General features: G+C 61.0%; 105 protein-coding genes, 3 tRNA genes, 1 other RNA gene and 1 pseudogene (2 of these 110 running past the window's edge). 21 read left to right on the forward strand and 89 right to left on the reverse strand.

Annotated features, from left to right (window positions below; genetic code table 11):
• The 4 genes from KP001_RS09930 to smpB all read right to left on the reverse strand — a co-directional run.
• Positions 1–1,671, reverse strand: the 5' portion of a protein-coding gene (locus tag KP001_RS09930) for a phage/plasmid primase, P4 family (RefSeq protein ID WP_217289353.1). Its footprint begins 540 nt before the window's first position; 1,671 of the gene's 2,211 nt are visible here — the first part of the coding sequence; its start codon is at positions 1,669–1,671; its stop codon lies off the left edge, out of view.
• A 383-nt stretch (positions 1,672–2,054) separates the two neighbouring features.
• Positions 2,055–3,341: a site-specific integrase gene (locus tag KP001_RS09935; RefSeq protein WP_217289354.1), complete on the reverse strand. Its 1,287-nt coding sequence runs from the start codon at positions 3,339–3,341 to the stop codon at positions 2,055–2,057.
• An 88-nt stretch (positions 3,342–3,429) separates the two neighbouring features.
• Positions 3,430–3,782: a transfer-messenger RNA gene (gene ssrA, locus KP001_RS09940) on the reverse strand.
• Between the two features lie 75 nt (positions 3,783–3,857).
• The gene (smpB, locus tag KP001_RS09945) at positions 3,858–4,331 is read right to left on the reverse strand and encodes an SsrA-binding protein SmpB (RefSeq protein ID WP_217289589.1); all 474 of its coding nucleotides are present in this window, start codon (positions 4,329–4,331) and stop codon (positions 3,858–3,860) included.
• A 409-nt stretch (positions 4,332–4,740) separates the two neighbouring features.
• On the opposite strand from smpB, the gene KP001_RS09950 reads away from it, so the two are divergent.
• A complete protein-coding gene (locus tag KP001_RS09950; RefSeq protein ID WP_217289355.1) occupies positions 4,741–5,928 on the forward strand; it encodes a cache domain-containing protein in 1,188 nt (395 codons plus the stop codon).
• Between the two features lie 87 nt (positions 5,929–6,015).
• The gene (locus KP001_RS09955; protein ID WP_217289356.1) at positions 6,016–8,406 is read left to right on the forward strand and encodes an ATP-binding protein; all 2,391 of its coding nucleotides are present in this window, start codon (positions 6,016–6,018) and stop codon (positions 8,404–8,406) included.
• Between the two features lie 30 nt (positions 8,407–8,436).
• Here the strand turns inward: KP001_RS09955 and KP001_RS09960 are convergent, their stop codons facing one another.
• The 7 genes from KP001_RS09960 to KP001_RS09990 form a co-directional block, all read right to left on the reverse strand.
• Complete coding sequence (locus KP001_RS09960) at positions 8,437–9,678, reverse strand: amidohydrolase family protein (RefSeq protein ID WP_217289357.1); 1,242 nt, start codon at positions 9,676–9,678, stop codon at positions 8,437–8,439.
• Positions 9,679–9,958: 280 nt separating this feature from the next.
• The gene (gene panD / locus KP001_RS09965) at positions 9,959–10,363 is read right to left on the reverse strand and encodes an aspartate 1-decarboxylase (protein ID WP_183351179.1); all 405 of its coding nucleotides are present in this window, start codon (positions 10,361–10,363) and stop codon (positions 9,959–9,961) included.
• A gap of 4 nt (positions 10,364–10,367) precedes the next feature.
• Positions 10,368–11,207 carry a pantoate--beta-alanine ligase gene (gene panC / locus KP001_RS09970; RefSeq protein ID WP_217289358.1) on the reverse strand — a complete coding sequence of 280 codons (840 nt, stop codon included), beginning with the start codon at positions 11,205–11,207 and terminating at the stop codon, positions 10,368–10,370.
• Complete coding sequence (gene panB, locus KP001_RS09975; protein WP_217289359.1) at positions 11,204–12,007, reverse strand: 3-methyl-2-oxobutanoate hydroxymethyltransferase; 804 nt, start codon at positions 12,005–12,007, stop codon at positions 11,204–11,206. Before panB ends, panC begins: the two co-directional genes overlap by 4 nt.
• Before the next feature lie 428 nt (positions 12,008–12,435).
• Entirely contained in the window at positions 12,436–14,427 is a 1,992-nt protein-coding gene (locus KP001_RS09980; protein ID WP_217289360.1) for a methyl-accepting chemotaxis protein, read from the reverse strand.
• Between the two features lie 100 nt (positions 14,428–14,527).
• Positions 14,528–15,613 (reverse strand): 6-phosphofructokinase, encoded by a 1,086-nt coding sequence (locus tag KP001_RS09985; protein WP_217289361.1) that lies wholly within the window; start codon positions 15,611–15,613, stop codon positions 14,528–14,530.
• A 393-nt stretch (positions 15,614–16,006) separates the two neighbouring features.
• Positions 16,007–16,648, reverse strand: coding sequence for a peroxiredoxin-like family protein (locus KP001_RS09990; RefSeq protein WP_217289362.1), 642 nt, complete (start codon positions 16,646–16,648; stop codon positions 16,007–16,009).
• A gap of 209 nt (positions 16,649–16,857) precedes the next feature.
• Between KP001_RS09990 and KP001_RS09995 the strand changes: the two genes are divergently transcribed.
• The 3 genes from KP001_RS09995 (at position 16,858) to KP001_RS10005 (ending at position 18,168) form a co-directional block, all read left to right on the forward strand.
• Entirely contained in the window at positions 16,858–17,094 is a 237-nt protein-coding gene (locus KP001_RS09995) for a hypothetical protein (RefSeq protein WP_217289363.1), read from the forward strand.
• 63 nt (positions 17,095–17,157) lie between these two features.
• Positions 17,158–17,616 carry an iron-sulfur cluster-binding oxidoreductase gene (locus tag KP001_RS10000; RefSeq protein WP_217289364.1) on the forward strand — a complete coding sequence of 153 codons (459 nt, stop codon included), beginning with the start codon at positions 17,158–17,160 and terminating at the stop codon, positions 17,614–17,616.
• 3 nt (positions 17,617–17,619) lie between these two features.
• Positions 17,620–18,168, forward strand: coding sequence for a hemerythrin domain-containing protein (locus KP001_RS10005; RefSeq protein ID WP_217289365.1), 549 nt, complete (start codon positions 17,620–17,622; stop codon positions 18,166–18,168).
• 240 nt (positions 18,169–18,408) lie between these two features.
• On the opposite strand, the gene KP001_RS10010 is transcribed toward KP001_RS10005, so the two are convergent.
• The 15 genes and pseudogenes from KP001_RS10010 to KP001_RS10080 form a co-directional block, all read right to left on the reverse strand.
• On the reverse strand, positions 18,409–19,716 hold the full coding sequence (locus KP001_RS10010; RefSeq protein ID WP_217289366.1) for a homoserine dehydrogenase: 1,308 nt from the start codon (positions 19,714–19,716) through the stop codon (positions 18,409–18,411).
• A 263-nt stretch (positions 19,717–19,979) separates the two neighbouring features.
• Positions 19,980–20,417, reverse strand: coding sequence for a transcription antitermination factor NusB (gene nusB / locus KP001_RS10015; RefSeq protein ID WP_217289367.1), 438 nt, complete (start codon positions 20,415–20,417; stop codon positions 19,980–19,982).
• Positions 20,418–20,885, reverse strand: coding sequence for a 6,7-dimethyl-8-ribityllumazine synthase (ribH, locus tag KP001_RS10020; protein WP_216498300.1), 468 nt, complete (start codon positions 20,883–20,885; stop codon positions 20,418–20,420).
• A 68-nt stretch (positions 20,886–20,953) separates the two neighbouring features.
• A complete protein-coding gene (locus KP001_RS10025) occupies positions 20,954–22,156 on the reverse strand; it encodes a bifunctional 3,4-dihydroxy-2-butanone-4-phosphate synthase/GTP cyclohydrolase II (RefSeq protein WP_217289368.1) in 1,203 nt (400 codons plus the stop codon).
• 134 nt (positions 22,157–22,290) lie between these two features.
• Complete coding sequence (locus KP001_RS10030) at positions 22,291–22,935, reverse strand: riboflavin synthase (protein ID WP_217289369.1); 645 nt, start codon at positions 22,933–22,935, stop codon at positions 22,291–22,293.
• 133 nt (positions 22,936–23,068) lie between these two features.
• Positions 23,069–23,227 (reverse strand): hypothetical protein, encoded by a 159-nt coding sequence (locus KP001_RS10035; protein ID WP_217289370.1) that lies wholly within the window; start codon positions 23,225–23,227, stop codon positions 23,069–23,071.
• 133 nt (positions 23,228–23,360) lie between these two features.
• Complete coding sequence (locus tag KP001_RS10040) at positions 23,361–23,519, reverse strand: hypothetical protein (RefSeq protein ID WP_239027964.1); 159 nt, start codon at positions 23,517–23,519, stop codon at positions 23,361–23,363.
• A 217-nt stretch (positions 23,520–23,736) separates the two neighbouring features.
• Positions 23,737–24,755, reverse strand: a pseudogene (gene ribD / locus KP001_RS10045) (bifunctional diaminohydroxyphosphoribosylaminopyrimidine deaminase/5-amino-6-(5-phosphoribosylamino)uracil reductase RibD); the annotation flags it as partial.
• Between the two features lie 220 nt (positions 24,756–24,975).
• Entirely contained in the window at positions 24,976–25,428 is a 453-nt protein-coding gene (gene nrdR / locus KP001_RS10050; protein ID WP_217289371.1) for a transcriptional regulator NrdR, read from the reverse strand.
• Positions 25,425–25,880, reverse strand: coding sequence for a deoxycytidylate deaminase (locus KP001_RS10055; protein WP_217289372.1), 456 nt, complete (start codon positions 25,878–25,880; stop codon positions 25,425–25,427). Before KP001_RS10055 ends, nrdR begins: the two co-directional genes overlap by 4 nt.
• 54 nt (positions 25,881–25,934) lie before the next feature.
• Positions 25,935–27,200, reverse strand: coding sequence for an MFS transporter (locus KP001_RS10060; RefSeq protein ID WP_217289373.1), 1,266 nt, complete (start codon positions 27,198–27,200; stop codon positions 25,935–25,937).
• A gap of 3 nt (positions 27,201–27,203) precedes the next feature.
• Positions 27,204–27,614, reverse strand: a complete 411-nt coding sequence (locus KP001_RS10065) for a hemerythrin domain-containing protein (protein ID WP_217289374.1) — start codon at positions 27,612–27,614, stop codon at positions 27,204–27,206.
• Between the two features lie 269 nt (positions 27,615–27,883).
• On the reverse strand, positions 27,884–29,065 hold the full coding sequence (locus KP001_RS10070) for a hypothetical protein (protein WP_217289375.1): 1,182 nt from the start codon (positions 29,063–29,065) through the stop codon (positions 27,884–27,886).
• A gap of 89 nt (positions 29,066–29,154) precedes the next feature.
• A complete protein-coding gene (locus KP001_RS10075) occupies positions 29,155–30,690 on the reverse strand; it encodes an FAD-dependent oxidoreductase (RefSeq protein ID WP_217289376.1) in 1,536 nt (511 codons plus the stop codon).
• A 71-nt stretch (positions 30,691–30,761) separates the two neighbouring features.
• A complete protein-coding gene (locus KP001_RS10080; RefSeq protein ID WP_217289377.1) occupies positions 30,762–31,115 on the reverse strand; it encodes a cytochrome c3 family protein in 354 nt (117 codons plus the stop codon).
• Positions 31,116–31,356: 241 nt separating this feature from the next.
• Between KP001_RS10080 and KP001_RS10085 the strand changes: the two genes are divergently transcribed.
• Entirely contained in the window at positions 31,357–32,988 is a 1,632-nt protein-coding gene (locus KP001_RS10085; RefSeq protein WP_217289378.1) for a sigma-54-dependent Fis family transcriptional regulator, read from the forward strand.
• A 222-nt stretch (positions 32,989–33,210) separates the two neighbouring features.
• Positions 33,211–35,481 carry a Tex family protein gene (locus tag KP001_RS10090; protein WP_217289379.1) on the forward strand — a complete coding sequence of 757 codons (2,271 nt, stop codon included), beginning with the start codon at positions 33,211–33,213 and terminating at the stop codon, positions 35,479–35,481.
• A gap of 181 nt (positions 35,482–35,662) precedes the next feature.
• Here KP001_RS10090 and KP001_RS10095 read toward each other — a convergent pair whose 3' ends face one another.
• The 16 genes from KP001_RS10095 to tssJ form a co-directional block, all read right to left on the reverse strand.
• A complete protein-coding gene (locus KP001_RS10095) occupies positions 35,663–36,109 on the reverse strand; it encodes a hypothetical protein (protein ID WP_217289380.1) in 447 nt (148 codons plus the stop codon).
• A 237-nt stretch (positions 36,110–36,346) separates the two neighbouring features.
• Positions 36,347–36,994: a phosphatase PAP2 family protein gene (locus tag KP001_RS10100; protein ID WP_217289381.1), complete on the reverse strand. Its 648-nt coding sequence runs from the start codon at positions 36,992–36,994 to the stop codon at positions 36,347–36,349.
• Positions 36,995–37,083: 89 nt separating this feature from the next.
• On the reverse strand, positions 37,084–37,374 hold the full coding sequence (locus tag KP001_RS10105) for a DUF2325 domain-containing protein (protein ID WP_217289382.1): 291 nt from the start codon (positions 37,372–37,374) through the stop codon (positions 37,084–37,086).
• 46 nt (positions 37,375–37,420) lie between these two features.
• Positions 37,421–38,164: a DUF3793 family protein gene (locus tag KP001_RS10110; RefSeq protein ID WP_217289383.1), complete on the reverse strand. Its 744-nt coding sequence runs from the start codon at positions 38,162–38,164 to the stop codon at positions 37,421–37,423.
• 881 nt (positions 38,165–39,045) lie between these two features.
• Entirely contained in the window at positions 39,046–40,977 is a 1,932-nt protein-coding gene (locus KP001_RS10120; RefSeq protein ID WP_217289384.1) for a type VI secretion system Vgr family protein, read from the reverse strand.
• A gap of 217 nt (positions 40,978–41,194) precedes the next feature.
• Positions 41,195–42,196 carry a type VI secretion system baseplate subunit TssG gene (gene tssG, locus KP001_RS10125; protein WP_217289385.1) on the reverse strand — a complete coding sequence of 334 codons (1,002 nt, stop codon included), beginning with the start codon at positions 42,194–42,196 and terminating at the stop codon, positions 41,195–41,197.
• Positions 42,193–43,971 (reverse strand): type VI secretion system baseplate subunit TssF, encoded by a 1,779-nt coding sequence (gene tssF, locus KP001_RS10130; protein ID WP_217289386.1) that lies wholly within the window; start codon positions 43,969–43,971, stop codon positions 42,193–42,195. Before tssF ends, tssG begins: the two co-directional genes overlap by 4 nt.
• Before the next feature lie 6 nt (positions 43,972–43,977).
• On the reverse strand, positions 43,978–44,478 hold the full coding sequence (gene tssE, locus KP001_RS10135; RefSeq protein ID WP_217289387.1) for a type VI secretion system baseplate subunit TssE: 501 nt from the start codon (positions 44,476–44,478) through the stop codon (positions 43,978–43,980).
• Positions 44,479–44,507: 29 nt separating this feature from the next.
• A complete protein-coding gene (locus KP001_RS10140; protein WP_217289388.1) occupies positions 44,508–45,005 on the reverse strand; it encodes an Hcp family type VI secretion system effector in 498 nt (165 codons plus the stop codon).
• Positions 45,006–45,037: 32 nt separating this feature from the next.
• The gene (gene tssC, locus KP001_RS10145; RefSeq protein ID WP_217289389.1) at positions 45,038–46,525 is read right to left on the reverse strand and encodes a type VI secretion system contractile sheath large subunit; all 1,488 of its coding nucleotides are present in this window, start codon (positions 46,523–46,525) and stop codon (positions 45,038–45,040) included.
• 13 nt (positions 46,526–46,538) lie between these two features.
• Complete coding sequence (gene tssB / locus KP001_RS10150) at positions 46,539–47,066, reverse strand: type VI secretion system contractile sheath small subunit (RefSeq protein WP_217289390.1); 528 nt, start codon at positions 47,064–47,066, stop codon at positions 46,539–46,541.
• 21 nt (positions 47,067–47,087) lie between these two features.
• Positions 47,088–48,410 (reverse strand): type VI secretion system protein TssA, encoded by a 1,323-nt coding sequence (gene tssA, locus KP001_RS10155; protein ID WP_217289391.1) that lies wholly within the window; start codon positions 48,408–48,410, stop codon positions 47,088–47,090.
• The gene (locus KP001_RS10160) at positions 48,407–51,862 is read right to left on the reverse strand and encodes a type VI secretion protein IcmF/TssM N-terminal domain-containing protein (RefSeq protein ID WP_239027965.1); all 3,456 of its coding nucleotides are present in this window, start codon (positions 51,860–51,862) and stop codon (positions 48,407–48,409) included. The genes tssA and KP001_RS10160 overlap by 4 nt, the downstream gene beginning before the upstream one ends.
• 15 nt (positions 51,863–51,877) lie before the next feature.
• On the reverse strand, positions 51,878–52,543 hold the full coding sequence (locus KP001_RS10165) for a DotU family type IV/VI secretion system protein (protein ID WP_217289392.1): 666 nt from the start codon (positions 52,541–52,543) through the stop codon (positions 51,878–51,880).
• A gap of 2 nt (positions 52,544–52,545) precedes the next feature.
• A complete protein-coding gene (gene tssK, locus KP001_RS10170) occupies positions 52,546–53,943 on the reverse strand; it encodes a type VI secretion system baseplate subunit TssK (protein ID WP_217289393.1) in 1,398 nt (465 codons plus the stop codon).
• Positions 53,940–54,443, reverse strand: coding sequence for a type VI secretion system lipoprotein TssJ (gene tssJ, locus KP001_RS10175; protein ID WP_217289394.1), 504 nt, complete (start codon positions 54,441–54,443; stop codon positions 53,940–53,942). Before tssJ ends, tssK begins: the two co-directional genes overlap by 4 nt.
• 363 nt (positions 54,444–54,806) lie before the next feature.
• Here tssJ and mobA point away from each other — a divergent pair, with 363 nt between their 5' ends.
• Positions 54,807–55,403, forward strand: a complete 597-nt coding sequence (gene mobA / locus KP001_RS10180; RefSeq protein WP_217289395.1) for a molybdenum cofactor guanylyltransferase — start codon at positions 54,807–54,809, stop codon at positions 55,401–55,403.
• On the forward strand, positions 55,400–55,903 hold the full coding sequence (gene mobB / locus KP001_RS10185) for a molybdopterin-guanine dinucleotide biosynthesis protein B (RefSeq protein WP_217289396.1): 504 nt from the start codon (positions 55,400–55,402) through the stop codon (positions 55,901–55,903). The genes mobA and mobB overlap by 4 nt, the downstream gene beginning before the upstream one ends.
• Positions 55,904–56,051: 148 nt before the next feature.
• On the opposite strand, the gene KP001_RS10190 is transcribed toward mobB, so the two are convergent.
• Positions 56,052–56,126 (reverse strand) — tRNA-Gly (locus KP001_RS10190).
• A gap of 131 nt (positions 56,127–56,257) precedes the next feature.
• Here KP001_RS10190 and KP001_RS10195 point away from each other — a divergent pair.
• The 3 genes from KP001_RS10195 (at position 56,258) to KP001_RS10205 (ending at position 57,620) form a co-directional block, all read left to right on the forward strand.
• Complete coding sequence (locus tag KP001_RS10195) at positions 56,258–56,884, forward strand: hypothetical protein (protein ID WP_217289397.1); 627 nt, start codon at positions 56,258–56,260, stop codon at positions 56,882–56,884.
• A gap of 95 nt (positions 56,885–56,979) precedes the next feature.
• Entirely contained in the window at positions 56,980–57,414 is a 435-nt protein-coding gene (locus KP001_RS10200; protein ID WP_217289398.1) for an acyl-CoA thioesterase, read from the forward strand.
• A complete protein-coding gene (locus tag KP001_RS10205; protein ID WP_217289399.1) occupies positions 57,411–57,620 on the forward strand; it encodes a hypothetical protein in 210 nt (69 codons plus the stop codon). The genes KP001_RS10200 and KP001_RS10205 overlap by 4 nt, the downstream gene beginning before the upstream one ends.
• Here KP001_RS10205 and gluQRS read toward each other — a convergent pair.
• The 6 genes from gluQRS to KP001_RS10235 all read right to left on the reverse strand — a co-directional run bounded on the left by gluQRS (position 57,611) and on the right by KP001_RS10235 (position 63,904).
• A complete protein-coding gene (gene gluQRS, locus KP001_RS10210) occupies positions 57,611–58,537 on the reverse strand; it encodes a tRNA glutamyl-Q(34) synthetase GluQRS (protein ID WP_217289591.1) in 927 nt (308 codons plus the stop codon). The genes KP001_RS10205 and gluQRS overlap by 10 nt on opposite strands.
• A 119-nt stretch (positions 58,538–58,656) precedes the next feature.
• Positions 58,657–58,968, reverse strand: a complete 312-nt coding sequence (ppnP, locus tag KP001_RS10215) for a pyrimidine/purine nucleoside phosphorylase (RefSeq protein WP_217289400.1) — start codon at positions 58,966–58,968, stop codon at positions 58,657–58,659.
• A gap of 69 nt (positions 58,969–59,037) precedes the next feature.
• Positions 59,038–59,385 (reverse strand): hypothetical protein, encoded by a 348-nt coding sequence (locus KP001_RS10220; RefSeq protein WP_217289401.1) that lies wholly within the window; start codon positions 59,383–59,385, stop codon positions 59,038–59,040.
• Between the two features lie 277 nt (positions 59,386–59,662).
• A complete protein-coding gene (gene glnA, locus KP001_RS10225; RefSeq protein ID WP_217289402.1) occupies positions 59,663–61,075 on the reverse strand; it encodes a type I glutamate--ammonia ligase in 1,413 nt (470 codons plus the stop codon).
• Between the two features lie 38 nt (positions 61,076–61,113).
• Positions 61,114–61,452, reverse strand: a complete 339-nt coding sequence (locus tag KP001_RS10230; RefSeq protein WP_129126904.1) for a P-II family nitrogen regulator — start codon at positions 61,450–61,452, stop codon at positions 61,114–61,116.
• Positions 61,453–61,822: 370 nt separating this feature from the next.
• Positions 61,823–63,904, reverse strand: coding sequence for a glutamine synthetase III family protein (locus KP001_RS10235; protein ID WP_239027983.1), 2,082 nt, complete (start codon positions 63,902–63,904; stop codon positions 61,823–61,825).
• Positions 63,905–64,296: 392 nt separating this feature from the next.
• Here KP001_RS10235 and KP001_RS10240 point away from each other — a divergent pair, with 392 nt between their 5' ends.
• Positions 64,297–65,028, forward strand: coding sequence for a M23 family metallopeptidase (locus tag KP001_RS10240; protein WP_217289404.1), 732 nt, complete (start codon positions 64,297–64,299; stop codon positions 65,026–65,028).
• 28 nt (positions 65,029–65,056) lie between these two features.
• Here the strand turns inward: KP001_RS10240 and hrpB are convergent, their stop codons facing one another.
• The 9 genes from hrpB to KP001_RS10285 all read right to left on the reverse strand — a co-directional run bounded on the left by hrpB (position 65,057) and on the right by KP001_RS10285 (position 72,465).
• Positions 65,057–67,537 (reverse strand): ATP-dependent helicase HrpB, encoded by a 2,481-nt coding sequence (hrpB, locus tag KP001_RS10245; protein WP_217289405.1) that lies wholly within the window; start codon positions 67,535–67,537, stop codon positions 65,057–65,059.
• Positions 67,538–67,541: 4 nt separating this feature from the next.
• Positions 67,542–68,216: an HAD family hydrolase gene (locus KP001_RS10250; protein WP_217289406.1), complete on the reverse strand. Its 675-nt coding sequence runs from the start codon at positions 68,214–68,216 to the stop codon at positions 67,542–67,544.
• Positions 68,217–68,296: 80 nt separating this feature from the next.
• Positions 68,297–69,193 (reverse strand): phosphatase PAP2 family protein, encoded by an 897-nt coding sequence (locus tag KP001_RS10255; protein ID WP_217289407.1) that lies wholly within the window; start codon positions 69,191–69,193, stop codon positions 68,297–68,299.
• Between the two features lie 138 nt (positions 69,194–69,331).
• Positions 69,332–69,406, reverse strand: a tRNA-Glu gene (locus tag KP001_RS10260).
• Between the two features lie 38 nt (positions 69,407–69,444).
• Positions 69,445–69,518 (reverse strand) — tRNA-Gln (locus tag KP001_RS10265).
• A gap of 41 nt (positions 69,519–69,559) precedes the next feature.
• The gene (locus tag KP001_RS10270; RefSeq protein WP_217289408.1) at positions 69,560–70,114 is read right to left on the reverse strand and encodes a 2-oxoacid:ferredoxin oxidoreductase subunit gamma family protein; all 555 of its coding nucleotides are present in this window, start codon (positions 70,112–70,114) and stop codon (positions 69,560–69,562) included.
• Between the two features lie 195 nt (positions 70,115–70,309).
• Entirely contained in the window at positions 70,310–71,047 is a 738-nt protein-coding gene (locus KP001_RS10275; protein ID WP_217289409.1) for a thiamine pyrophosphate-dependent enzyme, read from the reverse strand.
• 22 nt (positions 71,048–71,069) lie between these two features.
• Positions 71,070–72,140: a 3-methyl-2-oxobutanoate dehydrogenase subunit VorB gene (locus KP001_RS10280; RefSeq protein WP_217289410.1), complete on the reverse strand. Its 1,071-nt coding sequence runs from the start codon at positions 72,138–72,140 to the stop codon at positions 71,070–71,072.
• 121 nt (positions 72,141–72,261) lie between these two features.
• Positions 72,262–72,465 carry a 4Fe-4S dicluster domain-containing protein gene (locus KP001_RS10285; RefSeq protein ID WP_217289411.1) on the reverse strand — a complete coding sequence of 68 codons (204 nt, stop codon included), beginning with the start codon at positions 72,463–72,465 and terminating at the stop codon, positions 72,262–72,264.
• Between the two features lie 192 nt (positions 72,466–72,657).
• Between KP001_RS10285 and KP001_RS10290 the strand changes: the two genes are divergently transcribed.
• Positions 72,658–73,164: a Ros/MucR family transcriptional regulator gene (locus tag KP001_RS10290; protein ID WP_217289412.1), complete on the forward strand. Its 507-nt coding sequence runs from the start codon at positions 72,658–72,660 to the stop codon at positions 73,162–73,164.
• Between the two features lie 189 nt (positions 73,165–73,353).
• On the opposite strand, the gene KP001_RS10295 is transcribed toward KP001_RS10290, so the two are convergent.
• Positions 73,354–74,142: a pseudouridine synthase gene (locus tag KP001_RS10295; RefSeq protein ID WP_217289413.1), complete on the reverse strand. Its 789-nt coding sequence runs from the start codon at positions 74,140–74,142 to the stop codon at positions 73,354–73,356.
• 238 nt (positions 74,143–74,380) lie between these two features.
• Here KP001_RS10295 and KP001_RS10300 point away from each other — a divergent pair, with 238 nt between their 5' ends.
• Together KP001_RS10300 and KP001_RS10305 are read left to right on the forward strand one after the other, a co-directional pair.
• On the forward strand, positions 74,381–75,352 hold the full coding sequence (locus KP001_RS10300; protein ID WP_217289414.1) for a YncE family protein: 972 nt from the start codon (positions 74,381–74,383) through the stop codon (positions 75,350–75,352).
• Between the two features lie 99 nt (positions 75,353–75,451).
• Positions 75,452–76,714, forward strand: coding sequence for a DUF445 domain-containing protein (locus KP001_RS10305; protein WP_217289415.1), 1,263 nt, complete (start codon positions 75,452–75,454; stop codon positions 76,712–76,714).
• A 162-nt stretch (positions 76,715–76,876) separates the two neighbouring features.
• Here the strand turns inward: KP001_RS10305 and KP001_RS10310 are convergent, their stop codons facing one another.
• The 3 genes from KP001_RS10310 to dnaE form a co-directional block, all read right to left on the reverse strand.
• Positions 76,877–78,592 (reverse strand): hypothetical protein, encoded by a 1,716-nt coding sequence (locus tag KP001_RS10310; protein WP_217289416.1) that lies wholly within the window; start codon positions 78,590–78,592, stop codon positions 76,877–76,879.
• A 692-nt stretch (positions 78,593–79,284) separates the two neighbouring features.
• Positions 79,285–80,244, reverse strand: a complete 960-nt coding sequence (locus tag KP001_RS10315) for an acetyl-CoA carboxylase carboxyltransferase subunit alpha (RefSeq protein ID WP_217289417.1) — start codon at positions 80,242–80,244, stop codon at positions 79,285–79,287.
• Positions 80,245–80,295: 51 nt separating this feature from the next.
• Positions 80,296–83,772 (reverse strand): DNA polymerase III subunit alpha, encoded by a 3,477-nt coding sequence (gene dnaE, locus KP001_RS10320; protein WP_217289418.1) that lies wholly within the window; start codon positions 83,770–83,772, stop codon positions 80,296–80,298.
• A gap of 419 nt (positions 83,773–84,191) precedes the next feature.
• On the opposite strand from dnaE, the gene KP001_RS10325 reads away from it, so the two are divergent.
• On the forward strand, positions 84,192–84,428 hold the full coding sequence (locus tag KP001_RS10325; RefSeq protein ID WP_217289419.1) for a CDGSH iron-sulfur domain-containing protein: 237 nt from the start codon (positions 84,192–84,194) through the stop codon (positions 84,426–84,428).
• A 267-nt stretch (positions 84,429–84,695) separates the two neighbouring features.
• Positions 84,696–85,394 carry a pirin family protein gene (locus KP001_RS10330; RefSeq protein WP_217289420.1) on the forward strand — a complete coding sequence of 233 codons (699 nt, stop codon included), beginning with the start codon at positions 84,696–84,698 and terminating at the stop codon, positions 85,392–85,394.
• A gap of 112 nt (positions 85,395–85,506) precedes the next feature.
• On the opposite strand, the gene hisS is transcribed toward KP001_RS10330, so the two are convergent.
• From hisS to KP001_RS10345, 3 genes are all read right to left on the reverse strand, one after another.
• Positions 85,507–86,760 carry a histidine--tRNA ligase gene (hisS, locus tag KP001_RS10335; protein WP_217289421.1) on the reverse strand — a complete coding sequence of 418 codons (1,254 nt, stop codon included), beginning with the start codon at positions 86,758–86,760 and terminating at the stop codon, positions 85,507–85,509.
• Positions 86,761–86,945: 185 nt separating this feature from the next.
• Positions 86,946–88,325 carry a GGDEF domain-containing response regulator gene (locus KP001_RS10340; protein ID WP_217289422.1) on the reverse strand — a complete coding sequence of 460 codons (1,380 nt, stop codon included), beginning with the start codon at positions 88,323–88,325 and terminating at the stop codon, positions 86,946–86,948.
• Between the two features lie 76 nt (positions 88,326–88,401).
• Entirely contained in the window at positions 88,402–90,759 is a 2,358-nt protein-coding gene (locus KP001_RS10345) for a DNA internalization-related competence protein ComEC/Rec2 (RefSeq protein ID WP_217289423.1), read from the reverse strand.
• A gap of 368 nt (positions 90,760–91,127) precedes the next feature.
• Between KP001_RS10345 and KP001_RS10350 the strand changes: the two genes are divergently transcribed.
• Entirely contained in the window at positions 91,128–91,586 is a 459-nt protein-coding gene (locus KP001_RS10350; protein WP_217289424.1) for a hypothetical protein, read from the forward strand.
• A 2-nt stretch (positions 91,587–91,588) separates the two neighbouring features.
• On the opposite strand, the gene KP001_RS10355 is transcribed toward KP001_RS10350, so the two are convergent.
• The 12 genes from KP001_RS10355 to sppA form a co-directional block, all read right to left on the reverse strand.
• On the reverse strand, positions 91,589–92,473 hold the full coding sequence (locus KP001_RS10355; protein WP_217289425.1) for a radical SAM protein: 885 nt from the start codon (positions 92,471–92,473) through the stop codon (positions 91,589–91,591).
• 228 nt (positions 92,474–92,701) lie between these two features.
• Positions 92,702–93,949, reverse strand: coding sequence for a serine hydroxymethyltransferase (gene glyA, locus KP001_RS10360; protein WP_216801300.1), 1,248 nt, complete (start codon positions 93,947–93,949; stop codon positions 92,702–92,704).
• A gap of 124 nt (positions 93,950–94,073) precedes the next feature.
• Entirely contained in the window at positions 94,074–94,520 is a 447-nt protein-coding gene (gene rpiB / locus KP001_RS10365) for a ribose 5-phosphate isomerase B (protein WP_217289426.1), read from the reverse strand.
• 2 nt (positions 94,521–94,522) lie between these two features.
• Positions 94,523–95,755, reverse strand: coding sequence for a beta-ketoacyl-ACP synthase II (fabF, locus tag KP001_RS10370; protein ID WP_217289427.1), 1,233 nt, complete (start codon positions 95,753–95,755; stop codon positions 94,523–94,525).
• A gap of 84 nt (positions 95,756–95,839) precedes the next feature.
• The gene (gene acpP, locus KP001_RS10375; RefSeq protein ID WP_012531540.1) at positions 95,840–96,073 is read right to left on the reverse strand and encodes an acyl carrier protein; all 234 of its coding nucleotides are present in this window, start codon (positions 96,071–96,073) and stop codon (positions 95,840–95,842) included.
• 137 nt (positions 96,074–96,210) lie between these two features.
• A complete protein-coding gene (fabG, locus tag KP001_RS10380) occupies positions 96,211–96,951 on the reverse strand; it encodes a 3-oxoacyl-[acyl-carrier-protein] reductase (protein WP_217289428.1) in 741 nt (246 codons plus the stop codon).
• On the reverse strand, positions 96,951–97,883 hold the full coding sequence (fabD, locus tag KP001_RS10385) for an ACP S-malonyltransferase (protein ID WP_217289429.1): 933 nt from the start codon (positions 97,881–97,883) through the stop codon (positions 96,951–96,953). The genes fabG and fabD overlap by 1 nt, the downstream gene beginning before the upstream one ends.
• A gap of 102 nt (positions 97,884–97,985) precedes the next feature.
• Entirely contained in the window at positions 97,986–98,966 is a 981-nt protein-coding gene (locus tag KP001_RS10390; protein WP_217289430.1) for a beta-ketoacyl-ACP synthase III, read from the reverse strand.
• The gene (plsX, locus tag KP001_RS10395) at positions 98,963–100,015 is read right to left on the reverse strand and encodes a phosphate acyltransferase PlsX (RefSeq protein ID WP_217289431.1); all 1,053 of its coding nucleotides are present in this window, start codon (positions 100,013–100,015) and stop codon (positions 98,963–98,965) included. The genes KP001_RS10390 and plsX overlap by 4 nt, the downstream gene beginning before the upstream one ends.
• Before the next feature lie 53 nt (positions 100,016–100,068).
• The gene (gene rpmF, locus KP001_RS10400) at positions 100,069–100,251 is read right to left on the reverse strand and encodes a 50S ribosomal protein L32 (protein ID WP_015721360.1); all 183 of its coding nucleotides are present in this window, start codon (positions 100,249–100,251) and stop codon (positions 100,069–100,071) included.
• Between the two features lie 13 nt (positions 100,252–100,264).
• A complete protein-coding gene (locus KP001_RS10405; RefSeq protein ID WP_217289432.1) occupies positions 100,265–100,801 on the reverse strand; it encodes a YceD family protein in 537 nt (178 codons plus the stop codon).
• A gap of 150 nt (positions 100,802–100,951) precedes the next feature.
• Positions 100,952–101,833 (reverse strand): signal peptide peptidase SppA, encoded by an 882-nt coding sequence (sppA, locus tag KP001_RS10410; RefSeq protein WP_217289433.1) that lies wholly within the window; start codon positions 101,831–101,833, stop codon positions 100,952–100,954.
• 477 nt (positions 101,834–102,310) lie between these two features.
• On the opposite strand from sppA, the gene KP001_RS10415 reads away from it, so the two are divergent.
• A complete protein-coding gene (locus KP001_RS10415; protein WP_217289434.1) occupies positions 102,311–102,775 on the forward strand; it encodes a metallophosphoesterase family protein in 465 nt (154 codons plus the stop codon).
• Here the strand turns inward: KP001_RS10415 and KP001_RS10420 are convergent.
• The 12 genes from KP001_RS10420 to KP001_RS10475 all read right to left on the reverse strand — a co-directional run bounded on the left by KP001_RS10420 (position 102,772) and on the right by KP001_RS10475 (position 112,988).
• On the reverse strand, positions 102,772–103,161 hold the full coding sequence (locus KP001_RS10420) for a hypothetical protein (protein WP_217289435.1): 390 nt from the start codon (positions 103,159–103,161) through the stop codon (positions 102,772–102,774). The genes KP001_RS10415 and KP001_RS10420 overlap by 4 nt on opposite strands.
• A 200-nt stretch (positions 103,162–103,361) precedes the next feature.
• Positions 103,362–103,748: a response regulator transcription factor gene (locus KP001_RS10425; RefSeq protein ID WP_217289436.1), complete on the reverse strand. Its 387-nt coding sequence runs from the start codon at positions 103,746–103,748 to the stop codon at positions 103,362–103,364.
• 16 nt (positions 103,749–103,764) lie between these two features.
• Complete coding sequence (locus KP001_RS10430) at positions 103,765–104,682, reverse strand: ABC transporter substrate-binding protein (protein WP_224960543.1); 918 nt, start codon at positions 104,680–104,682, stop codon at positions 103,765–103,767.
• A gap of 62 nt (positions 104,683–104,744) precedes the next feature.
• Positions 104,745–107,003, reverse strand: coding sequence for a hypothetical protein (locus KP001_RS10435; RefSeq protein ID WP_217289437.1), 2,259 nt, complete (start codon positions 107,001–107,003; stop codon positions 104,745–104,747).
• A gap of 14 nt (positions 107,004–107,017) precedes the next feature.
• Positions 107,018–108,019, reverse strand: a complete 1,002-nt coding sequence (locus KP001_RS10440; RefSeq protein ID WP_217289438.1) for a DmsE family decaheme c-type cytochrome — start codon at positions 108,017–108,019, stop codon at positions 107,018–107,020.
• Positions 108,020–108,853 carry an ABC transporter ATP-binding protein gene (locus KP001_RS10445; RefSeq protein WP_217289439.1) on the reverse strand — a complete coding sequence of 278 codons (834 nt, stop codon included), beginning with the start codon at positions 108,851–108,853 and terminating at the stop codon, positions 108,020–108,022.
• A 183-nt stretch (positions 108,854–109,036) separates the two neighbouring features.
• A complete protein-coding gene (locus KP001_RS10450) occupies positions 109,037–109,471 on the reverse strand; it encodes a hypothetical protein (protein WP_217289440.1) in 435 nt (144 codons plus the stop codon).
• A gap of 42 nt (positions 109,472–109,513) precedes the next feature.
• Positions 109,514–109,918: a CoA-binding protein gene (locus KP001_RS10455; protein ID WP_217289441.1), complete on the reverse strand. Its 405-nt coding sequence runs from the start codon at positions 109,916–109,918 to the stop codon at positions 109,514–109,516.
• A 59-nt stretch (positions 109,919–109,977) separates the two neighbouring features.
• The gene (locus KP001_RS10460; protein WP_015721372.1) at positions 109,978–110,073 is read right to left on the reverse strand and encodes a twin-arginine translocase TatA/TatE family subunit; all 96 of its coding nucleotides are present in this window, start codon (positions 110,071–110,073) and stop codon (positions 109,978–109,980) included.
• Between the two features lie 8 nt (positions 110,074–110,081).
• Positions 110,082–111,026: a tetratricopeptide repeat protein gene (locus KP001_RS10465; RefSeq protein WP_217289442.1), complete on the reverse strand. Its 945-nt coding sequence runs from the start codon at positions 111,024–111,026 to the stop codon at positions 110,082–110,084.
• A 20-nt stretch (positions 111,027–111,046) separates the two neighbouring features.
• Entirely contained in the window at positions 111,047–111,853 is an 807-nt protein-coding gene (locus KP001_RS10470) for a hypothetical protein (RefSeq protein ID WP_217289443.1), read from the reverse strand.
• Complete coding sequence (locus tag KP001_RS10475) at positions 111,831–112,988, reverse strand: acetoin utilization protein AcuC (protein ID WP_217289444.1); 1,158 nt, start codon at positions 112,986–112,988, stop codon at positions 111,831–111,833. The genes KP001_RS10470 and KP001_RS10475 overlap by 23 nt, the downstream gene beginning before the upstream one ends.
• Before the next feature lie 238 nt (positions 112,989–113,226).
• Between KP001_RS10475 and KP001_RS10480 the strand changes: the two genes are divergently transcribed.
• On the forward strand, positions 113,227–114,046 hold the 5' portion of the coding sequence (locus KP001_RS10480; protein ID WP_217289445.1) for an ammonium transporter. It continues 401 nt past the right edge of the window; the window shows 820 of its 1,221 coding nt (coding positions 1–820); it begins with the start codon at positions 113,227–113,229; the stop codon falls past the right edge of the window.

Consider the following 114,046-nt stretch of genomic DNA (forward strand, 5'->3'; position numbering starts at 1 on the left):
CGTCGAAATTTCCTCCCCACCTGTGACTTGCTTGAGGAATGATTCCGCTAGCCGCTGCCCTTCCTCCCCCTCAGAGGCCATGACCATACGGGCCCCAGCGAACCTCATCAGGTCGCTTCTAGCACCACCTGCTGAGTTGTACCTGCTGGCCATGAAGGAATCGGGATTTGCCTGGACTGCGTAATCCCCTAGAACCGTTTTGACAACATTCAGGAAGGTGCTTTTTCCGTTGCACCCATCTCCTATCAGGAAGAAGGCACACTGTTCATCGGTTGAGCCTGTGAGGGTATATCCAACGACCTTCTGAACCCATGAGATCAGCTCGACATCCCCAGCAAAGACGGTGTTGATAAATTCCAGCCAAGCAGGACAATCAGCACCAGTGTCATAAGCGACCGTAGCCATTTTAGTGTTAAGGTCCTCTCGCGATGCAGCCTTAAAGCTCTGTTTTTTCATATCAATTGTCCCGTTTTGGACATTCAAGAGCCAGTCATTTTTATCAAGTTGGCAAGACATCGTTGCAATTGACTCATCGGCCTGAGCCAACCCCAACATGTTCTTAATGCCGGAAGATGCAAGACTCTGCTTTACCCAAGCATGCAGTTTTGCAGTCTCTGTAAGGTTCTGGCGCCCATCGATATCTCTGAGAATGCTTGCGGCAGTTGAAATAGCTTTTCGCTTCATCTCTTCGGTAGCATCGGCCCCCCACCTGTGTCCATCCCATATCAGCCACTCACTTCTGTCATGGCAGTACCTGATGTCATCTCCGAATGTTGCGACTAACCGTTTCGCGTTTCCGGTTTCGGTATGCTCCACGGCTAAACCGTACCGTTCCGGGTGATTTCTTTGATCAGATTTCCTGATGCTTTTAATGGTCTCCACTAACTTCGACTCTGGCAGTGGCTCTAGGTTGCTGTTATTCCATGGGATAAGGTATGCTAAAACCCTTTCGTCACTGAGCCCTGTCTCTATTAGTTCCCCCGCCAGGGAAGTCAGCGCTTGGGTTCTCATTCCATCCGCCAACGGGACTGAAGGATCAGCCTTGACGTGCTCAGATGCCAGATTGACTGCCGCAACAGGCTTTGAGGTTTGTGCCGGTAAGGCTTGTAAGATCTCTTCCTTGCTGTAAGGACGCATCCCTTCCTCGCAAGCAATCATCTTAACGAGTCTCGGTTCTGCCTTCATGTGGTAAAATCCGGGGAGCCTCAGGGTTCGTGATAAATCCTTCACTGATGGGTCAGTGCCAAGGGCGATGATGAAACGTTCTTGTATTTGTGTGAAGTCAGCTGTGTCGACGTCGGAAACCAACCAGTAGGCGTGTCCTTTCCCTTCGCTGGTTTCAACAACCAGGTGGGGAGTAAGAGAAAACCTTTTGCATACCTCTTGGATTGGCTCATCGTCAGAGTCAATAAAATGAGCACGCACCTTTACGATGTTTTCCCTTGTCCGGCCGACACCGTCGGTCTCGTTGACAGTGACGAATATCCCGGCACCCTCTCGATTTAGCCGTTTGAAGTCTTCTAGGTGGTCCTTCAACTGCCCATGGCGGATTAGGCACGAAAGTTGGCGGGATTTGTCATCGGAAAAGGTTTGAAAAGTGAAACTTCCGTGCGGTGCTAAGGTTTTTAGGAACCTTTCAGCGTCTTCTACTGCGTAAACAAATTCATTCATTGGAAACCTCCATATTTCAGAGGCATCCAGCGCAGAATTGCGCTTTCTCTTGCCGTTGCACCAAGCCGGATCCCTCCGGCTCCTCCTACCTCAACCTTGTAGCTACATTCCGTTACCTCCTTTCATGCAGGCGCAAAAAAAGCCCACATTTCCATCCATCTAGCCGTCAACCCGAGGCGGGTTTCTTGGCAGATCAGATGACTATGTGAGCCACATTCACTTCTGCTATATCGATTTCTGATTTTAAAGGGCATTATACCACAAGAAAGACATTTTGTCAAGCAAAAAATAGGCCAACTGTGATTTTCTTAGTTGTATTTAATTTATGCGGGCGCTCGTTTGGCTTCGGTAGTATTGGAAGAGGGCCCGCGTCAAAAAATGACTCACGGCGCATGAAAGTCCACCCGCCTCAACGTCTCCAATAGGACACTGAGGCGGTACTTTTTCCCATATCGACCTGTGGTAATATTTGAATTTACATGCCCCATAAGCTCTGCAATTAGTGCTTCCTGCGCGCCCAGTTGCTTCAGAGTGTTGGCGTAAGTATGGCGTAGCGAGTGAAAAGTTTTGAGAGGATCATCAGTGATATGCTTCCTGTTAAACCTCTGGTACACCTTCCCGTATGCGCTACCGTAACCGTCCGCCTCTCGTCTCTCAAGGTTCATCCACAGCCTAGGGTGTCTCCTCTCCTGGCACTTCGTCACATGGTCGAGTAAACCAAGCTCAACAAGTCTAGGATGTACTGGAACCAGTCTACTGCTAGAGATTGTCTTCAGTTTCTTGTCGAGGGCGTCATTCACGTCAATGCACCAGATGCCATCAACCTCCCTCACGTCAGCCGTGTAAAGCTGACATATTTCATCAAGCCTCATCCCTGAGTACATGGCGATCAAGGGTATCCAGAACCGCTCTGGTCTGTCATCGTCTTGGGGGAGATGCTTCATGATAGCTTTGAGGTCATCTGAGGAGTAGGTCTTTCTCTCCTCCTCTGGCTTTCTCTTCTGTTTCAGCAGGAACCCCTCTGCTGGATTGACGTCTATCACCCTCTCCTTCACGCAATGGCTCATGAGACTTGTAAAGCGGGTGAGATGCTTGTTGACGGAAGTAATGCTCATCGGCGGCATTTTTCCATCCTCCATCCTCTGGACAACAGCAGAGATGGTCCTGTCAGGGAAGACCTTGTAGAGGTTCGCAGGGAGCTTGCAGAGGGTATCTCTGATCTCTCGTACCTTATCCCGATCAATCCCGTTGACCGGAACATTACCCACAATGTTAAGTAGAAGCTTGAAGGACGCTTCGTTCTCCATCTTAGTCTTGATCGTCCACCCCTGCTGACGGTCCGTGATGAATTGATGGATAGCTTTGGACAGGAGGATAACTGGAGTACCAGGGAGGTTGGCCGCGTTGCAGACTACTGCTTGCTTCTTCCTCCCCATCAGGCTGTCGAGGTTGACCCTCATTTGGTCATCTGAGATGTAGCCCGACCGGAACAAAGAGAAAGTCTTGTTGATCCCTTGGAGGTATGGCAAGGCAAGACGTTGGGCTTCCCTCTTGTCTCTGGTCTTTAGGGACTTCACAAGTTCGGTGGAAGAAATGACACCAAGAAGATCGGCAGGAACGCGGATGCGCACATGGTAATAGCCGCGTCTGTTCAGCAGGTAAGAAAACATAAGCCTTGACCCCTCTCTGTGTAGCAATTTGTGCCACACAGGAGAAATCAAGGCTCATTTTGCTAAAATCTCAATGATTTCAGCTACTTGGTGGAGGTGGCGGGAATCGAACCCGCGTCCGAGAATCGTACACAAAAGGCGTCTACATGCTTGTACCTGTTTTTGGGTTTAGCCCTTCAAGACTCCACAGGGCGGGATTCTTGAGTCGCGATTCCGCTTGATTTCGCCGCAGGGCCACGGACTCTCCCTGAAACTATCCCACTGAATGACGTTCTATCCTCCCACGTGGGAGATGGTAGGTAGAACGTTAGCAGGTTATTAAGCTGCTAAAGCGTAATCGTAATTGTCGGCGCTTAAATGCGTCCCGGATTGTTTAACGAGCCACCCGGACCTCGACATGCAGCCTTTGCTTATTACCCCCGTCGAAACCTTTACACCCCCTTAAATCTGAAAAACGTTCTACGTTCTATGTTCTATGTCAACTGCTTTTACTCTCTTTTCGCGCAACTGCTGTTGCTACTCCCGCTCTCTGGTGCCACGGTTGCGGTCCTTGAGTCCTTGAACGATGTCACGCTGCATGTCTTTCTGCTTCATGACTTCACGCTTGTCGTAGTTCTTCTTCCCTTTCGCCAAGCCCAACTCGGTCTTCACCTTGCCATCCTTGAAGTACACCCGGAGGGGAATCAAGGTATACCCCTGCTCCCTGATCTTGGAAAAGAGCTTCACGATCTCTTTCTTGTGCAACAACAACTTCCGCATCCGGTCGGGATCGTGGTTCTCCCGATTGCCGAAATCGTAGGGGTTGATGTGAAAGTTGTGCAGGAAGGCTTCGCCATTCTTCACCATGGCAAAGGAATCGTTCAGGTTCGCCTTGCCGTTACGCAGGGACTTGACTTCGGTCCCCTGCAACACCATGCCGGCCTCGTAACGCTCCTCGATGAAGTAATCGTGGAATGCCTTCTTGTTGTTGCAAATCAGCTTCTCACCCATAACGTCCAATAGTACCAGAATCACCTGCAAAAGGACAGGGGGAAAAACATAAGGGATTTTTTGTAATTCCAGCTGCTGGAGTGATGCAAAGGCAGGTACCCTCCCTAGGCCCTGTCGCCAAGGTGCACGGCCTCACCCACCGGAGTGTGGTTGATCTACCTCAAGCTGGCGTGCATTGCCTGGAAAACTCTTCGCCTGGAGTAGTACAACCGGCAGCAACAAAGGCGAATAATCCTACTTTCATTGCAATGACAGCGACATGAAGTATTGTATAACCTACGTTTTAATTCTCTTTTCCACTTTGACCTTCTGTCATAGAGGCAAGTCGCGAATGATCAACCCACAACCAGCCCCCCCTTCAACCCGCGACAAAGACAGTTTCTACTCTGGCCTGGTAGCGGGAGTACTGTTGGTCAACCTATTCGCCTACCTCATGGTGGGCAACTCCCTCTTCAATAGTCACAAGCACTATGACAAGCTGGCTGAAGTCACTACGCAAAACCTCGCCAAATCTCTCGAAGGAAACGTCTCCGACATCCTGGACAAGATGAACATCGTCCTCTTCTCGGTCGGCGAAAAGACGGAAGAACAAGTCGCCTCGCACGGCATCGACAAGGGATCGTTGAGCTCATATGCGAAACAACAGGTCCAGATACTGCCGGAAGCTGATGACATCTCCATCGCTGACAGCGCAGGAAACATCCTCTGCGGCAGCGACGGCATCACCGCGCCGGTGAACATCAGCGACCGTACCTATTTCAGCAGACTCCGCAGCGATGCCGGGCAGCAACTGGTAGTTTCCCATTTGCTGAAGGGGAAAGTGACGGGCAAGTGGAAGATCATCGCCGCCAGACGCTACAACAACCCGGACGGTTCCTTCGCAGGGGTGGTGATGGGGACCATCAATGTCGCATACTTCGACCACCTCATCGCTCACCTCGATATCGGCAAGTACGGTGCGGTAGGCATTCGGGACGCCGAATTCCAGCTGGTCGCCCTGCACCCGAAGGGGAAGGAGGCGGCCAGCCAGATCGGCTCCAACGTGGTGTCGCAAAAAACGCGCGACATGATTCAGGCGAACCAGGTCACTGCCACCTACAAGACGGTATTCGCGCGGGACAACAAGGAGCGGATGGTCACCTTCCGCAAGGTCGCCAAGTACCCCTATTACATCTTCGCCACCATCTCACCGGTCGACTACATGACTTCCTGGCGCAAGGAGGCAGCGGTGGGGCTCGTGCTGTTGGCGCTGTTCACCGCAATGACGGCGGCCTCCGCACGCTTTCTGTACAAGAGCAAAATGAGCGCCCTGCTCCACTCCGAGGCCAAGCGCTACGGCGACGAGATGAAGCAGCAAAACGAGGAGCTCAACGCGGCGCTGGCCAGGATCAAACGTCTGGAAGGGATCATCTCGATCTGTTCCTACTGCAAGAAGATCCGCACCGAGGAAGACTCATGGCAACAGATCGAAATGTACTTCAGCGAGCATTCCGACGCCATGTTCAGTCACGGCATATGCCCCGATTGTGCAGGCGAGCAGAAACGCATCTTTCGCGAGGCGGCCTCGTCGCACACAGAGGTCACCAAATACCCCTAAACCCGCACCAGTTATCTGCCGAATAACACTTCATACAGCGATGTCGATCCGTACACGAAAACCGACTCAGCCCAGGCGGTGACACAGATGTCTTCCCGATTCTTCACAACCAGGCGGTACGCACTGTCTTTATGCTTTATCTGGGTGCTGCTCATCGCCGTTTCGCTGGCATGGTTTTACGTACAGCATGAAAACAACCTCAACGAAGTCGCCAAGGCGCAGGCCCGCATCGCTTTCCAGAAGGACCTGCTGTACCGAAAGTGGGCTTCCCAACATGGCGGAGTCTACGCCCCCGTCACCCCGCGGACTCAACCCAACCCCTACCTGGCCCACATCCCGGAACGAGATATCACGACTCCCTCGGGCAAGAATCTGACCCTCATCAACCCCGCCTACATGACGCGCCAGGTTTTCGAACTGGCGGAATCAGAAAAACAGATCGCCCGGGGACACATAACCAGCCTGAACCCGATCAGGGGTGAAAACACCCCCGACCCCTGGGAACGAAAGGCGCTGGAAATGTTTGAAAAGGGGGCGCAGGAGGTGAGCGAGATGGTCACGATCGACGGCCGCCGCTTCGTAAGGCTCATGCGCCCGTTCAAGGTCGAGACCTCCTGCCTGAAGTGCCATGCCGCCCAAGGCTACAAGAAGGGCGACATCCGCGGCGGCATCAGCGTAACGGTGCCGCTCGCACTCTTCTCGGCAGGTTCCAACCGGGTGCTCGCCAGTACCGCGGCCACGTTGCTGCTGATAGGGGGCGTGGGGGTCATCCTGATCCTGGTGGGGGCACGGCAGCTCTCGCAAAGTTCGTCCCGTCTGGAGGAGACCAACGCCGAGCTGTTGAACGAGGTGGCCGAACGCGAGATCGCCCGGGAACAGCTCCGGGAGCAGGCCGTCCTTTTGGAGGAGGAAGTTGCCGAACGCCAGGCAGCGCAGGAGGAGGCGGTAGCGAACCAGAGGAAGCTGCAACTGATAATGGACTCCACCCATGCCGCCATCTACGGCATCGACACCTCAGGAAAGTGCATCTTCGCCAACAGGACCTGCCTGGAGCTTACCGGTTACGACCGCCTGGACGAGCTGCTCGGCAGGAACATGCACGACCTCATCCACCACACCCTTCCCAACGGGATCCCCGCGCCGGTGGCGCAATGCAACATATTCCGCGCCTTCAACGAAGGAGCAGGGTGCACGGTGCGCAACGAGGTATTCTGGCGCAAGGACGGCACATCTTTCCCGGTGGAGTACTCATCGTATCCCATCACGAACGACGGCGTCATCGAGGGGGCCGTGGTCAGCTTCGTCGATCTCACCGAGCGGATCGCCCTCGAGGCACAACTGCGCCAGGCACAGAAAATGGAGGCCGTGGGACAGCTGGCGGGGGGGGTGGCTCACGACTTCAACAACGTGCTGCAGGTGATAAGCGGCTACGGGAGCATCTTGAAGATGGATGAGAGGCTCGACGAGCGTCAGAAACAGGAAGTCGACCAGATCCTTTCGGCAGCGGAGCGGGCGACGCAACTGACCAGGGGACTGCTGGCTTTCAGCCGCAAGCAGGCGATCACCCTGGCACCGGTGAATCTCAACGACGTGGTGGAAAGCGTCCGAAAATTCCTGGTGCGGATCATCGGCGAGGATATCCAGCTGAAGACGACTCCCGTTGCGGGAACCCTCTACATCATGGCCGACCTGGGACAGCTGGAGCAGGTCCTCATCAACCTGGCCACCAACGCCAGGGACGCCATGCCGAGGGGTGGCGTCCTCGCCATCGAAACGGGGAGCCAGGAGGTGGAATCCCCGCTGGACCAGGAATCAGGAGAGCACAAGCCGGGGCACTACGCGGTGCTCACGATCGCCGACACCGGTTGCGGCATGGATGCGGAGACCTGCAAGAGGATCTTCGAGCCGTTCTACACGACGAAGGAGGTCAGCAAGGGAACGGGGCTGGGGATGGCCATAGTCTACGGCATCGTGAAGCAGCATAACGGCTTCATCAACGTCTACAGTGAACCGGGCCATGGCACTACCTTTAGGATCTACCTCCCCATCTACCACTCGGACCGGGTCCGCGACAGTGACGACTGCAAACAGGCAGCGCCGCCGCGGGGAGGGAGCGAGACCATACTGCTCGCAGAGGATGACGAGGGGGTGCGCAACCTGGTCCTCTCCGTGCTGACCCGCTTCGGCTATCGCGTCATCCAGGCGGTGGACGGCCAGGACGCGGTGGAGAAGTACCTCGCGCACCGGGACGAGATCAACATGATACTGCTGGACCTGATCATGCCGCGCAAAAACGGCACGGAAGCCTACGACGAGATCGCCAGGCACGATCCCGGGGCGAAGGTGTTGTACGCGAGCGGCTACACGGCGGATTTCATCAAGAAGCGGGGGGTACCCGAGGAGGGAATCGACCTGATCATGAAACCGATCCAGCCGATGGAACTGCTGCGCGCGGTGCGGGAGATCCTCGACGCGTGAAGGGGGCGCAGTTTAGATACGCGAACAGGGCTACGGCGCCGGCACCCCGGCGAGGTAGACCCGCTCCAGGCGCCCCTTGGCCAAAACGGTGGCTTCGACTCCGGCGCCCGCGTCGCAATTGCAGCCCCCAAGAACGAGAAAATCGGCCCGCTTTCCGGCCTCGAGAGATCCGGTGCCGGAATCGATCCGCAGGGCACGGGCGCCCCCCAGGGTGGCCATGAAGAGAAGTTCGGCACTGCTGAACACGCCGGGGGCTATCTGCTGGAGGAAATGGATCTCGTCCCACAGCGAGAGCGAATCGTTGCTGGCAAGCGAGTCGGTGCCGAGGGCGAGGAGAAGGCCGGCCTCCTTCAAAAGCTTGTGGGGCGCGCACCCGACGAAGAGACGGTCGTTGCTGCGCGGGCAGAGCACCACGCTTACGCCGCGTTCCTTGAGGATGGCGACGTCGTTGGGGGTGACGTGGACGGCGTGCACCGCCAGCGTGGCGGGGTCGAGCACACCAAGCCCGTCCAGGTAGCGCGTCGAGGTGGTGCGCATCGGATGAGGCAGGTACTGCTCCCAATGCGCCATCGGGTAGAGCAGTTCGGCGATGGGGCCAGTGGTGTCGTGCATGAAGGAGGCTTCCTCGGCGGTCTCGGAGAGATGCACGGCCTTCAGTGCACCCGTCTTGTCGCAGAGGTCCTGCAGGCAGCGAAACAGCTTCGCGGAAACCGTGTGGGGGGTGTGCGGGGAAAGGCCGGGGAGAAGTCCCCCCTGCAGGGTCTCGAGTGTCGATTCCATCCTCGCCACCAGCGTGTCGCACAAAAGCGGGTCGTGCCCGATCGCTTCCAGGAAGAGCCTGCCGGTGAGCGGTGTGTCACGGTACAGGGGCGCCAGGGAGTGGTCGGAGAGGATGTCGCCCACGGCGGTGGTGCCAAATCCCAGGCTAAGCCGCATCCCTTCCCTGACGGAATGCTCCAGTTCCCCCGGTTCGAGGGCACGCTTTATCTTCACCACCTGCTGGATCCACTCCACGTACCGCTTGGGGAGGTAGTCGAGCTGCTTGCGCAGCTTCCAGGCGGGGAAATGGGTCAGCTCCAGGTGGGTGTGCGCGTTCACCAGCCCCGGCATGATCACCGACTCGTGCAGGTCGGTGACCGGCGCGGAAAACTGCGCGCGCAGCTCGTGGGCCTTGCCGACCGCGACGATGCGCCCGTCTTTGACGGCAAGGGCGCCCCCCGCTATGGGCGGAGAGGAAATCGGCAGCAGGTAGGAAGCGGCATATATTCTCATTCGAAAACCCCGCAAGACAAAGAAGCTTTACCACAGAGGAATCGGAGGATCACTGAGGTCTCAGAGGAAAACCACAGGAGCATAGTTTAACAGGTTCTGTGCTCCAGGCTAATGGGAAAGAAGCGGCGAGACGCCCCTCACCCCGCCCCTCTCCCAGAGGGAGAGGGAGATAAAAGCACAAGGGGCGGCCGCAGCCCCCCTGACAGAAGGAGCTAAAAGAAAAGGACGCTGACGAATTAGCTTTCCATCAGCGTCCCCTATTGTGTCTGGCGATCGGCGGCTAGTTCTTCCAATGCACGCTTTTCAGGGTGGCCTGACCGGCGGCTTCCTTGCGGGTGGGGAGCATCTTGTTCTTCTCGTCGACGAAGACCAGTTTCGGCTCGTGAGCGATGGCCTCGGCGTTCTCCATGTTGACGAAGCTCGCGATGATGACCAGATCCTGCGGCGCCACCAGGCGGGCCGCCGCCCCGTTGATGCAGATGACGCCGGAGCCGCGCTCCCCCTCGATGGCGTAGGTCTCGAAACGGCTGCCGTTGGTGACGTCCCAGATGCAGACCGCCTCGTACGGTATGATGTCGGCTGCTTCCATGAGGTCGAGATCGATGGTGATGCTCCCCTCGTAGTGGAGATCGGCACCGGTGACGGTGGCGCGGTGAATCTTGCTCTTCAGCATCTTCCTGTCCATATTCTTATTCCTCCCCAAGTACAGTGTTGTCGATTAATCGTACCGAGCCGACCCGCACGGCGAGTGCGAGCAGCGTCCTCTCATCAGCTGTCTGCAACGGAAGCAGGGTGTCCTGATCCCTGAACTCCAGGTAATCGAGCTCCGCGACGCTCTCTCTTTCTATCAAAGCCAAAGCCTTCCGCCTCAACACGGCGACGCTGCGTTCGCCGCCCCGGAAGGCGTCACGGGCGGCGGCGATGGAGCGGGAGAGGCACAGGGCGGGCTCACGCTGCTCCGGGGTGAGCCGGGCGTTGCGGGAGCTGAGGGCCAGGCCGTCGGCCTCGCGCACGATCGGCATCCCCACGATCTCGACGTCGAAGTTGAAGTCCCGCACCATGCGCCGGATCACGGCGAGCTGCTGGAAGTCCTTCTTCCCGAAGATGGCGACGGCGGGCATCACGATGTTGAAGAGCTTGGCGACCACGGTGGTGACGCCGCGGAAATGCCCGGGACGGCTCGCCCCGCAGAGCTCAGTGGTGAGCCCCTCGACGTTCAGGTAGCTCTGGTAGCCGGCGGGGTACATCTCCGCGGCCCTGGGGGCGAAGATGACGTCCACTCCGGCCGCCGAGGCGACCTTCCTGTCGCGCTCGAAGTCGCGGGGATAGCTGTCCAGGTCCTCGTTGACGCCGAACTGGGTCGGGTTGACGAATATGCTGACGACGACGGTCTTGGCGCGGTTGCGCGCCTCCACCATGAGGGATGCGTGCCCCTCGTGCAGGTAGCCCATGGTGGGCACCAGGGCGATCTCGCCCCGTCTTTGCCGCGCGAACTCCTGCATCTGGGCGACGGATTCGATGACTATCATTTGAAACAATGCCTTTCTTCGGGAAATGCGCCGCCCTTGACGTCGGCGATATAGGTGGCGACCGCCTCGCCGATGACCGGTGCCAATTCGGCGTAGCGCTTGACGAACTTGGGAGAGTACTTGCTGCACAGCCCCAGGATGTCGTGGATCACCAGCACCTGCCCGTCGCAATGAGGGCCGGCACCGATGCCGATGGTCGGGATGGTGAGCTCCCGCGTGATCCGCTGGGCGAGCCCCATGGGGATCCCCTCGAGGACCACGGCGAAGGCGCCGGCCGCCTCGACGGCGCGGGCGTCCTCGATAAGTTTCTCCGCCTGCGCGTCACCCTTCCCCTGCACCTTGTAGCCACCCATGCGGTGCAGTGACTGCGGGGTGAGTCCGATGTGCGCCATCACGGGGATGTCCATCGCGGTGATGGCGACGATGGTTTCGGCGACGTTGACGCCCCCCTCGATCTTGACGGCGGCGGCGCCACCATCCTTGACCAGCAGCCCCGCGTTGAGACGGGCGCTCGCCAGGTCGGTCTGGTAGGAGAGAAAGGGCATGTCGGCCACGACGAACGCCTTGGGGCGCGCCCGCATCACGGCTCTCGTGTGGTAGATCATGTCTTCCATGGTGACCGGCAGGGTGTTGTCGTACCCCGCCACCACGACCCCGACCGAATCCCCGACAAGGATCATGTCGATCCCGGCGGCGTCGATGATGCCGGTCAGCGGGAAGTCGTAGCTGGTGAGGACCGTTATCTTTTCCCCTTCCGCTTTCATCCTGTGAAAGTCGAGAACGGTTTTGGCTTTCTGCATCTTTCTTCGACTCCTGTGGTGGTAGTGGCGGTTCCGGGCGAATGATTATTCGCCCCTACAGCAGGTTGGGCGTATCCTCCCCCTGCCCTCACCCCAGCCCTCTCCCGGGGGGCGAGGGAAATCGTATACGGGTGAACAGAACGGGGTGTTTACGGACCCGGGGTATCCGGCGCGCCGGGCTCGATATCGGAAAAACCGCAGCGCGGGCAAAAAAAAACGTCTCCGGTGAGGAAGACGCTGTCAAAAAGAGATCGCGCACATGACTGGGCGCAGCTCTGTTCAGCTTATCGCTTCCCGTACCGGTTCCTTACGAAATCCAGGCGGTATGTCCGTACTGCCGGCGCCCTTCGCGGCTCCACTTATCGATAGCGGGCCAAACGCCGTTACAAACTAGCACAACGGTTACGACAAAGTCCAGACTTTTCTGCCTACTCCGCGCTCGCCCTGATCTGCTCGAGCTCCTTGACCACCTGGCCGCTTTCCTGCTGGCGCTGCTCTATGCTGTCGAAGATGGCCTCGGCCATCCTGGTGACGTAGTCGATGCTCCCCTTGATTTCTCCGCTATCCACGCTCTGACGCCCGGCGGCGCTGACCATGTCATGGCTCATCTCCTTGACGTCCTCGAGCGCGCGCGCCACGTCCTTGGTCGCCTGCGCCTGCTCCTTGGAGGCCTTGAAGACCTGCATGGTCATGGAGCTTACGTCTTCGATGGAGCGGGTCACCAGCTGCACGCTGGAAGCCTGCTCCTCCGTGGCGAGCTTGATCTGCTCGGTCATGTCCAGCGCCTTCTGCGAGCTCTCAAGGATGCTGCACAGGGAGGCGCCGGTCTGCTGCCCGAGCTTCACCCCCTTCTTGACCAGTTCCTTGGTGCTGGTCACGTTGTCCGAAGCGGTGCGGGACTCGGACATGATCTCCTCGATGATCCCGGTGATCTCGCCGGTGGAGAGGCCGGTCTGCAGCGACAGGTTCCTGATCTCGTCGGCGACGACGCCGAAGCTCTTGCCGTACTCGCCGGCCTGCGCCGCGATGATGGAAGCGTTCAGCGCCAGGAGGTTCGTTCTCTTGGTGATGTCGTTGATCACGCTGACAAACCCCTCGATCCTGCCGCTGTTGGCGCTCAGGCGTTTGATCCCCTCGTAGGAGAGATCGACCGAGCGCTGGATCTCGGCCAGGGCGGAGACGGTTTCCTGCACGATCCGGGTCCCGTCCTCGGCGTGCTCCTTGACGCGGCTGGAAAGGCTGTGGGAATGGCTGGTGCTCTTCTCGACCTGCCTGAGTGTCGAGGAGATCTGCTCCATCGCGGAGACAGACTTGTACACCGAGTCGGAAAGCGCATCCATGTTCTGGGTGATCTGGTCGGTGGAGACGGAGATCTGGGCGGCGGAGACACTCGCGCTGTCGACCGACTCCATGACACCGTGGCTGGCGGCGTCGATCTTCAGGGCACCTCCGGAGAGGGACTCGGCGGCGTTCATCAGGCGGTAGAGGTTGGAGGAGAAGTTGTCCCGCTTCTGGGAGAGATCGGCGAAGGTCCGCCCCAGTTCCAGGGTGAGCCGGTCGATGGACTGCAAGAGGCTGATGCGCATGAGCGCCGCGGCGGCCTGGTCGGCGAAGAGACGGATGGTGTCGACGTCGGTATCGTTGAGGGCGCGGTGGCTCTTCTTGTTGTCCAGCCCGAACACCCCGATGGTCTCCCCCTTGAGGAGGATGGGGCAGAGGATGAAGGTAGAGGAGCGCAGGGGCTCGATGGCATCGTAGGGGGCCTGCAGCAGGAACTCGGCCGGGTACTTGGAGATGTCTTCCACGAAGAAGACCTGCTTCTCAGCGAAGCTCTTGTAGATGACGCCGGAACGGGAGTCGAGCGGGACGGTGACTTCGGGCCCGACCGCGCTGTCGTTGCCGGCGCTGGCGGCGAAGTAGAGGTTCTTGCGCTCCGGGTCGGCCATGAGCACGTTGACACGCTCGTACCCCAGCACCTCGTGCAGCCCTTCCACGCAGAGGGCAAGCACGTCATCGCTGCGCACAGCCTTCTGGATCCGGCTGTTGATCTTGTGGAAGTTCTTGATGTTGTTATCGAGAACCTTGTAGCGGTTTTCGAAGAGCTTTTTCTGGCCGTCCACTTCCTGGACCAGCTGGTCCAGTTTTGCACCCTTTTGGTGCAACTCGTCTATGGCCCTGCCGATGAAGAAGCCGACGACCGCGAGCACCACCGCGGTCCCCCCTCCCATGTAGACGTAGAGGGCCATGCCTTGGGCGCTTTGGGTCATTTCGGAGAAAAGCTGTGCGGTGAGGGGGAGGTTGGGGTCCGAGAAGAGCAAGAGACGCAGGATGATCCATCCCAGGGGGGCCATGGACCCCAGTAAAAAGCCGGCAAGCGCATACAGCTGGCTCCTGTTGGCTCCGGCAATCGGGTTATTCATATGTAAGCCACCTCGTTGCGTTCTTTGCCGCTGGGTGCGGCCGGAGAAATTTTCCGCAGTCTAGTTCAGAGATTAGGCAAAGTCAACCATATCCTTAATGTTACCTGCCGAGCATGATCCCCAGCGCCTCCGCATGCCGCACCATTTCTCCCGCCGGATCGATCAGCTTGAGGCTGCGCACGGCATCCTCGATGGGGACCGACGTGATGTGACGCCCCTTGAGGCAGACCATCTGGCCGAAGGAGCCGGCCTCGACCAGTTCGACCGCTTTCACCCCGAACCTGCTGCCGACAGAGCGGTCGAAGGTGGAAGGCGTGCCGCCGCGCTGCAGGTGCCCAAGCACCGTCACCCTGATGTCCATCTCCAGCACGCCCCCGAGTTCCCGGGAGAGCGCCTCCCCCACCCCGCCAAGCCGCTCTACCACCGATTTTCCCCCAGCGGCCTCCTTCAGCACCCGGTTTCCTCCCTTGGGATAGGCCCCTTCCGCGACCACGACCACGCTGAAGCGCCGGCCGCGCTTGCAGCGCGCGATGATGGCGTCGCGGATGCGGTCGATGTCGTAGGGGATCTCGGGGATGAGGATGACGTCGGCGCCGCCGGAGATACCCGATTCGAGTGCGATCCAGCCGGCGTAGCGCCCCATCACCTCGAGCACCATGACGCGGTGGTGGCTTTCCGCCGTGGAGTGAAGCTTGTCCAGGGCGTCGGTGGCGGTCTCGAGGGCGGTGTTGTAGCCGAAGGTGACGTCCGTTTCCATGAGGTCGTTGTCGATGGTCTTGGGCACCCCCACGATGGGGACCCCGCGCCTCATCATCTCCTGGGCGATCTTGAGGGAGCCGTCCCCGCCGACCACCACCAGCGCGGTCAGCCCGAGCTTATCGATCCTGGAGCATACCTCCTCGGAGACGTCGACCAGTTCCACCTTCCCGTCGCGCATGATGGGAAAGGCGAAGGGGTTGCCGCGGTTGGAGGTCCCGAGGATGGTGCCGCCCCGCGGCAGTATGCCGCGTACCTCCTCGAGCCCGAGGGGGCGGCACTTTTCCGGGTGGAGGAAGCCGTCGAAGCCGTCCTCGATGCCGACCACCTCCCAGCCGCGCCCGACTGCCGCCTTCACCACTCCCCTGATCACCGCGTTCAGCCCGGGGCAGTCCCCCCCTCCGGTCAGAATACCTATTTTTGTAGCCATAGATCCCCCCCTGTGAAACGAAAAACTGGAAGCTTCAACGCAAAGGCGCCAAGGCGCCAAGACGCAAAGCAGAAAAAACAGGATTTACTGCAAAGGCAAAAACAAAAAGACAACTTCATTTTTAACGCAAAGACGCAAGGGCGCAAAGAATAAAGCAACAACTAGAAGAAAGTCTGAAACTATTACCCCCAAAAGGGTGTTTCTCCTTGCGCCTTCGCGGCTTTGCGCCTTTGCGTTAAAGCTTTTGCTGCGATTGTTTTTACGATAACTTCTTTTGTTAACGCAAAGACGCAAAGAATAAAGCAACAACTAGAGGAAAATCTGAAACGATTACACTCACAGGGGTGTTTTCTTTGCGTCTTCGCGGCTTTGCGTTAAATCATGCTTTAGGTTCTATTGTTTCAGCGCGTCGAGGATGGCCTGCGGCTCCAGGCGGTCCCTGGGATCGCTGTCGGCATAGCTGGTGATGATCCTGCCGTCCCGCCCCACGACGAAGGTCCCCGGCATGGGGAGCTCCCACGATTCATCGGCGTTGAATTCGGGGAGGTTCACCCCCAGATCCTTGTAGAGCCCCTGGACCCAGTCGGGGAGCCGGTACACCAACCCGTACCTGCGCGCCACCACGTTGCCCAGATCACTCAGCACCTCGTACTGCAAAAAATTCTTCAATAGCGTCGCCTGCGACTTGTCCGGACTCTGCGGCGAAATCGCCATCAGCGACGCACCGCGCTGCAGTATTTCCGGAAGTATCTTCTGGTAGGCCCTCAACTGAAGGCTGCAGTAAGGTCACCAGATCCCCCGGTAAAAGGTGACCACGGCGGGACCGTGCGCCAGCGCGTCGGCCAGCGCCACCGGAATCCCCACCGCGTTTGGGAGGACAAAGTCGGGTGCGGCGTCGCCCGCCCCGGGAACCTCGGCCGTGATCACCTTCTGCGCGATCTCGGCGTAGGCACGATCAAACTGCACCTTCACCTCCGGGACCAGCGCCATGCCCTGCTCCAATCGTTCGATCTGAGATCTGAGGTCCTGTTCCATAACGCCTCTCCGCTTTTTCCCCGCGACCACCACTATTTTCCCGCTGCGCCAGCGATTCATTTTACGCTGATTCGCCAAAACGTCAATGTTTCTCCGCAATTCCGCCTGCCGGGCACAGATTCAGACAATTGTATATTTTTGACCCAGGTCATAAACAATTTGAAGGGAGAGAGGTATTGTCAGATCATCAAGAACACGGGAGGAAACAGATGGAATTCAAAAACGGCTTGGGCGATACGGCGATTCAAAACGTGATTGCGAACCACCCGGAGATCGGGGAGATTCTTAACCGCTACGAGATCGGATGCGTCACCTGCAAGGTCGGCATCTGCCTCCTGAAGGACGTCGTCTCCATCCACGGCCTGACGCAGGAGCAGGAAGCGGCGGTGGAAACAGAAATAAATGACTATTTGGACGCAAAAGCGGAAAATCGCAGGGTCGCCTAGAATATTCGGAACGGCACACGCCACAACCACAACGAACACGACATATAAAAGGGAGAAGTAGACATGGCACATGCAGGATGCGGCTGCCCCGGCAGCATGGCAAGGGTTATCGAGAGAAACGAGGCAACCGAGAACGAGAACACCGTGAAGGCGGCTTCCGAGCTCCGGCAGTGGCCGGTGCAGCTGCACCTGGTCCCCCCCACCGCCCCCTGGTTCCAGGACAGCGAGATACTGATCGCCGCCGACTGCGTGGCGTTCGCGCTGGGGAGCTTCCACAGCGACCTGTTGAAAGGGAAGGCGCTGGCGATTGCCTGCCCGAAACTGGACGACACCGCCCCGTACGTCGAGAAGCTGGCCCGGATCTTCAGCGAGAACAACGTGAAGAGCATCACCGTCGCCATCCTGGAAGTCCCCTGCTGCCGCGGTCTCGACATGATGGTGCGCCAGGCGCTGGCACAGTCCGGCAAGGAGATCCCGCTGGAGACCGCGGTGATCGGCATCAACGGCGAGAGGAGAAACTAGGCCATGAAACAGGACGTCACCCAGAGGCTTAAGGACGAGCACCAGTTGATTCTCAGGATGCTGGCCCTTTTGGAGAAGAACGCGCGGCTCACAGAGGAAGGGACCTTCAAGGATTACCAGTTTTACCTGGACGGTGTTGACTTCATAAGGAACTACGCCGACCGTTTCCACCATGCCAAGGAGGAGGATGTCCTGTTCGAAGCGCTGGTGGAAAACGGCATGCCCCGGGACAACAGCCCGGTAGCGGCCATGCTGATGGAGCACGACCTCGGTCGCGCCTACGTGAAGGCTATGGAAGAGGCGGCGACGAGGGCGCTGAACGGCGAGGCGGGGCAGGAAGAGGCCATCGTCGCCAACGCCAGGGGATACCTGGACCTCTTGCGGGAGCACATCGCGAAGGAGGATGACATCCTCTACCCGCTCGCCGAGCGGATCCTCCCCGAAGGGGTGCGCCACGGCATCGTCGCCGGGTACCAGAAGGCGGAGCAGAGATCGGAGGCGGGGTTCGAGAAGCACTACCAAAGCGTGGTGGAGAAATACGAGAGAGGCTAATCGAAGTTCTACGTTCCAGGGTCTACGTTAAAACTGAACCTGAAAGCGGAACACGGAGGAGACGGAGAAAGGCCACGGAGGTCACGGAGTAAATGAATAGGTTTTGTTTCCCCCCGAAGCGGCCTTTCCTCTGTGTTCTCTGTGAACCTCCGTGTCCTCTGTGTTCCGGGTTTCACTGCAAAGAAAAAGGGCGGAGTCAATTGACTTCGCCCTTTCTTTTTACCGTTGCCGCCCCTCAGCCTATTCGAGGTTGTCCTCGATCCTGATGAAGGTGCTCTTGGCGCGGATGACCTCGAAGGTGTCGATCTCGGCCAGGGCCTTTCTCACGTCCGCCTCGCGCGCATCGTGGGTCATGATCACGATGGGGACTTCGTCCGCGCTTCTCGCACTCTGCAGCATGGAGGCGATGCTGATCCCGCGCGCCCCGAGGGCACCGGCGATGCGCGCCAGTACGCCCGGGCGGTCCAGCGCCTGGAAACGGATGTAGTACTTGCTGACGATCTCACCGATGGGCTTGATCGGCAGGGTGGCGACCTTCTCGTCCAAAAAGCCCAGCGGCGCGCAACGGCGGGTGATGCCGGCGCTCATGTTGCGGGCCAGATCGACCACGTCACCCACGACGGCGCTGGCGGTCGCGTCCATCCCGGCACCGCGGCCGTAGAACATGACCGGGCCGACGAAATCGCCGGTGAGCCTGATGGCGTTGAAGACGCCATGCACGTCGGCCAGCGGGTAGTCGATGGGAATCATGGTCGGATGGACGCGCGCCTCGATCTGGCCGCCGTCCATCTTGCCGATGGCCAGCAGCTTGATGCGGTAGCCGAAGGTGTGGGCGAAATCGACGTCCTCGCAGGTGATCGAGGTGATCCCTTCCGAATAGACGTCCTTGAGGTCGATCCTGGTGCCAAAGCAGAGCGACAGGAGGAGGCAGAGCTTGTGCGCGGTGTCGACCCCTTCGATGTCGAAGGTGGGATCCGCCTCGGCGTAGCCGAGTTCCTGCGCGCTCTTCAAGACTTCGGAGAAGTCCGCCCCTTCCTGCGTCATCCTGGTGAGGATGTAGTTGCAGGTGCCGTTGACGATGCCGAGCACGGTGGAGAAGCGGTTGCCGGCCATGTTCCCCTTGATCGCGGAGAGGACCGGAATGCCTCCGCCAACCGCCGCCTCGTACAGGACCTCGACGCCGTTTTTCTTGGCAGCGGCGTAGATCTCCTCGCCGTGTACCGCCAGGAGCGCCTTGTTAGCGGTGACCAGGTGCTTGCCGTTGCCGATCGCCTTGAGGGCGAAGCTGCGGGCGGGCTCGTAGCCGCCGATCAGCTCGATCACAACGGAGATCTCGGGATCGGCCAGGACGTCTTCGGCGTTTCTCGAGAGGGTGATCCCTTCGGTACTTACGCCGCGGTCGGTGGTGATGTCCAAGTCGACGATGGTCTTCAGAGAGATCCGGGTGCCGGTCTTCTCGGAGAGGAGGGTGGAGTTTTCCTTGAGCAGCTTCACGACGCCGGCACCGATGGTGCCGAAACCAAGCAGGCCTACCTTAATCTCTTCCATATTCCCTCTTTGATCGATTTCAGATTTTAAAAAAACACTGACATTTCATACAGGGATGAAGGGGATGCAAGTGATAAAAACTAAATCCCCCCTGTCCCCCTTCGCAAAGGGGGGGACGCCAGGCCGACGTTCTCAACATAGGCCGGCATCCCCTGCACGCCTGCTTAGGTTCAGGTAAGGGAGCAAGGCGGGTTCCGCGGTCTCACATCCCCTTCATCCCTGTTTGCTTATCCCGTTTATCCCCTTCATCCCTGTTCGTTTATCTATTCCTTGTCCGTCACGCTGGAGGCAATCTCGTCGAGGATGCCGTTGACAAAGGACGCGGAATCGTCGGCACCGAACTTCTTGGCGACTTCGATGGCCTCATTCATGGTGACGTTCTTCGGGATGTCCGGACGATACAACAACTCGAACACGGCCAGGCGCAGGATGTTCAGATCCACACGCGCCATGCGGGCCATGCTCCAGTGCTTGGATTTTTCGGCGATGCGTCCGTCGATCTCCTGGAGGTGGCCGGCAACGCCGCTCACCAATTCCGATGCGAAGGCGTAGGCCTTGGAGTTGGCGGAAAGGGTCGGATCCTCGCCTTCACCGAAGCTCTCGATGATGCGCTTGAGCGTGGTGCTCGGGTCCTGGGTCACCAGGTCCTTGGAGTAGAGCGCCTGCAGCGCCAGTTCTCTACCTTCTCTGCGTGTGGTCAATTATTTCATCTCCCTGAACAGGTTTGCGGTCTCGATCACCGTTACGGCGGCTTCGAAACCCTTGTTGCCGGCCTTGGTCCCGGCGCGCTCGATCGCCTGCTCGATGGTGTCAGTGGTCAAAACGCCGAAGGCGACGGGAACCCCGGTCTCGAGCGAGACGTGGGCGATCCCCTTGGATACCTCGGAGGAAACGTAGTCGAAGTGGGGGGTGGAACCGCGGATCACGGCCCCCAGACAGATGAGCGCGTCGTAGCTGCCGGTTTTGGCCAATTTCTGCGCGGCGAGCGGGATCTCGAAAGCACCCGGCACGCGGACCACGGTGATCTGCTGATCATCGGCGCCGTGACGCACCAGCGCGTCCAGCGCTCCCTCGAGGAGCCTCTCCCCGATGAAGCTGTTGAAACGGCCAACGACGATGGCGAACTTGAGCCCTTCAGCGTTCAGCTTTCCCTCTAAATATTTAGGCATAATGACTCCAGTAAAACCAAAATTAAGATAAAGATTAAGATAAAGCTCGAGTTAAAGAGCGGTCTTCTTTAGATATTTTCCAGCAGGTGCCCCATCTTCTCCCGCTTGGTTTTCAGGTACTTCTCGTTGTCCTTGGAGGGCTTCATCTCGATGGGGACCCGCTCGACGATGTTGATGCCGTACCCCTGCAGGCCGATCAGTTTCTTGGGGTTGTTGGTCATCAGGCGGATCTTCTTGACGCCGAGGTTGACCAGGATCTGGGCCCCGATGCCGTAGTCGCGCATGTCCGCCTTGAAGCCAAGGGCCAGGTTCGCCTCGACGGTGTCGTGCCCCTGGTCCTGGAGCGCGTAGGCCTTGAGCTTGTTGGTGAGGCCGATGCCGCGCCCTTCCTGGCGCATGTAGAGGATGATCCCCTTCCCTTCCTTCTCGATCTGCGCCATGGCGGCGTGCAACTGCTCCGCGCAGTCGCAGCGCACGGAACCGAACACGTCGCCGGTCAGGCACTCGGAGTGGACGCGGACCAGGACCGGCTCGTCCCCCTTGACCTCACCCTTGACCAGCGCCAGGTGCTCGAGCTTGTCGATGTCGTTTTCAAAGGCGACGGCCCGGAAGTTGCCGAATGAGCTGGGGAGCGCAACCTCGACTGAACGGCGCACCAGCGACTCGTGCTTCAGGCGGTAGGCGACCAGGTCGGCGATGGTGCAGACCTTGATGCCGTGCTCCTTGGCGAACTTCTTCAACTCCGGCATGCGCGACATGGTGCCGTCTTCGTTCATGATCTCGCAGATGACACCCGCAGGCTCCATCCCGGCAAGGCGCGCGAGGTCGACGGACCCCTCGGTCTGCCCGGAGCGGACCAGGACGCCGCCGTTTTTGGCGCGCAGCGGGAAGATGTGCCCCGGGCGCGCCAGGTCGGCTGCCTGCGCGTCGGGCGCCACAGCGGTCAGGATGGTGTGGGCACGGTCCGCGGCGGAAATGCCGGTGGTCACCCCTTTCTTGGCCTCGATGGAGACGGTGAAGGCGGTGCCGAAGGATGAGGTGTTGTCCTGCACCATGGGGGGCAGGTCGAGGCGGTCGCAACGTTCCGCCGTCATGGTGAGACAGATCAGGCCGCGGCCGAACCGGGCCATGAAGTTGATCGCCTCCGGGGTCACACACTGAGCCGCCATGGTGAGGTCGCCTTCGTTCTCGCGGTCCTCATCGTCCACCAGGATCACCATCCTCCCGGCTTTGATCTCTTCAATGGCTTCCTCTATGCTCGCTACAGACATTATGTAACCTCTCCTCGTTCAGTATCGGTCGCTGCGACGCGACAGCTGTCACAGTCCGGCGCCGATTTGGTTGGACAACAAACCTTAGGTCGTTGACCATAGCAAAATTTTCGTCCAAGTGGAAGCGAAAGCAGCTAGATAAAGCCGTTTTTAGTCAGCAGGTCGAGGGTGACCCCGCCTTCTTTGAGTTCCCGTCCAGCCAGAAGCCGTTCCAGATAGCGGCACAGCAGATCGGTCTCGATGTTCACCTCGTCACCCGCCCGCTTGGAGAGGAGCGTCGTCTTCGCGGCCGTGTGCGGGATGACGTTGACGCTGAAGCTGTCCGCCGTCACGTCGTTCACGGTGAGGCTGATGCCGTCGATGGCGACGGAGCCCTTGGGCGCGATGTACTTGGCGAACTCGGCCGGAAACCTGAAGGTGAAGACGATGTTGTTCGCCACCTCGCGCCGACCTGTGATGGTGGCGACGCAGTCGACGTGGCCGGAGACCAGGTGGCCGTCCAGACGGTCCGACAGGCGCATGGCGCGCTCCATGTTGAGCGGCGCCCCGCTTTTAAGGTTTTTGAAGGCGGTGCGGTCGATGGTCTCGGGAGAGACGTCGAAGGTGACGGCGCCCCCCCCCTTGCGCACGACCGTGAGGCAGGCACCGTTGATGGCGATGGAATCGCCGATCCGGATCTCATCCAGGGGGAGCGAGGTCTTGACCGTGAGGCTCCCCGACGCGCCGCGGCGCTCGATGGAAACCAGTTCGCCGACCGTTTCAATCAAACCTGTGAACATATAACCTCTTGAACCGTTGGCCACGGAGAAAATCTGAGAACATCGGAGAGAAGCAAAATCTTTTGAAGGTTTAAAACCATACAGTCTTTCCTGCTTTTGGTCCTGCTCAGATCTTCTCCGAATTTCTCCGTGGCTAATGGTTTTGCTTTTTTGCCGGTTTGCCTTGCACCAGCAGGTGCACGCCGATCCGCCTTACTTGCACATCTTCCAGCCGGATGGCGTCGGCCATGAGCTGAACCCCCTCGCCGGCGAAGAGCACCATGCCGGTACCCCCCACCAGACCTGTGAACAAAAAACCTCTCGAACCGTTGGCCACGGAGAAAATCTGAGAACATCGGAGAAAAGCAAAATCTTTTGAAGGTTTAAAACCAAACAGCCTTCCCTGCTTTTGGTCCTGCTCAGATTTTCTCCGAATTTCTCCGTGGCTAATGGTTTTGCTTTTTTGCCGGTTTGCCTTGCACCAGCAGGTCCACGCCGATCCGCTTTACTTGCACATCTTCCAGCCGGATGGCGTCGGCCATGAGCTGAACTCCCTCGCCGGCGAAGAGCCCCATGCCGGCACCCCCCACCAGACCTGTGAACATAAAACCTCTTGAACCGTTGGCCACGGAGAAAATCTGAGAACATCGGAGAAAAGCAAAATCTTTTGAAGGTTTAAAACCATACAGTCTTTCCTGCTTTTGGTCCTGCTCAGATTTTCTCCGAATTTCTCCGTGGCTAATGGTTTTGCTTTTTTGCCGGTTTGCCTTGCACCAGCAGGTCCACGCCGATCCGCTTTACTTGCACATCTTCCAGCCGGATGGCGTCGGCCATGAGCTGAACTCCCTCGCCGGCGAAGAGCCCCATGCCGGTACCGCCGACGAGCTTGGGGGCCAGGAACAACATGCAGCGGTCGATGAACCCGCCCCGCACGAAGGCGCCGGCCAGGTGATGCCCCCCTTCCAGCAGGACGGACTGCACACCGCGCTCCCCCAGTTTGGACAGGAGGTCGTCCAGGTCGACCCGCCCGTCGCGCTCCTTACAGACCAGCACCTCGACTCCGTGTGCACTGAGCGCATCGCCCCGCGCCGGGTCCGCGCAGCAGGTTGCGATGACGGTGGTCGCCTGCGACTTCAGGCTGAACAGGGCGGCGTGCCGCGGGATCCTGAGCGTGGAATCGACGATTACACGCAGCGGGTCTTTGCCGCCGGGGACCCGGCAGGTCAAGAGCGGATCGTCCTTGATCACGGTACCCACACCGACCATGATGGCATCCAGCCTGCCGCGCAGCCGGTGTACCTCACGCCGCGCGGCGTCCCCGGTCACCCACTTGGAATCGCCGCTCGCCGTGGCGCTCTTGCCGTCCAGGGTGATGGCGCTTTTCAGCACCACGTAAGGGCGCCTGGTCTGGATCCATTTGATGAAGGGGAGGTTCAGTTCCCTGCTCTCGGCCTCCAAAAGCCCCACCTCGACCTCGATGCCGGCTTCGCGCAGCATAGCGATGCCCCGGCCGGAAACCAGCGGGTTCGGATCGACCATGGCCACATAGACGCGCGAGACGCGGGCCTCGATGAGCGCCTTGGCGCAGGGAGGGGTCTTCCCGAAATGGGAACAGGGCTCCAGCGTCACGTAGACGTCGGCGCCCTGCGCCAGCGCGCCGGCTTTCCTCAGGGCATGCACCTCGGCGTGGGGGGTGCCCGCTTTTTGTGCCACCCCTTGCCGACGATGGCATCGTCTTTCACGATGACACAGCCGACCGCGGGGTTGGGAGCAGTCTTGCCCACGCCCTTCCTGGCTTCGGAAAGCGCCAGCCGCATCATTTTCAGGTGGTGAGCAGACATTTCGCTTCCTGGCACTCGGTATCTATAATCCTCCCTCTCCCCCTGGGAGAGGGTCGGGGTGAGGGCGTTGCAATGGCCGCTAAGCTTTCCTCTGTGGCAACTCCCTCACCCGGCCTTCGGCCACCCTCTCCCATAGGGAGAGAGGAAGAAGTGTGGAGCCTTTGGCCACCCTCTCCCAGAGGGAGAGGGGAAGAAGTGTAGAGCCTTCGGCCACCGGGTGTTATTTCTTTAGGAGGTCCTGCAATTCCACCATGAACTCGTTGATGTCCTTGAAGGAACGGTACACGGAGGCGAAACGGACGTAGGCGACCTGGTCGATGCCGTGCAGTTCGTTCATTATCCACTCGCCCAGGGTGGTGGTCGGGATCTCGCGCTCGCCGCTCTCCTGCATCCGGGTTTCCAGGCGGTCGACCAGCTTCTCGATGGTCTCCACGGAGACCGGCCTCTTCTCGCAGGCCTTCTGCAGGCCCGCCACCAGCTTCATACGGTCGAAAGGCTCGCGCCGTCCGTCACGCTTGGTGACAAGCGGCAGCACTTCCTCTACCCGCTCGTGGGTGGTGAAACGCTTGCCGCACGACTCGCACTCGCGCCGGCGCCGGATGGCGGCGCCTCCCTTGTCGGGGCGGGAATCGACCACCTTGCTGTCGCTGAAACTGCAGAATGGACATTTCATGGCTGCGATTCCTCGTACTTCTCGACGACGATGCCCGACTCGCGGATCATCTCCTCTGCTAGCTGGTCCGGGTAACCGGAGAGGTAGACCACGCGCTTGATGCCGGAGTTGATCACCATCTTCGAGCAGATGATGCAGGGCATGGTGTTGCAGTACAGGGTCGCCCCCTCGATGGAGGTGCCGTGCTTGGCGGCCTGGATGATGGCGTTCTGCTCGGCGTGCAGGCCGCGGCAAAGTTCGTGGCGCTCGCCGGACGGGATCCCCATCTTCTCGCGGAGGCAGCCGATATCCAGGCAGTGGGCCGTACCGGATGGCGCGCCGTTGTAGCCGGTCGCCAGGATGTTCTTGTCCTTCACCAGGACGGCGCCGACCTGCCGCCTCAGGCAGGTGGAGCGTTTGGCGACCAGACGCGTGATCTCGATGAAATATTCATCCCAACTCGGACGCACCATAACGAGCCCCTCTCATGTGAAATTTTGCCAGAATAGCCGTTTTCGCGGGCCCGGTCAAGCGGCGTGAGAGTACGGAGGGACGGATTCACATGAGGAGGATGCCGTCGCGGAAACCGCCGGGACCATTTTGGCGGACGGCCGGAGCCCTCCTTCCGTCTCCGGCCTGCCGCCGTGCAGGGCGAAGAGGGCGACGGCGCCAAGCCCGACGGTCCCGGCGGCGTGAAAGACAGCGGCAATGCCCAGGCTTCCCTGCAGCAGCGCGCCCAAGAGAGGGCCCGCCGCGAAGCCGAGGTTCAGCGTCGCGTTGAAGGTGCCCACCGTCACCGCCATGCCGTGCCGCATCCCCTCTTCCACCAGCAACGCGCTGCTCGCCGGCTGGGAGAGCACGCTGCAGGCGCCGATGGCCAGGGTGAGCAGCAGCATCTGGTAAAAGCCGGGCGCGGCCGGGACCAGAAAGTAGAGAACGGACACCGCGGTCCCCCCCGCCGTTACCAGGAGACGGCGCGGCGCGCGGTCGGAGAGGATCCCCATGGGGCGCAAAAGCAGCGTCATGGCGACGGTGCCGGATGCGAGGATGGCGCCGCTGCGCAGACCGGTCAGCCCGAGCTTTGCGGTAAGGAGGATGGGGAGAAAGGAGCCGGTAAGCGAGATGCCGAAGGCCCTGCCGAAGATGAAGAAGAGGAGCGCCCGGTAGCTGCCGGCGTGATCCCGCCGTAATAAACGAGGACTCACGGGCCGCGAGTGCCCCGGGGCGTTGCCGCCGCAGCGGTCGCCGCCGGGGATACCGTACAGGGCGGCACAGAGGGCGATCAGGCACAAAAGGGCAACGGCGGCAAACACGCCGACGAAGCCGGAAGAGTCCTTGAGCAGGCCGCCGGCGAGCGGCCCCAGACAAAGCGCCCCGTAAAAGGAGATGTCGAAGGTGGCGAGGGTCGTGCCCCGTCTCGTCTCGGCGGCGCAACTTCCTACCAGTGACACGAGCACCGGGCGGAACAGTGCGCAGCTCACCCCCTGCAGCAGGCGCAGCACGGTGAGGGCCGGAACGGAGAGATTGAAGAGGTAGCCGGTTGAGACCACAAGGTACAGTGCGAGGCTTACCAGCACCGCGTGGCGGTAGCCGACCCGCTCGGACCAGGCGCCCAGCGCGGGGCTGCAGACGATCTTGGCAAGGGAATAGCAGACCAGCGGCAACCCGAGCATGAGGCCGCGTGCGCCGAGGCTGAAGAGATAGGTCGAGAAAAAGGCGTCGGCGATGCCGAAAGCCAGTGTCACGGCGAAGTTGACCAGGAACAGGGTTCGCAGCAGGTCGCGCTCCGGCATCGTCTACCCCCTTGCAGTCAGAAACGTCTCGAAGAGCCGGTCGTGCACTTCGATGTGCTCCAGCCAGAGCCGCCGGATCTGCTCCAGTTCGTCAGCCGGCGCCCCCTTCCCGAGCGCCAGGCGGTAGCGCAGCTTCGCGGTCCCGATGCTGATCGACTGGTGACAAAGCCGGTGTTCCCTGACCTTTGGGAAGGCCACCAGTTCCATGTAGCGCTCCTCCGGTCCGATCTGGGTGAGCGTCGCCGTCACCAGTTGATCGAGCTCGCCGGTCACGTCGGACGAGGGGTGGCGACGCAACTGCTCCAGCATCCGGTTCAGGCGGCCGATGATGCTGCGGTAGCGACTGTCCCAGTGCAGCGTGTCCTGATACGGGTCGCGCGCGGTCGGAGTGAGGAGCTGACAGTTTTTTTCCATCGTTTTCTTCCATTTACCGATTGAGCATGAGCTTCCGCACATACGTCCACGTCCCCTCTCCCCCCGGGAGAGGGGCAGGGCGAGGGCGTTGCCAGGGGCAAAATAACCGCGGCAGGCAGAGCCCTCACCCGCCCTTCGGGCACCCTCTCCCGGAGGGAGAGGGACTGGGAGGGGAGGTCATCGCTGATCGTGTGTGCCCATGGCGGCGGGGGGAGCGTCCCCCCGCCGCCATGGCCGGGATCTCCGGCGCTTGCCGGAGCATCGTGGTGTTAAAAGGTCATCTGCCACTTGGCGCCGGCGATCAGGGAACGCGGCTCTTTCTGTCCCAGGGAGTTCTTGAAGTCGTTCAGGTAGTCGATCTCCGGGACGATGTTGATGTGTTTGCCGAGGGCATAGTTCATGTTGACGAAGGCGGCCATGCGGGCGTCGGCGTGGGCGATCGGGTTGTCGTCCCTGACGTAGGAGGCGCCGGTGTAGAACATGGCACGGTCGCTGGCCCGGTATCCCACTTGCCCGAAACCGCCGTAGGTGTGGGAGTTCTTGCCGTGCAGCGTGTCGTAGTAGGCGCCGTTAGCCTGGCCGGGGTTGGCCAGGGTGTTGCCGGTACCGTTGCCGGTCGCGGTGCTCATCAGGTCGCCGGTGTTCTGGCCGGTGAATACGTTGTAGCTCAATTCAACCGGCGCAAGATCCACCTTGCCGTGGAAGAAGGCGAGGTAGGAATAGATGTCGTGCGTCACCGGGGTGGAGTTGTTGGTCGAGCTGGTCACCTTGTACCAGTTGCCGGCGACGCCGCCGCCGTAGGTCCAGTTGTTCAGTTTCCCTTCGTAGCCGACCACCATCTTGGGGAGCATGGTGTCGTAGTCGGTGTAGGTGGCCGCGTAGCTGTTCCCGGTCTGGCTGTAGGCCGCGGTCACGTCGGCGTTGGGGGAGACGTTGGTGGTGTTGTTGGCCTGGTTGCCGACGCGCGGCTGCATGGCGTCGACGTAGAAGCCGTTGTTCATGGTCACCTTGATGTTGGCGTAGCGGCCGTCCCAGAGCGAGCCGTAGCCGTTGAAGCCGCCGTCGCTGTCCCAGACCTGCTGGGAGCGGAACACGTAGGGGCTCGGCGTCTTGCCGATGCGCAGTTTACCCTCGCCGAAATCCCACTCGCCGTAGAGGAGCCGCACTTCCACCCCCTTGGAGTACGCCTTCGGGTTGTAAAGGCCGACCTCGGCAACGCCGGAGTATTCCCCGTCCTTCACCTTGACGCCGATGAAGCTGTCACCGAAGTTGTCCAGGCTGAAGTCGCTGTCGTGACGGGCGGCGCCGGTGGCCGCGCTGTAGAAGGAGTTCTGGGTCCAGAAGGTCCCGAGCTTGATGTTGCCGTAGGCGTTGAGATCGATGGCCAGTGCGGGCGCGGAGCACGCCAGGGCCGCAGCGACGGTCATGGCCGCGATGTTAATCTTCTTCATGGTACTGTTCCCTTTCGATTGGTGGTCGTTGAATTAGTTGCAATACCTGCGGCTGCCGTGGCGGCGTCACCGCCACGGCAGGTAAGAAGCTACTTGTTCATGCCGGCGTACTTGAGCGCGTTCTCCGCGGCGATGCGACCGGAGTTGATGGCGTAGCCCGCGGTTCCCCCTCCCAGGAGCAGATCGTAGCTGTCGCCGTACATGCCGCCGGAGTCGGTGCCGACCGCGTAGAGACCCGGGATCGGTTCTCCCTTGGCGTTGAGCGCCTCGGTGTTGCCGGAGATCTTCACGCCGCCAAGGGTCCCCAGGTGACGCGGCAGGAGCTTGACCGCGTAGAAGGGGCCGGTGGCGATGGGACGGAGGTACTTGGACCGCTTGTTGAACTGGCTGTCCTCGCGCACGGCCGCGGACTTGTTCATGGTCTCCACGCTCGCCTTCAGGATCTTGGGATCCATGTTGAGCTGCTTGGCCAGGTCCTCGATGGAATCGGCCTTGAAGGCGAAGCCGCGCTTCCTGACGAGTTCCTTGTTGAAAGATTCGTCGAACTTGGCGAGCTTGGTCCCCTGCAGCACCCACTCACCCAGCGGCATCTCGATCCCTTTCTCGACCGCCAGCTTCCTGGTGGACTCGTCGAAGATGGAGTAGGCGGTGCCGCCGATCCTGGTGATGGCGTTGCCGGCGTAGGGCCAGAACTCGACGCTGGACTCGTCGACGTAGCGCTCGCCGCGCGGGGTGACCCAGAAGTAGGGCTGCACCGCGAGGGCGATCATCTGGTCGGCCGGGTGGAAGCCGGGGAGGCCCGGGCGGTACGCCTCGACGGTCCCCATCCCCTCAAGCTGCGCGCCGGCCTTCTCGGCCATCCTGATGCCGTCGCCGTCCTTGCCGATGTTGCCGACCGGGATCACCTCCGGGTACTCGACGTACTTCTTCATCATCTCCTTGTTGTTGGCGAAGCCGCCGGTGGCGATGATCACGGCCTTGGCCCTGATCTTCAGCTGTTCGCCGGACTTCTCCTTGGCCACCACGCCGACCACCTTGCCGTTCTCGGTGATCAGGTCGGTCCCCGGGGTCTCCAGGAGGATCTTGCCGCCGTGATCCTGCACGTACTTCTCGAAGACGTTGATCATCCTCTGGCAGTGGAAGTCCCTGGGGTTCTTGTCCGGGTAGTCCGGCCCCGGGGCGATGACGTGCCAGGTGAGCGGGCCGCCGAAGCCGCCGACGCCGACGTACTCGATCTTCACGCCCAGGTCGTCGAGCCAGTCGATGGTCTCGGCGGACTTGTCCACGAAGTTCTTGGCCAGGGCGCCGTTGGCCTTCCAGTGGCTGTAGTTCATGATCAACTTGAAGGCGAAATCCTTGCTGACGTCGATGCCGATGCGCTTTTGCTGCTTGCTCTCGGCTGCGAAGACCCCTTCGCAGAAGCTGCCGGTGCCGCCGACCTTGGCCTGCTTCTCGAGCACCACTACCTTGGCGCCCTGCTGCAGCGCCTGTACCGCGGCCGCCAGGCCGGAAGTGCCGGCGCCCACCACCACTACGTCGGTCTTCATCTCCTTCTCTGCCATCGCCGGAGCGGCGAAGGCGAAAAGGGCGACGAACACCACCGCCATACCTCGAACTCTCCTCATCGATTCCTCCTCTGTGATTTCCCCTCAGGGGTTGGTGAGACGCGGGGTCGCCGCGTCCTGAACAGTTCGAGCTACTTGTCCTTGAATTCGAAGTCGCTGTGGCACTCCAGGCACAGGTATTCAGAAGGGGCGTGCACCCGGTGACACTTGAGGCACGCCATCCTCCCCAGGTGGGAGTCGTGCGGGTTGTTGTGCATCCCCTTGGTGCGCTCCGCCATCTTGTCGTAGCCGCCGTGACAGTCGAGGCAGGCCTCGACGCCCGCGGCAGCAGCCGGTTTATCGGTCTTGTGGCAGTCGGCACAGCCGAGCCCCTCGGAGCCGTGCTTCCCCTTGATAGTCGCCGCCAGGGCCTCGCGCTGCGGCAGGAACATCCCCGCTCCCAGTGCGGCCAGCAGCGTTAGCGATACGAAAAATTTCTTCCCCACGTTGAACCTCCCATTCGTGTTGTCGGCCGGTAATCATGGAGGCCAAGGCTGCGAGAGCCGGCCCCGTTCCGTCGACAGTTGCCAAATAACCTGCTTTTGATGTGGGAATAGCAGCGAGCGTGCCATGATAAAAAGAATGAAATATTGACAACTTGCGGAAAAGACCCGTATACAGTGTGGAAAATGCCTATCATTATGATATGGTGCTTTATTATTCTGGTAGGCAGGCTAGGAGGCGGGTATGCAATCGGCGGATCTGGATTTACGGGAACTACTTTCCTTCCGTCCCGACGGAGGGACCATGTTCTTCATGGGGCGCAGGGCCATCATCTTCGATGCCGTCGCCCTGGGGCTTTTGCGCAAAGAGCTGATCAACTCGCTGGGAATGGCCGCCGCGCGCAGCATCCTGACCAGGTTCGGCTACGCCCATGGCAGGATGACGGCGGAAAGCCTGAAGCTGGAATTCCCCGACCTCTTCGCCGACAGCTGGACCGGCCCCAAGCTGCACATGCTGCAGGGGATGGTCCGGGTCGAGGAAAACAAGCGCAGCGACGGCAGCGACGACCAGCCGCTGGTGCAGTCCTTCTGGTACGACTCCTACGAGGTCGAGCAGCACCTTTTGCACCTGGGCCTTTCCGAGGATTCGGTCTGCTGGACCCTGACCGGCTTCGCCAGCGGTTACGTCTCGTACTGGAGGGGCGAAAAGGTGTACTTCATCGAGGACCGCTGCTGCGGCAAGGGGGACGCGGTCTGCCACGTCGAGGGAAGAACGAGGGAACAGTGGGGCGAGGCCCTCGAGCCGTATCTTCCCTACTTCGAATCCGAGAGCGGCGACGAGGTGTTCCAGAACCTGGCGAAAGCGCTGCGTGATACCGAGGAGCGCCTGAAGAAGCAGCGGCGCCAGATGTCCTGCCTCAGCGCGGGGGGGGAGGAATTCGGCTGCATCACCGCACGTTCGGGGGCGATGCGGCAGGTGGTGGAGCTGACCCGGCGCATCGCGCGCGTCGACTCCTCGGTGATCGTGACCGGCGAGAGCGGCGCGGGCAAGGAGCGCATCGCCCGGCTGATCCACGAGGAATCCGCCCGCGCGGGGCGTCCCTTCGTGGCGGTGAACTGCGGCGCCCTCACCGAGACCCTCCTGGAGAGCGAACTCTTCGGCCACGCCAAGGGAGCCTTCACCGGGGCGGACCGGGACAAGATGGGACTCATCGAGGCGGCGAACGGCGGCACCCTGTTCCTGGACGAGATCGGGGAGGTGTCCCAGTCCATGCAGGTGAAGCTGCTACGCGTGCTGCAGGAGCGGGAGGTGAGACGGGTCGGGGAAAACAAGTCGCGGCAGGTCGACATCAGGGTGGTCGCCGCCACCAACAGGAACCTCTCCGACGAGGTGAGCAAGGGGAACTTCCGGCGCGACCTCTACTACCGGCTCAGGGTGATCGAGGTACGGGTCCCTCCGCTGAGGGAAAGAAACGAGGACATCCTCCCCCTGGCGCGCATCTTCCTGGAGCAGGCTTCCAAGCGCGCCGGGCGCAAGGTCACCGGTTTCACGCCCAAGGCGGCCGACCAGCTGCTGCGCTACACCTGGCCCGGCAACGTGCGGGAGTTGCAGAACGCGGTGGAGCACGCCGTGGCGCTTTGCCTGGACAGCCGCGCCGACCTCGAGGATCTGCCGGAAGAGTTAAGGTCGGCGCTGCCAAGACCGGGCATCGTGGAAACGGTGCGCCCGCTGGAAGAGGTGGAACGGGAGTACATCCTGGCGGCATTGCGGGCCACGGGGAACAACAAGGCGCGCACGGCGGCGGAGCTGAACATCGGCATCGCCACCCTGTACAGAAAGCTTGCCGGGTACGAGAAACAGGGGTTCCTCGCCTAGGCGGCAGGCGGGAAAGTTCTTGCCCCCGGCGCCCAAAGAGTGTAAGAAGTACCTCTTTTTTTGCCGGTCAGTATCTTCCCCCGGTAAAGGTCCTCGTTTGGCAGAGGGGGACGTAGGGGGATTTGCTTTTGGTTGTCCCCACTCCCCTTTATGCAAAGGGGGAAGCGACAAGGTAGCGAAAGATTGCCGGTAACCGGTTTTTTTTGAGGAGATCTTTTAAACATGCACGCTACAGACGCACCGCAGTTACTGGAAATAGTTGTCGAAGAAAGCGGGCTTCCGCGCGGCGGAGTGCTCGCAACCGTTGCGCTTTTGAACGAGGGGGGCACCGTCCCCTTCATCGCGCGCTACCGGAAGGAGCAGACCGGAGAGCTGGACGAGGTGCAGATCCGCCAGATCGAGGACCTGCTCAACTACCACCGTGAACTGGCCGATCGCAAGGCAACGGTGCTGAAAAGTATCGAAGAGCAGGGAAAACTGACGCCGGAACTTTCCGCGCGCATCGCGACCACCCGCAAGAAGACCGAGCTCGAAGACCTCTACCTTCCCTACAAGCCCAAGCGCCGCACCAAGGCGACCATCGCTCGGGAACGCGGCCTAGAACCGCTGGCCCAACTGGTACTGGCGCAGGAGTTGACTGCAGGCTCGGCGGCTGACGCCGCGGCTCCGTTTATCAATGAGGAACTGGGAGTTCCCGACGCGGCTGCCGCCCTGGAAGGGGCCTCGCATATCCTGGCCGAGCAGCTCTCCGAAGACGCCGACCGGCGCGCCATGGTGCGCGACTTCACCCGCGCCGAGGGGATCTTCGCGTCGCAGCTTCTAAGCGAGGGGGCGGATCGCGAAGGCAAGTTCAAGATGTATTACGACTACCAGGAGCCTCTCAAAACGATACCGTCGCACCGCATGCTGGCGATGAGGCGGGGGGAGAAGGAGGAGGTGCTGCGCCTCACCCTGCTGGCGCCGGAAGAGGAGATCGTGGCGCGGCTTAGGGGCGGGCTGATCAAGCGGGAAAGCATCTTCAAGGAAGTGCTGGCCGCCGTCGCCCTCGATGCCTACAAGCGGCTCATCGCTCCCTCCATCGAGGTGGAGCTGAGGCTGGAGGCGAAAACGAAGGCCGACGAGGCCGCCATCGCGGTGTTCGCGCAGAACCTGCGAAACCTGCTGCTCCTCCCCCCCGCGGGCGGCAGGCGCGTGCTGGGGGTCGACCCGGGGCTGAGGACCGGATGCAAGCTCGCCGCCATCAGCGAGACCGGACGTTTCCTGGAGCAGTCGACCATCTACCCGCACACCGGCGGGCCGAAAGCGGAAAGCGCCGGAGCCGAGCTGGTGCGTCTCGTGGAGCGTCACGACCTGCGCCTGATCGCCATAGGCAACGGCACCGGCGGTCGCGAAACCGAGGTGTTCGTGCGCGAAGCGCTCCGTTCGGCCGGCGTCAAGGCCGAAACGGTGATGGTGAACGAGGCGGGTGCCTCGATCTACTCGGCCTCGGAGATCGCCCGCGAGGAGTTCCCGGAGTTGGACCTCACCATCCGCGGTGCCATCTCCATCGGTCGCAGGCTTCAGGACCCGCTGGCGGAGCTGGTGAAGATCGACCCGAAGAGCATCGGCGTCGGTCAGTACCAGCATGACGTGAACCAGTCCCTTTTGAAGAAGGCGCTGGACGCGGTGGTGGAATCCTGCGTCAACTACGTCGGCGTCGACCTGAACAGCGCCTCCTGGGCGCTTCTCTCCTACGTGGCGGGTCTCTCCGAGAGCCAGGGGCGCGCCATCGTGAAATTCCGCGACGAGAACGGCGCCTTCCCGACCAGGCAGGCGCTCCTGAAGGTGCCCCGCTTCGGCCCGAAGGCGTTCGAGCAGGCGGCGGGCTTTCTGCGCATCCGCGGCGGAGAGAACCCCTTGGACAACACGGCGGTGCACCCCGAGAACTACGCGGTGGTCGAGCGGATGGCTGCCGATCTCGGCGTCACCGTGGCCCAGCTCGCCACCGATCCCGCCCTTTCCGCGGGGATCAAGCTGGAGCGCTACGTCACCGGCAGCATCGGTCTCCCGACGCTTAGGGACATCCTGGCCGAGTTGAAGAAGCCCGGGCGCGACCCGCGCGAGCAGTTCCAGACCGCCGCCTTCCGTGACGACGTGGTGACCATAGCCGACCTGAAGGAGGGAATGATCCTGCAGGGGGTGGTCACCAACGTGGCGGCCTTCGGCGCGTTCGTCGACATCGGCGTGCACCAGGACGGACTCGTGCACGTAAGCCAGTTGTCGCACCGCTACTGCAAGGATCCCAACGAGGCGGTGAAGGTCGGCGAGATCGTGAAGGTGAAGGTCCTCTCGGCTGACCCGCAGACCAAGCGCATCTCCCTCTCCATCAAGCAGGCCGCGCCGGAGCAGGCGCAGAAGAACGCGACGCCGAAAGGACAGCCGAAGGCGAAGGAACAAAAGCCGGCCAACGACCTGTCCGGGTGGGAGAGGGCCGGATTCAGGGTCAAGAAATAATCAAAACATTGGCCACGGAGAAAGTCTGAGAACTTCGGAGAAAAGCAAAGAAGAGTTTTTTGACGTTCTCAGATTTCCTCAGATGTTCTCCGTGGCCAATGGTTTGCTTTTTTGTACAAAAAAGGGGCTGCCGATGTGGAAACAGGCAGCCCCTTCTTATTTCACGTACTCTCTGATGCTGTTAGCAGGCGCTCCTCAAAAGCTTGCGGCCGGTCTTGAAGACGACCTCCACCTTACCCGCCTGACACGACGCCACGACCCCCGTCCCGAAGGTGGGATGGCTGATCAGCGTGTTGGTCTTGAACTTCCCTTCCATGCTGTACGGAATGGCGAGGTCCGGGTCCAGAGGCTGAATCATCTCCTCCCAGATCGCCTCGTCGGATATCGCGGGTGCCTTAGCCGCCCTGGTGCGCGGCGCCTTCACCGCTTTTTCAGCCTTTGCTCCCTTAACGGTGGCGGCCTTAGGTTCTTTCGCAGGACGATGGTTGTGCTCGCTGCCGCAGGTGTTGCATTTTACCCGCACCACCTGACCCGCCACCATCGCCACGATGGTGTGGTTCAACAGTGCCTTGCAACGCGTGCATTGCGAATCGACCATGTCTCCTGCAGTTAAAGCTCTTCTTTCCATTGGGCCTCCCTGACCTTTTTATGCTCAAACAAAAAGGGCTTAACCGTCGGCGGCTAAACCCTTTCCATGCGTTATCTGATCGCGGTGGCACCCCACCGCTCATCTGCTACGTATCGTTGGTTTAAGCGTTCCTGCTATCTTCGATGTGCTGTTGAAATATAAGGGATTTCGGCCTGCGATGCAAGGGAAAAAACCGGAAGCAAAGCCACGCCGGACGCGGCCGCACGTGGCAGCCGTTCAGTCGGAAGAGGCGCCGCGCCTGCAAAAAATGAGGCGTGAAACCATCACCTCGAGCAGAAGGGCGAGATAGGCGCCGACGACCACGTCGCTGAAAAAATGGTAGTTGGTGGCGACCAGGGCGACGCCGAGCAGAACGGAGGTAACGATGCCGATGGAGCGGGTTTCGGGGTAGAAGCGCCAGAGCGCCGCAAGAAGCGCGACGATGACCAGCATGTGTCCCGAAGGGAAACCTTCGCAGTGTTCCTTCATCTGGAACCAATGGAAGCCGTAGTCGCCCGGTGCACGCAGCCAATAGCGGGTATTGGAGCGACCAAAGGCAATTTTCAACAGCGCCTTGACGAGGTAGGACGCCGGCGCCAGCAGGAGAACCTCTTTGGCCAGCAGCGTGGCACGGTCCAGGATGCCCCTGCCGGAACGGAACAGGTACAGCACACAGGAACCGGCCGTGGAGACGATGACCACGGAAAGCAAAAGGTCGGGGAGCTCGGACGTTACCGCGCCCCAATGCCGGTTGGCGTAGAGGTAATCCCTGACGAAAGCGGCAACCGGTATGTCGATGTAGAAAACGCAGAGGACGGTGAAGGGGACCAAAAGCGCACCCATCACCGCCAGCCCGCGGGAAGTCCTGTCAGTCACATCGGTCATGCAGATCCTGGCACATCGGCTTGATGTAGAACAGGGCTACACCTAACACAGATGCGGTCCAATATGAAGCCGAATTTGCAGCATGCGCCCTAGTGACAGTTGCGGGCGAGGCACTCAAGGCAGTTCCTGAAGGTGCATACGCCGCAGGCATGTTCCATCAGCACCGGGATGTTGTTGGCCTTCGCCACCTGCATCGCCTCGATCTTCACGCGGTGCGACACCTTGTTGGTGAAGATCACCATCGCGTCGGCTTTTTTCAGCTTGGCGGCGATGTTGTTTTCGGAGGTGCTGAAAAACTGCAGCTTCACACCGGCGCGTTCGGCCTCCTCCAGGTAGTGTTTTCCCAAGCGGTCCATGCCGCCGATCAGAGCTATGCACATAATGCCCTCCTTCGAGGCGCCGACGCCCCGGCTTTGATATTCACTTTCACGACACTGCCAAAAAAAGGGGGGCTTGCTGCTGGTACGCATCGGCAACAGTGCCGATGCGGGTTCTCAAGCACTCCACCGGGTTGCATCCGGAAGCGAGGCGATGCGACATCCGGCTGCGGCACTCGCGGTGGCATTGGGCAAGCCGCAGGCTCTGCTCCGGCTTGCCGAATATCTTCCAAGGCCCCTGGCAGGTGAAGGCTAGCGGCGCCCACCCCATGAAACCGATCACGTCCTTGAGCGGGTAGCCGAGGAACACGCCGATCTCGTGCGGGAACCCCTCCCCCGTCACACGCGTTTCCAGTTCGTCCAGGACCGCGTCGAAGTCGTGGACACTGCCATAGCCGGCCTTGCCCAGGATGATGCGCACGCTTTTCTGGGCGAGCAAACCGCCCAGTGCCTCGTGCGAGTAGAGCAGGAGCAAAATGGAAGAGCCGCGGTCGTCGAGAACCCGCACCTTGAGCCCGCTCTCTTCGAGGAGCGCTGCACCATACTCTTTCCAGAGGAGGTAGAGGTTGCGACCGCAGGAACGGCGCTTGTTGGCAAGGCAGACGAGGTTTGCCGGCTTGGCGCCCTGCAGTACCTCGGCAAGTTCCAGCGCGAGGAAGGAGGCGAGACATTCCTTATCGGTCGGGTAAAGCCCCGCGAAATCCTGCCACGCGGCCCTCGACAGGGTCGACCCGGGCGCACCGGCACCGTTTGCCGCTGACAATTCCTCTTTGATTCCAACAGCACTGCTCATATCCCCTCCACAGCTCCTGACAATGGATCCCGCCTGATTCACATCACGTTACCCGCACTGACTGAATCTTTTCAAATGACCACTACAGCGATAATGAAAACTGTTATCAGTTTTATAAAGAAGATACTGCCTTATGTCAACAGCTAAATTTTGCGGAAGTTTTTTGGGAGCGGGATGGATGGATACAGCGAGGGTGAAGGCGGGATTCCCGTTATGAAAGTCGCGCCGACCTCTGCTACCGCCAGAGGCCGAGGCGTGGGCCTTTTATGTCAGTTGCCCCAAGACTCAGTGAGCTGCAGCGCCCTTTTCAGAGCGTCATCCGCAGCGGCGACGTTGTCAGGTTCGCCCAAGAGGGCCTCAACCCATTGGTTCATACCATGAATGCGACGCACCTCAGGCAGCGAGGAAGTCAGCAGCGACTCCAGTTCCGGGCTCTTGTCCTCGAAGTCGATGTCGAGATACCACAGGGCCAGGAGGTACGAGGCTATCCCCTGCTCCGACTTGAACCCCTTGCTCTCTGCGAGTTCGGTGGCGCCGGCAAGGAATTGTCAGCGCTGGTCGCGCTCGATCTTGTGGTAATCGGTCAAGTCCCGCATCAAAGCGGCATCCAGTCGCTCCAAGAACGCGGCCCGCGCCACGTCGTTCATTGGCTCAGTTCTGATTTCCATGACACCTCCCCAATCCTCTGATAGCCCCAGGCGATGCTCCTTCTGTCATCACGCGATGCGGCGTCGGTAAGGAAAAACTTTCTTGCCGTTCCCGGGGCATTTTCCTCTGCAACTATCCACTGTACCGGTCCGAAAAACTCTGCAGCCTCCTCGTCTGTGCATCCGGGGAGGTATTTTCTGAGGACCGATGGGTCATAAAACCTGAAGTCCGGGTTATCCTGCTTCTTTTGGCGGTTTCGGCTGCTCCGGCGATGCGCCAGGGCAAGAGGCCGGCGGCGCCCCGCTGGTCAGGATATTGCCGACTATGGTAACTCCCGCAGGACTCACCGTGATGAAGTTACCGCCCACCCTCAGCGACACCTGGGTTAAAGACTCCAACACCACGCTTTTGGCCGCCTGAATGTGTATATCCTCCCCTGACTGCAGGGCGTACTTTGTTGCCACCTTCACGTGGACGTCGGCACCCACCGACAGGGAAAGGTCGCCACCAACCTTCTGGTGCAGATCTCCCATGACCAGCAGGTGCTGATCGCGGGACACCTTCTCCAGCCGGTCCCGGTTCACAACCAAGTGGCGGTCCTGTCCCACCCACTCCAGTGAATCCACCTTTACCAGATTCACCTGCTCCCGTTCCGCGTGAAGGTACAGATGCTCTTCTCCTTTTTTGTCCTCAAAGCGCAGTTCGTTGTGCCCTCGTCTCTCCGGCGTCGAACACGACTTGATACAACTTCTGGTCTTTTGCTCGGGCAACTGGTACGGCGGCAGATTCATGCCGTTATAGAGTTGGCCGATGATGATGGGCCGGTCCGGATCGCCTTCCAGGAATTCCACCACGACCTCCTGCCCCACCCGCGGCACGAAGAAGGCGCCCCAGCCGCTTCCGGCCCAAGGGTGGCTCACCCTGATCCAGCACGAACAGCTGTCGTCCCGTTTCCCCGCACGGTCCCAGTGGAAGTGGACCTTCACCCGGCCATGCCGGTCGGTCCATATCTCCTCTCCGGGAGGCCCGACGATGACAGCGGTTTGCGCCCCCTGGACCACGGGCTTTGGCGTCAAACGTGACGGATGGTACGGTGTCAGATGAGGGATGCACTCAAAGCTGTTCCGGTAACTGGATATGCAGTCGGCAGCGTAGCCTTCCATCGCCTCATGCTTTACCGACACCAGGAGGAACTCCTTTCCGTCGAGACCGGGGCTGCAATGATCCCTGAGTTGGAAACGGTAGCCACTGGCAAAGGCACGGCAGTCGCTACTGCCAATCAGGACCGTTGCGAAGGTTTCTTCTTCCTCCATGCGGATCTTTGCCAGTCGATCACCAGTCGCCTTGTTACCATAGCATCCGGGGGCGTCGTAGATGTCGCATTTTGCCGCCTGTGCCCGGGCTGCACCGGGAGCCTCCGATTTCAAGCTGGTGTTGGGAATGGTGAAGTTGTAGTCGTCCAGGGAGTATTTCGCGGGATGCATGTATCGCGTGACTTCCAGAGAGGTAATGACGTCCTGGTTCCTGGTGCCCGTTGCGTTGGGGCGCGATGAAGCGTCCTGCTGAAACGGGCACGGGAGGTTTGCGTCCGGGGAATCAGCGATGATCATGGTGTGTTTGCCGTCTTCATGCCGGAAGAAATAGAAGAGCCCTTCTTCCTCAAGAAGCCGGGAGACGAAGTTGAAGGTGGTTTCGCGGTACTGGACGCAGAACTCTCTTTTGTCGTAGCTCCCCCGCAAATCGAAGCGGTACCAGGTAAAACCAAGGCTGTCGAATACCTGCTCCACGATCTCCGGGGTTGAGCGGTTCTGAAATATCCTTATGTCGGCGCACTTGCTGAGGGTCCAGAACCAGGAAACCAGGGTGCACCTGTAAAAGGAGAAGCCGCGATCTTCTCCGTCCTCGCCGCTCGATCTGCCTTGGGAGAAGCTTGAAATGATCCCGTTCAGGTACCTATTGTTGCCGTTGGCCAAGGTTATGGAGACCGTTGCGTTGCTGCCCGGCAGGGCTTCGAGCGGAATCGCGTGACGTTCAGACAGCAAAGACAGCTCGAAGTTGAAACTGCGGGAGATCCCCTCCTCTCCCGTTAGATCCGTCAAGAGAAGGGCATCTTCACCCAGTGAGGTGCGTATGGAAATGAGCCTGTCACGCTGTGTGATCGCCATGCGCTACACCTCACCTGTTATGCGATAACGACCCATTTTGCTTTTCACGTCTGGCCCGCACTTCTTCCGGGCTCAACCAGGGAAACTGCACCGCCGCATCGCACGGTTTTCTCGGTCAGCGGATTCCTGCAGTTCCTGCAGCCCGTGCGACTTCTTGCGCGCTAGCTCTGGCGCCAGTGCCCTCTTTATCGCATCTGCAAACATGGCTTCCCCACTTTTACGAAGCTGTCAAATTCGAGACTTCGTCGGGATCGATGGTCACGAACGGGTCCGCATCGAGCACGGAGCCTGGTGCTTTGAGCCAGGTGGAACGGCCAAGCCTTGCTGCATCGGTAGTTGCCCCGCCGAGCCTGCACCCGGGAATTTCCTCTTTCCTCAAAAAGAGCCGGACCTCGAACTCGTACTCGGGTCCCACCAGGAACCTGATCAGTGGAACCAGCTGTTTCAGTCTCAACTCTGACGACAGATCAATGAAGTCGTGGAAAGCCATAGGCCCCAGACAAAGCCGGAAGGTGGACTGAATGTCGCAAGTCTGGCTGCCACAGACGGCGTCGACACCAAGCAGGCAATTGTTCTGGCCCAGCATGGTCCGGTCCGACGGCTCCAGGTTGACGGTGCGCGGCACCAATGGCTCGACATCGGCATCCACGCCGAGCAGACTTTGCACGATCCGGGCGATCGTACCGGCTGAGGCCGTCTGCCGACTTGCCAGGCCGCAAAAGTGCAGCAATGCCTCCTCCGATGCTGAGATCTTATCCCGAAGCCCCTCGGTCCCGAGTCCGAGAAAGCTGAAGAGATGATTGGAGACGACATCGCTGTTGTCGCTTTTCTTCTGTGGCAAAAGCGAGTTGCGCTTCCAGCCACGGTAAAAGATGGAGATGAGGCGGTGATGAAAGAGGTCATAGAAGTCGCCCATGGCGTGATCGTTCGCCCTCTCCCGCTCCAAAAGCAGTTCATGGTACCAATGCGGCAATACTCCCGACGGACCGATGAGCCCCATCATGGCAACTTCTACTTTGGCAGATCCGTCCTCATCGACGGTAGTCCCGGTGATGTCGCCTGTCGCAAACCCAAAGCCTTTCCTCACTGTGAAGCGGATTTTTTCGGTGTCTGGCGATGAGGGTGCTGCTACGTCGTGGTGGCCCCGATACATCCGTTCCAGCAGACGGACGGTCGCAAAGAAACTCCGACCAGACTGATTCGGCGCATTTACTTTCACAGCAGCACCTTGTCGCCGGTTCTGGGAGGCCAGCGTTTGATGACCGCGTCGCTGCTTGCGCTCACGGCCACAAGCTGCACGAGTGAGTTGACCGCCACGTACTGCCCCAGGAACCTCTCCAAAATGGAGGCGAAGAGGTAAACGCCGCTGCCCACGTACCTCTCTTCATCGAATACAACGGTCACTTCCAACCCGCGGCAGAACCCTGCTCCCATTCTCCTGGTAACCGTTCGGGACCTCACCGACACGATGCCGTTTATCTGGTGCCGGGTGGTAGAGGACGAGGCAAAGTCATACAGCGACAGGAGTTGCCTCAGCGCTCCGGCACCTCCTTCAACAATGGAAATGTGGTTCAGGGAGAGATGGGAGATCAGGCGGCGTTGCTGCCCCCCTTCGAGGAACGGACGAAGAGAGGGGGTCGGTTTGAGAAGGCAGTTGATGAAGGCGAGCGGCGCGGTAGATTCCGTGTCGAAATCTCCGGCAGGATCGCCGAAAGGAAGCCTAACGGGGAGGTCGCGGTTGGAGCAGGTCACGCGCACCAGAAGCGTTTCTTCCAACGGAGCAATCGCAGCTTGGTCAAGTTCGCAAACGGAAAGAAAAGCGTCGGTGCCCCCGTCGTGCAGGCGCGATGTAGGCCGCCGCTGCATCTGCCATAAACCTGCACCATCCTCCCCACCGCTCCCCGAGAATACGGGGCGGTAGCGCTTTACCTCACCGGGGGAAGTTGCCCCGGTAGCTGTGACCTCATCGACACTGAGTACCTCGAGGGCCCCCTCACGTCTCAGGTCGGGTATGATCCTGTACTCGCTCTTGCCGTGGTTGTGCCTGATCGGCTCGGCTATCTTCTGGAAAACATTGACGACAGGGGTCGCATAGAGGCAGAAGGTCTCCGCCCCGACCACTACAGACTCCGGCGCAGCGGTGTCGAGGTAAAAAAGCAGCTCGACGGCATCACCGAAGGCCGCACCTTTCCAGAGCACCGACAGCCCGTTGAGATCGATGAAAAGGAACTTGTGCGGAAACGCGAAGTACTCGAGGAGCAGCCGATATCCCGGGAAAGACTGTTCCGGGTACGGCAGAAGCTCCTCATCTGCAGCAAAGCCGACAGGCCGCAGGGAATCGGGCGGCAGTTGCATGGAATCAGCGAACGATGCACCGGCCGGCACGTATTCAACTGAGCAGAGGTGATTCAGCAGCAGTTGGTACAGCGGGAAGACGTGCTGGGGCTGGCCGTTCAGATAAAAGCGCAGCGTATCGCCCGCAAAGCCGGAGGCGCTGTGCAGCAACAACCGAACCCGCACCACCTGCTGTGCGCCTTTTACCAGCTTTACCGGCGCCTCTAACGACGCATCGATGACCTCCACGGGAAGAAGGGCGACAGGGTAGACAGTCTTGAATTGGCACGGCACGTCGTCAACCGGTTTGGAGAAGAGAGGCGTCCCTTTGGCGATCTCGTACCCCCCCTGCGGCACGTTCCTGAAGAGGGGTGCGAACTTCACCACCGCGCAGGACGGGATCGGAGCCGTCAGTTGCGGATAGACAACCTGCAAAAGCGCCTGGGTGATCTCCGGCAGACCATCGTCGATCTTGCGCTGGATGCGGGCGCACAAAAAGGCGAATGCCTCGATCAGGCGCTCGGTGTGCGGGTCCTCGCACTTGCCCGGCTCAAGCAGGAGCCTCCCCGCCACCTTGGGATACTTCCTGGCGAAACCGCTTCCCGTGTCGCGCAGGTAGCTGAGCTCTCTTTCGAAGTAGTAGAGGATGTCATCGGGCATAATCGATCACGAGAGGATGGTATAGCTGCCGCTGTTGATGTCGAAATGGGTGTCGAAGGCCGTCGGGAGTGCTACCGGCTCGACTTGCAGTAACGCCTCGATCCGGAAGTTCAGGGCCCGCTCTCCCTGCTCCGGTCCCAAAGAGACCGTCACGTCCTTCAGTCGCGGCTCGAAGCACTCAAGGAGCCTGATGATTTCCAGGCGAATCGCCTGCTGAACATGGTGTGAACGCGGGTTCTCCAGGCTGAAGTCACGGCTGCCATAACTGAGAATGGATCGATGCAGATGGGAATCCAGGGGAACCGGCACGTACGGGGCCAGGCCCCCGCGCGGGTTTGCACTCCGGAAGGACCTGGTGTTGAAAAGGTTCTCCAGGTCGCGCAGCACCGAGTCGATCAGCGACCTGAGACTGTCGCGGGAGGAGCAGGCGGTTTCGGCCGGACATTCAGGCTCGCGGTCGGTGAGCCTGTCCAGTAAGGATCTTCTCGGTTCCGGCTGGTATCGCATGCGCCCTCCCGCCATCGGCAGCATTGTCATTACACTTTCTTGTTGGTCTCGAGGTTCCACCCGGCTGCCACTTGTCCCCCGCCGGAGCCGTCGGAGCGGTTTTGCTGGGTGTAGGCGAGTTCGATCTTGCCGTAGTTGAAGGCGATCTCCTCGACCGGGATGGGTTCGCCGCCGTGGGCGCTGCCGCCGGGGCGGTTGAGGCTGATGATGACGTTGGAGAGTTTGTACTCCATGTACTTGAGCTTATCCCCTCCGGCCCGGCAGATTTCCAGCGTGACGCTGGGGATGTGCCTGCCGGTGGCGCAGGCCTCGAACAGCTTGGGGCTCGCCTTGTCCAGCACCTTGACAATGCTGAAGTCGGAGAAGCTCGCCCGCTCCGCGGAGGCACCACCCGCGCTGCTGGCGGTGCCTGAGGCGGGCTGGGTGACGGAGAAGTTGTAGGATAGAACCTCGATCCAGTCCCGGTGCTTGTCGTCGCTGCTCTCTCCGGGGATTCCCTCTATCTTCAGGAAGGCATCAAAGGCCATGGTGCATCCTCCTTTTGCGCATTTTCACCACTTCAGCCCTTCCGGGGCGAAGGGAGGTTGGCGACGAGCCGCAACGAAATGGTCAGTTCATCCAACTGGTAGTGCGGCTTCAAGAAAGCGACGGCGCGGTAGCATCCCGGCCGGCCCGGCTGATCGAAGACCTCGATCCGCGCCTCCCTCAGCGGGAAGCGGGCTTTCATCTCCTGCCCGGCATCGTCATCCAGCAAAACATAACGGCTGATCCACCGGTTCAGGTAATCCTCAATGTTTTTCCTGGTCCCGAAGCTGCCGATCTTGTCCCTCATCATGGCCTTCAGGTAGTGAGCAAAACGCGACACCGAGAGAATGTACTGCAGCTGTGCCGAGAGTCTCGCGTTGGCGTTGGCGACATCGCTGTCGTATAACTTGGGCTTGTGTGCGCTCTGGATGCTGAAGAACGCAGCCATGTCGGTCCCTTTGCAGTGGACCAGGGGTACGAAGCCCAGGTCGGCGAGTTCCTTCTCGCGCCGGTCGGTGATGGCGATCTCCGTCGGGCACTTGGCTGCAAGTTCTCCTTCGCCGGTGTCGAAGGTGTGGAAGGGAAGACCTGTGACCGCCCCGCCCCCTTCGACGCCGCGGATGGCCGCGGTCCAGCCGTACCTGGAGAAGGCGTCGGTGATGCGGCCGGCAAGACAGTAAGCGGCGTTGCCCCAGAGGTACTTGCCATGATCGCCGCCGGCGACGTCCTCCTCGAACTGAAAGGATTCGACGGGGTCGGTGTCCGGTCCGTACGGCAGCCGCATCAGCACGTGCGGCAGGCAAAGCGCCACGTACTTGGCATCCTCCGACATCCGGAAGGAACGCCACCGGGCATAATCGGCTCCCTGGAAGATCTTTGCCAGATCCCGCGGCCCGTCGAGCCCCGCGTAGCTGTCCACCCCGAATACGGACGAGGAAGCCGAGGTGATCAGCGGAGCGTGTGCCGCTGCGGCAACCTCTGACATCCTCGTCAATAGCGCGAGATCCTGCGGCGTGTTGCCGAACTCGTAGTCACCAACGAGGCAGCCATAGGAGTCGCCGCCAAAGCTGCCAAACTCCTCCTCGTAAACCTTCTTGAAGAGCGAAGACTGGTCGAACTCGGCCGCCTTCTCCATATCCCTGGCGAGTTCCTGCTTGGACGCACTCAGCACGCGGATCTTCAGATCGCTGCCGGTCTCAGCCTGATGCACGAGGTAGGAGACCCCGCGCCAGGAGGCCTCGAGCCTCTGGACCTCGTCATGATGGATGATCTCGTTCACCTGCTCGCCGATCAACCGGTCGATCTCGGCGATCCTGGCGTGGATCATCCTTTCCAGGTCGCCGCCGGCCGCCATCTCACCTGCGACCACCTGCTGCGCCAGCTCGACCAGCATCTCCTTCGCGTAAACCTTCTGCTCGTCGCAACGGGCAAGACGCCCCTCGTTGATGATGAGATCGAGCAACTCCGGCCGAAGCTCCGGCTCGGAGAACAGCACCGGCTTTCCTTTGTCGAACTCTTCCATGGCTCCCTCCTTTTCAGGCGCTCTCGCCGCCGGTTTCGCCGCCGCCTGCGGGGCGGTGACAGATCGCTTTGAGGGCGTCGCCATTTGCCAAAAGATCCTGCAGCAATTCACCCAGCCGGTCGTTCCCGTCCAGCCGGTTAAGAAGGTCGGAAAGCCTCCCTCGAGCCTCGACCAGTTTTCTCAGCGGCTCAACCTGCTGCACCACGCGCTCGGGACGGAAGTCCTCGAGCGTGGCGAAGCGGAGCTCGATGCCGAGTTGGGAGCCGTTGCCGCACAAGGTGTTGTCCACTTTGAAGGCAAGCCGGGGGGCCATGGTTTCCATCACACGGTCGAAATTATCCCGGTCGATTTCGACGAACTTCCTCTCCTTCAGGTTGGCAAGGGAAGAGGCCGGCGTACCCGACAGATCGGAAAGGACCCCGACGACAAGGGGGATCTCCTTAACCTCTACGCCGTCGTCGACCTCGACGTCATAGGTGATGCGGACCCGGGGCGCCCTCACCCGCTCAAGCCTGTGTTGCAGACTTTCTGAAGTGGTCATGGTCTCTCCTTTTGCCGCAACCTAGCAGCGGTACGGCATCGCCTTGGTGACATCAAGCAAACAGATGCGTCTGAAAAGGGCCTGCGCAAGATCGAGATCGCCGTCGCGGGGGCCACCGGCCTGCAGGCACCGGTAGTAGGCGACCAGCACCTCGGCGACCCAAAGCGGTGACTCCCAACGCTCCAGTTGCAACTCCTGGATAACCCCGTGCAGTTCCTCGATGATGGGGCGGGCCAGGTCAGCCCGCCCCGCTTCCAGGCAGAGCTTGCCCATGAGAAGCCTGACCCGGGTGCGATCCCGGACCGATTCGGCAGCATTGCCGACGTACAGCAGCATGGCCAGTGCCTCCTGTAAGCGTCCCGCCTCTACCATGGCCAGTGCATCACTCCACAAAGAGAGCTCGGGGACCCCTCCACCGGACGCCGTTGCTGCGACTGCGGGAAGACCCGGCACCGGGGGAGGGGCCGCCACCTTCCCCTGCGGGGCGGTAAAATCTTCGGCGGCCACGGTACCCTCTGCTCCTGCCGCCGCGACTGCGCCTGCGGTTGACGAGGATGCGCCGTAGAAGGTTTCTGCCAGCGTGCCGCACTCCTGAAGGACCGACCACAATTCGGCCAAATCGGGAGCGGCACCCCCGAATTTCTGCTCCATCACCTTTTCCAGGCGCTGCAGCCAGGCGCTGCACCTGGCGGTGTCTTCGCGTAGCGTCACGCCATAGGCGCCGCCTGAGTGCGCGACAGCGGCATCAAATTCCTCGGCGCTGATGGCCGACGCGGCCAGCAACTGCTCCCGGCGACTCTTCTTGTCCTCGTCTATCTCGCCGTAACGGTTCCTCAACATGGCCTCGGTGCCCACCTCCCGGGATTCCCGCCACTTGAGCCAGGAGTAGCCGGGGGTGACGGCGGGATCGGTGAGCGGGACCGACCTGACACGCAACGTGACCTTGGCGGCGAGGAACTCGAAGGGGGTCGCCCGGTATTCAAGGTCCCCTCCCTCCACCTGCGGATAAACCGTGTCCCAGAAGCGCTCCGTGAGTCCCGTCACGAGTTCCAGCCCCCAGGCGAGGCCTGCGAAGCCTTCCGTCACCGTGAGGGCTTCGGTCAGCCATGCCGCTATCTGCAAATCCTTTGTTTTGGTGCCAAGGGCGGTTGACGCCAGGACGATGACCTTGTCCCAGTTGGCCTGCTTGACGTCGTGCCGCCAATCACCCATGGCGATGGCATCCTCGCAGCGGCGCGCCTCCATGATCTCTTCGTACACGGTCGTGTAGCGCAGGTCGAGGCCGGAGGGTGTTTCCACGCAGATGGGGGCCATCAGCTCCTCAATCGACAGGTCCTTGATCATTGCCCCCCCTGGTCCCAACATTCGGCGATCCGGGTCGGAACCCTCGCCGGGAGCGGCTCCGCCTGCTGCGCGGCAAGGTCACCTGCGCCGAATAGCTGGTAGTTCACCTTGATGAAGCGCACACCAAGCCGTTCCAGCGCTTCCTTTTCGCGGGGGAAGTTGCGCGGGTAAAAGGTGTGCCGTCCTGAAGGGAAGTCACGCAGGAAGTCCGGGAAGCCGCTGCTGCCTGAATATCTCCTGGTGAGGGTGGTTTCTCCGACCTCTATCTGCAGCACCACGTCGCTGCAAGCCTGCGGCATGTAGACGAACGGCCTGCTCACGGGGTAGTTCATGTTGGTCATGGCCTGCACCCCCGTGGCGCAATGCAGTTCCAGCCGCGTCCCCTGGGGCTTTATGCGCGCCTCGGCGTTGGCATCGGTCGGGAGCCCCTTGATGGTGACCTGGTACGCCGGCCTCGGAGCCGCGGCAGCGGCCGCTAGCTTGGCCCTGCCACCGGAGGCCAGGAAGGAATAGAATTCAGGCCGGAACGGGATCGATCCCCCGAGCGCGGATTTCGGGTGATACCCGCGTGCCGGAGTCCAGCCGATAAAGGAGTTGGCGTAGTCGCCGACGTATTTCCATACCGGACCGTCCTTGCCCAGGAGGTACTGCAGGCTCTGCGGGTCGCGGCTTCCCTGCACCTCCTTCAGCACGGTCTGCTCCCACTGGGCCTGGAGGGCGCACGCCGTCTCCATGCGGATATAGGTACCGTAGAAGGTTATGGGGCCATAAACCAGGCTGGCGAAGGTGTCGTCCCCCTGCCCCTGCACGAGGAGCTGGTTCAGCCGCTGCGCTGCCTCCGCCGCCTGGAACAGGGGCGACTTGCCCGCCTCAACGGAATCGCTGAAGGCCTGCAGCGCCATCCGGTGCGCCAGTGCCCTCGATTTTGCGACCGGGGCGATCTGGGCGATGGCGTTCAGGTAATCCCGGGCCACGTTGACGCCCTGGTCGCTGCCGGGAAGATTCTCCCTTTTCCCCCCAAGCCGGCCGATGGTCCCCGCCACCCTGCTGGCGTGATCGGAGAGCGAGGATGCCACCCCCGCCGGACCGGCGCCCTTCAGGGCCTGGAAGCGGTACAGCTCCGCGATCCACCCCGGCAGCCTCTCGTTGGCGTCAAACGGCTGCAGTTCCGAGAGGGCGCGCCGCATGAAGCTGAAGTAGGGGCCCTGCTCCCCCGCCATGGTGGCCGCCGCGCTTTGCCACTCCTTGGGCGCCAACAGCCGGTGGGCGCCGTTGGGGAGCTGTGCCGCGAACCCCTGCCAAGCGTCAAATGCAGCCTGCCGGTAACTACGCCAGAACCCAGCCCGAGCCCGCTCCAGCGCGCTCCGGTCAGGGTAGGCGGCACTCAACTCCCCGAGCAGAGACGTGATGCGCTCTCTTCCATTGCGGGTAAACGAGGGGGACAAGGCGGGCTCGCCCGGCAGAGCCCGCGATCCTCCCCAGAACTCCCGCAGCGAAATCGGCGCCGCCGTTTCCTCACGGTCCACGAATCCGAGCACCCAGCTGAAGTCCGATCCTTTCAACAGCACCAGGCGCTTGAGCAGCAGTTGCAGTCGTTGCAACTCCTCGGATATTCCAGCGGGATCGGCAAGCCAAGTGACGTAGGAGAGGTAAAGGGTGCCACCGGCCGGATCCGACCATCCCTGTGCCTGGGATGCCAGCACCCGGTATTCCGGCATCGGCCGGGCCGCCAGGCTCACCGGGTCCTCTCCAGTCAGCTTCGCCTTGAGGAGGTTGCAGCGCCGGCTCAGGTGCAGGACCAGCCCGCCGAAATCGGCGTCCGGCACAGCCGGAGAGAGCGTGTCCAGTGCCGTCGCCATCTTCTCGTCGAACGGCGCCAGCAGGTGACTGCGGTATTGCTGACAGTAACGGGCCTTCAGCGCCTTCTCGACGTCGCTGCCGCGGGTTAAGCCGAAGCGGGGCACCCACCAGTTCCTGTTGGCGCGCTCCACGTCGACGACGGCGCGGCGCATCGCTTCCAGGGAGGCGAGATCGGCGGCGATATCACCCTGCATCTGAGGCATACCGGCCGCCGCTGCGGATGCCTGCCGCAGTACATCGACATTCCTCATGAATGAGCAGGTGAGCAGAGCGCAGAGTGCAACCCCGGCCAGCAGCCAACCGGCCATGGCCAGGTTCCCGGTTAGATGCCGCCACTTCAGGGTCCGGGCGCTCGGGCTCCAGAGCCAGCGGTCCCTCGGCAATACTTTTTCGAAGAAATCGTGCAGGAAGGGTGCGTGGGCCACCGCGACGGCGTGCATTTCGCCCGTGAGGGCGGGGGGAGTTTGTCGGACCGGGATGGCGCTGCACAGGTAGATGCCGCGCAGAAGCGGGGTCTCCTGGTAATGGTTCTGTCCAAACGCCGCCGGCATGAAGAGCTCGAGCCCCGGGCGCAGCGCCCGTAGTTGATCAGGGAAGAGCAGCAGTGGTCCCGTCGGAGGCGCCTGGCGGTGCAGCAGTAAAAGGCGCAATAGCTGCAGCCGTGCATCGAGCGACCCCGAGAATTTCTCCAGCAGGCGCGACACGTCGGTGTCGAGCTCGCTGTTCAAAAGCCCCATCGGTTGATCAAGACTCTCGGACGGCAGCCGGGAGCAGAACTCGGTCATGCCGCTTACCAGGTCACACTTGGTGATGAGGAGGTACACCGGGAAGGTGACCCCGAGGTAGCGGATCATCTCCTCGATGCGGCAGCGCAACTGCCGCCCCCTCTCCTCCAGGTCACCAGCCACTTCGCCGGTCAGCTGGTCCGCGGCCACGGTGACGATGACGCCGTTGATCAGCTCGGTCCTGCGATGCCGTTTCAGCAGCGACAGGAAGGTGAGCCATTCCTCCCGGTCGGGGCCCGGGTCGAGCGGTACCGCGTAACGCCCGGCGGTGTCTATCACGATGCCCTGATCGTAAAAGTGCCAGGAGCAATTGGCCGTCCCCGCCTCTTGCGCCCCTTCCGAGAAGGGGGACAGCAGGCGCGCGCCTCGTACCGCGCTGGTCTTGCCCGAACCGCTCTCGCCAATCAGCAGGTACCAGGGGAGGACATGCAGAGGATCCCCCTCCTGCTTGAGATGTGACATCTTGAGGGTGCGCACCGCCGCCCGAAAATTGCGCTGAAGATCGAGAACACGGTCATGCCGTGCCGCTTCCGCCGAAGGCGTGTCCAAGGGGATCGTTTCAGGCTGCGGCGAGTGCACCGGGACGGGTTCCTGCTGCATGGGTTGCCCTTTTTCACGGTGGTGCAGGATCTTTTTCACCCCTTCCAGGGCTCCCCACAGTAGCAGCACAATGAAAGGAAGGAAGATGCCTATGCGCCACGTCCAGGGAAGCAGCGGGATCATCACCAGGGAGATCAGCAGGAGTGGAAGCAGCGCCGCGCCGAACAACACATATTTGCAGTAGGTGAGCACGGTGTACTTCTTCACGACGCACCTCCTCCGCTAAAGGTTCGGAACGACCAGACCGTTCAGCACGTACCGGTACACGAGGTACATGACCCCGAAGAGGATGATGGGCGCGGCCGCAAGGACCGCCGACCACGGGGTGATGGCAAACGCAGGGGGGGGCGCCTGGATTTCGGCAGCCGGATGAAAGGGGAAGGAGTCAGGGAAAAGCGTGAGGCCATCCAGCACGGGAACGGTGTCCGCTCCCCCCAGAAACCGCTTCAGGTGCGCCCCCCGCACCTGCTCGAGCAGGTAATCCCCCTGCTCCCCGACGTATCGCCCCCGGAACCCCAGCGCGAGACAGATGCAATACACCTCGTGCACCTCCGATGGCAGCCCCGGAGCCTCCAGCCGGTCGAAGGCTTCAACGCCGGCATCGGTGGTGCCGTAGAATACCCGCTGCAATTGCTCATGCTGCCAGAGTTGCCGGTCGGGCCACGGCGAGGAGAGGAGTGTCTCGTCCACCCAGGCGCAGACGATGAAACGCGCCTGGTCGAAGTGGTCCGGATCGCACCCCGCACCCTGCGACAGCGCTTCCGATTGCGCCAGCAGCTCCCTTATCTCGTCCTTTATCTGGGCATAATCGGCTTTACGGTGCGGCTGTCCGTCACGGAACTCGACGACACGGGCCAGCAGTGGCATGAAGCAGTCGATCAGTCTCATGGTCAGCCCCTGGTGACGATCATCAGCTCGGCCTTCAGGTCGTCAGGTGCCTGATCCCAGAAGAGAGCCACGTTGTTCCACTTTCGCACTTGTTCCCAATGGTCGGAGCGGCTGTCGATCGCGAAGTACAGTGAAGAGGCGCGGCGTGGAAGTTCCTGGGGAGGGTTGGGCTGGTGCTCCAGGGGGACTCCCGGAAGGGCCTGGGCCATCAGGAGAGGGAGCCTCTCGCGGGCCGCGAGCTTCGCCACGCTGGCGAGGGATTCGAGAACGGAGGCGGGATCCGCTTCCGTGGTGATCGCCAGGTAGAAGCGGTTTCTTCCCTGGAAGTGGGCGGGGGTGAGGTCCGCCCAGTAATAATTGCCGTCGAAGCTGAGACTGACCGCGTATTCCGGCCCGGCGCAGAGCTGGTCCAGGAGCTTCAGGATCGCATCGTGGGCCTGCGCGAAGCAGCCGCCCAGGTCGAGGTGGTTGTAGCCGGCCAGGATGCCCGGGTCGTCAGGCACCGAAGTCTCCAGGGAGGTGACGGACCCGGAAAGACAGGAGAGTTCTGCAACAAGCTGGGCGAGCACGCCGTAAAGCTGCCAGGGATGTATAGCGCGGGCCTGGATGAGGTGATCCAACTGTGCGAGGTAACGGTTCACCGTCCTGAGCGCGAAGAGGTAGACCAGGTCTTTCGATCCGAAGTCGGCGTCTGTTACACCGCGCTGCTTCTTGGTGCTTTCCAGCCGACGGGCGCGGGCCGCGACAAGGTCCCGTATCCCCCGCACCAGGTCGGCCAGCAGCGGAACAGCGGCAATGGTCAGGCAGGGGGGGATGAAGTCGGGACAGATGTGAAGCCCGTCGCCGCGCGTCTCCAGCCGGGTCAGGGGGAGCAGCAGGTAATCGCCCAGAAGGTCCAACTCGCTCTCCCAGAACAGCTTCAGGACGTGGTCCAGGCGGCGGACCTCAGCGGTGGGACCACCGGCATGGAGGTCCGGACAGGAGACCGGGTCGGAAGCGACGAGGTACCGCGTGTTGCACATCCCGGGGGAGTCGTCCTGCTGCAGGCAGGTTGCGTTTTCCGCCTCCTCCTGCCATTTCCTGAGCCCCAGGTACACGGTGAAGGGAGCGCACGTCCAAACCTCTTCCTGGGGGAGCAGACGGGACTGGACGATGGCGTTACCGGGTAATTCGATGTAGGTGCCGTCGGGAAAGAGAAAGGCGCCCCCGGTCAATTCGATGGAGCACAGACCCTTGGAGACTATCCTTACCTCCGCCCGGGACACCCCCCAGAAATGGGGCGTCAGCAGGGTGTGGTACGGGGTCAGCAGGGAGTGCACGCCGCGCTCGGCAAGCTGGAAGTGCTGCGGCTGCAGGAACATGCCCTGGTGCCAGAAGATGGGGCCCCGTGCCGCGTTCATTCCACCCTCGCGTTGGTTATCTCCTGGGCTCCGAGGTCCAGGTGCAATAACCCCTGCGGCGGTTTGGCAGCGGTACCAGAGGGCATGGCGAGCAGTTCTGTGACCTTCCTCCTACCTTGGCTGTAATAGCCGGTGGCGAGCCCGAGATAGCGCGCGCCTTCCCCCTTGTCACAACTCTGGCTGAGGGCCTGCCCCGGTTGGACAACGATGAGCCGCGCGCTTACCACCGAGGTGTCGAATCGATCGCATTCAAGGAGCTTCGGAACGCCGTCACGATTCTGTGCCAGCTGCCTGAATCCCTCCGGTTCCTTGAGCTGATACAGGCACAGCAGCAGGGCATGAGAGTTCCTGTCGTAGCGGTTGAGCTCGGGATCTGCCCGGACCTTCAACCGGATCACGTCAACCGGCGGCGTGGACGCGCCGTTTTCCGCCAGCCGCATGTTCATGGTGCAGCCTGCCAGCAAACCAAGGGCTGAAGCAACGAGAAGTATCCTGCGCATGTCCACCCCCACCGCGCTTGCGCATGCCGTGCCGGCACGCTTCGGATGTCGCTCCCAAGAACACCGCACAGGTTAGCATATTTTTATTAGGTGCAAATACCGTGGGATGATTTTAATTTACCGAGGGCAACGATGATCTTCCGCCGCATACCTCGACCTCCCCTCCCCCCCGGTAGAGGACCAAGGCGAGGGGAGCAGCCATGAAGACCATCCCTCCCCCCTTCAAGCCCCCCCGAAAGGAGCGGTGACTAGCGGAAGATCATGCCTGGTCGGGGTTATTTTATACCCCGCCGACGGGGGAGTTATGGTATAAACGATGCTGGTTTGGAGGGAAGTATCACAGGACACGCGGAGTACATGGGGATGCCGGGTTTCGTTGCGGACGACATAACAGGCGTCATCCTGGTGGGTGGTAAAAGCCGCCGCATGGGACGGGACAAGGCTTTCCTGGACCTGCAGGGAAGGCCCCTCTTCGAGCGGGTGCTCGACCTGTTCCGGGAGTGCTTTCCCAAGGTGCTGCTGGTCGGCGACCGGCGCGAGCGCTTCGACAGCTATGCCCTCAGCGTTCTCCCCGACCTGATCCCCGGCAGTTCGCTGGGCGGAGTCTACACCGGCCTGGCTGGTGCCGAAAGCGAATGGATCTTCGTATCTTCATGCGACCTCCCCTTCCCGAGCAAGGTGATCCTGCAGCACCTGTGCTCCCTCCGGGAAGGTTTCGACGCGGTGGTGCCGAAGACCGGGCAGGGATATGAGCCCCTCTTCGCGCTCTACTCCCGGCGCTGCCTTGAACCGATCCGGGAACTCCTGGAGGGGGGCGAATGCTGCGCCTACGCCTGGTACCCGAAGGCGAGGGTCAGGGAGGTGGGGCCCGAGGAAATCTCTCACCTCGACCCTGGGGGGATCGCCTTTTTGAATCTCAACACACCTGAAGACGTTATAAATACGGGAGGAATCATATGACGGTAAAGGCGGTATCTTTTGTGGCGAAATCGGGCACCGGCAAGACGACGCTGCTGGAGAAGGTGATCGTCCACCTCAAAGAGCGCGGCTACAAGGTGGGGGTCATAAAGCATGACGCGCACCGTTTCGACATCGACCATCCCGGCAAGGACAGCCACCGGCTCACGGCGGCCGGCGCCGACACCATGCTGATCTCCTCGCCGGAAAAGCTCGCCATCGTCAAGAAGCACACCCAGTCTCCCCCGATCGAGGAGCTGATCGGGACGTACTTCGGCGACATGGACATCGTCGTCACCGAAGGGTTCAAGAAAAGCGGGATGCCCAAGATCGAGGTGAACCGGCAGGAGAGGAGCACCTCCTTGCTCTGCCGCGGCGAGAACTACGATCCCACCCTGGTTGCGGTGGCCAGCGACGGCGAGCTCGACCTCGACGTCCCGGTGCTGGACCTGAACGATCCCTGCGCCGTCGCGGACTTCATCGAGGAAACCTTTCTCCAGTAAGCACCGTCGCCGAGCACACAAAAAAGGCCCCGCCGGTTTCCGACGGGGCCTTTACACTTCCGGCTTACCGCGCGTTTATATGAATCCCGCTAGTGCCAATGCAAAAACCCCGGCAGCCGCTCAGGCTACCGGGGTTTTGTTAATTAATTGGAGCGGGAAACGGGGTTCGAACCCGCGACTTCAACCTTGGCAAGGTTGCACTCTACCACTGAGTTATTCCCGCTCAACAGAGATCCTGTTTATAGCAAAACAGCCCTTCCCCGTCAACCTCTTTTTTTAATGACATGAAAAATTTTGCTCCTTCAATGCACCGAATGTCGTATCATATCGCGCACCATCGGCTATACTCCTCACATGAGAAAAGATGACAGGATACGCGGGATGATCGCCACCGAAGCTGCCCGGCTCATGTACGAGGACGGGGTCCGGGAGTACCGTGACGCGAAACGAAAGGCGGCCAAGCGGTTCGGCCCGGAGAAGGCACTCTCCCTGGGCTCCCACCTCCCGACCAACGCGGAGATCCACGAGGAACTCGCCCGCCTGATCGGGTCCCGGGAAGAGGAGGTCCTTCCTCAACGACTGCTGGGGCTGCGGGTAAGGGCCCTGTCGTACCTCGAACTGTTCGAGGAATTCTCCCCCTACCTGGTGGGGTCTGTCCTCTCCGGCGCGGTCACCGGGCGCAGCGACATCGACATCCATCTCTTCTCCGATTCCGTGGAAGCGGTGGAGAACCTTCTGCGGGAACGGGGTATCGAATTCGAGACAGAAACGGTTCCCATCAGGAAAGGGGGCGTGATCAAGGATTACACGCACATCTATCTGGAGGAGCAGGGTATCGAGATCGAATGCTCGGTGTACCCCGAGGACGAGCGGCGTAACCGCACCATAAGCAGCATCACCGGCAGGCCGATGGAGCGGGCCGGGGCCGCACAATTAAGAAAGCTAATTTCAGCAACTGCCGCCACAGCCAACCACGACTAAGGCCCCTGTGGCACAGGGGTCAAACGCCGGATGTGGGGCGTTCCAGCCGGCTTCGACCAGGCGCGCCGCCCAACACGGCAAATAGAGGAGATTCCATGGACAACCGAAAAGCGGAGCTCATCGAGACGCTGCTCCCTAAAGACACCAATTCTTACGGCAACATCTTCGGCGGCGTGATCATGAGCATCATGGACAAGACCGCCGGCGTGGTCTGCTGGCGTTATGCCCGCAAGCGGGTCGTCACCGCCTGCGCCCAGCGCATCACCTTCCACACCCCCATCAACGTGGGCGAGGTCATCTACTCCCGCGCCACGATCATTTACGTGGGACGCACGTCCATGGAGGTCGAGGTGACGGTGGAGGCTGAGAACGTCACCGACTGCAACAGGCGCCTCGCCGCTAGCGGCGTCTTCACCATGGTGGCGGTCGACGAGAACTGGCATCCCGCACCGGTGCCCCAATGGCAGCCGGTGACCGAGGCCGAACTCGAAAAATGGCGCGAGGTTGAGAAAAGGAGAAAGAAGGAATGATGCTCCGGATGCTCCCTCTGCTGGCACTGCTGTTTCTGCCGGGGTGTGAAACGTTCAACGACGCGATGATCCGGTACATGCTGAAGGAGCCGGGGCTGAGCGGCAGGTTCAGCGATCAGATCAGGAACGGACTGCGGAAATGGGAAAAGACACCGCCGGCGGCGCTGCCCAATGAGGCGCCCCCGCCATTTCTGGATCAGGGGTAGACGAAAGGCGCGGGGGTGCGGGGGATGGCCAGGAGGTCGAGGTGTACGCTCCCCCATTCCAAAAGCTCGGACGGTGCGGCGTTTCGCAGCTCGGGCGGGGGGGCCTGCCCAAGGAAGCGGAGCGCGGCGAACAGCAGACTCCCCCCTTCCCGCTCCAGGTCGCGCCCGGCAGCGAGTGAAACCGCGTTGTCACGCTTGCTGAGCTTGGTGCCGTCGGGGCCGGTGACCAGCGGAAGATGGAAGTAGGAAGGCATGGGGAAACCAAAGATACGCTGCAGGTAGATCTGGCGGGGGGTCGAGGCCAGCAGGTCCGATCCCCGCACCACCTGGTTCACACCCGAGGCGGCATCGTCGACCACCACGGCGAGATGGTAGGCGTAGGGACCATCGGCGCGATGGATGACGAAATCGCCGCAGGAAGCGGTCAGATGCTGGCTGTAGCGCCCCATGATCCCGTCATCGAAGGAAATGACCTCGTCGTAGACCTTGACCCGCAGCGCCCTCTCCACCTTTTCGGGGGGCAGTCCGTCGCGGCACAGCCCGGGATAGACCAGACCGTCTTCATGCGGGGCCGAAGCGATCTGGGCTATCTCGCTCCTGGTGCAGCCGCAGGCATAGGCGATGCCGCACCGCTGCAACTGCTCGGCGGCGGCCCGGTAATGCTCGGTGCGCCTGCTCTGATACAGGACTTCCCCGTCCCACTGAAAGCCCAGCTTCTCCAGGGTCGCAAGCATGTCGTCGGCGATTCCAGGGACCACGCGCGGCAGGTCCAGGTCCTCCATGCGTAGCAGCCACAACCCGCCAGCATGCTTCGCAATGAGGTAGCTTCCCAGCGCGGCGACCAGTGAACCCAGGTGCAAGGGGCCGGTTGGGGACGGCGCAAAGCGCCCGACTGTCTGAGGTTTATCTGTGACCATGAGCACCTTGTTACCGTGGGCCATCAGCCACGGAGCGTTTCCGAGGAACGACGTGCGCGACCCCATGTGAAGGTTTCTCCGAAGTCCTCAGATGTTCTCCGTGGCCAATGGTCCTGGTTTTAAAGGAAAGAGCAGCAGTAGTCCGAGACGGCGGTGACCTTGAGCTGGAAGCTGGAGTTTTCCGGCACCTCGAAGGCCTCCCCTCCCTTGATGGCGACCCAGTCCGGGGAACCGGGGAGCAGCACGGTCATCTCGCCGGACATGATCTCCATAAGCTCGGCGGAACCGGTATTGAAAGTGTACTCGCCGGGCATCATGATACCCAGGGTCTTGCGGGACCCGTCGGCGAAGAAAATGGTACGGCTGGTCACGCCACCGTCGAAATAGACATTGGCCTCTTTGACGACCGTTACGTTGTTGAATTCAGACACACTAACCTCCTCAAGGGTATGAAATCGGGCACGAACCCTGTATTACCAATTCCGGCCGCGAGGCCGTCTCTACTTTTCCCACTCGCCCCTCTCCCAACGTTCCAGGGCTGCCTGGGCACGGAACCCGATCAAACCCGGCTCTCCGGCGATCAGGGTGAGTCTCGCCACACAGGGTTCGGGAGCTTCCGGCATCGCGTAGACGGCAACCATGCCGGCAACAACGGGATCGGGATCTTCAAGCAGAAGCAGCAACTCGGCCATTCCCCCTTCACGCTGCAAGGCGCGGTAAAAGCGGTCGAGATCGGCCACCTCCGCGGCGGCCACCTCTTCGGCCATAGCCTCCATGGCTTCGGCGTGGCGCGAGGCAGCCTTGGCAAACCACCCCACCAGCTTTTTTACTTTCTCATGATGCTGCAAACGATTTCTCCCAACGGGGACGGCCTAGCGCTGCGCGGAGCCGCAAGTGGGCAAGGTAACAGTTTTTATCAACGCCTTCAAGGATAAAGACCGGCGCGCCCCCCAAGCGTGAAGCGTCCCGGGTCATCGCATGGAACTGCCTGATTTCCCCATGCAGTGACAGTCATCGAGCCGGGCGGAGGTGCGCTCCTGGCAACCGAACCCGGTGCCGCCCAAAGACGCGAAAAAGGCGGGGATTCCCCCGCCTTTTTTTTACTGCCCGTGTGAGCTGAACTGCTTAGATATCGAAGTATAGAGCGAACTCGAGCGGTACCGGACGCATGCGGACCGGGTTGATTTCGGCTTCGGTTTTGTACTCGATCCACTTGTCGATGACGTCCGGGGTGAAGACGTCGCCCTTGAGCAGGAAGTCGTGGTCTTCTTTGAGGGCGTTGAGCGCCTCCTCCAGGCTCCCCGGAGCGGACGGGATGGTGGAGAGCTCTTCCGGGGAAAGACCGTAGATGTCCTTGTCCAGCGGCTGGCCCGGATCGATCTTGTTCTCGATGCCGTCGAGGCCCGCCATCAGCATGGCGGCAAAGGCGAGGTAGCCGTTGCAGGACGGGTCCGGCGTACGGTACTCGATCCTCTTCGCCTTCGGGTTGGAGGAGAACATCGGGATGCGCAGCGAAGCGGAACGGTTACGGCTGGAGTAAGCCATGTTCACCGGAGCCTCGAAGCCCGGCACCAGACGCTTGTAGGAGTTGGTGGTCGGGTTGGTGAAGGCGCATAGGGCGCGGGCGTGCTTGATGATGCCGCCGATGTAGTACAGAGCCATCTGGGAAAGCCCGCCGTATTTGTCGCCGGCGAAGAGGTTGGTGCCGTCTTTCCACAGGGACATGTGGCAGTGCATGCCGGAGCCGTTGTCGCCGTAGAGCGGCTTGGGCATGAAGGTGACGGTCTTGCCGTTGCGGTTCGCTACGTTTTTGATGACGTACTTGAACCACTGGAGCTGGTCAGCCATGTCGACCATCGAGGAGAAGCGCATGTCGATCTCGGCCTGGCCGCCGGTGGCGACTTCGTGGTGCTGGCACTCGACGCGGATGCCGACCTTCTGGAGCTCCATCACCATCTCGTTGCGGAGATCGTTCTGGGAGTCGGTCGGGGCAACCGGGAAGTAGCCTTCCTTGTGACGCGGCTTGTAGCCGAGGTTCGGGAACTCTTCACGGCCGGTGTTCCAGGCGCCCTCTACGGAGTCTACGGCGTAGAAGGAGGAGTTGGCGGTGGAGTCGTAACGGACGTCGTCGAAGATGAAGAACTCGGCTTCCGGCCCGAAGTATGCGGTGTCGGCGAGGCCGGTCGACTTGAGATAGTTCTCACCTTTTTTCGCGATGTTACGCGGGTCGCGGGAGTAGCTTTCCTTGGTGATCGGGTCGAAGATGTCGCAGATCAGGGAGAGGGTCGGGACCGCGGTGAAGGGATCCATTTTAGCGGTGGTCGGATCCGGTAGTATGATCATATCGGAAGCGTGAATCGGCTGCCAGCCACGGATGGAGGAGCCGTCGAAGCCCTGACCTTCCTCGAAGGTATCCTCGCCGAACTCGCTCATCGGCACGGTGAAGTGCTGCCAGATGCCGACGAAGTCCATGAATTTGAAATCGACCATCAGCACGCCGTTTTCTTTGGCAAACTCCACTACTTGTTTTGGTGTCATCTACTGTCTCCTTTCAAATTAAGTAAAGAATCAGCCAGTTAGAGAGCGTCTTCGCCCCTCTCACCGGTCCTGATCCGAACCACCTCTTCCACGGGAGTGACGAAGATCTTGCCGTCGCCAATGCGCCCGGTTTTCGCGGCCTGCTCAATGGCGTCGACAACCTTGCTGACCACTTCGTCAGAGACGATGATCTCCATCTTGATTTTGGGAATGAAATCAACCACGTACTCGGCGCCGCGGTACAACTCGGTGTGCCCCTTCTGACGACCGAACCCCTTCACCTCACCGATGGTGATACCCTGGATGCCGATCTCATTGAGTGCTTCTTTGACTTCATCAAGCTTGAAAGGTTTTATGATTGCTTCCACTTTTTTCAAGGCAGTTATCCTCCGCTTGTCGTTCAGTGCGCCGCGAATTATAGATACCTTGCTATAGAATTGCAAGTTTTAATAAACCGCGGATTGATGGTTAGTAACTCTACTGCAATACTTCGGCCAATCACAAGAAGGCCAGTACACACACGGTATTACGGCAACTTAAGCGGCCAACATCCTTACCGCGCACTGAAGGCGGCAAGACCGCTGCCTAAAAGTTGGGCAAGCGGGGTCGCCTATACTAATCCGGCGAGCACCTTACCTTATTAAGTGTTGTTGTTAAGACAGTCCTACTGATCGTGCCGGCTGTGGCAAAGCTAAAATAGGAGCCCCGAAAGGGGCTCCTACTTTCAGTCGGGCAAAGATTCAGGGGTTACAGGACGAACAGCATTTCCCTGTAGGTCGGCAGCGGCCAGTATTTGGCAGCTATGATTTTCTCCAGCGCATCACCGGTGGTACGCAGCTCAAGCATCTTGGTGAATACGCTTTCTCTGAATGCGGCCGCCTGCTTATCGGCATCGCCAATGGCAACGGCGTCTTCAAGCGCCTTCTCCAGCGCCTTGGTATTGGCGCTCATCGCGGCCAGCTTGTCGCTGAGTTCTTCCAGCAGTTCCTTCTGCGTCGAGACATCCAGTTTGCTGGACACGGCGGTAACAGCATTGATGGATGATGCCACGGTAGTCGCGTATTCAATGGCCGTAGGGATAATGCTGTGGTTGGCCATGTCGATCATGGTGAGCGCTTCGATGTTCAGGGTCTTGACGTACTGCTCGACCATGATTTCGTAACGTGCATGGACTTCTTTGTCGTTGAATACATTGTGAGCAGCGAACACCTCGACCGCTTCCTTGGAGATCAGCTCCTTGAGCGCGTCAGGAGTGTTGGGGATGTTCGGCAGGCCGCGTTTCGCTGCTTCCTGAACCCACTCGTCGGAGTAGTTGTTGCCGTTAAAGATCACGCGCTGGTGCTTTTTCGCGGTTTCCTGAAGCAGCTTGTCGAGGTCGGCGTCGAAGTTGGTGGATTTCTCCAGCACGTCGGCGAATTCCTTCAATGCCTGGGCAATGATGGTGTTGATGATGATGTTGGGGCCCGAGATGGAGAAGGACGAACCGAGCATCCTGAATTCAAACTTGTTGCCGGTAAAGGCGAACGGGGAGGTCCTGTTCCTGTCGGTGGCGTCCTTGGGCAGCGAGGGAAGGGTATTTACGCCGATGTCCATGTGACCGCTCAGGGAGGACGATTTCGTTACGCCCGCCACGATCTGGTCGATGATGTCGGCAAGCTGCTCGCCGAGGAAGACCGAGATGATCGCCGGAGGTGCTTCGTTGGCGCCCAGTCGATGGTCGTTGCCGGCGTTGGCGCAGGAGCAGCGCAGGAGCCCGGCAAAGGTGTCCACGGCTTTGATGGTTGCCATGAGGAAGGTCAGGAACTGGGCATTTTCATGGGGGGTGTGCCCCGGCTCAAGCAGGTTCTGCCCGTCGTTCGAGCTCATGGACCAGTTGTTGTGCTTGCCTGAACCGTTGACGCCGGCAAACGGTTTCTCGTGCAGCAGGCAGACCATGTCGTGCCTGAGGGCGACACGCTTGAGGACTTCCATGACCATCTGGTTGTGGTCAGTGGCGATGTTGGTGTTTTCAAAAATCGGCGCGATTTCAAACTGTCCGGGCGCTACTTCGTTGTGCTGGGTTTTAGCGGTGACGCCGAGTTTCCACAGCTCTTCATTCACTTCCTTCATGTACGACAGCACTCTTTCCTTGATGCTGCCGAAGTAGTGGTCTTCCATTTCCTGCCCTTTCGAGGACATGGCGCCGAAAAGGGTTCTGCCGGCCATCATCAGGTCGGGTCTTTGCAGGTAGAAAGACTTGTCGACCAGGAAGTATTCCTGCTCGGCTCCGACAGTCGAGGTGACCCTGGTGACATCGGTATTGCCGAACAGCCTGAGAACACGCACTGCCTGCGTGGAAAGCGCTTCCATGGAACGAAGCAGAGGGACCTTCTTGTCCAGAGCCTCACCGGTGTAGGAGCAGAATGCGGTGGGGATACAGAGGGTGACGACGTCAGCCTCTTCTCTCAGGAAGGCAGGCGAGGTGCAGTCCCAGGCGGTATAGCCCCTGGCTTCAAAGGTGGCTCTCAAGCCGCCGCTCGGGAAAGAGGAGGCATCGGGCTCGCCCTTGACTAGCTCTTTACCGGAGAACTCCAGCAGTGCCCCGTTCTCGGTGGGCGAAAGGAAGGCGTCATGCTTTTCCGCGGTGATGCCGGTCATCGGCTGGAACCAATGAGTGAAGTGCGTAGCGCCTCTTTCAACGGCCCACTCTTTCATTGCCGCTGCAACAACATCTGCAATGGAGGGATCCAGCGGCAGACCTTCGTCTATGGTTTTCTTGAGGTTCTTGAAAACAGCTTTCGGCAGCTTCTCTCTCATGACAGACTGGTTAAACACGTTTTGCCCGAACATCTCCACGGTACAGCCTCCTTTTTGTGCAGCAGTGTCTAAAAAATAAGCAGCATGCTTATTGAGGGGATTGAGGTTCCAAGGACTTACGGAACCATTGAGCTCGATGTCCTAGCTGTAGCAAGAGAAGTGCCCAGCGCACCCTACTCCTGATTAATATTTACACACCCCGTAGAACGACCGCAGGCGCGGCTGAGCTCTGGCCGCAGGCTCGCCCCCGGGCACCGGCAGTGCAGCCCCCTTGCACTTGCAGACGCTTCAGGGGCGGCGCCTGCCAGGTGATGAGCAGCGAAAGGGTAACCAGGTGCCACTTGCAAAGCGCCGGCAATCCTACTATAGTACGGGGGCTTCAGCGCGGGATCAGGCGGCCCAGGAGTTAGGGCGAAGGATTAATGGTGAAGAAAAAGGCAGTCGCACTACGAGGGAACGGGACATCACGGCTGGCTGGCAGACTCCTGCCTGCAGCGGTGCTTTGCGCGCTCGCCGTCTCGCCGGCTCAGGCCGACTTTTTCCGCTACACCGACGAGAACGGCGTTGAGGTCTTCACCAACGCCCCTACCAACAGCGGGGCGGTCCGGGTGCTGCGCGAGGCAAAGAAGCCCAAGCAAAACACGAAGCTGCAGCAGCCGGCATCAGGGAAGGAGGCTCCGGACTTCTCCGGCATCGATGCGAAACTTCCGGTACAGGGCGTTATCACCTCGGGGTACGGCATGCGGCACGACCCGATCGACGGCAGCCCGAGGCATCATAACGGGGTGGACATCGCGGTACCGACCGGCACCAGGGTAAAGGCGATCGCGGCAGGCAGGGTGGTAGAGAGCGGAGCGCGCGGCGGATACGGCAACCTGGTCACCATCCAGCATGCCGACGGCATGGTTTCCATGTACGGCCACAATTTCCAGCTCGAGGTCAGGGTGGGGGACCAGGTGGAGGCGGGGCAGACCGTGGCGCTGTCAGGATCGACCGGCAGATCGACTGGGCCCCACGTCCATTTCGAACTCTGGAAAAACGGCGTCAACGTGACGCGGAACTACCTCGACACCGGGGCCGGCATCCCCGAAGTCACCGGCAGCATCAGAAGCTACCTGCACAAGGACGGCTCGCTGGTGTTCACCAACATGAACTAGAAACGCAAAGCCGCAGCCTCTCCCTTTTTCACATCCTCTTTTTCACATGCCTGGTCGCGGGCGCGTTCCAGGGGTCGTCCGGCCAGGGATGCCTGGGGTAGCGACCTTTCAACTCCTTGCACACCTCCCTGTAGGCTCCGTTCCAGAAACTCTTCAGGTCGGCGGTAACCTGGATGGGGCGACGCGCCGGCGACAGAAGATGGATCAGCACCGGCACCCTCCCCCGCGCCAGCCGCGGCGTCTCGGCAAGCCCGAACATCTCCTGAAGCTTCACCGCCAGAAACGGTTCTCCCTCCGCCGGGTACTCGAGCGCCACGCGCGAACCGCTGGGAACCTGCAGGTGCGTGGGGGCCTCCCGTTCCACGAGCTGCTGCCGCCGGTAGTCGAGCAGAGACTTGAGCGGCTGCAGCAGGTCCACCTTGGCCAGTTGGGCCAGGGTCCGCACCCCCTGCAGGTAGGGAAGGAGCCACTGTGCAACGCTTTCCCTGAGCGCCTGGTCGGAGAGGTCGGGTAATTCCTCTTCGGGGAGCACCCGGGCCAGGAAGCGCACCCGGTTGCGATACTGGGCCGCCTGCTCGCTCCAGTTCAGCCCACCGATGCCCGCCCCGGAAACGATCCCCTGCAAAAGTGCCGCAGCTATCTCTTCCTTCTCCGGAACCGCCGCCCGCTCGGAAAGCACCACCGCGCCCAGCCGTTCCTCGTCCCGGGCCACCACCCTCCCCTCACGCTCGTCCCAGAACACCCTGCGCTCACGGGTGATGCTGTTCACGCATCCGGAGCGGATCGCCTCCAGGGAAACGGCGCTCGCCATGTGGATGTCCGCCTCGCCGCCCCCCCCCTCGACCTCGACCGCAACGATGAAGGGCTGCGCCCTGACGTTACTGCGCGGGGAGAGCTTGGCGCCGGTACCGTTGGCCATCAGGTAGCGCCCGGAGCCCGGACTCCTCTCACGCGCCACGCGGTCCGGGTAGGCCGTGAGGAGCAGTCGACCCACGGTGGCCGCGTCGGCATGGAGGGGGGTGTCCGCCGCCCCGAGGGCCCCGCGGAAGTAGGCGGCGAGCCGCTCCACCGTCCGCGCGCCCTGCGGGTCGCGCCGTTCGCCGACCGCGTCCAGCCGGTCCAACAGGTCGCTTTCAGAGATGCTGCCGCTGCCGCGCGGCATGAGGTCCCGCTCGGAGAGGATGGCAGCCAGGGTGCAGGCGAGAGGGGCACAGCCGGCATCGAGAGAACCGATCAGCATGGCGGCAAGGCGCGGGTGCATGGGGAGCGCCGCCATCCTGCGGCCGAGTCCGGTGATGGCGCCGCGCTGGTCGAGGGCGCCCAAGGAGCGCAGCAACGCGCGCCCCTCGGCGAGATGGGGAGCCGGAGGCTCGTCGAGAAAGCTCAGCGACGCGGGGTCGGCGACACCCCACTGCGCCAGGTCAAGCGCCAGGGGAGCCAGGTCGGAAACCTTGATCTCGGGCGGGGTGAAGGGAAGGAGGGTATTCTGGGTGTGCTCGCTCCAGAGACGGTAGCAGACACCGGGGGCGACCCTGCCGGCACGACCGGCACGCTGCTGGGCGGAGGCCGCCGAGATGCGCATGGTGTCGAGGCGATTCAGGCCGGTCGAGGGATCGTAACGGAGCTGGCGGGAGTAGCCGGTATCAACCACCACCCGCACCCCTTCAATGGTGAGGCTGGTCTCGGCTATGTTGGTGGCGAGCACCACCTTGCGGCGGTCTCCAGGGAGGATGGCCCGCTCCTGCGCCGCGAACGGGAGGTCCCCGTACAGGACCGCGATCATCACCTGAGAGCCGAGCAGCCCCTGCAGGATACCTTCGCAGCGCCTGATATCCCCAGCTCCCGGCAGGAAGACCAGGACGTCCCCTTCGGTCTCCGCCAGCGCCCTCATGACCCCGGCGCACGCCGTCTCAGCAAGCCTGGCCGTCGGCTCGCTCTTCAGGTAGCGCACCTCGACAGGGAAGTGCCGCCCCTCGCTCGTGATAAGCGGCGCATCTCCCAGCAGCCGGGCGACCGGCCCGGCGTCCAGGGTCGCCGACATCACCAGCAGGCGCAGCTCCTCGCGCAGCCCGAGCTGGACGTCGCGGCAAAGGGCAAGGGAGAGATCGCAGGTGAGGCTTCGTTCGTGGAATTCGTCGAAGATGACCGCCGCCACACCTTCCAGGACCGGGTCGCTCTGCAGCCGGCGGGCCAGGATCCCCTCGGTCACCACCTCGATCCGGGTCGCCTTGGAGACCTTACGCTCGAAGCGGATGCTGTAGCCGACCGTCTTACCGACCTCCTCGCCCAGGCACTGCGCCATGTAGCGGGCGGCGTTCACGGCGGCCAGGCGACGCGGCTCCAGCATGATGATGCGGCCGCCGTCCAGGAAAGGCGCATCGAGCAGGGCAAGCGGCACCCGCGTGGTCTTCCCCGCCCCCGGAGGCGCCTGCAGCACGGCGACGTTGCGCTCTTGCAGCGCAGCGAGCAGGTCGGGGAGTATGGTGTCGATGGCGGCGGGTTTCAGCATGAGATCAGACCAGCAGGCGCAGCCCCTCGAGGTCGATGCCGGAAAGGGAATTGACCACGCGGCAGGCGCCGGTCAGGCGCTCCCTCGGGTAGCTGTTGGTCACCGCAAGAACTTTTAGTCCGGCACCGGTCGCCGAGGCGATGCCTGCAGGCGTGTCCTCGACGGCGATCGTGCAAGCAGCGTCCACCTTGCCGGGGAAACGCTCCTGGAGCCGCTGCACGGCGAGGCGGTAACTTTCCGGATCGGGCTTGCTCGCCGCGACCTCGTCGGCGGTCACCTTGACATCGAAGGCTTCGGTCAGCCCCAGCTGGGCCAGGATCGGTTCGATGTCGCTTTTCAGGGCGCCGCTGCAAAGGGCGAGCGGGAGATTGCCGGAGATGGAGCGGATGAGTTCCACCACCCCCGGGTACGGCGCGACGCCGACGGAAACGATATCCAGAAAGGCCTCCGCCTTCCCCTTGATGAGTTCCCTGAGCTCCGCGTCGGCGAGGGGACGGCCGTGCACCCGGAACGCCTCGCGGAAGGCGTCGCGGTCGTCGAACCCGATGTAGAGATCGAGGTACTCCTCCCAGGAATAGCCCAGGCCAAGCGGCACCAGCAGTTCCTGGAACGCCTTGTAGTGCAACGGCTCGGTGTCCACGATGATCCCGTCGAAATCGAAGATGACTGCGCTCAGCATGCGAAGCTCCTTATATGAGTCCAACTGTTGCAAATTTTGTTCTTCCAGTGATTGCGGCCGGAGCTACCCCGCCCGTCACACTAGAACCTCCCCAGCAGGGCCAGAGCGGGCGCCCCCTCAATGGCCACCGGCGCCACGGTGACGCTTCCGGCGGGGGCAGAACGGTACCTGGTGACCGCGGCGCCGGCCAGTTCGCCGATGGCCGCCCCCAATATCACGTCGCTCGCCCAGTGCTTGGTCTGGTACACCCGCGAGAATCCGGCCAGGCTGGCGGCGGCATAGCAGGCGGCCTTGCCGTAGATGCTCTCCGTCTTGGCGGCGACGACATGGGCCAGGGCGAAGGAGCTCGCGGTGTGCATCGAGGGAAGAGAATCGTAGCCATCCTTGAACTGGAAGGGACGATAACTCGAGTTGCTGCCGGTCTGGTACGGGCGTCCCCGCCCGATGGCCCCTTTGAGCACGAAGGTGGCGCCGTCGGCGAGCAGCAGGGCCTCCCCCATCTCCTCGCCCAACTGCATGACCTTCACCTGGTCGGTGACGGCACCGGTGCCGTAGAAGGCGGCGGCGACGCCGAGGTGGAGCAGCGGGTTGCTGACAGTGTTGCCGGCATCCGTTATTCCCCTCATCACCCCGTGGTGTGAGCCGGCGAACTCGTTCCGTATGTCCTCGTCAAAGAGGTAGGTAAGGCCGAAGAGACCGGCGGTCACGAAGGTCCCCGTGAGATAGGGATCCACAGGCCCCTTCAGAAACAGTTTCCCCTCCCCCGCGAAACGACCCGCCTCTTCCTTGATGGCGCTCACGCTGGTGAAGACGTTCTCGGCCGCCTGGAGCGGGGCGACCAGGGCCAATTGAAAAACGGCGATCAGGAGTAGAAGGGAAAATGAAAGAAGCGCGGGAGGGCAGGTAATGCTGAGGAAGCGGGATCGCGACTGCTGCACCGGGGAGGTTCTGCCTGAAACGGTCACTGTCTTGGTCATCGACTTTCTCCGTCCTGTTTCTATCTCACGTTAGAGCAACCTGTGGGGAGGGCGCGGCGACCACTGACGCTACGGCAGCCTGTTCCGCTGGCTCAGGTTAAAAAAAAACAGCGCCCTGCTTCTGGCGCTGTTTTAAGGTGGTGATCCCAAGGGGACTTGAACCCCTGTTACCGACGTGAAAGGCCGGTGTCCTAACCACTAGACGATGGGACCTAACTATGTTGCAGCTTGCAATGAAGCTGGGGATGGTATGGCTGGGGTACAAGGATTCGAACCTTGGATGACGGAGTCAGAGTCCGTTGCCTTACCGCTTGGCGATACCCCATCGCGAGAGACCAGTTTAATACCAGAACAGTGCCGGCAAAGTCAAGCTTCTTTTTTCGCCCTTGCCGCCTCTGCGCCAGTTTCTATCGCCTTGACGTTGGCCGGGATGAACCTGTGGTTGCGCTCGGGGAGCGCCTGGGAGAGCGCCGAGACGAGGGAGGGGAGCTGCACCGCGCCGGTAAGGGCGACATAGGCCCCCACCGCCACCATGTTCACCATCCTGAGATCGCCCAGTTCGGTTGCTATCTCGTTCATGGGAACCGTCACGACCTGGATGTCGGTGCGGTTCAGGGCCGAGACGTCGACCAGCGAGGAGTTCACGATGAGAATGCCACCCGGGCGGACCCGGGCGCCGAAACGCTCCAGGGAGGCCTGGTTCAGCACCACCAGCACCGAGGGCTGCCCCACCACGGGCGAGCCGACCGCGCCGTCGGCGATCACCACCGTGCAGGTGGCCGAACCGCCCCGCTTCTCGACCCCGTAGGCGGGAAAGTAGCTTACATTTTTACCTTCATCTATCGCCGCATAGGAGAGCAGGTTGCCGGCCAGAAGGACACCCTGGCCACCGAACCCTGCTATCAAGACATCTTTACGCATCCGCGTCCCTCCGAACCTCGTTCAAGGTATGACATTCGTTCCGCGTTCTCATCTACTTCGCCAGGTCCCCCTCTCCCGCCGGGAGAGAATGGCCGCAGGCCGGGTGAGAGGGAAGCCACGTGCAACTGCTTGGCCGATAGCAACGCCCTCGCCCCTTCCCCCCCTAAAGGTAGAGGAAGAGAAGGTCCCGCCCCCCTACTCTTCCTTCTTGAACACGCCCAGCGGGAAGTAGGGGATCATCTCCTCCCCGATCCTCGCATTGGCCTTGAGGGGGTTCATCCCCCAGTTGGTCGGGCAGGCGGACAACACTTCGACGAAGGAGAATCCCTTCCCCTGGGCCTGGTAGCCAAACGCCTCGCGGATCACCTTCTTGGCCTCCAGTACGTGCTTGGGTGAATCGACCGCGACCCGCGCGGAGTAGGCAACGCCACCCAGTTGAGCCAGCAGTTCCGCCATCCTTATGGGGGAGCCGTCCTTGGACTTGTCCCTGCCGTAGGGGGAGGTGGACGTCTTCTGCCCCACCAGGGTGGTCGGAGCCATCTGGCCGCCGGTCATGCCGTAGGTGGTGTTGTTCACGAAGACGACGGTGATGTCCTCGCCGCGGTTGGCGGCGTGGATGATCTCGGCGGTGCCGATGGCGGCCAGGTCGCCGTCACCCTGGTAGGTGAAGACGAAGCTGCCGGGCTTGGCGCGCTTGACGCCCGTGGCCACGGCGGGAGCCCTGCCGTGAGGAGCCTCCACCACGTCGATATCGAAATAGCCGTACAGAAAGACGGAGCAGCCGACCGACGCGACACCTATGGTCTGTTCCTGCACCCCGTAAAGGTCCATGGCGTCGGCCACCAGCCGATGGATGGTGCCGTGGTGGCAGCCGGGGCAGAAATGGGTCTGCACGTCCTTCAAACTTTGCGGTCTTTTGAAAACCTGTTGCATATGGATCAACCCCTTTCCCGGCCTAGCGCGCCGTCTCGCCGTAGTTCTTCCTGATCACTTCGAGCAGCTCCTCCGGCGACGGGAGGGAGCCCGCTCCCGGCGGCCTGCCGTAGAAGGAGACCTGGGCGGCTGCGCCTACGCTGAGACGGACGTCCTCGACCATCTGTCCGGTGTTGAGCTCGACGACCAGCACCTTGCCGGCCCGCCCCGCCGCTTCCTCCAGCGCCTTCTCGGGGAACGGGAACAGGGTGACCGGACGGAACAGCCCCACCTTCATCCCCTCCGCCCGCGCCATGGTCACGGCGGTGTGGGCGATCCTGGAGACGGAACCGAAGCCGACGACGATGAGGCGTGCGTCCGCGGTCTCGTACTCCTCCGAGATGCACTCCTTCTCCTTCATCACCTTGTACTTTGCGTGCAGGTGCCAGTTGTGGGCCTCGAGCTCGCCGTCACCCAGGAACAGGGACTTGACCACGCGCTGCTCCGCACCGCTCTTGCCGCGCACCGCCCATCCCTTGGCCGGGAGCTCGCGCACCGGGCGCGGGTTCGGAACGAGCGCCTCTTTCATCTGGCCGATCACGGAATCCCCCAGGAGCATGACCGGGGTGCGGTACAGGTCGGCGAGGTCGAAGGCGTGCATGGTGAGGTCGTACATCTCCTGCACCGAGTTGGGGGCGAGGACCGGGATGTGATAACCGCCGTGGCCGCCACCTTTCACGCATTGGAAGTAGTCCGACTGGGAGGCGTCGATGCCGCCAAGCCCGGGACCGGAACGGGAGATGTTGATGATGACGCCGGGGAGCTCGGCTCCGGCCATGTAGGAGATCCCCTCCTGCTTCAGGGAGATGCCGGGGCTCGAGGAGGAGGTCATGGCGCGCACACCGGTGGCGGAGGCCCCAAGGAGCATGTTGATGGCCCCGATCTCGCTCTCGGCCTGGATGAACTCGCCGTTCAGCCCGGGGAGCTCGCGCGAAAGGTATTCGGGAATATCGCTTTGCGGGGTGATGGGATAACCGAAGTAGTAGCGGCAGCCGGCTTCGACCGCGCCCATGGCGGCAGCCTCGTTACCCTTAACAAAAAGCCGTTTAGACAATTGACCCTCCCACAGATCCTGCCGGCCGGGATGCACCCCGGGCAGTCGACGCGCTCAGGGCGATGCACCGCGCTCTGTCGATCTATCAGCAGGCAACACTTTTTCAGTGTGAACGAAGAAATTACTTGAAGACAGTTATGGCAACATCGGGACAGATTTCGGCGCAGAGAGCGCAACCGGTGCACTGCTCCTGATTGGGAGCTTCAGCCGGTGCATAACCCTGGATATTGACCTTTTCGCACAGCCTGATCAGCTTCTTCGGGCAAGCAATGGTGCAGATACCGCAACCTTTGCAACGCATTTCGTCTATTACAATTTTCCCCATGCCTAAGTCCCCTCATTGTCTCGCGGCCGCCTCCGGCCATGCAATCAGCGCTGGAAACTAGCAGAATTTTGTGAAGCCAGTCAACTTTTTTGTTTACACATGTGATTTATCCCTTGATTTTAAACCTGTGTATAGTTTAATAATATGCGTCTCATTTAACGCACCTTAAAAATATAAAAGGAGGAGCGAACAATGGCATCATCACTGCTCGAATTGACGGCAAGCATTGTCTCATCACATGCCTCGGTTACAGAGATGTCAGGCGACGATTTGCTTCTTGAGCTGCAGAAGGTGCATGGCGCCCTGCAGAAGCTAGAAGTGGAAACTGGCGAGGGGGTGGAACGGGGTGAGGGCAAAGGTCCGGCCGTCACCCTGAAGAAGGCCTTCCAGCCAGACCAGATAAGCTGCATGCTCTGCGGCAAGAGCGGCATGAAGACACTTGCGCGCCACCTGGCCCAGGTCCACGGGATAAAGCCCGGTGAATACCGCAAACAGTTCGGTATCCCCAGCAACCAGGCCCTGACCGCAAAGAATTTCTCCGAGGCGCGCAGAAGGATGGCGCAGGAGAAGGGGCTTGCGGACAACCTCGCCAAGGCACGCGCCGTGCGGGCGGCAAAACTGGCCGCCAAGGGCGGTGCCGAAAAAAAGCCCGCGAAGACGCCGCGCGTGCCGAAACAAAAGCAGCAGATGAGCGCGTAGGACAACATGTAATGATGCCTGTCTGCCTCCAGTGGGACGGTTCGGGCTTTCCGGAGTCGCCTCAGGACGATTCCGGAAGCTGCCCGGCCTGATCCCGCCCGAGTCGCAGTTTCAATATACCTATGAAAAAAGCCGCCCCAAAGGCGGCTTTTCTTCTGCTCCGTACCGGCCAAGGCGCCAGGTGATCTGTCATCTACGCGGCGTAACCTTCCGTCTCGCCACCACTCCCGTTTTCCTCGGGCCTCGCCCGGTGCCGGTGGGAACCGTTTTCCGCCGGAGTTTCGCCACCTCGTCGGCGGTGAGGTGCCTGAAGTCGCCCGGTTTCATGTCGCCGATCACGAGAAAGTCATAGCGCGACCTCTTCAGACGCACCACGTTCAGCCCGACGGCCTCGCACATGCGACGCACCTGGCGGTAGCGTCCCTCGTGGATGGTGATGGATATCCAGGAGTTGTTCTCGCTTTCACTCACCGGAAGGACCTTGGCCGGCGCGGTCATGCCGTCCTCGAGTTTCACCCCCTCGGCAAGCCTCCGGATCTGCTCGGCCGAAACCTGCCCGCTCACCCGCACGAGATAACCCTTGTCCACCTCGTGGCTTGGGTGCATCAGCATGTTGGCGAAGGCCCCGTCGTTGGTCAAAAGCAACAGCCCTTCGGTGTTGTAGTCGAGGCGGCCGACGGGATAGACGCGCTCCTTGATCCCCTTCAGCAGATCGGTGACGATGGGGCGCCCTTCCGGGTCCTTCATGGTGGTCATGTAGCCGACCGGTTTGTAGAGGAGCAGGTAGACCCGCTGCTCGGTCACGGTGATGGACTTGCCGTCCACGGTGATGGTATCGGTATCGGGGTCGGCCTTGGTCCCAAGTTCGGTGACCACGACGCCGTTGACGGCCACCCTCCCCGCGGCGATTATGGTTTCAGACTCGCGGCGCGAGGCGATTCCGGCCTGTGAAAGTATCTTCTGTAAACGCTCCTGCATGTTAGCTCCTTACCTGGGTCTCCCCGGTTGACTGGACAAATGGTACTCATAGCATGGTGCTGTAGCAACCGCAAGTTTTAACCCCACCCCCGGCCGTCACTGTTGCTTCCAGTCAGCCCGCTTATCGCGGATTCTTGATTATAGATTTTTAATAGCACTCTGATACCCTTCTTTGGTTCCGGTTCAGACATCTCCGTGTCGCATAACCGCGACTCAACCCTTATGAAGGAGGCTCCACATGACCAAGTCCTACAAAAGAGACGGTCAGCAGTATCTCTACTTCTCCCAGAAAACAGGCGACAGCGTGTGCGTCATGGACATCGGCAAAAACAAACCCAAGCTGGTTGAGACGATCAAGGTGGGTGTGCAGCCGGCAAGTCTGGTCACCAACAGGAGCAAGACGCGCCTCTACGTGATCAATAGAGGCTCAGACAGCGTCAGCATAGTAGACACGACGACCGCCCCCATGGAGACCGTGGCCACCCTGTCCCTGGGGGCGGTACCCTACGCGATAGCGGTCGACCCCGAACAGACGAGGGCTTTCGTCAGCTGCGGTCCCATGGACGCGGGAACCATCAAGATCATCGACCTCACCGTGAACCCGCCTGTACTGGTAAACACCACACCAGTGCGCGGCCTGCTGTTCCACGGCATGGCGGTGTCGCCAGATAGCAAACGCCTGTTCGTGGCCGGCGGTCCCAAGGATGACACCATCAACGACAGCCTCTCGGTCTATGACATCACCGCCAGCGCACCGGTCCTGATCGCTACGGTAGAGGGTCAAAACGAGAGCCCCGAATTCGTCTACGTCAATCCGACGGGATCCTACGCCATCGCGAGTTTCAGGCAGGGGGGCATAAACGTCTTCGATGCGGCAGCCACCCCTCCGGTACTGCTGTCGACGGTGGGAAGCGGCGAGGTCAACGGCTCCGCGCTCAGCCCGGATGGACACCTGCTGCTCATGGGGTACGCCGAACCTGCCGGGGGAGAGGGTAACTTTGCCATCTATGACGTTTCGTCCATCCCCCCCGGCACCGGCCTCTTCTTCACCAACGCCTACCCTCCCGGGCCGATGACCTTCAGCGCGGACGGGGCGCGGCTGTACATGATGAGCGGCAACGAGCTGGTGATGTTCGACATGACCATGCACCCTCCCCAGGTGACCGGCCATGTCGCCGTCACCGGACCAGCGGGGGGGATTACCATTTAGAGTGGAGCGATTCTGGTTATTGCCTTGTTTCCGGCAACCTGATAAAAAGGTGGGCCGCCACCGGCGGGAGCAACGCCAGGAAACAAGGAGTAGAAGCAGATGGATACCAGACAACTCGCACTAAAAAAGAACAAGGCCGTTGCCGGCGCCCTATTGGTGGGTGCCGCCCTGCTTTTCATCGTGGCCCGGTTTAACCACGGCACCGGCCCCTGGGCCTGGGTCGCCGCCTTCGCGGAGGCAGCCATGGTCGGCGCTTTGGCGGACTGGTTCGCCGTCGTCGCCCTGTTCCGGCACCCGCTGGGGCTCCCCATCCCGCACACCGCCATCGTCGCGGAGAAGAAGGAGAGTATCGCCGACAACATGGGGCGGTTCATACAGGAGAAGTTTCTCGCCACCGAGGTGCTGGTGGAGCGGATGCGGGAATTCGACCCCGCGAGGCACCTGTGCAACTACCTCCTTGACCGTGACAACGCCGCGGGACTGGCCAGGGGAATCACCCGCGTCATCTCTGAATCCATCGATTTTTTGGAGGACGAGCGTGTCAGCAAGGTGGTGAGCGCTGCGCTGGGGGATCGGATCGACAGGTTCGACGCGGCGACCTCGGCTGCGAACCTCTTCGATAGTCTGAGGAAGGATAGCAGGCATCAGGTGGTGCTCGACGAGCTCTTGAAGCGCCTGGGGGGCTGGCTGGCGACACCGGAGTCGCAGGAGAAGGTGGCAGTGGCCCTGGACAACTGGGTGGACGCGGAGTATCCGCTTTTGAGCAAGTTCATCCCGAACCGTCCCCAGTTCTCCCGGAACGCCGGTGAGAAGATCGTCAAGAAGGTGAGCGGGTTCCTCGATGCAGTGAACGCGGACCCGACCCACGAGCTGCGGCACGAATTCGACCGGGCCGTGAGCGACTTCATCGTGAGGCTCAGGCACGACGAAGGGATGCGGGAAAAGGTAGCGGAGCTGAAGCGGGAACTGGTTGATAACCAGCAACTCTCCCACTACGCGAAGGGTTTGGTCAGCGACCTGAAGAACTGGATGGTGCAGGACCTGGACCGGGAGCACTCGAGCATCCAGAAAAAGATCGCCGACGCGGCAGTGGCGCTGGGGAACACCCTTTCCCAATGCGGCGAACTGGGGGATTCCATCAATGAGCACCTGGAAGGGGTGGTGAGAAAGTACGCGGGCGATCTGAGGAGCGGCCTTGCCAGACACATCTCCGGGACCGTGAAGGAGTGGGAAAACGAGGAGTTCATCAACGAGATCGAGCTCAGCATCGGGTCCGATCTGCAGTTCATCAGGATGAACGGGACGCTGGTGGGCGGCATGATCGGTATCCTCCTGCACGCGGCGTCGCTGGTCATTGGATAGATCCTTACTTCACCCTCGCTGTTCCTGCACATCGGATTCTGTTACTTTCTCTCAACTCCCTTAATCTTCTGTATGTTCCAGGGCGCGCGCAGCGCCCTGCCTTCCACAAAAAAAAGAGGCGGGTTATGCACCCGCCTCTTCCACAGCAAATTTATATGCCAATTACGGTGTAACGGTTGGAGCGGCGAGCGTTACACTGACGCCCCTCTGGGAGGAGATTGCGCCCTCAGTGTCCTTGAGCCAGACATAAAGAGCCCTGGTTGTGGGGTTAGTGGAGATTATACTGCCGGTGAAGTCAAACTCGAGCGGCAGAGTCGGCAGGCCTGTGGTGAACGCAGTTGCAGCAGGCTTGGCACTGGTGGTGGTTACGGCATAGCCAGCGATGGTCCTGCCAGACTTGACCACGTACTCCAGTTGGTTGATCGAGGCTATATTGCCGGTGGCCGCACCGGTTGCAGTAAGTACAGTTATCTGCGGGCTATCGCTGACAACTACCGAACGTGCAGCGGACGGGGAATGACCAGCTGCGTCTCTGATCCAGGCATAGAGAGGTACATTGTATCTTCCACCTGCCACCTGGGTGATTCCCGAGTCATAATCGAAAGTGGCGGATGTCGTTCCATTCACTGTATCCATGGTGTGCCAAGTAGCGCTTGCCGGGAAAGTGGGGCTCTCAGATATCGCGCACTCAAGGGTGCCGCCAACATACCCTTTACCTTGGATGGTGACCGGGATAGCGTTGCTATCCATCTGCACGGTGTAAGGAGCGACGAAGTTCGTGATCGCGGGGGAGTTGTTGAACACGATCTTCTGGTTGGTTACGCCGGCCACCTGTACAGACTCGTTATTTTTAAAATCCCTTGCCCATGCAAAGAGATAGACCGTACGATCTGTGTTATCCAGGGTGCCTTGGTAATCAAAGACAGGATTGGTAGTCCACACGGTTGGTGCCGGCGCTGACGCCGGATCCGGGTCTGTCGAGGTTGTAATCGCGTAATCCTTAACCCCACCATTGTCCGTTGCGTAGATGCTGATCCCTGCTACCGGCCCAGTGGTACCCACTTTTGTGCCAGGAACACTGAAGGCCTTGACGACCGGTTTCTGGGTGTCGGTCAGGTCGACACTGACGCTTGCAGTAACCGTAGGCACGCTAAGGGAAGCCGATGCCTCTTTGAAGAAGGCCCAGTTGCTCGCGGACTCACCTGCTTTCAGAAGGTCCGACTTCATGAAGAACTCTGCTTGAAAATAGAGGTTACTGGTGGCTTGGCTAACTGCCGGTGCTACTAATCCAGTGTGGGTAGTAGATGGCGTTGCAGCAAGGTGTTGCCGCCCCGGGAAAGCCGTGGTCCTGCTTGTCAGGGACCATGCATCCTGCAAGCCCTTCGCCGCAAGATCAGCTGCGGGAATGACACCCACGGTATAGACTTCCCCGGAAACGGTCGATGCAGGAGTCGTCATGGTGACAGCAACATCAGCCAAGGTCACTGCAGATATGGTGTTGGCACCATTAGCAATAACGGCATTGCTGGCGGACTTGCCATACTGCATCAGCACGTTCGGGGTTCCGCCCTCGTAATAAACGGCTTCCACAGTGTAGGTGCCGACCGGCAAAACTACGGGGGCTACGGTTTCCCCGACAGCTCCGTCTACGACCGCCCTGTAATGCGTATTAATCTCGTTGAGCACGACCCTGTACCGGCCAGGTTCAGTAGTGGGCAGGTTGGCAACCATCTTGGCTGCAGCCTGGCTCCTTGGCGCTTGTATCAGTTCAAGAGACAGCGTCCCTTTACCCGCTGCCGGTGTGTTTGCAGTAGTGCCGCCTCCGCCTCCGCAAGCTGCAAGCAACAGCATCATGAAAAGCCAAAACAACTTCCTCATAGACTCCCTCCTTTTAATTAGTTAATTCATAATATTAACAATTCAACCACAACACCAACCTTCCCCTTGAGCTTCACCTCCTTCACTAATTAATAATCAAAAATCATAACAGACGTTCATCACATTGCTCTAACCAATGTACAGGACTTACTTTTGGGCAAAAGACAGTTCGAAAGAACTGTCTAAAAAAAATTACAGAGGACTACCATAAAAAACAGCACGTTGCAATATAACTAAAGATATACATTTAGCTATTCGAAAAAATATATTTCGCCTCTAAGAGAGATTCAAACAGAGGAGTCGCCATATCACAGCACGGGAACGTGATATAGCCATTCTTTAATGTTCCACTCCTGGCAACGCCCCGCCATATCAACAGGTTAGTGATTGTGATCACAAACCGTGCAAGTATTATACGAGAAAATGACGTTGTGGTTAGAAGTGACCAATTGAAAACGTTGAAGTATCAGTACTGACACAGCAGGGACATCTGGCTTGAGACTGGAGTAGCAGCAGGAGCTATAAAGCGTGGTAAATGTTCGGACAGCATGAAAGGCAAAGGCGGGTCATGAACCAGCCACCATGGCTGATTTAATTGTGCTTGCGCACCACGCGCCGTTCCAGGCGCGCAAAAAAAAGGGGGCATGGCCCCAAGGCCATGCCCCCCTCTCTATATATTCCGCTCTACCGTATTACTCGGCGAAGCGGCTCATCTTTCTGAACTTCTGGTAGCGCAGCTCGATCAGCTCGTCAGCCGGGATCCCTTTCAGCTCCTTCAGGTTCCTGGAGAGCGCCTCGTGAAGGTTCTTCGCCATGGCCTCGTGATCGCGGTGCGCGCCGCCGGCCGGCTCGGGGACGATCTCGTCGATGACTTCGAGGTCCTTGATGTCCCTGGCGGTCAGCTTCAGCGCCTCGGCAGCCTGGGCACCCTTGGTGCCATCGGACCAGAGGATGGCGGCACACCCTTCCGGGGAGATGACGGCGTAGACGGAGTGCTGCAACATGAGGATACGGTCGCCCACAGCGATGGCGAGCGCGCCGCCGGAGCCACCCTCGCCGGTGATCACGACGATGATGGGCACGGTGAGACGGGACATTTCCCTCAGGTTACGGGCGATGGCCTCGGCCTGGCCGCGCTCCTCGGCGCCGATGCCGGGGAAGGCACCCGGGGTGTCGACGAAGGTGATGATGGGAAGCCTAAACCGCTCGGCCATTTCCATCAGGCGCAGCGCCTTTCTGTACCCTTCCGGATTGGGCATGCCGAAGTTGCGGAACACCTTCTCCTTGGTGTCGCGCCCCTTCTGGTGACCGATCACCATCACCGGCTCGCCGTCCAGCCTGGCGAGACCGCCCACGATGGCATGGTCGTCGCCGAAGTTGCGGTCGCCGTGGAGTTCCACGAACTCGGTGAAGATGAGGCTCAGGTAGTCAAGGGTGAAGGGACGGTTGATATGGCGGGCCACCTGGGCCGTTTGCCAGCGGGAAAGGTTGGCGAACATCTCCTCGCGCATCTCCGCGGCTTTCACCTCGAGTTTGGCGACCTCGGCAGAGAGATCGACCCCCTGGGTGGAAAATGCAAGCAGTTCCTGGATCTTCTTGTCCAGTTCCGCCAGTGGCTTCTCAAAATCCAGATAGCTTTGCTGCAGTGCCATATATCTCTATCTCCTTGCTTTCAAATAAAAATAACCGCAATCGTCCTGAGGCTACTCGAAGGACACGGCATTATAGCCGAAGAGGTTACTCACTTCCACTGTTAATTCTTCGCTGGCCGCCACTTTGTATACATCCGAAAGGCGGATGGTGACGCGCGAACTATTCTCTATGTCAAGATGGAGAAAGCTGCGACAGATCCCCTGGTAGCGGGAGATGATCTCTTTGAGCGTCTTCAGCTTCCCCGCATCGGCTTCTTTCGCGTCTATGGTGAAATTCACCCTGCGCGTCTCCCGCTCCACAAGGTCACGCAAAAGAACGATGTCGCTGGCCATGATCTTGGCCCCCTTCTCGCCGTGCTCGACCGTGCCGGTGATGTGAACCGGGTCGTCCCCCTTAAGAAACTCCGAGCAGCGGGCATAGACGTCGGAGAAAACAACAACCTCCAGCGAGCCGGCCAGGTCCTCCAGTGTCACGAACCCCATGCGGTCGCCTTTTTTGGTCATGATCTCCTTGAGGCTCGCGGGGACACCGCAGATCTTCACCTCGCTCTTGTCCTTCGCCTCGTTGATGGAGGAACAGTCGACGTTGGAAAAGCGGCGCATGTCGGCCACGTAGCGGTCCAGCGGGTGGCCGGTAATGAAGAAGCCGATCGCCTCTTTCTCGCAGCCGAGCCGGTATTTCTCATCCCACTCCGGTATGTCGGGGAGGCGGTTGCCGGTACCGTTGGAACCGCGCTGGATCTCCGCCATGCCAAAGAGAGACACCTGCGCGCTCTCGCGCTCCTGCTGCACGCGCTGTCCCTGGGCGGCGGCATCCTCAAGGACGGCCATAAGCTGAGCTCGTTTCGCCTTGGTGCAGTCGAAGGCGCCGCTTTTGATGAGCGCTTCGATGACCCTCTTGTTGCAGCGGCGCAGGTCGACCCGCTCGCAGAAGTCGAAGATGTCCTTGAAGGGCTCATCGCCGCGGGCCTCGAGGATGGCCTCGATGGCCCCCTCCCCCACGTTCTTGACGGCGCCGAGACCAAAGCGCATCGCCGTGTCCAGCACGCGGAAGGAGCGCAGCGACTCGTTGATGTCCGGCGGCAGCACCTCGATGCCCATCTCGCGGCAGTCGCCGATGCTCTTGATCACCTTGTCGGTGTTGCTCATGTCCTCGGTGAGGAGGGCGGCCATGAATTCGACCGGGTAGTGTGCCTTCAAGTAGGCGGTCTGGTAGGCGACCAGAGCGTAGGCGGCGGAGTGCGACTTGTTGAAGCCGTACTCGGCGAACTTGGCCATCAGGTCGAAGATGGCCGCGCACTTCTTGGAATCAAGGCCCAGCTTCTCGGACCCCTCCATGAACTTCAGGCGCTCCTTCGCCATCTGTTCTGCGTCTTTCTTACCCATAGCGCGGCGCAAGAGATCCGCGCCGCCGAGCGAGTAGCCTGCCAGGGAACGGGAAATCTGCATGACCTGTTCCTGGTAGACGATGACGCCATAGGTGTCCTTGAGGACCGGTTCGAGCTGAGGCAGGTCGTAGACAGTCTGCTTGCGACCATGCTTTCTCTCGATGAAGTCGTCCACCATGCCGGAGCCGAGCGGGCCCGGACGGTAGAGGGCGCAGACCGCGATGATGTCCTCGAAACAGGAGGGCTTCAGCTTGACCAGAAGCTCCTTCATGCCGCTGGACTCAAGCTGGAATACCCCGGTGGTGTTGCCGGCCTGCAGAAGTTTGTAGGTCTCCGGATCGTCGTCCGTCAACAGGGTGATGTCGAAGTTGGGATCCTTGCCGTTACGGATGTGCTTGCAGGCGTTATCGATGACAGTGAGGTTCTTGAGCCCCAGGAAGTCGAACTTCACCAGGCCAACCTTCTCCACGTACTTCATCGAGTACTGGGTGGTCAATGAGCCGGTCTTCTGGTCCTTGTAGACCGGGCAGAAGTCTTCCATCTGCCTGGGCGCGACCACGAGGCCGGCGGCGTGGGTCGAGATGTGGCGTGCGAGCCCCTCCAAGCGCAGCGCGACGGTCATGACCTCGTTCACCTTGGCGTCGGCCGCCATCAACTCCTTGAGTTTCGGCTCCTGCTCGATCGCCTTCTCGAGCGTAATGCCCAAGACCTCGGGCACGAGCTTGGCTATCTTGTCCACGTCGGCAAAGGTGAGGTCGAGGGCGCGCCCGACGTCGCGGATGACACCGCGGGCAGCCATGGTACCGAACGCCGCGATCTGGCATACCTTCTCCCGGCCGTAGCGCTCGACCATGTACTGGATCACCTCTTCACGGCGGTCCTGGCAGAAGTCGACGTCGATATCCGGCATGGAGATACGTTCCGGGTTCAGGAATCGCTCGAACAGCAAGTTGTACGGCATAGGATCGATATCGGTGATCCTGATGCAGTAGGCGACCAGCGAGCCGGCCGCCGAGCCCCTGCCGGGACCTACCGGGATGCCGTGGTCCTTGGCCCAGTTGATGAAGTCCGCAACGATGAGGAAGTAGCCCGGGAACCCCATGTGCCGGATGCAGTCCAGCTCGATGCGCAGGCGGTCGTGATAGGCCTGCTCCTGTTCCGGGGTCAGATCCGGGTACTTGATCTTGATCTTCTCAAGGCGCAGCTTGAGCCCTTCGATGGACTCGCGCTCCAGCTGATCATCGAGGGTTTCGCCCGGCGGCGCCTCGTACGCGGGGAAATGGTAGGTCTTGAAGTCGAACTCGTAGTGGCAGCGTTCGGCGATCTTGACCGTGTTTTCCAGCGCCTCAGGGCAGTAATGGAAGTCCCGCGCCATCTCCTCCGGGCTCTTCACGTAGAAGGCCTCGGTGGTGAAGCGCATCCGGCTCGGGTCGCTCATGGTCTTGCCGGTCTGGATGCAGAGCAGGATCTCGTGCGCCTTGGCGTCTTCCTTGTTGAGGTAGTGACAGTCGTTGGTGGCGACCAGCGGCAGGTTCAGCTCGCGCGCGATCTCCATCACCCGCCTGTTGGCGATGGTCTGCTCGGGGAGCCCGTTCTCCTGGATCTCGAGGTAGTAGCTCCCCGGGAACATGTCGGCGTACCAGATGGCGGCAGCCTTGGCCTCCTCCATCTTGTTCCTGCCCGCCAGATAGGCGATCTCTCCCTGCAGGCAGGCGGAGAGGCAGATAAGACCTTCCCTGTGCTTCTCCAGGAGTTCCTTGTCGATGCGGGGGCGGCGGTAGAACCCCTCCTTGTAGCCGGCGGAGCTGAGGTAGCAGAGGTTCTTGAAACCGGTCATGTTCTCGGCCAGCAGGATGAGGTGGTAGCTGGTGACCGGGTCTGCGGCAGTGGGGGCTTTCTTGTCCAGACGGGAGCCGGGGGCGATGTAGACCTCACACCCAAGGATCGGCTTGATCCCCTTGTCCTGGGCCTTCAGGAAGAACTCGAGGGAACCGAACATGTTGCCGTGGTCGGTGACCGCCACCGCCGGCATGTGATACTCCTTGGCCTTCTTGACCAGGTCGCCGATGCGGATGGCGCCGTCGAGCAGGGAGTACTGGGAGTGGAGATGAAGGTGTACGAAATTAGCTGGTGAATCCATAAATCCAAGGCCCTGGCAAAGATACGGGAACTGATTGAGTTGAAACAACAAAAGGAGCCCTTCTCTCTGCTGGCTCCAGTCGCTGTTGAGGACATAATTGTAGCGGCCACATTTTGCACTAAGCGGGACTCTGTGTCAATGCGCAGTATCCGCAGGGGCTGATATTTTAGACACCACGTGCAGTGTCGGGACATAGTTCCGTCAGCGTTACCTGCCTAAAAATTTCGTTGACAAGGTGGCCATGTTAGTTCAATATCGAATCATATGACATGAAGCCATACCGTCAGAGAGGGCAACCCCAACCACAATGGAGCCACCTAAGCAGATTTGTTTGCGCTCCATTAGTTCAACATTAAATAAATTGATATTCAGTTCCCCATTCAGGGGGAAATACCAAAGAAACACAGGAGAAACAGCAAATGAGCAATACCGCCCTCACACCGAACCAGCCTATCGTCGTAGAACTCGAAGCAGGTACCTACCACCGCTGTACCTGCGGCAAATCCTCCAGAATCCCCTTTTGCGACGGGGCACATGTCGGCTCGAACCATGCGCCAGTATCCTTCGAAGTGAAAGAAAAGCAGCAGGTTTACCTGTGCAACTGCGGCAAGACGGGCAACGCTCCCTACTGCGACGGCAGTTGCCGGAAGCAGTAAGAGGCTAAAAGGAAAAGGTGAGGTAGGAAAGATGTCTTGCGTAAAGCAGATACTCAAAGTGACAGGGTGGGGCACCTTGCTGCTCGCCTTGGCGACCGGGGCATGGGTGGAATGGTCAGTACTGAAGAGCGGTGGGCTCTTATGGGGCTTGTTCTTTGGAGGTTTCACCATCCCGTTCGCACTTTTTGCTACCCTCGGGTTGCTACCGAAGGAGATATTCGCCCGGGACTAGACGGTGCGTAAAAGGCACCGGAGAGGAGAAAGACCATGATCGCTATAAGAAGATCGGCTGACAGAGGCCACGCCGACCACGGCTGGCTCGACACTTACCACACCTTTTCCTTCGCAGACTACTACGACCCTCGCCACATGGGGTTCAGAAACCTGCGGGTCATTAACGAGGACCGCGTAAAGCCGGGCGTGGGCTTCCCCACCCATCCGCACCGGGACATGGAGATCATCTCGTACGTGCTGGAAGGCGCGCTCGCGCACCGCGACAGCATGGGAACCGGCTCCGTCATCCGTCCCGGCGACGTGCAACGCATGAGTGCCGGCACCGGCATCACTCACAGCGAGTTCAACCACAGTAAGGACGCGCCGCTACACTTTTTCCAGATCTGGATTCTGCCGGAGCGTACCGGGATTGCCCCGGGCTACGAGCAGAAGTTTTTCCCCGACCAGGAAAAACGGGGGTGCCTGCGCATCGTCGCTTCGCCGGACGGTCGTGACGGTTCGGTCACCATCAACCAGGATACGAGGCTATACGCAACGCTCCTGGACCCGGGCGAGGAGATCGTGCATCGCCTTCCGGCAGGACAGCATGCATGGGTGCAGGTGGCACGGGGCAAGCTGCTCGTCAACGGCCATCTCTTGGAAGCAGGGGATGGTGCGGCGGTCAGCAACGAAGACCTGCTGCGCCTGACGGCGAAAGAAGCGGCCGAGGCGCTGGTGTTCGAACTGCCGTAAGGGGTTGAGCAGATAAAAAGGGGGTAAAAAGGGGGTAAAAGGGGACAGGCTACTTTACGGAAAAGTAGCCTGTCCCCTTTTTTTTCGACGAAGGCCGGGGGGAGGGAGAAGGCTAGGCCCCGCCGGTCATGGCAGCCTGGATGCTGGCAGCGTCGAGCGCCACGTCGTCCTGGGTGCCGCCATCCATGTTCTTGAGCGGCGCGGTGCCGCGGGTGATCTCGTCTCCGCCGATGATCAGCGTGAAGCGGGAATTGAACTTGTCGGCACGCCGCATCTGGCTCTTCAGGCTCTTACCTTCGTAGTCGATTTCGACGGCAAGCCCCAGACGCTGCAGAGCGCTCATGAGGCGGAATGCTTCGGCGTGGGCTTCATCACCCAGGGCGGCGATGAAGAGGTCCGGACGGCGCGAGAAATCCTTCTCGGCCAAAAGCAGCGCCACGCGCTCGACTCCCATGGCGAAGCCGATACCCGGAATCTGCGGGCCGCCGATGGAGGAGATCAGGCCGTCGTAGCGGCCACCGGCGGCGACGGCGCTCTGGGCGCCCAGCATGGTGGTGACCATCTCGAAGGTGGTCCGGGTGTAGTAGTCGAGGCCGCGCACCATCCTCTGGTTGATGCTGTATGGTGTGCCGACCAGTTCCAGGTATTTCCTGGTCTTGTCAAAGTGGTCGCCACACTCGGCGCAGAGATGATCCAACATGGAGGGGGCACCCTGGGTCGCCTCCTGGCAACCGGCGGACTTGCAATCCAGCGCGCGCAGCGGGTTCGTGTCGTAGCGCCGCTTGCAGTCGTCGCACAGCTTGTCGATGCGCTCCAGCAGGAACTTCTTGAGGGCATCGCGGTAGGCGGGACGGCAGCAGGGGCACCCCAGCGAGTTGATCTGCAGCGAAGGCTCCGTGAGCCCCAGTTCCTGGAAGAAATGGGTCAGCATGGTGAGCACCTGGGCGTCTACCGTGGGAGCGGCGACCCCGGTGATCTCGGCGCCGATCTGGTGAAACTGGCGGTAGCGCCCCTTCTGCGGGCGCTCGTAGCGAAACATCGGCCCCATGTAGTACAACCGCGCCACCGGGTCCAGGGCGTGCATCTTGTGCTCGACGTAGGCGCGCATCACCGACGCGGTCCCCTCCGGGCGCATGGTGACCTTGTTGCCACCCTTGTCTTCGAAGGAGTACATCTCCTTTTCCACGATGTCGGTCGCGTCGCCGATGGAGCGGCAGAACAGCTCGGTCTTTTCCAGGATCGGGATCCTGATCTCCGAAAGTCCGTAAAGCTCGAAAACCCGGCGCGCCGTGGCCTCGATGTGCTGCCACTTCTCGACCTCGCCCGGGAGGATGTCGTTGAAACCCTTGATGCCGGTGATTGCCACGTTCGTGCTCTCCTTGCGTCAAAAAAAATAAAAACAACCGGGATACGGCCTCGGTATTTGCACGTCTGCCATACTGAGCAATACGCCTTTTCGTTCAGAGTCTCAGAATACCCAGGCGAAAAAATAGCCGCAGCCCAAGCTGTGGCGATCTTTTCAGGCTTTCTGCTGCCAATCCCTGTCGTATATCAGGGAGGGGTGATCAGCCTTTCGGCGTGGAAGGCCCGGTTCTTACCGGCGCTCTTGCCGCGATACATGGCCTGATCCGCCATCTCCAGCAGTTCGGCCTTGGTGGTGGCGTCATCGGGGGCACAGGCGTAGCCGAGACTGACGGTGAGTTTGATGGCGAGTCCGTCCGCCTTGGAGAAGGTATGCGCCTCGATGGTCTTCCTGATACGTTCGGCGACGATGGCCGCCCCGTCCATACCGGTCTCCACCAGCACAATGGTGTACTCATCGCCGCCGTACCGGATTACAGCGTCGACATCGCGCACGCTCTTTCTCACCAGCGAGCCGACCTCGCGCAGCACGCGGCTGCCGATCAGGTGCCCGAAGTTGTCGTTTACCGACTTGAAAAGATCGATGTCGAGGAACAGGACGCCAAGGTTGGAGCCGTAACGCTCGCAGCGTTTCAGTTCCCGCTCCAGCACCACGTCGAGGTAGCGGTAATTGTACAGACCGGTCAGTTCGTCGATGTAAAGAAGGTCCTTCGCGATGTTGTAGCGTGCGGCGTTGTCCAGGGCAAGGGAGCCCTGGTCGAGCAGGAAGGAGATATGCTTGCGGTTGATTTCCTTGGGCAATACCGCCCCGGGATCGTTGAACAGGATGATCACGCCCTGCAGCTCGGACCGCTGCCGCAGGTAAAGGCACATGGCCTCGGTGACCTCACAGCCGAAATCTGCGTCATCGGGGAGGAAATCCCTCAGCAGCACCAGGTTCGCACTGCCGTCGTCGCGAAGGTCGCACTCGCTGATCACCGCCTGCCCCAGCAGGTGCGCGCTCAGCTCCTCTATTCCCTTCAGTTCACGCAGCGTGAGCTGGCCGTTGTCACTGAAATACCCCAGCGCACGGGTCACCCCCACTTCCTTCACCACCGCGTCGGTGAGCATGGAGTAGATGCGTTCCAGCTCCAGGCAGTTGGCGATGTTCTGGCTAACCTGAAACAGGTTGACCAGGCCCTTAAGCTCCAGGTTCTCATCGAGAAGCCTGCGCTGTTCCATGCAGTGCGCCACTATATGGCGGAACTCGTCCTGGTTGATGGGTTTTATGAGATAGTCGGTGGCGCCGTTTTTGAGGGCGTAGATGGCGGTTTCAACATTGGCGTGCCCGGTGACCATGATCACCGCGGTGGCAGGATCAAGCCTCTTCACCTCCGAGAGGATATCGAGCCCCGACACGTCACGCATCACCAGGTCGGTGACGACCAGGTGGTACCCTCCCTTACCGATCATTTCCAACGCCTCTTCTCCTGAGGCGGCCACTTCGACGGTATAGCCGTCTTCCTTGAGCAGGTCAGTGTAGACCTCCCGGAAAAAGCTGTCGTCTTCGACTAAAAGAATCCTTTCCATACAGCGGATCTCCTGGATCGTCGGGTTCATACAGGGGACAATGCCAGCATAACCTAGCAGATAGGACTCTTCAGTGTCAATTAAAATGCCCCCAAAAAGTGGAGAATAAAACCGTACCGTCCGCTTTGCAAACCGCCTCGACCGTTCCCTCAAGGTCGGTGCGGCAGGTCCTCGCTCCGTGCCGTTGCAGCCGGGCAAGCGTGGCCGGCGCCGGGAGATGGAACGCGTTCTGGTACCCCGCGGATATGACGGCGGTCTGCGGCTGCACGGCGGCGAGAAACTCGTCGCAGGAGGAATGCCGGCTGCCGTGGTGCGCTACCTTCAGTAAACCGCATGGTTGCAACGCTCCCCGGTCAAGAAGCTCCCGTTCTTGCGTTGCGCCGATATCGCCGGTGAACAAAATGGAGGTCCTGCCGTAGGCGAGCCCGAATACCAGAGAGGTCGCGTTGGCGTCGGACCGCACCACCGTCCCGGCGACCGGCCACAGCGGCTGCAACAGCACGCCCCCCAGTCGCACGGGAGGGAGGTCCGCGCGAAGCTGCAACACCGGGATGTCGCGCGCGGTGACGACCCATTTCAACTGCTGCAGTTCGGGGGAAGCCATGGTCAGGGGGTGGATCAGAAGTTTGCCCACCTCGAAGTTCGCCGCCAGGTACAGCACCCCCTGCAGGTGGTCCGGGTGGCCGTGGGACAGTACCAGGTAGTCGATGCGCCGCACGGAGAGGGCCCGCAAGGCGGGGAGCAACAGGCGCGCCCCAACGCGGGTATCGGAGTCGGTGGCGTTACCGCCGCCGTCGACCAGCATCCACGTGCCGTCCGGCAGGTGCACCAAGGTGGCATCCCCCTGCCCCACGCTGAGGAAATATACCCGCATGGATCCGTCCGTGCCCTGCGCGGCCGGCACCGCACGCACCACCAGGGCTGCGAGGAGCGGCAAGGCGGCGGCGACACGCATGGGGTTGGACTTCAGGAAGGTGATCGCGCAGAGCACCAGGCACGCCAGCAGGAGGTCCAGGCGGTCCGGGAGGTAGCCTGTCAGCACTGGCACCCGGGAGAGGTGCTCCACCACCTGGTCCGCCCAGCGCACCAGGATGGCGGCGAGGTGCAGCGGCAATTCGGCAGGCGCTTCCCAAAAACAACTCAAGACCAGCGCGCTGAAGCCGAGGACGACGGCGCCGTACCCCATGAGCGGGACCACCAGGAGATTGGCGACCAGGCCGATCAGCGACACACGCTGGAAGTAGTAGGCAACATGAACCAGAGTGGCCAGTATGGCGACCGCTGAGGCGATGCACAGCAGCAACACCCATAGCCCTACCCTCCCCGCCTTCCCCACGGGAGCGGCAATGGGCGGCGTCAGGGCGGACAGCCCCCAGATGGCCAGAAATGAAAGCTGGAAGGAAATATCGAAGAGCGTTTGCGGCGCGGCGAACAGGATGGCGCAGGCCGCGAGCATGATGGTGTGGATGGGGTCCACTTCGCGCTTCAGCCGCAGTGCCGCCACCACGACGCAGATCATGAGCACGCTGCGCAGGGTGGCGGGGGCCTGACCGGAGAGGAACAGGTAAAAGACCACCATCGGCAGGGACGCCAGCATCGCCAGGGGCGCAAGCTTTACGTGCAGCGCGAGCCACTCGGAGCGCCTGGCAAGATAATAGAGGAAATGACACAGGGACAAGAAAACGATGCCGACATGGAAGCCGGATATGGAGAGGATGTGGTTCACCCCGCTGCGGGCGAAATCCTCCTGCAACCGCTCCGGCACGTCCCGTCTGTCACCAAGAAGCAGCGCCTTCAGGACTCCACCTTCAGCCCCCGGTTCGACCTGGGAGATGAATCCCCCGAGCCGTGCCGCAAGCAGGTCGATATCGTGGAGCCACCCCTTTCCCCCGCGAAGCAGCACCAGGTCCTCAGGCGTCAGCACGAATGCGGTGGCATGCACCTGCTGGTAGGCCAGCCTCCGCACCAAGTCGGACTCCCCGGGTAGCCCCAGGTTGCGCGGCACCCTGATCCGAGACGTGAACCTTACCCTGTCGCCGGTATGCAGCCCTACCCGACCTTCCTTTACGTACACCAGCAGGCGTCCCGACGCCGGCACCTCGCGGTCATCCACGCTCACCCGATCCACCTGTAGGTAAACCCTGCTCCCTCCCGACGCGGTCGGCTCGGGACGGCAGTCCAGCTCCCCATCGATCACTACCGGGCTGCCCGAGGCGAGCCGCTCCAGGGCGCAGTCGGGCCTCAGGTAAGGCTGCAGCGACAGCTGTCCCCAGACAAAGAAGAAAAGGGCAAGCGAGAGCAGGAAGGGGAACCGTGAACGAACCAGGCAGGCGGCCAGGGTCGTGGCAAGCGAGGCTGCCAGGCACCAAGCCGGCGGGAAGACATCAAGCAGGTGAGTGGTGGCCAAACCTGCGATTAACGCGGCTAGCGGCACCAGCAGAGGTCTCTCCAGATGTCACCTCCACGCTGCGGCATTGTGCTCGCCGTCACAAAAAGAGTTAAAAACAACACACGTTATAACAGACGGCAAGCCTTGCACAACGCCCCCTGTGCATTCTCCAGCTGCTGTTCAGACTTCGCAACGCGCATAACAGTTCGTAATTTTTTACATTTTTCAACGATCCAGCCTTGCCTTGTGCAGGTTTAGCACAGATAACGGCGTTACGACCCCGCCGCGAGAACCATCCTGATGTACTAAAACATGATGTAATTTAAGGTACTTACATGGAAAGGATACTGCCGGTCGTTTTTGGTACGCCCGTTGAAGAATAGGAGGAAAACGGCAACTACCGGGAGGACATCATGGCATACAGAGATCGCAGCACCAATGAAAGGTCTGGCTCTTACGCTTATACCATCATGGAAGTACGCCTCAGGAAAAAGGGAGCACCGGAGGGTACCAAGGACGACCTGCGCTTCATGACCGTGGACAGCCATTGGGACACGCTGCGCTTCGTGCAGGACAACATGGACCAGTGCGTGGGGAACGTGGTGCGGCTTAAAAAGAGCGGCCCAACCGACAACCGCGGCGTGAACGAGAGCGCGGAACTGTTCCAGAAAAACCTGGAGCCCCTGGTATCGTCCCTGGCGGCAACCCAGGGCCAAGGCGTGATGGACAAGCTCTCCGCCTCGCTGAAGAAGGCGCTCCTGCTGATGGTGATGGAGCGTTATCAAAGCGACCGGGAGACGGCTTGCCGCGTGCTGGGCATCTCCCGCGAGAAACTGGAAAACGAACTGAAGCTCTGCGGCGTCGCACGGTAAAGCTAGCAGTATTCCTCGTGATAGGAAGGGATCTCCGCGTACCAGCGGGGGTCCCTTTTTGCTTCCATGAGCGCGGCATCGACCGTGTCGATGAGGCGCTGCCGGTCCTTCGGGTAGCTTCCCGCCAGATTGAGGAAATTTGAAACGTGGTTGGAGCGCAGGATGGTCCCCCGGGGCTCCAGCCGCTCGAGGAGCGCACGGGTTTCCAGCAGTATCTCGCCGTGGCTCAACGGCGCGATCAGCTTCAGGAACTCGTCGTTGTGACGCTGGAACATGGTGAGCAGGGAAAAGTACTCCGGCGACAGCACCGTGATCCACCGGGCGGTGGCAACAGCGTGCTCGGCGCTGCGTTCCCTTCCGGCCAGCCCGAGGATCGCGGTGACGGAGAGCTTCATACCGGCAGCCATGGCTTTGCGGCACTGCTCCAGCATCCGGTCCGGCTCGAACCCCTTGTCGATCAGCCGCAGCGTTTCGGCGTCACCGCTTTCCAGCCCGTAGTACAGGATACGGAGCTTCCTTGCCCGCAGGGCGGCCAGGTCATCGCCGCTTTTGAGATCGAGGCTGTTGGGCGAGGCGTAGGCTCCCACCCGGGTGAGTGCGGGAAAGACCGCATCGAGCTCGTCCAGTATCCGCTCCAGCCCCTCTTGTGGGTAGATCAGCGCGTCCCCGTCGGCCAGGAAGACACGCCGCACCCCAGGACGGTAGCGCGGCGGGATGGACCTGATCTCCGCGAAGATCTCGTCCAGCGAGCGGACCCGGAACTGTTTCATCTTGTACATGCCGCAGAATTTGCACCGGTTCTGGGAGCACCCGATGGTGATCTGGAAGATGAGGCTGCCGGCCTCCGAGGGGGGGCGAAAGAGCGGTTCGTGGTAGTGGAAGAACATGCGGCGGTCCCCCAAGTGTGGCAATGCTGGAATTATGTCCCGGGCCGGTAATGTACCCGATAAACGGCCAAAGGGCAAATCCCACCTGTCCCCCTTCGCAAAGAGGGGGACGTAATGGCCTCGGCTGATCCCTCGGGCACAACCTTGGCTCCGGTATTCATCCTGGCCACACAAAAAAAGGGGACGATGACATCGTCCCCTTTTCGTTACTACGGTAGCAGCCGCTCCCTACTTGAGGCGGTCGGCGTACATCGGGAAGCGCTTCATGAGCGCGTTGACCTGGGTCTTCACGGCGGCGAGCTTGGCCTCGTCCCCCACGTTGCCCAGTACCTCGGCGATGAACCCTGCCACCTGCTCCATCTCGGCTTCTTTCAGGCCGTGGCTGGTAGCCGCCGGGGTGCCGATGCGGATGCCGGAGGTGATGAACGGCGAGCGGGTGTCGAAGGGGATGCCGTTCTTGTTCACGGTGATGCCGGCGCGGTCGAGGGCCTCCTCGGCCACCTTGCCGGTCAGCTCGGTCTGGGAGAGATCGACCAGCATCAGGTGGTTGTCGGTCCCGCCGGAGGTGAGCTTGAAGCCGCGGCTCATGAGGCCTGCGGCGAGCGCCTGCGCGTTCTTCACGATCTGCTGCTGGTACTGCTTGAACTCCGGAGTGAGCGCCTCTTTGAAGGCGACGGCCTTGGCGGCGATGACGTGCATGAGCGGGCCGCCCTGGATGCCCGGGAAGATGTTGGAGTTCAGGGTCTTGGCCCAGTCCTCGCGGCACATGATCATGCCGCCGCGCGGTCCGCGCAGCGTCTTGTGGGTGGTGGTGGTCACGAACTCGGCGTAGGGGACCGGGCTCGGGTGCAGTCCAGCGGCGACCAGGCCGGCGATGTGGGCCATGTCCACCATGACCACGGCGCCCACCTTGTCGGCGATGCGACGGAAGGCCTCGAAGTCGATGACGCGCGGGTACGCGGAGGCGCCCACCACGATCATCTTCGGTTTGTGCTCGACGGCGAGACGCTCGCACTCCTCGTAGTCGATGGTCTGGGTCTCCTGGGAGACGCCGTAGGGAACGATGTTGAACAGCTTCCCGGAGAAGTTGACCGGGGAGCCGTGGGTGAGGTGCCCGCCGTGGGCGAGGTTCATGCCCAGCACGGTGTCGCCCGGCTTCAGCACGGAGAAGTAGACCGCCATGTTGGCCTGCGAACCGGAGTGCGGCTGGACATTGACGTGGTCGGCACCGAACAGTTCCTTGGCGCGCTCGATGGCGAGGTTCTCGACCTTGTCGACCTCGTGGCAGCCGCCGTAGTAACGCTTGCCGGGGTACCCCTCGGCGTACTTGTTGGTGAGGACCGAGCCCTGGGCCTCGAGCACCGCCTGGGATACGAAGTTCTCCGAGGCGATCAGTTCGAGGTTGTACTCCTGGCGCTCAGTCTCGTGCCTGATGACTTCCGCCACTGCCGGGTCGAATGTTTCAAGTACTGACATGTCTGATTTCTCCTAGTCGAATTGCTGTTGAAATGAGAAAACGGGACTCTGGGAGTCCCGTCTTTACTTCGATCGTTTTTCTTTCCAGTGCCGCTTTACCTTTGCGCTCGCTATGGTTACCGCATCATCCCTTGAGTTCGCGCTCCAGTTCGGCGATCTTGTCCAGGCGCTTCTGGTGCCTGCCCGCAGCGAACTCGGTGTCGAGCCAGGCCGCCACCATCTCCCGGGCCGTCCCGGTCTCCAGGACGCGGCCGCCCAGGACCAGGATGTTGGCGTTGTTGTGCTCCTTGGCCATGGTCGCCATGAAGACATCGGTGGCCAGCGCCGCGCGGATGCCGGGGAACTTGTTGGCCACGATGGACATGCCGATGCCGGTGCCGCAGACCAGGATCCCCTTCTCGGCGCTCCCCTCGGAGACGCGGCGCGAGACCGCTATCCCGAAGTCGGGGTAGTCGACGGAATCGCCGTTGTGGGTGCCGAGGTCTTCGCAGGGAAGGCCACGCTCTTCGAGCAGTTTCCTGATCTCGTTCTTCAGATCGAGGCCGCCGTGATCGCTACCGAGGACTATCATGCCTAGACCCTCTTGAAGAGCAGCGACGCGTTGGTGCCGCCGAAGCCGAACGAGTTGCTCATGGCGTACTCGAGCTTCGCCTCGCGCGCCGTGTTCGGCACATAGTCGAGGTCGCACTCGGGATCAGGATCGTTGTAGTTGATGGTCGGAGGAACCACCGAGTTCTGCATGGCCATCAGGGAGAAGACCGCCTCCACGCCGCCGGCGGCACCAAGGAGGTGGCCGGTCATCGACTTGGTGGAGGAGACCATCAGCTTGGTGGCGTGATCGCCGAAGACGGTCTTGATCGCCGTGGTCTCGCCGACGTCCCCGAACGGGGTCGAGGTGCCGTGGGCGTTGATGTAGTCGACCTGCTCCGGGTTGATGCCAGCGGTGCGGAGCGCCATCTTCATGCAGCGCGCCGCCCCTTCGCCCCCCGGGGCGGGAGAGGTCAGGTGGTAGGCGTCGCCGGAGAGGCCGTAGCCCACGACTTCACCGTAGATCTTGGCGCCGCGGGCCTTGGCCGCCTCGTACTCCTCGAGCACCACGATGCCGGCTCCCTCCGAGAGGACGAAACCGTCCCTACCCTTGTCGAACGGGCGCGAGGCGCCAGCCGGGTTCTCGTTGTTGGTGGAAAGCGCCTTCATGACGGAGAAGCCGCCGATACCCAGGGGGGTCACGGTGGATTCGGTCCCCCCCGCGATCATGGCGTCGGCGTCGCCGCGCTGGATCATGTGGTAGGCGTCCCCGATGGAGTGGGTGCCGGTGGCGCAGGCGGAGACGGAAGAGACGTTCGGGCCTTTCGCCCCGTATTTTATGGAGATGTGCCCCGGAGCCAGGTTGATGATCAGCATCGGGATGAAGAACGGGGAGACCTTCTTGTACCCCCCCTCCAGCAGCGCGGAGTGGTAACGCTCGATGGCGGGCAGCCCCCCCAGGCCGGCGCCCACCAGGACGCCAACGCGCTCGGCGTTCTCCTCGGTGATCTGCAGACCGGAGTCCTCCATGGCGAAGTGAGCCGCGGCCAGCGCGTACTGGATGAAGAGATCCATCTTCTTGATCTCTTTCTTGTCGATGAAATCCTCAGCGACGAAGTCCTTAACCTCGCCAGCGATCCTCACCGGCAGGTCGGAGGCATCGAAACGGGTGATGGGAGCGATGCCGGACGTGCCGGACAGCAGTGCGTCCCAGTTCTTGCCGTTACCGGTCCCCAGCGGGGAGACCACGCCTACCCCCGTGACAACAACTCTTCTCATACTCTGAACTCTCCTTAGGTACTGTTGACTCATGGCCGCCCGGAGGCGGCATGAAAAAGGGGAAGCATAACTCCCCCCTCTCTACTAGGTGTGATCAGTGATGTAGTCGATTGCGTCCTGAACCGACTGGATCTTCTCGGCGTCCTCGTCGGAGATCTCGATTTCGAATTCCTCTTCAAGGGCCATCACCAGTTCCACGGTATCCAGGGAGTCGGCGCCCAGGTCATCCATGAAGGAGGACTCGTTGGTCACCTGAGCCTCGTCAACACCAAGCTGCTCAGCTACTATCTCTTTAATGCGTTTCTCGATCGAAGCCATTCAATTACCTCCATTTGATTGTAACGTCATACGTTATTTGATTTGTTGTGCCCAAGACTGCTATTTCATAGCATGAAAAGTAGAATTTGCAAAAGGTATTTTTGGCGCTGAAAGTAAAAACAACACCGTTAGCCGGCTCACATGTACATGCCGCCATTCACCGAAAGAACATGCCCGGTGATGTAGGCCGCGGCGTCGGAAACGAGAAAGAGTACCGACCCGGCGATGTCGTCGGCGCTCCCCAGTCTCCCCATCGGGATCTGCTCCTGGAGCCCTTCCCGGGTCTTGTCGGAGAGTTCGGCGGTCATGTCGGTCTCGATGAAGCCGGGGGTGACCGCGTTGACCGTGACGTTCCTCCTGGCGAGTTCCCTGGCCACCGATTTGGTGAGGCCGATCATGCCCGCCTTGGAGGCGCAGTAGTTCGCCTGGCCCGGGTTGCCCATCTCGCCCACGACGGAGGAGACGTTGACGATCCGGCCGTAGCGCGCCTTGGACATGAGTTTCGCCGCCTCGCGGGTGCAGTTGAAGCACCCCTTGAGGTTCACGTCGAGTACCGCATCCCAGTCCTCCTCCTTCATCCTGAGGAGCAGGCCGTCCTTGGTGATCCCCGCGTTGTTGACTAGGATGTCGACCTTGCCGAAGGCCTCGACCGACTTCTTGAAGAGGTTCTCCACCTCGGCGACCACCGAGACGTCGACCTTGACCGCAAGGGCCTTGCCACCCGCTGCGACGATCTCGTCGGCGGTCTTGGCGGCGCCCTGCTCGCTGGTGGCGGTCACGACCACGGCAGCGCCCTCTTGCGCGAGTTTGAGGGCGATAGCCCTGCCGATGCCGCGGGAGGCGCCGGTTACGATTGCCACCTGTCCGTTCAGGCCCATTACGCCACCTCCGTGATTGCTTTTACGCCAGCGGCGTCCTGCACGTTGCAGCAGGAGGCTTCCTTGTCGATCCTCTTCACGAGACCCGCCAGCACCTTGCCCGGGCCGATCTCGACGAAGTTGGTGACGCCGGCGGCGACGATGTTCTGGATGATCTGCTCCCACAGGACCGGCGCGCAGACCTGCTCCACGAGGAGCGGCTTGACGCGGGCCGCGTCGGAGTTCGGCTTCGCCTCGACGTTGCTGACCACCGGGGCGGTCAGCGCGTTCACCTGCACCGCCTCGAGCGTCTGGGCCAGCCGGTCGGCGGCGGGCTTCATCAGCGCACAGTGGAAGGGTGCGGAGACCGGGAGGAGCATCGCCTTTCTGAAACCACGGGCCTTGGCGATTTCGATGGCGCGGTTAACGGCGCCGGTGTGCCCGGCGACGACGATCTGGCCGGGAGAGTTGAAGTTGGCCGGGGAGACCACCTCGCCCTGCGCGGCCTCGGCGCAGATTTCCTTGAGCACCTCCGCCTCGGCGCCGAGGATGGCGGCCATGGCCCCTACCCCGACCGGGACGGCGTCCTGCATGTAGCTGCCACGCGCCCTGACGGTCCTCAGCGCATCGGCGAAGTCGAGGGCGCCCGCGGCGACCAGCGCCGAGTATTCGCCCAGCGAGTGGCCGGCCACGAAGGAGGGAGCCAGCGGAGATTCCTCCCTGAGCACCCGGAATGCCGCGACACTGGCGGCCAGGATGGCGGGCTGGGTGTTCGCGGTGAGTTTCAGATCCTCCTCGGGCCCCTCGAAGCAGAGTTTCGAAAGGGAGAAGCCGAGCGCGTCATCGGCCTCCTCGAAAGCGACCTTGGCGGTCTTGAAGTTATCCGCCAGATCCTTCCCCATCCCGGCGTGCTGGGAACCCTGCCCCGGGAAGATGAATGCATAGGATTGCATAGGTAACCTCTTTTCTTTAATTAACAACGCGGCTTGGACAGCTTGTCACAGCTGCCGGCGCCCTCACCCCTGCCCCTCTCCCGAAGGGCGAGGGGAGGCGTTTTACCAGCGCACCAGGGCGGAACCCCAGGTGAGGCCGCCGCCGAAGGCGTCGAGGAGCAGCAGGTCGCCTTCCTTGAGACGTCCGGCGCGCACCGCCTCGTCCAGCGCGATCGGGATCGACGCCGCCGAGGTGTTGCCGTAGCGGTCCAGGTTGACGAAGACCCGCTCGCCGGTGATGCCCAGGCGCTTGCCGACGGAGTCGACGATCCTCTGGTTGGCCTGGTGCGGGATGAAGAGCTTGACGTCGTCGGGGGTGAGCCCGTTGGCCTCGAGTGCCTCCATGGCGACTTCGCCCATGGCGCGCACGGCCAGTTTGAACACTTCGTTCCCCTGCATGGTCAGGTAGACCAGCCCCTCGTCCACGTTCTTGTGGCTGGCGGGGTTGCGGCTGCCGGCGCCTTTCTGGTACAGGATCTCCCAGTAGTTGCCGTCGCTGTGCATGTGGGTGGAGAGGATGCCGTTCTCCCCTTCCTGCGCCTCGAGCACCACGGCGCCGGCGCCGTCGCCAAAGAGCAGGCAGGTGTTACGGTCGTTCCAGTCGACGATGCGGGAGAGCACCTCCGCGCCGATCACCAGGGCCTTCTTCACCTGTCCGGAGACGATGAACTTCTGGGCGGTGGAGAGGGCGTAGATGAAGCCGGAGCAGGCTGCGGAGAGGTCGAAGCAGAAGGCGTTGGTGGCCTTGAGGGCCTGCTGCACGATGCAGGCGGTGGCCGGGAACGGGAAGTCCGGGGTGAGGGTACCCACCACGATCAGGTCGATTTCCTCCGCCTTTACTCCGGCGGCCGCCAGCGCGCGCTCGGCGGCCGCGGTGGCGAAGGTCGAGGTGTATTCCCCCTCGGAGGCGATGCGGCGTTCGCGGATGCCGGTCCTGGTGACGATCCACTCGTCGGTGGTGTCCACCATCTTCTCAAGGTCGAAATTGGTCAGCACTTTCTCCGGCACGGCGGAGCCGGTACCGGTGATTCTCGGTCTAATCATGAAGCAACCCTTTCTGTGGCGTCCGGGTTTTGGCCGGTACGCTCGCGAGTCTCGCCGGGGAAGCTCTCGTTGAGCTTTTCGGCCATGCGGCCATTCACCCCTTTGAGTGCGTATTCATGGGCAAAGCGGATTGCGTTCTTGATAGCCTTGGTATTCGAGCCGCCGTGGCAGATCATCCCCACGCCGTTGATCCCAAGCAGAGGCGCACCGCCGTACTCGGCATAGTCTACGGTCTTCTTGAAATTGTTGAAAGCCTTGCGGCTTAGGAGGTAGCCGATCTGGGAGAGGAAGCTGCGCTTGATCTCGGCCTTGAGCATCTTCCCCACAGCCTCGGCCAGCCCCTCGGAGAGTTTCAACGCCACGTTGCCGACGAAACCGTCGCAGACGACGACGTCCACCGAGCCGTTGAAGATGTCCCGGCCTTCCACGTAACCTATGTAGTTGATGGGCTTTTCGCGCAGGAGGACGCTGGTTTCGCGGGTGAGTTCGTTACCCTTGCTGTCCTCCTCCCCGTTGGAGAGCAGGCCAACCCTGGGCTTGTCGACCCCCATGACGAACTTGGCATACACTTCGCCCATGACGGCGAACTGAACCAGGTGGATCGGCTTGCAGTCGACGTTGCCGCCGACATCGAGAACGAGGGTCTTGCCGGTAACGGTGGGAAAGAGTTGGGCGATCGCGGCGCGGTCGATACCCTTCATCCTTTTCAGGACGAACATACCGGCCGCCATGGTGGCACCCGAATTGCCGGCGCTAACCACCGCGACGGCCTCGCCTCCCTTGACCAGCTCGAAGGCGACCCGGATGGAGGAGTCCTTCTTCTTGCGCACGGCGTCGGAGGCGGAGTCGTGCATGCCCACCACTTCCGAGGCGTGCCAGACTTCGATATCCAGCCCCTTGCAGTCGTGGCGGGCCAGCTCGGCCTGCACCTTTTCAACGTCGCCGACCAGAGTTACCGGGATGCCGAATTCTCTGGCGGCAGCTACTGCACCTTCTACTTCAACATGAGGGGCGTTGTCGCCCCCCATTACATCGACAGCAACTCTCATATTTCCCCTAGGGAGCGGATTCCGAACAGTCACGGCTTAGGTGAAACGAAATCCTAGAGCTCTTCAGCCTTCAGCACCTGACGTCCCTTGTAGGTGCCGCAGGACGGGCAGACGCAATGCGGCAGCTTCGGGGCCTTGCACTGCGGGCAGGTCGAAACGGTGGGAGCGGTGAGGAAATCGTGCGCACGCCTCATGTTCTTGCGCGACTTGGAGGTCTTCTTCTTAGGTACAGCCATGGTGTTCTCCTTTTTACTTTTCTATCTTGATCTTCTTCAGGGCGGCCATCTTCAGATTTATCTCGCCGCGATCGCAGCCGCACTCTCCGGCGTTCAGGTCAGCTCCGCACTCGGGGCAAAGCCCGCGGCACGTCTCGCTGCATAACGGTTTGTAGGGTACTTCCAGCATGACCTGCTCGGCGATTTCGGGATCCATGTCGATCTCGTCGCCGCTATAGGTGGCCGAGATGAGCTCCTCGTCGGAAAGCTCGACTTCCTCATCCAGATCCTCACCCTTGCTCTCGGTGTAGAAGATGGTGAACTCCGTGGAGATCGGGAAATCGTACTCGGTGAGACAGCGGGAGCAGGTGAGGCGGACCGCGCTCTCCACCTTCCCGGCGGCCCTGACATGGTCGTATTCCCAGATTGCTGCTACCTGGGCGTTGACCGGAGCGGTGAAGACACACTCGCCCGCTTTTTCCATCGCGACCAGGGCCGGGTAGTGTGTGGCAAGCTCCGACTCAGAGAGGTCGAGCTGCTTCTTTTTCACCTTGTCTATCTCTATCTTCAAAGGAAGATCTCCCCCTTTTTCAAAGTTTCCCAGTATATAGATGGCGGTTTTTTTGTCAAGGTAAATCTAAAGAGAGCGGAGGGGCGTCAGGGAGGCTTTCAGCCACTGACAGAACCTCTCAAAAGCCCCCTCTTCGCGTCCTCCCGGACTCTACCAGCCGAGCCGGTAATCGACGCTCACGCCGCTGTCGGAATCGGACAACACGCCCAGCCGCTGGGCCGCGCTTTCCATCAGGTAGTCGATGGGGTGCCCCTTCTTTTTGGCGGGACGGATCAACCGCGGCTCCCCCTTGACGCCTCCCAGCCGGGCGGCCTCGTCGATGGCGTCCTGCATCGTGCCGATGCGGTCCACGAGCTTCAGGGCGAGAGCCTGCTCGCCGGAGAAGATCCTGCCGTCGGCGATGCTCCGCACCTGCGCCTCCGGAAGCCTCCTCCCCTGGGCCACGGCCTTCACGAACTGGCCGTGTGTGGAATCGATCACCCCCTGCAGCATCTCCTTTTCCTCGTCGGTCATGGTGCGCGAGGGGGACCCGGTATCCTTGAACTTGCCGGTCTTGATGGTGAAGGCCTTCATGCCGACCTTGTCCATCAGTCCCTCGAGGTTGGAGAACTTCATCAGCACCCCGATGCTTCCGGTGATGGTGCCGGGGTTCGCATAGATGAGGGTGGCCGGGGCCGAGACGTAGTAGCCGCCGGAGGCCGCCACGCTTCCCATCGAGACCACGACCTTCTTCGCCTTGGCCAGATCCCGCACCGCCGCGTAGATCTCCTGGGAGGGGCCGACCACCCCGCCGGGGGAATCCACACGGAACACCACGGCCTTCGCGTGCTCGTCCTTCTTCATGGCGCGCAGCTGGCGTATGATCTCCTGCCCGTCGACGATCACGCCTTTCAGTTCGACGATGCCGACCCCGTCTCCTCCGGCCAGCGTGTCACGGTCGCCGACCAGGGCCGTGACGACTGCGACGCAGGCGGCGAACAGAATCAGGATTCCAAGGCAAAAGGCGGCGATCCACAGTAGCAGTTTCTTCATGACTCCTCCGTCTCTTCCATCTGCAGCCGTTTACTGTAGGGGCGAATGATCATTCGCCCGTCTTTACCGCATCTGATTACCCCGGCGTCTCTCGCCATCGGCAGTGACCGAACGGTGCTGGGCAAATGTTTATTTGCCCCTACAACAGCTCAACCACCACGGGAACTATATATATACCAGGGGCGAATATCGTTCGCCCGGCCGCTGCTCACTGTCACGATGAAAGTGATGCAGCGGGATAATGAAACAAGGGCGAATGGTTATTCGCCCCTACAGGATCAAACGTTTACAGCTTATTTTGCTTGTCTTTTGCCATTACTCTGTCCTATATCTGAACAGTAGAGACAGGACAAACCGGTAGGCGCAACGCCAACAACTCTACACTATGCAGGCGACTGCGCAAAAGCAAATATCACTTCAGGCGGACCCGTCGCTATGCCGTGTTCGCCTTCAAGAGATGCGGAACAAAGAGGCACTATGAGAGTACTGGTAATCTCCGACAGCCACGGCAACTACGCCCATGCCTTCAAGGCGCATCAGCTTGCCGGTCCGGTCGATCACATCGTTCATCTCGGGGATGGCTGCGAGGACGCTCGCATGATGGAGGAAGTGCTGGAGGTGCCGGTACACCGGGTGGCGGGCAACTGCGACCTCGACAGGCAGGTACCGGCGGAACTCACGCTGGAGTTTGGGACGTGCCGGTTCCTGCTGACCCACGGCTATCGCCAGCAGGTGAAAAGCGGGCTGTCCCAGCTGATAGGAAGGGGAATGCAACTGGGGGCGTCGGTGGTGCTCTACGGCCATACCCACCACGCGGACGTCCGGTCGACGGACGGGATGCTGCTGGTAAACCCGGGCGCACTGAAGGAGGGGCTACCCGGAACCTACGCCATCGTCACGGTCGAGGGAGACGCAGCCAGCGCCGAGATCTTCCCTCTCTAGCAACCGCAGCCGCAGTTGTGGCAGACCTTGCGGTTCTCCGCGTCCGGGGCGACGGTCTCCGGCGCGAAGGCGATGCGGTTCACCGCCCGCCTGATATCCTCCTGCAGGTCCAGTCGCGGACTCTGCCCGATCACGTGCCCCACGCAGACGTTGCTGATGCCGTCCGACGGCGAGGCGATGCGCACCGAATTCAAAAGGTCGCCGTAGCCGTTCACCTCGATCACCTGCCCCGGGTCCTCACCCAGTTCCAGGGTGATGCCGAAGCGCTCCAGTTCCTGGGCCAGCTCAGCGAAAAATATATCGAAGGTAAATCCTGTCAGTACCGCTTCCCACTCCGGCTTGCTCTTGCTACGTCCGTAGCAGGTCAATCTCATCTGTTTTGCCATGCTGTGTTAACTCCTAAAACCAAGGGGCTAGGGGCTGGGGGCTGGTAACACCGCCCTTCCCTTCTCAACGCCTGTCCCTGTAATAAATCGTTCTCTCGTGGCAGCAGCCGACCAAGTCCCAAGTCCCAAGTCCCAAGTCCCAAGTCCCAAGTCCCAAGTCCGAAGCCCCTGGCCCCTGGCCTAGTCCCTAGTCCCTGCCCTTAACTCCCCGCCGCCTTTCTCTGCATGGAGCTGAAGATCATGTCCAGCACCGCCTTCTGCTTCGCCTCATACTTGTTCAAAACGGCCAGACAGGTCCCCATCGGAAACTGTTCGTGCAGATAGTCCGAGTCCCGCCCGGAAAGGATCACGATCCGGTTCTTGTCGATCCCCACCGACAGGGCGTAGCTGAAGATCTTGGACCCGTCAAGGGTTGGCATCTCCAGGTCCACCAGCAGGAGGTCGACTTTACCCTGCCTCAGTATGGTCAACGCCAGCAGCGGTTCGGTGCAGGTTATCACGTCCAACAACGGGTAAAGCGCCTGTATCTTGTCCTTCAGCGCTCCCACGAAGGCCGCATCGTCATCAACGATCAGAATTTTTCCCATCCATACCTCTATGTATCTATTTAAGCACCCGGGTCGCTGCGCTGAGCACCGGGAAGGGAACATTCAGGTCAAGCAGCCGCGCCGCTTTCATGTTCACGATCAGATCCACCCGCTTCGGCGTGGCCACCGGCAGGTGCGACGCTTTCTTCCCGCTCAGGATGCGGGCCACGTATTCGGCGGCGAGTTGCCCCTGCTCGACAGGGTCCGCCTCCAGCGAAATGAGGGCCCCCTTGTGCGCCGCACCGGGCATTTGCGATATCACCGGGATCTTCAATTCGTTGCAGCGGTGAACGATCTTTTCGAAGGAACGGCTTCCCGCTGTGCATTCCGTGACATAGACACAGTCGACCCTGGTGGCGTAGAGGGTAGCGAGCGCCGTGTCCACCCCGGCAACAGAGGCGACGTTGGTTTCCACCAGCACGATCCCCGACTGGGCCGCGATCTTGCGCGCCTCCTTGAGTTGCACCAGGGCACCTTCCTCGCGGCTGGCGCTGATGATGCCCAGGGTCTTGATCGGCTTGAGTTCCATGGCGGTCTTAATCAGCGTGACCAGGGGGACCTTGGAACTGACCCCGGCGCAGTTGCGGCCGCTGGAGGTCATGCTTCTTGCCACCCCCGTCTCGACCGGGCCGTACACATCTGCGAAAACGACCGGGATATCCTGCGCTTCACGCAGGGAGGCCAGCGCGGCGGAGGCGCCGTAGGCGACGATGACATCGGCGCCGATGGCGTTGAACTTTCTGACGCTGTTGGACCAAGAGATGAGGTCGGGGTTGGGGGTCTGCGTGATGACCTCGACGTTACTCTGATCGTACCCCTTCTGCACCAGTGCCTTGACGAACGCCCTGTGGGCGTCCCGGTAGCGCGGCAGGTCGCAGGTCAGCAGTGCAGCGACAAGTTTTCCGCCCGCACGGGAGTCCGATGCGGGGATCACCGCGCAAAGCAGTAGCAGCAGCAGTATGGAACGGATCAGTGTCTTGATACGCTACCCCTTGGTCACCACTTGGCCGCGAGGGCGGCGACGATGGCGTGGACGGTGCCGCTGTAGCTCTGGTACGCGGACTTGAGCTCGTTGTAGTCGTTGAACGTGTATTCCAGCGTGGTGGAAAGCGCGCTCGTGAAGCGGTATTCGCCGCGGGCGGAAAGCGAAGTGATCACGGTGTTTTGCGCGGTGATCTCCTTGATGCCGTCGGTACTGCTGGTGAGCGAAAAACTGGTGTCGCTCGGCGTGAAGGCGGCGGAGGATCTGATCTGCTGCGCCGCTACCGCGAGATCGCTTTTCTCGCTTAGCGTATAGTTGGCATTGACGCCGTAGACGTGGGACCTGCTGGAAAACTGGGAAGCGGCCTCGCTACCGACAACTACACCAGTGAAAAATACGCCCTGCTCGACCTCCTGGTGCAGGTACGAATAGTTGGCCCCTACAGTGAGTCCCCGGAACGGCACCCACCACGCACCGATGTTCGCGTTCTCGCTGTTGGTGCTCCGGGAGGTTATGGGAGCCAGGGAGAAGGAGAGCGGCTCGAAAGGATAGTTCACCAGGTACTTCCGCACCTCGTCGTTTTGATCACGGCGGAAGATGGCGTGGCTGGTGAGCCCCCAGCGGTTGTTGAGCGTGTAGGTCGCCAGCAGTTTCGCCTCGTGGCGGGTTTGGAAGGATGCACCGTAGGCAGGATGATCGGCGCTGGCATAGCTGTAGGTGGCACTGGTCCTCAATCCCTTCACGGGTCGATAGTAGGCCGACAGCGACCCGGTGTGGGTCGAGGTGCTCTCCGGCAATCCCCAGGTCATCTCCGTGGGGAGGTCGGTCACGTTGTTTCTGCTCAGGAAATCGCCGCGGTACTCGCCAACGAGCGCGAGATGCAGCGTGGGACGGTAGGAGATGGTGCCGGTTACCAGGTCGCGAGTGGTTTCAATGGGCGCTTTGGCGGCTATGACAGGATCAGCAAAAGCGGTGTTGTTGAGAGGATCGCGTTTGTTGTGGTCGATCTCCTGGCGCCGGTATTTGACAGCGAAACTGTACTCGCGGCTGGGTGTGTAGATCAGGTCTCCCGCGGCGTTTTGCAGGTAGCTCTTCATGTGACGGGCGCCGGTGGTGTCGGTCAACTCGGAGAGGTTCTCGCGCTGCTCGAAGCTGTACGAGCCGGAGCCGACCAAACCGCCCGCCAGGGAGGTATGCAGCTTGATGGTGTGGGAAAAGAAGCTGCTGTCGGGGTTTTCGTTGTGCTGCCGCGTCCCACCGGTGAAATCATCGGCGCCGTTGAAGCGGTGGCGCTCCTGGTAAAAGTCAACCGGTGTCGGCAGTCGGTCCTCGAAATAACGCACCTTAAAGTCGTAGACCAGGTCGACCGGCCCCAGGTGGGAGTCGAGCCCCACGCGCCCTTCCTGGACCTGCTGGTCGACACCGCGGCGCTGGGCGTAGATGAAGTTGGTGGCACCCTCGAAGGCGGTATCGGCGAAGCGCTGCTGGATGGTCCCTTCTTTGACATAGCGCCAGTAGCCCAGGTTCACGTGCAGGGGAAAGTTGTGCAGCCGGTAGCGGAAGTCGGCCCGGTCCTGCACCACGCTCACCCCGTAGTTCGCCACCGGGTCCTGAACAGGTCTGTATTCTGCCAATGAAGTGCGGTCGTCAGTCCTGCCTGTTTCGAACTTTTGGGGAAACAGCAGCTCCCGGTCCAGGTTGTGGTACAGCGATTCCGTCCTGAGATGGAGGCGGTAGTCGCCCTTGTAGTCCATGAGCAGGTCGGCGTGGTAATCGTTCTCGTTCAGGTAGAAGCCTTCCAGCTCGAGGTTGGTGTCCTTCTCCATGTGCCGGTAGAAGAGCCCGCCGTTGCGGCTGGACTTGAGAAAGCCGTACTCCAGGGCGCGGCCGCGGTAGTCATCTCCGAAGACGAAGTTGTAGCCGAGCGAACCGCCCTTTTGCTCCAAGACCTCCACCTGGCGCTCGTCCTCCGGCAGCGGCGCTCCCTCGACGGGCGGCTGCGCAGCAGGTTCCTCGGCGGCCGGGGGGGGCGGCTCGATGCCAACGGCAGGGGGCTGCTCCATTGTCGCGGGAAGGGTCTCGTCCGCGGGCTGCTCCTCGTTTGTGACGGTGCCGGCAGGTGCGTCGGCGGCGCCATCCTTTTCCGCAGCGGCCGGGGCCTCCTGGCTCGCAGCCGGCACCGGCTCCAGGTCCGCGGCAGCCACGCCCCCGGCGGCCAGCAGCAGAAGCAGCAGAGGCGAGACGACGGTCGATATGAGGGGTTTTTCCACCATCCGGCTCCTTTCTGTTACTGGCGCAGCGTGCCCCTACCGGTGATGGCCGGAGAGGGGGTATCGGTGCCATGCACCTGGGAGTGACAGTCCGTGCAGCGGTTGACGAAGAGCTGCTTCAGCCCCGGCGTGTTGGTGGCGAGGTGCCCGGTGTGGCACTGCATGCACAGAAACGGCATAGCCGCGTTCAGGAGGTGGTTGTTCACCGAGCCGTGCGGGGTGTGGCAGTTCATGCAGTTCTCGGTCACGTCGCCGTGCTCGAAGGCGAAGGGCCCCTGCTTCTCCATGTGGCACCTGGTGCAGGTTTCCTTGGAGGTGTTCCCCCGGAGCAGGCGGTCCTGGGTCGAGCCGTGCACCTCGTGGCAGTCCACGCAGAACATCTTCTTCTCCCGCAGCGGATGGTGCGAGAACAGGGAATTCTCCGCCTGCACCTCGGGGTGGCAGCTAAAGCACATCTCCGACATCTGCTGCCGGCTCACCTTCTGTTGAGGCCCCTGGTGCAGCTTGTGGCAGTCGAAGCAGCTGACGTCGTGCAGCGCGTGGGGACCTGCGTTCCAGTGGGAAAGCACGGGGATCGACGCGGCGGAATGGCACTTCAGGCAGATCAGAGACTGGGCCTGGGGGGGGAGGTGCATGATGTCGAGGAAGGTCGAGGTGTCGCACTTCTTCTTGAGGCGGGTGTTCTCCTCGCGGTCATCCCCCAGGTGGGCGATGGCGAGGCTGCCGGGGCCATGGCACGATTCGCAGTTCACCAGCGGCAGGCCGGTCTCGGGCTTGATCTGCTCGCCGTGCACGCTGTGGCTGAAGTCGTCGGTGATCTTGTCGTGGGCGTGGCACTTGGAAACGCAGTTGCTGGTGCCGACGTACTCGGCGTCGAGCCGCCCCACGATCATCTTCTCGTAGTCGCGGATGGGGAGGATGGGTTTGCTCTGCTTCAGTTCGGCGCAGGAAAGACAGAGAAGGGGTAAAAGCGCCATGAGGATGACGAGTTTGCCGCGGCGTGGAAGACGTGCTGCCATCTATTCCCCCCTTATCCCCTTGGTCGTGGTGTAGATGAAGCCGCGCACGATCGGATTGTCGCTTTTCTTTATCTCGCGTGGCGTGCCGATCTCGACCACCGAGCCGCCGTGCATCATGGCGATCCGGTCCGAGATGTACAGCGCGAAGTTCAGGTCGTGGGTCACGATCACCGTGGTGTTCCTGGTGCTCTCCTTGAGCTTCAGGATGGTGTTCGCCAGCTCATCGGTGGTGACCGGGTCGAGCTCGGCGGTCGGCTCGTCGTACAGGATCAGGTCGGGGTTCATGGCCAACGACCGCGCGATGGCGACGCGCTTTTTCATCCCGCCGGAGAGTTCGGAGGTGCGCAGCTCCTCCTTCCCCACCAGCCCGACCATCTCCAGCTTCTGCTTTATGATCTCGCGGATCTGCTGCTCCTTGCAGACCCTCTTCTCGCGAAGCCACAGCCCCACGTTCTCCCCCACCGTTAGCGAGTTGAACAGGGCCGAGGACTGGAACACCATGCTGTAGCGGTAATCGTGCGCCCCGGGGTTGGCACCCGCGCCGAAGATGGGGAGATCGTCGATGTAGATCTCGCCGCTGTCCGGCGTTTCCAGCTTCACGATGTGTTTCAAAAGCACGCTTTTCCCGGTGCCGGAGGGACCGATGATACAGAAGGTTTCCCCCGCCTGGATCTCGAGGTTCACGTCCTTGAGCACGTGGTTGGGCCCGAAGGACTTGTTCAACTGTTCGATCCTGATGCCGACCCCCCTGGTGTCGTGCAGGTTGACCGGCTGCTGGCCGTTCTCTGAGTTAAAGAAAGAACCTGGGAGGCCGTGTTTAAGCTTCTCGAACATCGGAATCCTTTTGAGAGCGAAGTGCCATGACGGCCACCGTGATACCACCGGCTTCGCCAGTAAATCCTGCCACCTGGCGTTGCAAAGAAGCGCGCACATACTACCAGAGTTGTGCGCCCGCTGGCAAGGGGGAATATTTGAGGACACTTAACGTTTACACAATCTTGGCGTGGCCGGTCAGAGTCAGAAAAGATAGGGAGACGGGTTGTCGAACTCCCGCCTCATCCTGAAGATGTACATGTTCATGAGTATAAGGGCGATTGAGGCGAGCAGCGTCGAGGACAGGAGGTCCCCTTCGGGGACGGGAGAGCCGGCCAGGCGGGCGTATTCGGCCGCGGGGATCAGGGAAAGGTTGACCCAGGCGTTGCAGATATCGACCAGGTTGTAACCGATCAGGAGCCACACGGTGAGCCGCTGCCGCTTGAGCACCCCGATCAGCAGATACAGCGAGATGAGGCTGTCGCCGAAGACGAAGCGCTGGGCGCTCGCCCCCTGGTAGAGGGTCCCCATGAAGGGGAAGGGGTTGCCGTAGCTGGCGAAACAGAGCATCAGCGAGAACGAGGTCAGCAGGACCAGGGGCCAGAGGGAGGCGGGGCGCCTGCCGCTATCAGCGGACATGGAGCACCCCGTCCTTTTGCCCTTCAAAGCGCGGCGACAGGCTCACCGTTTCACCGCCTTGACGTGCTCTTTCAGCATGCAGCGGTCCATCACCACCTCGAGCCCCGCATCGCGGGCGCGCCGCGCGGCCTCCTCGTGGACCACCCCTTCCTGCAACCAGAGCACCTTGGCCCCCTTGGCGATCGCCTGCTCCACGATCTCCGGCACGAACTCGGAACGGCGGAAGACATCGACGATCTCCACCGCCCCGGGGATCTCGGCAAGGGTCGGGTAGCTCTTCTCGCCAAAGACCTCGTCCACCGCCGGGTTCACGGGGATGATGCGGTAGCCGGCTCGCTTGAGATAGGCGGCGACCTCGTGGCTGGGCTTGCCGGAGTCGGGGGAAAGCCCCACCACGGCGACGGTACGGTACCTGGTCAGTATTTCTTTGATGTCAGGAACTTGCATGAGCACCTCCCTTGATCGAGGGTGAGAAGCCGGCCGCGATCGCAAGCCGGCCACGTCCATCACCGTTTGCGCATACCGCTCACGGCGACGAAGAAGAAGATTACCACCATCACGCCGGCGATGAAGATCCAATCTGCCGGGCTGAATCCGAACATAGTTCCTCCTACTGTTCCAGTTGCTGCAGTGTGGCCTTGGCCTCTTCGAACTCGGGGTTGATCTTCAGGGCCTGCCGCAGGTAAAAGCGAGCGTCGCCGGCGGCGCCCAGGTCCTTGCAGCAAAGCGCCAGCAGGTACGGGATCTCGGCCATCGGGAATTCGAGCGCGAACCAGGCGTCGGCCATCACGTCGTTGAGGATGGCGGTCGCCTCCTGGTACCCTCCGTCCTCACGCAGGGCCATGGCGCCCGCGATGGCCTCCAGGTAGTCCACGGCCGGGACCCGGGGCACCTCGCCCCGCTCGATCCGCTCCAGGCGCGCCCTCAGCTCGGCCTGGGCGGCCGCCTCGACCTGCGGCATCAGCGCACTCCAAAGCGACGCCGCCTTGTCGTACTTCCCCAGCAGGAACGACACTTCGGCCAGGGTGGTAAGGCAGCGGGGCTGGTCGCCCGCCAGTTCGCGCGCCCGGTCCAGGTACCCCTCCGCCTTGAAGAGGGTGACCGTGGAGAGGTGCAGCGCCGAGAAGCGGCAGGCCTGCTCCAAAAGGGTCGCCCCGATCTCCAGCGGGAAGTGCGCGTTCTCCGGTTCCATGAGGGCGAAGATGCGCAGCAGCTTCACGCGCCGCTCCAGGTAGGGAACCTCGACGTCCTTCTCGCCCAGCATCAGGATGTGGCTGGCCAGCTCCGAGACGTAATGGGGATACCCCTTGAGCATCTCCGCGTAGAGTTCGCAGTAGCGGCAGCCGGGATCCGTGCGCAGGGCCTGGTACAGGCCGCGCCCGACGGCGTCATAGCCGGGAAGCTCCCCGTCAAGCGCCTTGTAGTCCTCATCCAGAAGCGGGACCGGCTCCGGCCCGATGGTGAAGGAAACCTTGCCGTCCAGCCCGGTCACCGTGGTGCCCGCCGGAGGACGGTAATAGGTAACGCCTGCGAGGGGGGTCATATCTCTTTCCATGAAACGCACTCCTTTTTCAGCTAACGCTCCCGTCCCGGAAACGTGTTCACACCGGCGTGCACGCCGATGGTCTTGTAGATGCGCACCTCGTCCCAGGGTTCGTCGAGGATGCCGTCGTGGATGGCCCAACTGCGCCCCTGCACCGTTTTTTCCATCCCGGGCCGCCTGAAGGGGGTGGAACCGTCCAGTCTCCGGTACAGCTCCCCGCCCGGGGCGAAACCTGCATCGATGTCCTGCATCAGCCTCTTGCCGACCACGTAATCGAAGCCGTACCCCTCGTAGCGGATCGCGTTGTCGTAGCTGAGCGGCTCCGCCACGATGAGCTGCATGCCAAGGCTCGCCACCAGGCGCTCGAGGAGCGGCAGGAACTCCCCGAACATCCTCAGGCCGCGCCGGGTCTGGTTCGGAAAGAGCCCCGCCTCCATGGCGCGCTGTTCTTCCGCGAGGTTGCGCCCCAGGGTGGCGAACATGTTGTTGCAACCCCGCTCGTCCATATCGACGTCGAAACGGGGCGCCCCCGGATCGGCTATGGTGCAGTAGGAGAGTTCCATCTGGCCGTGGTGCGTGTCGCACAGGTCCAGCACGAAGGCGGGATCGCGGTCGTCACGGCCGCGGCGCGCGACCAGGCGCAGGAAGCGGTGCCCCTGCGGGGCGATCACCTCGACGCTCCCTCCTCCCTCCCGGACCATGTCCCACAGGCGCCCGGGCAGAAGCTCACCGTAGATCGCCTCCTTTTCAGCCGCAGGCAACCGGTTGATGTCGTACAGGGAGAAGAGTTGCCTCCCCCCGCTGTCCCTCAATACCTCATGTCCGGTGTCGTTTGCCATAGTCGCCGATCAGAACCGGGAAGATGTGCTCGCGCACGTAGGCGATGCTTTTCTCCACCGCGTCGAGCGCCCGGTTGCGGTCGCCCTCCTCCGCCCAGTGCATGGCGTCGAGGAGCATCCGGTGCGGGTAGCCAAGCTGCGAGATCAATTCGACAAAGGGGGCCGGTAACCGCGGGGAAAGCTCCCGGTCGTTCATGATGCCCCAGGCGATGGTCCAGGCCCTGGCCACGTTCATCAGGTCGTACCCCCCGCCCCCCACCGCCACCCACGGGATCTCCAGGGCGCGCAGCTTTCTCATTATATAGGAGTAGGCGTGCGTGGTCACCTCCAGACGCGTGAGGGGATCGGTCCTGAAGGTATCGGCGCCGAGCTGGGTGAAGAGGACGTCGGGATCGAAGGCCGCGATCAGGGGGAAGGCCACCTCGTCGAAGGCCTTCATGAACAAAGCGTCGTCGGTGTGGGCCAGAAGGGGAAGGTTGACCGAATAGCCGCGTCCCGCCCCCTCCCCGGTCTCGTTCTCAAAACCCGTCCCCGGAAAGAAGTAGACGCCGCTCTCGTGCAGCGAGATGGTCAGCACCCGGTCGTCGCCGTAGAAGGCGTTCTGGACCCCGTCGCCATGGTGGGCATCCAGGTCCAGGTAGACGACCGTCTTCCCCTGCTCCAGGAGGTAGTTGATGGCGACCACTGCGTCGTTCAGGTAAGAGAAGCCGGAGGCGCGGGCGGCCTGGGCGTGGTGATACCCTCCCAGGGGGTTGAAGGCGGCCGCGAAACCTTCCTCGGCAACCAGTCGCGCCGCTTCCAGGGTCCCCGAGACCCCCAGGCAGGCCCACTCGTAGACGCCGGGAAATACCGGGTTCTCGATGTCGCCAAGTCCGTAGCGGAAATCGGCCCTGGGCTCCCCCGCCGCGCTGAATTCCCTCAGCCGCTCCAGGTATTCGGGGGAATGGGCGCCCAGCAATTGCGGCTCGCTCACCGGGCGGGGACTCACCTCCGTCATGGCCGGGAGGTTCAGCAGTCCGTAGGCCGCCATCAGGTCGCGCGCCAGGCGGTAGCGCTGCACCTTGAACGGGTGCTGCTCCCCGTAGCAGTACCCGGACAGGTCGGTACAGGCGATGAGTGCGGTCTTGCGCGACAACGGGCAACCTCCGGCTAAAGTGTGCACAAATTTACCTGCTGGCCGTTTACAGGTCAACCTTTAAATCCTGCCCACGCCTTAGGCATCGCTGCCTGTTTTCCGTGCAGATCTCAGCGACACTCTCATTAGCGAAAAAAGGCCACCGTTGTCATTTCAAGGGGATAGCCACTTGGCAGAGTGCTTGCTAGGGTGTGGCGTTCTCCAACGACGGGGAGCGAGATACCAACGGAGGTAGCAAATGAACGGGATGTCGACGATGACGACACTGGCCAACAGCAGCGATGTACTTTTCCTGATGCTCGGCGCGGTCATGGTATTCGCCATGCACGCCGGATTCGCCTTTCTCGAAGTGGGAACGGTACGTCAGAAAAACCAGGTTAACGCCTTCGTGAAAATCCTGACCGACTGGTCGGTATCCACCGTGGTCTACTTCCTCATCGGTTTCCCCATCGCCTACGGCATCACCTTCCTCAAGCCGGTGAAGGAGCTCCTCGGGCCCAACCAGGGGTATGACATCACCCACTACTTCTTCCTGCTCTGCTTCGCAGCCTGCATCCCGGCCATCATCTCCGGCGGCATCGCCGAGCGCGCCAAGTTCTGGCCCCAGGTGGTGGCGGGCGCCATATTCGCCGGGCTCACCTACCCCCTGTTCGAATCGCTCATCTGGGGGCAGAACTGCTCCGCGCTGCAGGGGATCTTCAAGCAGTTCGGCGGCGCCGAGTTCCACGACTACGCCGGTTCCGTCGTGGTGCACTCCATCGGCGGCTGGCTGGCACTCCCCGCCGTCCTGATCCTCGGGCCTCGCATGTCCCGCTACATCAAAGGGAAGTCCCACCCGATCCCGATCAGCAACATCCCCTTCCTGGCCCTGGGCTCATGGATCCTCGCTATCGGGTGGTTCGGCTTCAACGTGATGAGCGCCGGGCACCTGGACAAGATCTCCGGCATCGTCGCGGTCAACTCCCTGATGGCCATGGTGGGCGGGGTCCTGGCGGCCCTCATCGCCGGCAGAAACGACCCGGGCTTCGTGCACAACGGCGCACTCGCCGGCCTCATCG

It is taken from the genome of Geomonas subterranea (assembly GCF_019063845.1).
Lineage (GTDB): Bacteria > Desulfobacterota > Desulfuromonadia > Geobacterales > Geobacteraceae > Geomonas > Geomonas subterranea.

What these genes read in the sequence shown, in the direction of transcription:
- tssA (WP_217289391.1), bottom strand. Translation starts at nt 48,410, where the DNA reads ATGATCAAGGACCTGTCGATTGAGGAGCTGATGGCCCCCATCTGCGTG.
- KP001_RS10200 (WP_217289398.1), top strand. Translation starts at nt 56,980, where the DNA reads ATGGACAACCGAAAAGCGGAGCTCATCGAGACGCTGCTCCCTAAAGAC.
- KP001_RS10445 (WP_217289439.1), bottom strand. Translation starts at nt 108,853, where the DNA reads ATGTTCGAGAAGCTTAAACACGGCCTCCCAGGTTCTTTCTTTAACTCA.
- KP001_RS10070 (WP_217289375.1), bottom strand. Translation starts at nt 29,065, where the DNA reads ATGAAGAAGATTAACATCGCGGCCATGACCGTCGCTGCGGCCCTGGCG.
- KP001_RS10455 (WP_217289441.1), bottom strand. Translation starts at nt 109,918, where the DNA reads ATGCAAGTTCCTGACATCAAAGAAATACTGACCAGGTACCGTACCGTC.
- smpB (WP_217289589.1), bottom strand. Translation starts at nt 4,331, where the DNA reads ATGGGTGAGAAGCTGATTTGCAACAACAAGAAGGCATTCCACGATTAC.
- KP001_RS10295 (WP_217289413.1), bottom strand. Translation starts at nt 74,142, where the DNA reads ATGCAGGAGCGTTTACAGAAGATACTTTCACAGGCCGGAATCGCCTCG.
- tssB (WP_217289390.1), bottom strand. Translation starts at nt 47,066, where the DNA reads ATGACCACTTCAGAAAGTCTGCAACACAGGCTTGAGCGGGTGAGGGCG.
- ribH (WP_216498300.1), bottom strand. Translation starts at nt 20,885, where the DNA reads ATGCCTAAATATTTAGAGGGAAAGCTGAACGCTGAAGGGCTCAAGTTC.
- mobA (WP_217289395.1), top strand. Translation starts at nt 54,807, where the DNA reads ATGCCGGGTTTCGTTGCGGACGACATAACAGGCGTCATCCTGGTGGGT.
- KP001_RS10065 (WP_217289374.1), bottom strand. Translation starts at nt 27,614, where the DNA reads ATGGAAAAAAACTGTCAGCTCCTCACTCCGACCGCGCGCGACCCGTAT.
- KP001_RS10390 (WP_217289430.1), bottom strand. Translation starts at nt 98,966, where the DNA reads ATGATTAGACCGAGAATCACCGGTACCGGCTCCGCCGTGCCGGAGAAA.
- tssJ (WP_217289394.1), bottom strand. Translation starts at nt 54,443, where the DNA reads ATGCGCAGGATACTTCTCGTTGCTTCAGCCCTTGGTTTGCTGGCAGGC.
- KP001_RS10055 (WP_217289372.1), bottom strand. Translation starts at nt 25,880, where the DNA reads ATGGTGCGTCCGAGTTGGGATGAATATTTCATCGAGATCACGCGTCTG.
- KP001_RS10305 (WP_217289415.1), top strand. Translation starts at nt 75,452, where the DNA reads ATGGATACCAGACAACTCGCACTAAAAAAGAACAAGGCCGTTGCCGGC.
- KP001_RS10460 (WP_015721372.1), bottom strand. Translation starts at nt 110,073, where the DNA reads ATGTTCGGATTCAGCCCGGCAGATTGGATCTTCATCGCCGGCGTGATG.
- KP001_RS10300 (WP_217289414.1), top strand. Translation starts at nt 74,381, where the DNA reads ATGACCAAGTCCTACAAAAGAGACGGTCAGCAGTATCTCTACTTCTCC.
- KP001_RS10340 (WP_217289422.1), bottom strand. Translation starts at nt 88,325, where the DNA reads ATGGAAAGGATTCTTTTAGTCGAAGACGACAGCTTTTTCCGGGAGGTC.
- fabG (WP_217289428.1), bottom strand. Translation starts at nt 96,951, where the DNA reads ATGGGCCTGAACGGACAGGTGGCAATCGTAACCGGCGCCTCCCGCGGC.
- KP001_RS10195 (WP_217289397.1), top strand. Translation starts at nt 56,258, where the DNA reads ATGAGAAAAGATGACAGGATACGCGGGATGATCGCCACCGAAGCTGCC.
- rpiB (WP_217289426.1), bottom strand. Translation starts at nt 94,520, where the DNA reads ATGATAGTCCTCGGTAGCGATCACGGCGGCCTCGATCTGAAGAACGAG.
- sppA (WP_217289433.1), bottom strand. Translation starts at nt 101,833, where the DNA reads ATGAAGAAACTGCTACTGTGGATCGCCGCCTTTTGCCTTGGAATCCTG.
- tssK (WP_217289393.1), bottom strand. Translation starts at nt 53,943, where the DNA reads ATGAACGCGGCACGGGGCCCCATCTTCTGGCACCAGGGCATGTTCCTG.
- KP001_RS10420 (WP_217289435.1), bottom strand. Translation starts at nt 103,161, where the DNA reads ATGGCAAAACAGATGAGATTGACCTGCTACGGACGTAGCAAGAGCAAG.
- KP001_RS10310 (WP_217289416.1), bottom strand. Translation starts at nt 78,592, where the DNA reads ATGAGGAAGTTGTTTTGGCTTTTCATGATGCTGTTGCTTGCAGCTTGC.
- KP001_RS10120 (WP_217289384.1), bottom strand. Translation starts at nt 40,977, where the DNA reads ATGGCGATCACACAGCGTGACAGGCTCATTTCCATACGCACCTCACTG.
- KP001_RS09980 (WP_217289360.1), bottom strand. Translation starts at nt 14,427, where the DNA reads ATGAATAACCCGATTGCCGGAGCCAACAGGAGCCAGCTGTATGCGCTT.
- tssF (WP_217289386.1), bottom strand. Translation starts at nt 43,971, where the DNA reads ATGCCCGATGACATCCTCTACTACTTCGAAAGAGAGCTCAGCTACCTG.
- hrpB (WP_217289405.1), bottom strand. Translation starts at nt 67,537, where the DNA reads ATGCTGAAACCCGCCGCCATCGACACCATACTCCCCGACCTGCTCGCT.
- KP001_RS10350 (WP_217289424.1), top strand. Translation starts at nt 91,128, where the DNA reads ATGGCATACAGAGATCGCAGCACCAATGAAAGGTCTGGCTCTTACGCT.
- KP001_RS10435 (WP_217289437.1), bottom strand. Translation starts at nt 107,003, where the DNA reads ATGGTGGAAAAACCCCTCATATCGACCGTCGTCTCGCCTCTGCTGCTT.
- KP001_RS10030 (WP_217289369.1), bottom strand. Translation starts at nt 22,935, where the DNA reads ATGTTCACAGGTTTGATTGAAACGGTCGGCGAACTGGTTTCCATCGAG.
- glyA (WP_216801300.1), bottom strand. Translation starts at nt 93,949, where the DNA reads ATGTCAGTACTTGAAACATTCGACCCGGCAGTGGCGGAAGTCATCAGG.
- KP001_RS10235 (WP_239027983.1), bottom strand. Translation starts at nt 63,904, where the DNA reads ATGTTCGGGCAAAACGTGTTTAACCAGTCTGTCATGAGAGAGAAGCTG.
- KP001_RS10205 (WP_217289399.1), top strand. Translation starts at nt 57,411, where the DNA reads ATGATGCTCCGGATGCTCCCTCTGCTGGCACTGCTGTTTCTGCCGGGG.
- KP001_RS10085 (WP_217289378.1), top strand. Translation starts at nt 31,357, where the DNA reads ATGCAATCGGCGGATCTGGATTTACGGGAACTACTTTCCTTCCGTCCC.
- dnaE (WP_217289418.1), bottom strand. Translation starts at nt 83,772, where the DNA reads ATGGATTCACCAGCTAATTTCGTACACCTTCATCTCCACTCCCAGTAC.
- KP001_RS10105 (WP_217289382.1), bottom strand. Translation starts at nt 37,374, where the DNA reads ATGTGCATAGCTCTGATCGGCGGCATGGACCGCTTGGGAAAACACTAC.
- panC (WP_217289358.1), bottom strand. Translation starts at nt 11,207, where the DNA reads ATGATAGTCATCGAATCCGTCGCCCAGATGCAGGAGTTCGCGCGGCAA.
- fabD (WP_217289429.1), bottom strand. Translation starts at nt 97,883, where the DNA reads ATGCAATCCTATGCATTCATCTTCCCGGGGCAGGGTTCCCAGCACGCC.
- KP001_RS10440 (WP_217289438.1), bottom strand. Translation starts at nt 108,019, where the DNA reads ATGGCAGCACGTCTTCCACGCCGCGGCAAACTCGTCATCCTCATGGCG.
- KP001_RS09985 (WP_217289361.1), bottom strand. Translation starts at nt 15,613, where the DNA reads ATGGCTACAAAAATAGGTATTCTGACCGGAGGGGGGGACTGCCCCGGG.
- KP001_RS10465 (WP_217289442.1), bottom strand. Translation starts at nt 111,026, where the DNA reads ATGGAAAGAGATATGACCCCCCTCGCAGGCGTTACCTATTACCGTCCT.
- gluQRS (WP_217289591.1), bottom strand. Translation starts at nt 58,537, where the DNA reads ATGGTCACAGATAAACCTCAGACAGTCGGGCGCTTTGCGCCGTCCCCA.
- KP001_RS10095 (WP_217289380.1), bottom strand. Translation starts at nt 36,109, where the DNA reads ATGGAAAGAAGAGCTTTAACTGCAGGAGACATGGTCGATTCGCAATGC.
- KP001_RS09995 (WP_217289363.1), top strand. Translation starts at nt 16,858, where the DNA reads ATGGAATTCAAAAACGGCTTGGGCGATACGGCGATTCAAAACGTGATT.
- KP001_RS10355 (WP_217289425.1), bottom strand. Translation starts at nt 92,473, where the DNA reads ATGTTCTTCCACTACCACGAACCGCTCTTTCGCCCCCCCTCGGAGGCC.
- KP001_RS10255 (WP_217289407.1), bottom strand. Translation starts at nt 69,193, where the DNA reads ATGACCAAGACAGTGACCGTTTCAGGCAGAACCTCCCCGGTGCAGCAG.
- KP001_RS10100 (WP_217289381.1), bottom strand. Translation starts at nt 36,994, where the DNA reads ATGACCGATGTGACTGACAGGACTTCCCGCGGGCTGGCGGTGATGGGT.
- KP001_RS10425 (WP_217289436.1), bottom strand. Translation starts at nt 103,748, where the DNA reads ATGGGAAAAATTCTGATCGTTGATGACGATGCGGCCTTCGTGGGAGCG.
- KP001_RS10270 (WP_217289408.1), bottom strand. Translation starts at nt 70,114, where the DNA reads ATGCGTAAAGATGTCTTGATAGCAGGGTTCGGTGGCCAGGGTGTCCTT.
- KP001_RS10010 (WP_217289366.1), bottom strand. Translation starts at nt 19,716, where the DNA reads ATGGAAGAGATTAAGGTAGGCCTGCTTGGTTTCGGCACCATCGGTGCC.
- KP001_RS09935 (WP_217289354.1), bottom strand. Translation starts at nt 3,341, where the DNA reads ATGTTTTCTTACCTGCTGAACAGACGCGGCTATTACCATGTGCGCATC.
- acpP (WP_012531540.1), bottom strand. Translation starts at nt 96,073, where the DNA reads ATGGCTTCGATCGAGAAACGCATTAAAGAGATAGTAGCTGAGCAGCTT.
- KP001_RS10325 (WP_217289419.1), top strand. Translation starts at nt 84,192, where the DNA reads ATGAGCAATACCGCCCTCACACCGAACCAGCCTATCGTCGTAGAACTC.
- panD (WP_183351179.1), bottom strand. Translation starts at nt 10,363, where the DNA reads ATGGACAGGAAGATGCTGAAGAGCAAGATTCACCGCGCCACCGTCACC.
- rpmF (WP_015721360.1), bottom strand. Translation starts at nt 100,251, where the DNA reads ATGGCTGTACCTAAGAAGAAGACCTCCAAGTCGCGCAAGAACATGAGG.
- KP001_RS10025 (WP_217289368.1), bottom strand. Translation starts at nt 22,156, where the DNA reads ATGTCTGTAGCGAGCATAGAGGAAGCCATTGAAGAGATCAAAGCCGGG.
- KP001_RS10005 (WP_217289365.1), top strand. Translation starts at nt 17,620, where the DNA reads ATGAAACAGGACGTCACCCAGAGGCTTAAGGACGAGCACCAGTTGATT.
- tssE (WP_217289387.1), bottom strand. Translation starts at nt 44,478, where the DNA reads ATGCGATACCAGCCGGAACCGAGAAGATCCTTACTGGACAGGCTCACC.
- glnA (WP_217289402.1), bottom strand. Translation starts at nt 61,075, where the DNA reads ATGACACCAAAACAAGTAGTGGAGTTTGCCAAAGAAAACGGCGTGCTG.
- KP001_RS10415 (WP_217289434.1), top strand. Translation starts at nt 102,311, where the DNA reads ATGAGAGTACTGGTAATCTCCGACAGCCACGGCAACTACGCCCATGCC.
- KP001_RS10290 (WP_217289412.1), top strand. Translation starts at nt 72,658, where the DNA reads ATGGCATCATCACTGCTCGAATTGACGGCAAGCATTGTCTCATCACAT.
- panB (WP_217289359.1), bottom strand. Translation starts at nt 12,007, where the DNA reads ATGCAGAAAGCCAAAACCGTTCTCGACTTTCACAGGATGAAAGCGGAA.
- nrdR (WP_217289371.1), bottom strand. Translation starts at nt 25,428, where the DNA reads ATGAAATGTCCATTCTGCAGTTTCAGCGACAGCAAGGTGGTCGATTCC.
- KP001_RS09955 (WP_217289356.1), top strand. Translation starts at nt 6,016, where the DNA reads ATGTCTTCCCGATTCTTCACAACCAGGCGGTACGCACTGTCTTTATGC.
- KP001_RS10140 (WP_217289388.1), bottom strand. Translation starts at nt 45,005, where the DNA reads ATGGCCTTTGATGCCTTCCTGAAGATAGAGGGAATCCCCGGAGAGAGC.
- KP001_RS10110 (WP_217289383.1), bottom strand. Translation starts at nt 38,164, where the DNA reads ATGAGCAGTGCTGTTGGAATCAAAGAGGAATTGTCAGCGGCAAACGGT.
- KP001_RS10470 (WP_217289443.1), bottom strand. Translation starts at nt 111,853, where the DNA reads ATGGCAAACGACACCGGACATGAGGTATTGAGGGACAGCGGGGGGAGG.
- KP001_RS10285 (WP_217289411.1), bottom strand. Translation starts at nt 72,465, where the DNA reads ATGGGGAAAATTGTAATAGACGAAATGCGTTGCAAAGGTTGCGGTATC.
- KP001_RS10275 (WP_217289409.1), bottom strand. Translation starts at nt 71,047, where the DNA reads ATGCAACAGGTTTTCAAAAGACCGCAAAGTTTGAAGGACGTGCAGACC.
- tssC (WP_217289389.1), bottom strand. Translation starts at nt 46,525, where the DNA reads ATGGAAGAGTTCGACAAAGGAAAGCCGGTGCTGTTCTCCGAGCCGGAG.
- KP001_RS10315 (WP_217289417.1), bottom strand. Translation starts at nt 80,244, where the DNA reads ATGGCACTGCAGCAAAGCTATCTGGATTTTGAGAAGCCACTGGCGGAA.
- KP001_RS10040 (WP_239027964.1), bottom strand. Translation starts at nt 23,519, where the DNA reads ATGTTCACAGGTCTGGTGGGGGGTGCCGGCATGGGGCTCTTCGCCGGC.
- KP001_RS10060 (WP_217289373.1), bottom strand. Translation starts at nt 27,200, where the DNA reads ATGCCGGAGCGCGACCTGCTGCGAACCCTGTTCCTGGTCAACTTCGCC.
- mobB (WP_217289396.1), top strand. Translation starts at nt 55,400, where the DNA reads ATGACGGTAAAGGCGGTATCTTTTGTGGCGAAATCGGGCACCGGCAAG.
- KP001_RS10450 (WP_217289440.1), bottom strand. Translation starts at nt 109,471, where the DNA reads ATGTCCGCTGATAGCGGCAGGCGCCCCGCCTCCCTCTGGCCCCTGGTC.
- fabF (WP_217289427.1), bottom strand. Translation starts at nt 95,755, where the DNA reads ATGAGAAGAGTTGTTGTCACGGGGGTAGGCGTGGTCTCCCCGCTGGGG.
- KP001_RS10000 (WP_217289364.1), top strand. Translation starts at nt 17,158, where the DNA reads ATGGCACATGCAGGATGCGGCTGCCCCGGCAGCATGGCAAGGGTTATC.
- KP001_RS09960 (WP_217289357.1), bottom strand. Translation starts at nt 9,678, where the DNA reads ATGAGAATATATGCCGCTTCCTACCTGCTGCCGATTTCCTCTCCGCCC.
- KP001_RS10075 (WP_217289376.1), bottom strand. Translation starts at nt 30,690, where the DNA reads ATGAGGAGAGTTCGAGGTATGGCGGTGGTGTTCGTCGCCCTTTTCGCC.
- KP001_RS10165 (WP_217289392.1), bottom strand. Translation starts at nt 52,543, where the DNA reads ATGAGACTGATCGACTGCTTCATGCCACTGCTGGCCCGTGTCGTCGAG.
- KP001_RS10090 (WP_217289379.1), top strand. Translation starts at nt 33,211, where the DNA reads ATGCACGCTACAGACGCACCGCAGTTACTGGAAATAGTTGTCGAAGAA.
- KP001_RS10330 (WP_217289420.1), top strand. Translation starts at nt 84,696, where the DNA reads ATGATCGCTATAAGAAGATCGGCTGACAGAGGCCACGCCGACCACGGC.
- KP001_RS10250 (WP_217289406.1), bottom strand. Translation starts at nt 68,216, where the DNA reads ATGCTGAGCGCAGTCATCTTCGATTTCGACGGGATCATCGTGGACACC.
- plsX (WP_217289431.1), bottom strand. Translation starts at nt 100,015, where the DNA reads ATGAGAGTTGCTGTCGATGTAATGGGGGGCGACAACGCCCCTCATGTT.